This window comes from Henriciella mobilis (assembly GCF_003576315.1).
GTDB classification, from domain to species: Bacteria; Pseudomonadota; Alphaproteobacteria; order Caulobacterales; family Hyphomonadaceae; genus Henriciella; species Henriciella mobilis.
Map to the genome: position 1 here is coordinate 112874 of NZ_QWFZ01000020.1, position 113295 is coordinate 226168.

A 113295-nucleotide genomic window follows, 5' to 3' on the forward strand; every position below is an offset into this window, starting at 1 on the left:
GTGGTTGGAGCCACAGATAGATGCCTGAGCCCGTCGCCAGTAGCGCCGCCGCCAGACCTGCCAGCAGCCGCGGCCGCCGGCTCGCCCAGCGCATCGGCCAACTGAGCCAGTCGGCGCCCGGAGACGATGGCGCGCCGGTGGACACAGTCTCGACATTCCCGACAAAGCGCAGGCCGATATTCGGAATGGTCCGGATCAGACGCTGGCTCGAACCATCGTCGTCGATCGCGGCGCGGGCGGCCCGCAAGCGGCTCGTCAATGCGGACGCCGAGACGATGCGCCCATCCCAGACGGCGTCGTTGATCTCGGCCTTTGTGACGGTCTCACCGTGTTTTCTCACAAGCAGCAGAAGCAGCATGATGACCTGCGGTTCGGCTGCGACCGGCTCACCCGACCTGAAAAGCCGCATCGATCCGGAATCGATCTCGAAGTCCTCGAAACGGTAGAGCATTCTCCTTGTCATGCTGGTACAGATTTCCCCCCTCACCAGACTCATGGTTAACCGAACAGGCCGCGGCAGGGAACGGATAGCGGCCGGAAACCGGGATTCTGGTCAGATTCCGGGCAGTACCTATTCGCTTGTTTCAATGGCGTTTCCCGGCCCTCTTCATATTTCTTCATGCCATGAAGACGCTTCTTCAGTGGTCCTTTGCTCCAGCCAGCGGCTAGCCTCGTGCCCGGGAGCCGAGCGTGCACCTGCCGTGCACGGGATTTAACCAGACCGGAGAACAGATCGTCTCATGAGGAAAACAGAACTGACCAATCGGCGGGCACGCCTGGCGGCCCTGCTGATGCTTGCCGGCGCTGGCGCGGGCGGAATCGCGCATGCCCAGCTGGAGAACTTTGAGTGGACCCCGAATGCCGCGATTGCGGGCCACAACAATCTGCGCCTCGACAATGTCACAAAACAGCAATGCGCCTCAGCCTGCATGACCGTCCGGGAATTCTCCTGCAAGTCGTTCGACTATCACAAGAATGACAATGCCTGCGATCTCAGCGACGCGACGGCGGCCGATGTCGGCGGCCTGAAAACCGACTATGCCGATAATCCTTACGATCACTATGCCATGAACGACCTCGTCGAGATCCTGGCCCAGAGGGCTGAAGACGCTGTCACGAAAAGTCCGGTCGTCGAGGATGTCGAATACGCCATCCGGCAGATGACGGGCCGCAAGGCATCCATCTTCGAAGCTGACCTCGACGGTTTCGTCGATAAGTACGGCGCCGGCATGCACATCGGCGATCACGTCCAGGGTATCACCATGACCGCTGGCGGCCGGCTCGTCGTCTCAATATCGCGCCAGGAGCACGATGAAGCCCCCAGATGCGGCGGCGTGCTGGCCTTTTCCTCGCCCTTCGATCCCGACAATCCTGACCGCACGCTCGACTGGACCTATTATTGCCACAGCGATGACGGCCTCGAGGGCCACCCAAGCGCCATTCAGGCTGCGGGCGACATCGTCGCGGTCGGCACATCCTGGAAGGATTTCGGCGTCAGGAAGAGTGGGTCACGCTACTACCACATCTCGCCAGAAGGTGAGGTCGAACACCTTTGGCACCTGAAGACAGAGGGAGGACGGGACGCAACCGGCCTCGTCTACAACCGCGCTGAAGGCCGCTACTACACGCTCAACGCCGACGGGCTGATCAAATCCGGATATGTCGATGCGGAAATCTGCCGGACCGAGCGCAACGCCTCGCTGATGAGCCGGTCCACCAAGTTCGACGACTGCCGGACGATTTCGGTCCCGGCATCCGGGCAAGGCTCGAATCTTATCGCACAGGCAGACGGCAAGCTGTTCCTCGCCTCGGCCTTCTCCAGCGATGTCGGCCACCTTGAGAACACCGACTACCCCCAATGGGTTCGTGAGGGCGACTATGGCGTTCGCTGCGTCGCCGAGGGCGCTGGCGCCATCGCAGCCGGGTATGACGTGCGCACGAAATATGAAGACGTTGTGGTTCTGGCAGAGATCGACTTCGTCCGCGGCAAGGCAAAGACGGTGTACGAAGCCAATATCGAACGCACCCAGCGCGCGCAGACATGCGTCCAGCAGCGCCCGGCCTTCCGCTTTGCCGGAGGGTTTTCGCCTTATGGCAAGGAAGGTCGCATCCTTGGCCTCTGGTCGGGCCGGCAGAATCCGGTCGGCCAGGTTCACACGGACGAGCTCGAAATTGCCTACCAGCCACTTTCCCAGCGCGGCACGCAGAGCCTCGACTATTCGGTCTCGATCGATTGCGAGGTTGACGATATCGGCAATGAAAGCACCGGAAACACGATCACAGCCACCTTCTACAGCTCCAGCCGGCGAAAGCTGGGCAGCGCCTCGACCGATGGCGTCACCGCCGCGGCCTGCACCTTCACCTGGGTCGACCTGGAAGCGACGCTTGATGAATCGGCCGAGTACGTGACCATCAGCACCAATGGGGACGATGGCTTCATGGTCGACCGGATCGTGCTCGAAAAGGATGGCGACGAGATTCGCACCTATGGGCTCAACAATGACAAGGGCTGGTGCTTTTCGACTGATCGCGGCGATGCCGATGGTAGCTGGAACTATGCCTCAGACGGCGTTTGCGTGACGGAGCATACCTGGAGCTATTCCGGCCAGCCTGTCACCTTCAATCAGTGGGACACGCTGGCGGCGGCCGCCAGCAGCAACAAGCCGAAGGTCCGCTACAGTCTCGATATCGACTGTGACGTTGACGGGATCGACAATGAGGGCACCGACGACCGTATCACGGCAGTCTTCATGGATGCCAACAAGAAGGAAATCGGCCGCGGCTCCATCAAGGAAAACACCGAGCGGGGCATCCTCGGTTGCTACGACATCGAGTTCGACGTGATCACCGATGGTCCGGCGAGTTGGTACCGCATCGAGACCGACGGTACCGATGGCGCAATGCTCGACCAGATCTTCGTCTACAAGAATGGCGAGGAAGTCGACGTCGAGGGCGTCTCCAACGACCGCGCCTGGTGCCTGTCAAACGATCCTGACGACGCCTCACGCAGCTGGAAGGGGCATGCCGCCTACAATACCTGCAGGGCCTCCTGGGAATTCGAACTTTAACTTTAGCCCGCGGCCCCGCCGCATCCTCCCACGGCAAGCGGCGTCGGATTGATCCGGCGCCGTTTCGCTGTCCGACCGGGGCGCGGGGAAAGCGCCTACCGCGCCTCCATGCCGGCAATCCACTCGCGCACCAGCGCAACGCCATCCTCGTCGATGACGGAGCGGCCAAGCTCGGGCATCGCGATGCCTGCCTCGGAGGACGCCATCCGGTAGCTGAGGATGGACTTGTCCGGCTGCCCCGGTGCGATCACAAAGACCGCATCGCCTGAGCCACGCCCGGCGGCCGTCGGATGCTTGCCGATGCCGATGGCCGTCGGGGTATCGACCTCATAGCCCAGGAAAAGGCCGGAATTGGAGGCCGAGCCCTCCAGCCGGTGACAGTGCGCGCAATTGATATCGAGATAGGCGCGGGCGCGTTGCTCCAGCGGCGCGGTCGCGTCGGATACCTCGGGCACCGTGGGCGGCGCCTCGGGAAGACCGGCCAGGATGCCGCGCGCGGCCCAGTCTGCCAGCTGCGCATGGCCATAGGGGCCCTGATGATTGAGATTGCGCGCCTTCGGCCCGATCGGCGCAATCGCATCGCCGAGCTGGTGGCACGTCTTGCACTGGTTCTGGTTGGGGACGCGATAGTCGATGTCCAGCGCCGTGCCGTGCTCGTCCGTGAAGGCGAGGTCCAGCCAGGCCCCGGCGGGCGCATAGACCGCCTCGGTCTCCTCCTCGTTCCAGACATAGGGATAGGCCGCCCAGCCTTCGGCCTTGCGGATCAGCAGGCGCGTCTCGCGATAACGCTCATCGACCGAGGGCTGGCGCATGTCCGGGGCGAAGGCGAAGGTCTTGACCAGCACCGTTCCGACCGGAAAGTCGAACACCTCATCGGGCCGGTAGGCGGCCGCCTTGTCCTTCGGCACGTAGACGAAACGGTGCTTGGCCGCGTGATCGGAGAAAAGCGGATTGACGAGATTGTAGGAAACGACGCCCTCGGCCGGCTCTCGCGCGCTGGCGTCCGCGAACAGGCCGTACTCGGAAAGCGTCCGCGCGGGCTTTTCCGCGAGGATCGTGTTCAGGTCCGGCCCGGCCGCCGTCTGCCCGCACGCCGCGAGCAGACCAGCCAGCAACGCGGCCGCAAGGTGCCGCATCATTCGGCGTGTTCGAGCGTGATCGCCGGTAGCGGATCAAACCGGTCCGCGTCCGGCCTGTCCATCGTCGGTGCGGCATTCTCCACGCTGATGGGGTATGTCCCGAGGCCGAGATTGATGAAGCCGACCGTGTCCGGCTCGTCGATGAAGATGTTCACATCAGTGTCCGTCTCATCGCCCCAGCGCGTGACGCCATCCCAGACGATTGGCGGCAGGCTGCCGCCGACCAGCGGCGCGAAGCTGCCGAGAATTCCCTTCGGATTGTAGCCGCTGCGGCCATAGGTGTTGCCAAAGATGGCGACGTTGCGCGGCAGCGGGTTGTAGGCCTCGTCGGTGAACGGCTCGGTATAGGCGGTGATCAGGATCTGGACGGTCTGGTTGTCGCCAAACCGGTTGTTCGACACCTCGACCTTGTCATTCGCCATGATGATGACGCCAGTCCCGGACGGCACGCCAGCCACGATATTGCCGGGCGGAGCGAAGTTGCGGGTATTATTGTCGAGGATGTCATTGTCATAGACTGCGGTGGAATTGCCGCCCATGACCGGCAGGTCCGGCAGGTCGAAGACGAGGATGCCGCCCGCATTGTGGCGGGCCGTATTGCCATAGACCGCAGCGTTGGTGGAGTTCTCGATCTCGATCCCGGCGACATTGTATTCAGCCAGGCTGTCGCGAACGATGATCCTGTCGGACTGGCCGACATAGATGCCGGCATCCGAGGCGCCGCGCACCGTCACACGCTCGACCAGCACATCCGTACTCTCGACCGGATAGACGCCGTAGGCGCCATTCTCCTCGTCCGGCTCACCCAGCCATTCGACCGTCAGGTCGCGGTAGATGATGCGGTCGGCATCCTTGGACTTGATACCGTCGCCCTTCGTCTCCTGGATGGTGAAATTCTCCAGCGTTACATCATCGGCCGTGACCAGAAGCCCCTCGCCCGAGCCACGCTGGCCGGAGAAATCGAGGATGGTTGCACCCTCGCCCGCGCCGGTGATCGTCACCCCATCGACATCGAGGGAGAGGCCGTCCGTCATCATGAACGTGCCGCGCGGCAGCGTGATCGTGCTGCCCGGCTCGGCTTCGATGAGGAGGGTCTGCAGGCGCGCGGCGAAATCATCGCCAGGCTCCAGGCTCGCATTGGTGTCGGCGGCGTCCGTGCTGGCCGGTGCGTCCGTATCCTCCGTTCCGCCCGGTCCACCACAGCCCGAAAGCAGGGCCGCCGCGGCGGCCGCCATGATCATTGTGCGCATTCCGAAAGGCCTCCCGTCCTTTTTATCTGACGGAAGTGTCACTTTTTTCGCGGGCAGCTGCAAGGGTCAGAAAAATGAAAGAAGCGCCAGACTTGCCGCTGGCGCTTCTCATCGTCCTGGCATGTATCCATCCGCCCCGGGGCGTCAGCCCAAAGGCGAGCGCGCAAGGCGCGCCGGACACCTAGTAGCGGTAATGTTCCGGCTTGTAGGGTCCTTCAGTCGTCACCCCGATATAGTCAGCCTGTTCGGTCGACAGCTCGGTCAGGCCGACGCCCAGCTTGGCGAGGTGCAGCCGCGCCACCTTCTCGTCGAGGTGCTTGGGTAGCGTGTAGACCTCGTTCTTGTACTCGCCCTTGTTCTTGTGCAGGGCGATCTGGGCCAGCGTCTGGTTGGTAAAGGAGGCCGACATCACGAAGGACGGGTGGCCGGTCGCATTACCAAGGTTCACCAGGCGCCCTTCGGACAGGAGGATGATGCGCTTGCCATCCGGGAAGGTGATCATGTCGACCTGCGGCTTGATGTTCGTCCACTGGAAATTGCGCAGCCCCTCGACCTGGATCTCATTGTCGAAGTGGCCGATGTTGCAGACGATCGCCATGTCCTTCATCGCCCGCATATGATCGACGGTGATGATGTCCTTGTTGCCGGTTGCGGTGACGAAGATGTCGGCCTTCCCGACACTGTCATCGAGGGTCTGCACGTCGAAGCCGTCCATTGCGGCCTGCAAGGCACAGATCGGGTCGACTTCGGAGACCGTGACGCGCGCACCGGCGCCAGCGAGCGAGGCTGCCGAGCCCTTGCCGACATCGCCGTAGCCGGCGACGAAAGCGGTCTTGCCGGCCATCATGACGTCGGTGCCGCGGCGGATCGCATCGACGAGGCTCTCCCGGCAGCCATATTTGTTGTCAAACTTCGACTTGGTCACCGAGTCGTTGACGTTGATCGCCGGGAAAGGCAGCTCGCCCTTTTTCGAGAGCTGGTAAAGACGGTTCACGCCGGTCGTCGTCTCTTCAGAGACGCCGCGGATTTCCTTCTTCACCTTGGCAAACCAGCCTGGCGTTTCGCTGATGCGCTTCTTGATCTGCTTGAACAGCGCGATCTCTTCTTCCGATTTCGGCTTGTCGAGGACGGACGGGTCCTTCTCTGCCTTCTCACCGAGCAGGATGTACATGGTCGCGTCGCCGCCATCATCGAGGATGAGGTTGATCAGCTTGCCATCCGGCCATTCAAAGATCTTGTCACAGAATTGCCAGTACTCATCGAGCGTCTCGCCCTTGTGGGCGAAGACCGGCGTGCCATTGTCGGCAATCGCGGCGGCGGCGTGGTCCTGGGTGGAGTAGATGTTGCAGCTGGCCCAGCGAACTTCGGCGCCGAGGGCTTCCAGCGTCTGAATAAGAACAGCTGTCTGGATGGTCATGTGAAGCGAGCCGGCAATGCGGGCGCCCTTCAGGGGCTGGTCGGCGCCATACTCTTCGCGCGCCGCCATCAGGCCCGGCATTTCGGTCTCGGCAATGGCGATTTCCTTACGGCCGAAGTCGGCGAGGGAGATGTCCGCTACAGCGAAGTCATTCGACATATCAATGTTCCTTTATACGTTTATATGGGCCGTTTAGCGGAGGCGCAGGGCGAAAGCAAGGGAGCGAGCAGCATTGGCCGACAAGAGATCTCATCCCCCTGTCCATGCTCTTGCTCCATCGCGCCGACTACATCCGGACAGGGACCCATCTCACTTCTGACGCATTCCTAATGTGGTAATTCTGCAACGGCGCGTTAAGCTACGTTTCGTGGAGTGATGTTGAGGAGGTCTCATGACCCGGCTTTTGCCTGCATCTGCACTTGTTTCGGTCCTGCTGCTGTCATTCGGCGCGCAGCCGGCTTTTGCCGAGGATGACACGCTGGTGCGCCTGCCCGGCTCCGGCGAGGTGAAGTCCGATCGCGACAAGACGATCCTCAAAACCGACAAGCTGAAACCCGGCGGCGGCCTGCTGGCCTCGTTCGACCGGGACGGCGACGGGCGTATTTCGGATGCTGAACTGGATGCCGGGATCGCGATTGCTTTTGCGGCCGCCGATGGCAATGGCGATGGCGTCGTGACCGCCATCGAGCAGCAGAAATGGGCGGCCAGTCTGCCGACACGCGATGATTCGCTGGCCAATCCGGTGCGCTTCGACCCTAATCTCGACCGGCGCGTGAGCTTCACGGAGTTCAGCTCCGTCATCACCGATCTCAGCCAGGATTATCGCAGCGACGGCCATGCCGAGCTGCGCGTCGCATCGTTGCGGGCCCCGAAGACGGAAAACCGTCCGGGCGACCGCCCAACGCTGGAGGAGCTGCGCGAGCAGCAGCGCGGCGAGATCCCCGGCAGGCCGACAGGCGGCAGCGACTTCTAGCGTCGTAGTCCGTGTCGGGGTGGCGGGACCATGTATGATTTCAGCCGATTCTGCTTGTCTGCAGTCATCGCGTCACTTGCGGCAGCGGTGTGGATCGGCGGCGCAGCGTGGCTGTGGGTCCTGATCACTGATACGCCCAGAAACTGGCTTCCATCGTTGTATCACTTCAAACTCTTGGGGATCGTCGGGGCCGTTGTCGCTTGCGTCGGCAGCGCTGCAGCGGCTGTTGCACTGCTTCTTTCAGATCAGATGTTTTCGCGTGCGAACGCCAACTTCCTCACAATTGCGGGTAGCGCTACGGGACTGGCCAGCATTGCTCTAGTGACGCCTGCCAGCAACATCCACTATGTCGTGATTTTCACCGTTGCGGGCGCGATCGGCGGCTGGACATTCGCTCAGGTGTGGGAGACTTCACGCTAGCCCCTACCGCTTGCTGGCGCGCTTCGCTACACAGGCTTCCTAACAGAGGAATCGCCCATGCCATCTGCGCCCGTCACCGAAGACAGCCATCTCTACCTGATCGATGCGAGCGCCTACATCTTCCGCGCCTATCATGCCCTGCCGCCGCTGACCCGTGCCTCGGACGGCCTGCCGGTCGGCGCGGTATCGGGCTTCTGCAACATGCTCTGGAAGCTGCTGGAAGAGCTGAAAGGCGGCGAACGGCCGACGCATTTCGCCTGCGTTTTCGACAAGTCGTCCTACTCTTTCCGCAACGACCTCTATCCGGAATACAAGGCCAATCGCGACGAGCCGCCGGAGGACCTGCGCCCGCAATTCCCGCTGGTGCGCGAGGCCGCCGTCGCCTTCCACACCCACGCGCTGGAGCAGGAAGGCTATGAGGCCGACGACCTGATCGCAACCTATGCCCGCCAGGCCGAGGCGAAGGGCGCGCGCGTCACCATCGTCTCCTCGGACAAGGACCTGATGCAGCTGGTGACCGACAAGATCCACATGCTCGACACGATGAAGAACAAGCAGATCGATGCTGACGCCGTGTTCGAAAAATTCGGCGTAACGCCTGACAAGGTGATCGACGTCCAGGCGCTCGCTGGCGACAGCGTCGACAATATCCCCGGCGCACCCGGTATCGGCGTGAAGACAGCGGCAACGCTGCTGGAGGAATACGGCACTGTCGAGGAACTGCTCGAACGCGCCGAGGAGATCAAGCAACCCAAGCGCCGCCAGACCCTGATCGAGCATGCCGAGCAGGTCCGCACCTCCAAGTTGCTCGTCACACTGAAGGATGACGTGCCGGTCGAGGTCGCGCTGGAAGACCTTGCCGTCGCCGATCCGGACCCGAAGACGCTGATCGACTTCCTCGAGAAGATGGAATTCCGCACCATTACCCGCCGCGTGCGCGAGACGTTCGAGGCCGAGGGCGTGATCGACGAAACCACCGCTGGCGATATCGGGTTCGACGCGGAAAACTATGTCTGCATCCGCGATTTCAAGACGCTGGAAGACTGGATCGCGCGCGCCCATGAGGCAGGCGTCATCGGGCTCGACACCGAGACCAACAGCCTCGACTGCCAGACCTGCGACCTGGTCGGTATTTCAATCGCCCTCTCGCCCAACGAAGCCTGCTACATCCCGCTCGGCCATATCGATCCGGACCATTCGGGCGGCAGCGACATGTTCGACGCAGACCCGCCGCGCCAGATCCGCAAGGAAGATGCGCTGAAGGCGCTGAAGCCGCTTCTTGAGGATCCGTCCGTCCTGAAAGTCGGCCAGAACTTCAAGTATGACTACACGGTCTTCGCCCGCAACGGCATCCACGTCACGCCCATCGACGACACGATGCTGATCTCCTTCGCCCTGCACGCCGGCATGCACGGCCATGGCATGGACGAGCTGTCGGAGCGCTACTTCCACCACTCGCCGATCCCGTTCAAGGAGGTCGCCGGCACCGGCAAGTCGCAGATCACCTTCGACCGCGTGCCGCTCGACAAGGCCACCGAATACGCCGCCGAGGACGCCGATGTCACACTGCGCCTGTGGCAGCATTTCAAGCCGTGGCTGCACCGGGAGAAGGTCACAACCGTCTACGAGACGCTGGACCGTCCGCTCATCCCCGTGCTGGCCGGTATGGAGCGCGCGGGCATCAAGGTCGACCGCGATCACCTGTCGCGCATGTCGTCGGACTTTGCCCAGCGTATGGCGGGCCTTGAAGACGCCGCCTACAAGGCGGCCGGCGGCGAGTTCAACATGGGGTCGCCCAAGCAGCTCGGCGATATCCTGTTCGGCGAGATGGGCCTGCCCGGCGGCAAGAAGACCAAGTCCGGCCAGTGGTCGACCGATGCGAGCCAGCTCGAATACCTCGCCGCGCAGGGCCATGAGCTGCCGCAGATCATCCTCGACTGGCGCATGCTGTCGAAGCTGCGCTCGACCTACACAGAGGCGTTGCAGGACGCGATCAACCCCGAGACGGGGCGGGTTCACACTTCCTACTCCATGGCGGGCGCGCAGACCGGCCGGCTGTCATCGACCGATCCGAATCTCCAGAACATCCCCGTGCGCACCGAGGAAGGCCGCAAGATCCGCGAAGCCTTCATCGCAGAGGACGGCAATGTCCTGATCAGCGCGGACTATTCGCAGATCGAGCTGCGCCTGCTCGCCCATATCGCCGACATCGACGCGCTGAAGAATGCCTTCAAGGAGGGCCTCGACATTCACGCCATGACGGCGAGCGAGATGTTCGACACGCCCATCGAGGGCATGGACCCGATGGTCCGCCGCAAGGCCAAGGCGATCAATTTCGGCATCATCTACGGCATCTCCGCCTTCGGGCTCGCCAACCAGCTCGGCATCGAGCGCAGCGAGGCGTCGGATTACATCAAGGCGTATTTCGAGAAATTCCCCGGCATCCGGAAATACATGGACGAGACCAAGGACTTCGCGAAGGAGAACCTCTTCGTGAAGACCGCGTTCGGCCGGAAACTGCACCTGAAGGAAATGAACTCCAAGAACGGCGCCCAGCGGGCCTTCGCCGAACGCCAGGCCATCAACGCCCCGATCCAGGGCTCCGCCGCCGACATCATCAAACGCGCCATGATCGCCATGCCGGAAGCGCTCGCGAAGAAGAAGCTCGACGCGAAAATGCTGTTGCAGGTGCATGACGAACTCATCTTCGAAGTCCCGGAAGCCCAGGCCGAGGACACGATCGAGACCGTCCGCAAAGTGATGGAAAAGGCGCCGCTGCCCGCGCTACAGCTCAGCGTCCCGCTGGACGTCGACGCGCGGGCCGCGAAGACATGGGCGGAGGCGCATTAGAACAACGCTCTTTCCAAGCCCTCCATCACCGCTCTCACCGGCGTATAGAAACTCATACACCCATTGCATTCCCCCACCGGGCGCACGATATCTCACCCACGCCTTTTGCGGCTCACGTCACACCAAAATCCGCAAAGCCATTCCGGCGCTGTCCCTGCCCTCGGCGAGCATTCCGCTTGCCCGGCTTTCAGGGGCAAACCGCATCGCTGGCTGCGATGCATGAGAAGTGACCATCCCCATGTCCAAACAACAGAAATCGAACCGCGAAATCCGCAAACCGAAAAAAGAAAAGCCGAAGACGAACGCCTCCAACCCGTCACTGAAGACCGGCGTCCACAACGTCTTCGACCAGCGCAAGAAGTAAGCGCCCTGCCCCTCTCGCGGTCCGGCTGATCGCCCGTGCGTGAGGGGCGCCATTGCCTTCTGCGCCCGGATGGCCGATAGAGACGGGCGCCTTCATGGCCTGCCACCCACAATCTGGCTCACGCCTGGCCCGCGCTGTTCCGGCCTGACGGATGCGACGTCCGACAGATATCCTGAACATCCCGCATCGCACGCCGCGACGCAAACAGAAGGGATGACCATCCCATGACACGTCACCAGAGACCGACACGCTTCCTGCGGAAACGAAAGGCTGAAGCTGCGATGCCCAAGCCCAAGAAGCCGCAGAAAATGAAGAGCATTTTCAACGTCTTCAACCAACGTCACCAGTAGTATTGTGCCCTTTGGCACTTGATGCAGGCCCTCCCCAGAGGCATGCGCGGTGGGGCCCGCGGCACGCCCATGGAAACCTGTCCAGATTCCTCTTGGCAAAAGCCCTGTCTGGCGTGCTAATCCTAGGTTCATGACACGATTACGCCTGCGCCAGCTCGTCATCGCCGCCGAGACCTCGGAAGTCGCTGATCAGTTACAATCCGTGCTCGATCTCGGCGAGCCCTTTGCCGACCCGGGCGTGGCGGAGTTCGGGCTCGAGAACGCCGTCTTTGCGATTGGCGACCAGTTCCTCGAAGTCATCTGGCCGGTGAAGGACGATGCACCCGTCCAGCGCTTCCTGAAGCGCAATGGCGAGGGCGGCTATATGGCCATCTTCCAGACCGACGACATCAAGGCCGCGCGCGCACGCCTCGACGGGGCGGGCATCCGCCGGGTCTGGAATATCGACCTTGATGACATCGCCGCCAGCCATATCCACCCGGCCGATGTCGGCGCCGCCATCGTCTCGCTTGATGAGGCCCATCCGTGGGAAAGCTGGCGCTGGGCCGGCCCGCACTGGGAGAGCAACTCCATCGAAGGCGAGCTGAGCGGCGCCATCCTTGAGAGCCCTGACCCGAACGCCCTCGCCTCGCGCTGGGCTGCAGCCCTCGGCGTGCCTGCCTCAACCCATCCGGACGTCACCCGCATCCAGCTGGAGGACGACCAGACACTGGTGTTCCAGCCCGGCGAAGAGACAAAGCTGGAAGGCTTCTGCATCACATTGAACAGCGCCATGAAAGCGCTTGAACGCGCGGACAAGCTGGACCTGCACAGCAATGGCGACGGCGTGCACATTGGCGGCGTGCGGCTTGTGCTCAACAACGAGGCCTGACCTTCACACCATCTGGCGCAGGCGCCGCTCTGACGGCATAGTCACCCTTCAGAAAGGCGTCCGCTCGGGTGCCTGCAGACAAAGGAGATGGTGATGGACTGGTTCAATGAAGTGTTCGATCTCGCCGCCGTGGCATCCGGCGCCGGCCTGGCGGGCGGTGGCGGCGCAGCTGTGCTCGCCTGGACGATCAAAGGCGCCATCGTCCGGTTCATCGTGCGTACGCTGGCCACCGCCGTTATCACAGGGATCGGCTTCTACTTCCTGCTTGGCGCACTCGGCTTCCAGATCGTGCCGGAAGACCAGGTCGCCGCGACACCGCCAGCCGGCCGGATGGCGATGGATGAGACCAGCGACAGCTTCTCGCCGCAGGCCGTGCGCCCGGAGGACGCAAAAGAAGACGATGGCAAGACCACCATCGTTGTGAAGTCCCCCTTCAGGCGGGGTGGCTGAGCGCCCAGTCTAGCGCGTCCTCGAGGCGGTCATCGCCCCAAAAGAGTTCGCCGCCTACCGTGAAGCTCGGCGCGCCGAACACGCCGGCAGCAATGGCCGCGTCGGTATTCTCCTTCAGGCGCTGCTTCTGGGTATTGGAATGCCCCATATGCAGGTAGATCCGGTCAACGCCGCCCGCCGCCTCGATGCAGTCGCCAATCACATTCGGGTTCGAGATGTCGAGCCCCTCGGCAAACTGGGCGGTATAGACCCGGCGCACGAAGTCCCGGCCCCACGGCTCATGTAAGGCAGCGATGGCGGTGCGCGCCGCAAGCAGACCGTTCTGCGGAAAAATGCGGCCGTCTTCGCCGGTCCACGGTTTGAACGGAATTGCGAACTTCGCCGCCCGCCGCTCCATGTCGCGCCACATGTTGCGGCCCTTGGCGGGATAGAGGTTGAAGGGCGAGGTATCCCAGCCCTGGGCCTTGAAGATCGGCCCGAGCAGGAAGGGCGTCCATTTGACTTCGACCTTCCGGCGCGCCGCTTCCGCCTCGATCCGCATGACCGAGAGGTAGGAATAGGTCGAGGCAAACTCGAACCAGAAAAGTACCGGCGCTGGCATAGTCCGCCCAGTAGCGCAGCCTGGCCGGCCTGTCAGCTACCGGAACTCAACTTCAATGTGGGTCCGGGTACGCGAGGTGACTCGGCACGAGGCATCGAGCCCGTCGGAGCGAATGATGAGCCGGAACTCGTCAGGGACATCAGCTGTCGAGATCAGGTCCATACCCGCCCCTTCCTGCCCCAGGGTCCGAACCGTGCAGTCGATGGACGATCCACCATTGTTGAAGCTGACCTTGCCCGCCTTGAGAACCCGCCGACGCGCGGACCGTACCGAGATATCGCCCGTGCCCCAGACCGCATAGCGGTTACGCCCGTCATTCTTGGCCTTGTAGAGGGCGGCATCCGCGCGGGTAAGCAATGTTTCAATGTCCCCGGTGGAAGCATCGAAGGCAGCGACGCCGAGGCTCGCCGTTACACCCACCGTCGTGCCGTCGAACTCGAAGCGCAGCGCGGATATGTCCTTACGCAGCTTCTCAGCCGCTTCTGCAGCGCCCTGACGGTCGGTCTCGGGCAGGAGAATAGTGAATTCTTCGCCGCCAACCCTCGCAAAGATGTCGCTCTTGCGCACAAGCAGCTTCACGGTCTTTGCGACACGCCGGAGCACCTCGTCGCCTGCCGCATGGCCATAATTATCATTGATCGACTTGAAATGGTCGAGATCGAAGGCGATCGCGGTCAGATTGTGTCTGTGCCGGCTGGTGAGCGCGGCAAGTCGCCCGCCCTCATCATACAATGCCCGCCGCGAAAGGGCGCCGGTCAATTCGTCAGTCATCGCCCGCTCACGAAGTTCGAGCTGATCGACAACCAGGTCCGCAAAATCCTGAAGCAGATCAAGATCGCGGGCGGGGAACTGACGAGGCTCTCTATCAATGGCGCAAAGCGTTCCTACAACGAAGCCGTCCCGGGTCTTCAATGGGATTCCCGCATAGAAACGCAAGCCATGCTCCGCCGTCACCAAGCGGCTTTTGGCGAAGCGCGGGTCCTGACGGGCATCCTGAACGATAAGCGGCCCCCCGTACTTAACGACATGGCGGCAGAGGGTCTCTTGCAGCGGAATTTGTTGATCGTCCATGCCGACATTCGCCTTGTGCCACTGGCGATGGGCATCGATGAAGGAGATGAGAGCTGTATCGACATCAAGCGCCGCCTTCACAAGACGCGCTATCCGGTCAAACGGCTTTTCCGGTGATGTATCAAGAATGTCGAGCGCAGCTACCGCTTCAAGGCGGTGTGCTTCCCAACGTTGATCCGAATTGCCCCCCTCCACCGTTCTGGCAGAGCTAACAGACATGATGAACCTTTCCTGTGCGGGAAATGAAGGGAATGCTCCCGACACAATTCCGCTTGTTTGCTCAAGTCTGGCGCAGCCAGGTTAGGATGGCGCTACCAACTGGTGCGCAAACGCAAAAGGCTCAGGGCTGGTTGCGGTCGGGATTCATCTCGATCGCGCCTTCCGGCGTGACATCAAGCGCATACATGTCGAGCGCGGCTTCCAGCGTGAGCAGACCATAAACCGTCCAGACAACCAGAACCACGATCGTCACGATTGCAAAAGCGCGAGCGAAGCGCTCCTCGCCTGGCATCTGGTCGAAACCCCATGCGATGAGAAGCAGCATGGCCGACGCCAGCAGCACCGCGCCAATGACATCGCTTGGCCAGTGAGCACCAAGGTACACGCGGGAGAGGCCCATGAGAACGATCAGGACACTGAGTCCGGCAATGGCCGTGCGCTTGCGTATGCCAGTTAGGGCGTGGACCGCAAAAATGGCGAGCGCTCCATAGATGACCATGGAGTTGGTCATATGGCCGGACGGAAAGCTGAAGCTCTCAACACCGCCATAGAGATCTTCGGTCGGTCTGGGCCGGGCGACGAGAAGCTTGATGCCCTTCACGATAAGCGGTGTCGCAATGAACGTCGCCGCCGATACCGCAGCCGGCCACCAGGCACGCCACAGGAGAAGCGTCAGCACGATGGCGACGGCTATGCAGGTCAGCGCAAGGCTGTCACCGAACAGGGTCAATAGCACCACCGCCCAGTCGAGCGGCGGATTGCGAAGGGCGATCACCGCCTCGCTGAGCGCCCCGTCCAGCCCGGTAATGGCCGCGTCCGAGTGAGCCAGCCATCCCAGTCCCGCGAGCGCCGCCGCAGCGATACCCGCAGGCAGGAGATGCGAGACCGTGTGGCGCAACTAATTCCGCGCGAACTTCTTGAATTTCACGCGCTTCGGCTCGACAGCGTCGGGGCCTAGGCGGCGCTTCTTGTCTTCCAGATAGGACGAGAAGTCGCCCTCGAACCATTCGACGTGGCTGTCGCCCTCAAAGGCGAGAATGTGTGTTGCCATGCGGTCGAGGAACCAGCGGTCGTGCGAGATGACGACAGCGCAGCCGGGGAAGCCGTCGAGGCCTTCTTCCAGTGCCTGCAGCGTCTCCACGTCGAGGTCGTTGGTCGGTTCGTCGAGCAGCAGACAGTTGGCGCCCTGGCGCAGCATCTTGGCGAGATGCACACGGTTGCGCTCACCGCCGGACAGCAGACCGACCTTCTTCTGCTGGTCTGAGCCCTTGAAGTTGAAGGCGCCGGTATAGGCACGCGAATTCACCTCAACACCGCCAAGGTCGATGACATCGAGGCCGTCGGAAATCTCTTCCCAGACATTCTTCTTGTCATCGAGCTTGTCGCGGGACTGGTCCACATAGCCGAGCTTTACCGTATCGCCGACGCGGATCGAACCGGAATCGGGCTCTTCCTGACCGAGGATCATCTTGAACAGCGTCGATTTACCAGCGCCGTTCGGACCGATCACACCAACGATGCCACCCGGCGGCAGTGAGAAGCTGAGATCGTCGATCAGCAGATTGTTGCCAAACGCCTTGCGAATGTTCTCGGCCTCAATGACCAGATTGCCAAGGCGCGGGCCCGGCGGGATGCGTATCTGTGCGTGGGAGACCTTCTCGCGCTCCGCCTCGGCAGCGCGCTGTTCATAGGCCTGGATACGTGCTTTCGACTTTGTCTGGCGGGCTTTCGCACCAGCCCGGACCCATTCGAGTTCCTTGGCCAGCGTGCGCTTCTTGCCAGCGTCCTCGCGGGCTTCCTGCTCCATCCGCTTGGCTTTCTGCTCGATCCAGTCGGAATAGTTGCCCTTGTAGGGAATGCCGCGGCCGCGATCGAGCTCCAGGATCCAGTCGGTAATCTTGTCGAGGAAATACCGGTCGTGGGTGATCAGGATCACGCAGCCCGGGAAGTTCATAAGATAGTTCTGCAGCCAGTTCACCGTCTCGGCATCGAGGTGGTTGGTCGGCTCGTCCATCAGGATCATGTCGGGCTTGGACAGCAGCAGCTTGCAGATCGCAACCCGGCGGATCTCACCGCCCGAGAGCTTTGTGACATCGGCATCGTCCGGCGGGCAACGCAGCGCTTCGAGCGCCATCTCGATCTTGGAGTCGATGTCCCACGCATCGGCGCCGTCGATCTGCTCCTGCAGCGCGGTCATCTCTTCCATGAGCTCGTCGGAATACTCCTCGCCGAGCTTCATCGAGATATCATTGAACTTGTCGACCATCTGCTTTTCCGGGCAGGCGGAAGCGACGTTCTCGAAGACGGTTTTTTCGGGATCGAGCTTCGGCTCCTGCGGCAGGTAGCCGACCTTGATGCCGTCAGCGGCCCAGGCCTCACCGTTAAAATCCTTGTCCTCGCCCGCCATGATCCGCATCAGCGTGGACTTGCCCGAGCCGTTGACGCCGACAACGCCAATCTTGGCATCCGGGAGGAAGGAGAGGTGGATGTTCTCGAAGACCTTCTTGCCGCCCGGATAGGCTTTGGTAAGGCCTTGCATATGGTAAACGTATTGGGGTCCGGCCATGGGATGACGCTCGATCAAATTGGAGTGGGAACAGTTGCCTCGCGGTGTAGACGCTGAGCGGGGCGGTAATCAAGCCGGAAGGTGTGCTGCCTCAGCGCTCCGGCAGGAGTCGCGAGCCCATCGGAAAGGCCGGCAAGTCAGGGCTCAGAGCGGCTCTGCTCTTGAATTCTGTCATTCGGCGGCCAGTTCAAGGCTCCTTTGCTTCAGCCCTTCCAGCGCCTCGGCGACGTCGCTTGCAAGCTCGGCCACGGCGCGTTCCTCGGCCGTATCGACAAAGTCGCGCGCCGTGGAAATGCTGGAGACCGCCCGGCTGATACCGGACTTTTCCGCATGCCCGGTCAGCGTTGCATAGGGATAGCCATTGCGCACATCGACGAGCAGGCCGCTGGCAGACGCCTCGACATCGATACTGCGGGTCGGGATTACGAACATGCCGACAATAGTCAGGTCCGCCAGAGAGACGGCGTTCGATTTCTCCCACGATGACGAGCCGACTTCATAGATCAGCACATAATCGAGATGCTGGCGGGCCGCGCCCCGGCGGATATCGGCAATGATGGCACCTGCCCGGTCCGTGCCTTCAGGCGCCGGCGAAGACACCATGGAAGCGATCAGCGGGCTAACGGGCACAAACTCGCCAAAGCTATCGCCAATATCTTCAAGCGCCGCCTGCCAGATCAGGGCTTCATCGCCGGGAATCGCGGTGAGCCCGAAACGCCCGACCCGGGCAAGGCCGATGCGTGCAGGAAACTCCAGGCGCGGCTCAGCGCTGGCAATCCGCCGGACATCGGCATCGACATCCGCAGCATCCTGACCGCCAGCCACAGGGGCGGCGTCATAGCCCAGCCGGTCATAACGGGCGAGGTAATCGGTCCCGGAGCTGGACTGGAGATAGGCGCTGCATCCCCCCAGCGTGATGAGCACGGCGACCGCAGCGGCGGATTTCATATAGTTGAGCATGGCTATTCCCGATTCTTTGTGAGTGATTGTTCACTTGCCTTTTTATCGAAGGCGGCAGGCAAGTCAACCTGCCCTTCATTCCAGAGCAGGCAGCCAAGCCCATTGAATGACCGGAATGGGGCGCTTGATCGGCCGGCGCTCGGCCTCTACGGGTTTCCAAATGAAACGGCGCATTTCGACTCTGCTGGTTCTCACTGCCCTGGTTGCGGGAAGCGCCGGCTGTGTGTCTGCTCAGGCGCGCGACAGGGAGACTGCCCAAGTGACCAATCGAGCCGAACTCACCATCGAGCGGCTTTACGCCTCTCCTTCCCTTTCCGGCCCATCGGCGACGGGCGTAAAGTACTCCCCGGACGGCAGGCGCGTGACCTTTCTCAAGGCGCGTGAGGACGATGGCAGCCGCTACGATCTCTGGCAGTTCGACGTCGAGACTGGCGAACAGTCCATGCTGGTAGACTCCTCCGTACTCGTGCCGGACGAGGGCGAATTATCGGAAGAAGAGAAAGCCTTGCGCGAACGCAAGCGGATCGCTGGCCGCAAGGGCATTGTCGATTATGCGTGGGGAACAGCAGACACGATCCTGGTGCCGCTTGGCGGCGATCTCTATCTCGTCTCACTGGGCGAGGATGGCCATTCGGTCCGCCAGCTGATCGACACCGACGCCTTTGAATATGATGCCCGGGTTTCACCGAAGGGAAATTTCGTCTCCTTCATCCGCGATGGCGCCCTGTTCGTCATCGATCTGGCGACCGGCGAAGAGCGCCAGATCAGCCCCGACGCCGAGCCGGACAAGGCCATCGCCTATGGCGTCTCCGAATTCGTCGCCCAGGAAGAGATGAGCCGATACACCGGCTATTGGTGGAGCCCGGACGAGCGCCACATCGCCTATACCCGCGTCGATGAAAGCAAGGTCGACATTGTCGAGCGTTTCGACATCGCTGCCGAGCAGACCACAGTCATCGACCAACGCTATCCACGCGCCGGCCGGCCGAACGCGCTTGTCAATCTCATGGTCCGGAACATGAAAACTGGCGAGGTGAGCAACATCTATGGCGTCGGTCCGGACACTTACCTGGCGCGCGTCAACTGGGCGGGCCGCAGCCTGTGGTTCCAGACGGTGAACCGCGACCAGACGGAGATCACCTATCACCGCACCGACGGCAAGCCATGGCGCGTCTGGTCACCGCTCAGGGAAAGACAGGAAAAATGGGTCAACCTCTCGAAGGATTTCTGCACCGTTGATGAGGGCATCGTCCTTTCAACCGAACAGAGTGGCTACCGTCATCTCGCCCTGTCGCGCTTTGGCAGCGAGTCCGATGACCTTGTTCCCATTACGGGCGGAAACTGGGCCATCGACAGCCTGAAAGCCATCGATCGCGAAACCCGCATGGTCTATTTCACCGGTTATGCCGACACGCCGCTGGAGCAGCACCTCTATCGTATTCGCCTTCCGTGGACGGATGAGGAGCTGGAAAACAGCCGCGACACTGGCCGCCTCCCCGACAGCAATTGCACCGATCTGACGCCTATGTCTGCCCGCGCGCAGGTCGACTGTCCGCCGCCGGTGCGCATCACCGAAGCTGGCAAGTCCTGGTCCGTCACCATGGCGCCGGACGGCAAATCCTTTGTCGGGACGTCCTCCTCTCCCACTCAGCCGCCACAGACGGGACTTTACAGCGCTGACGGCGCGCTGATCGGCTGGATCGAGGAGAATGCGCTCGATGAGAGCCATCCTTATGCGCCCTATCTGGATACCCATGCCGTGCCGGAATTCGGTACGCTGGAGGCCGAAGATGGCCAGACTTTGCATTACTCCATCCTGAAACCGGCGGACTTTGATCCGTCAAAAACCTATCCGGTCATCATCGATGTCTATGGCGGGCCGCACGTGCAGACGGTCGACCGGGACTGGGAAAGTCTCTCCGATCAGTACCTTACACGTCAGGGTTACATCGTCTTCCGGCTCGACAATCGCGGCATGGCGAACCGCGGCAAGCGCTTTGAGGATGTCATCTACCGCCAGACCGGCGGGCCGGAAGTGCGCGACCAGCGCGCTGGCGTCGACTGGCTGAAAGCACAGCCCTTCGTCGATGCCGACAGGATCGCCATCCAGGGCTGGTCCTATGGCGGCTACATGACGCTCATGACCATCCTGCAGTCGCCGGAAGGCACCTTCGCGGCCGCCGCCGCTGGCGCACCCGTGACCGACTGGTCGCTCTATGACACCTTCTACACTGAGCGCTATATGGACACGCCCCAGGACAATCCCGAGGGCTATGAAAAATCATCGGTTTTCTACCACCTCGACCGGCTTGAGGGCGCGCTGCCGCCAACGCTACTGATGCACGGCATGGCCGATGACAATGTCACCTTCGACAACATGACTCGGCTGATGGCGGCGATGCAGGAAAAGGGGCTGATGTTCGACCTGATGACCTATCCCGGCCAGCGCCACGGCATTCGCGGTCAGGCCCTGCAGACCCATCTGATGAAGACCCGCATGGCCTTCCTGAACCGGCACCTGAAACCTTGATCGCGGCGACTGGAGCGAGTGACGGCTTTTTGGGCCAATGCTTGTTTTTTCAGCGCCCAGCAGCACACTAAGCTTGCAGCTGAGGAATCGACGTAGATGGTTCAGCGAAGCAAGGAGCCGTCATGGGAAGACTGATCGCAATATCGAACCGGACCGCCGCCGATGCCAGTGCGCGCGCTGGCGGGCTGGCCGTCGCCGTGTGGGAATCGCTGAGAAGCACGGGCGGAATCTGGTTCGGCTGGTCCGGCAACATTGTCGAGGACGAGGTTGGCGAGCCGCAGGTCTTCTCCGATGAAGGCGTGGAATTCGTCACCACCGACTTCACCGAAGCCGAGCATGATGGGTTTTACCTACAATATGCCAACCGCGTGATCTGGCCGGTCTTCCACTACCGGGTGGACCTGGCGCACTTCTCGTCCAAGGACTTCGATGTCTATGCCGATGTGAACGAACGCATCGCCGAACTCGTCGCCCCACGCCTCAAGGAGGGCGACTCGGTCTGGGTGCACGACTATCATTTCCTGCTGATGGGCGATTTCCTGCGCCGCAGCGGCTGGACCGGCCCGATCGGCTTTTTCCTGCACATCCCCTTCCCCTCGCCGGAAGTCTTCCGCGCCCTGCCCGAGCATGAACGCATTGCCCGCGCCATGTGTGAATTCAGCGTCCTTGGGTTCCAGTCGAAGACCGACCGATCGAATTTCGTGCGCTATCTTCTCGAGAATTACGATGCGGTCGACGAAGGCGAAGGCTGGATCGGCGTGTTCGGACGCCGCATCCGTGCCAATGCCTATCCAATCGGGATAGACGCCAAAGGCTTTGCCGAAGCGGCCACCAGCCCGCGCGCCGGGACCGCCGCGACCCGCATTGGCCGGTTCCTGGGCGGCCGCAATCTCGTGCTCGGTGTTGACCGGATGGACTATTCGAAGGGCCTGCCGCAGCGCTTCGAGGCGGTCGGCAAGCTGTTCGACCATTTCCCCTCCACGCGCGGACGGGTCTCGGTGACGCAGATCGCCCCGCCCTCGCGCTCCAAGGTCGAGGAATATCGGGACCTGCGCACACAGCTCGACGGGCTGGCCGGGCGCATCAATGGCGACTACGGCGACCTCGACTGGATCCCGTTGCGCTACCTCGCGCGGTCCTATGACCGACGCGAACTGGCCGGCCTTTATCGCATCGCCCGCGTCTGCCTGGTCACCCCGCTTCGCGACGGCATGAACCTGGTCGCCAAGGAATTCGTGATGGCGCAGGACCCCGATGACCCGGGCGTGCTGGTCCTGTCGGAATTTGCCGGCGCCGCCGAACAGCTGACGGACGCCCTGATCGTAAACCCGCACGACACATACAAGGTGGCGGAGACCATCTATCACGCCCTCGAAATGACGCTGGAGGAACGCCAGGCCAGATGGGAAAAACTGCGCGACATTGTGATGGCGCAGGATATCGAATGGTGGCGACACAAATTCCTGGATGACCTCTCGACAGACCTGACTTGATGACAACTGACCTTTCCGCCCTGCCGCGCCTGGATGAGCGCCACGCGCTCTTCCTCGATTTCGATGGCACGCTTGCGCCCATCCAGGACGATCCGGACACGGTGATCCTGCCGGCGAAAACGCGCCAAGCGCTCGCTGCGCTGGAACCGCTGCTCGGCGACGCCATCGCCATTATCAGCGGCCGGGACATTCGTGACCTCTCGGCCCGCGTACCGCTGGCTTACTGGCGGGCCGGCGGCCACGGCCTCGATATCTGCGGCCCCGACGAGGCGCCACCGGCCATGCCAACCGCAGCGCCGCGGGCCATCATCAATGCTGTCGAAATGATCGTTCATGGCCTCGATGGTGTGCGGATCGAACACAAGGGTCCGGTCCTTGCGGTCCACTACCGTCAGGCACCGGACCTAGGCCCGATGCTGATTGCCCGGCTTGAAGACACGCTGGCAGACAATCCGGATTACAAGGTCCAGGCCGGGAAGATGGTGATCGAGGCAAAGCCCGCCAATGCCAATAAGGGCAAGGCTGTGGAGGTGATGCTTTCGCACGCGCCCTTCCTTGACCGCACCGCCATCATGGTCGGCGACGACACGACCGATGAGGACGCTTTCAAGGTCGTCAACAGGCTGGGCGGCCAGTCGATAAAGGTCGGCAGCGGTGAGACCGCGGCTGGCTATCGGGTCGATGACCCGCAGGATGTAACGAACTGGCTGATCGAACAGGGGAAGCGATGAGCAATCTCGAACTCGGCATCATCGGAAACGGCACCGTCGCAGGACTCGTCGACGAGGATGCGAACATTGTCTGGCTCTGCCTTCCGCGGATCGACGGCGAACCGGTGTTCAACAAGCTGCTTGGCGGGCGTGGTCAGTTCGCCGTCTCCCTGCAGGGTCACGTCAAAAGTACCCAGACCTATCAACGCAATACAGCGGTGATCGAAACTGTACTTGAAGCCGATGATGGCTCCTCGGTTCGCGTCACGGACTATTGCCCGCGCTTCATGGACAAGGGCCGCATGTTCCGTCCGGCGTCCATGGTGCGCCGGATCACCCCGCTGAAAGGCATGCCGCGGATCCGGGTTGAACTCTTCGCACAGAGCCAGCGCGGCGAGTACAACATGGTCACCCGGCGCGGCGTCAATCACATCGCCTTTCTCGATGAGACTGCCGGCTTCCGCGTTACCACGGATGCGCCCGTCTCCTATGTCATGGACGGGCGAGATTTCGTGCTGGACCGGGAAGTGAGCTTCGTGCTCGGCCCGGATGAAAGCCTGTCAGACCGGGTCGGCGTCATTGCGCTGGAATGGCTGGAGCGCACAGCCGATCACTGGATGAGCTGGTCTCGGCGCCTCGCCACCCCGCCGGACTGGCAGGATGCGGTCATCCGGGCCGCGATCACGCTGAAGCTGTGCGTCTATGAGGAGACCGGCGGCATTGTCGCAGCCCTGACAACCAGCATCCCCGAGCATGCCGATTCGGAGCGCAACTGGGACTACCGCTTCTGCTGGCTACGCGACGCCTATTTTACCGTGACCGCCCTCAACCGGCTCTCGGCGGTCGGCACGCTGGAACACTATCTCGCCTATCTGAGGAACACCGTCGCCCATACGCGCGGCGGGCATATCCAGCCCGTCTACGGCATCGCGCTCGAGCACGACCTGACGGAGAACATTGCCGGCGCCCTGCCCGGCTATCGCGGAATGGGACCCGTTCGCTTCGGCAACCAGGCCGCCGAGCACATCCAACATGACGTTTACGGACACGTCATCCTCGGCGCGAGCCAGGCTTTCTTCGACGACCGCCTCTACGCAAAGGCCGGCGCGCTGGAATTTGCGCACTTCGAAGGCGTCGGCGAGCGCGCCTATGCTGTCTGGAACACGCCGGATGCCGGCATCTGGGAGTTTCGCGGCTTTGCGCATGTCCACACCTCATCGGCCATCATGTGCTGGGCGGCCTGCGACCGGCTTGCCCGGATCGCCACGCATCTCGGCCTCGACAAGCGCGCGGCCTACTGGACCGATTGCGCCAACGAAATCCGCGAAGGCGTGCTCAAGCTGGCCTGGAGCGAAAAGCGGCAGGCCTTTACCGGCGCTTTCGGCGAGGACGCGCTCGATGCGTCCGTGCTCCTGATGGCCGAGATTGGATTCATCGACGCGAAGGACCCGCGTTTCGTGAAAACGGTCGAGCGGATCGATGAAGAACTGCGCGACGGGTATCACGTCTACCGCTACCGGGTCGAAGACGATTTCGGCCTTCCGAAAACCGCCTTTACTGCCTGCACCTTCTGGCACATCGACGCGCTGGCGCGGATCGGCAAGATCGATGAGGCGCGCGCCATGTTCGAGGATGTGCTCGCCCACCGCACGCGGCTGGGCCTCTTGTCGGAGGATATCGACACATCGAATGGTGAGCTGTGGGGGAATTTCCCGCAGACCTATTCCATGGTCGGCATTATCAACGCCGCCAACCGGCTCAGCCGCGACTGGGACGAGGTTGTGTGACAGGCCGGCCTGGTTAAATCTCTAGGGAACACCCGGAGGAAACACATATGCCAGCCCTGCAGCCCACCACAGACCAGATGAGCGCCTTCGCCAAAGCCGAGGATGACGGCCAGCCGATCTTCATGATCAACCTGCTGAAATTCCACGACAAGGCCCAATACAAGGAAAGCGACCCGGAACATGGTGAGGCCATCTCCGGCGAAGAGGCCTACAATCGCTACGGAAAAGGCCTCGAAGCGCTGACCAGCGACCCGAAGATCGGGCTGTCGATTGTCTATGCCGGGTCGGTTCAGCGCTTCCTGATTGGCGGTGACGAGGACTGGGACCGGGTGCTGGTGGTGCGCTATCCCTCTCGCCAGCACATGCTGACCATGATGCGCGATCCGCGCTACCAGGAGGCACACCGCCATCGCGAGGCCGGCCTCAAGCATCAGGACCTGATCGAGACGAAAGCCTTGACCAGTTGAAGGCTTGCGGTCCGCGCGGCCGCGTAGCAGCATATCCGTCTCATGAGGATTTGCATGAAGACACGCCTTATCGCGCTGGCGGCGCTGGCCCTCACGGCCCCTGTGACCAGCCTGCCTGCCACTGCCCAGTTCGCAGCCATGCCTGAGGCGGGCGAGGAAAGCGCACCGCAGGTCGTCGATGCAACGGACCCCGAGCTGATCGCCCGCATCCTGCGCAATGAAGGCTTCAAGGCCGAGCTGAAGACGCTGGCCAGTGGCGCGATCGAGATCGAGTCCGAATATGATGGCACCAGCTTCTGGCTGTATTTCCAGGCCTGCACCGCCGACTTTACCGGCTGTGAGGTCATCAGCTTCTCGTCTGGCTTCGACTTCGAGACCGCCCAGCTGCCCGACATTATCGGCGACTGGAACCATGACCGCTATTCGAAAGCCTATCTCGACGAGGACGGCGACCCCTTCGTCGAGTTCAGCGTCAACATGAAGGGCGGCGTCACCCGCGAGAACTTCGTCGACACGCTGCACTGGTTCACGACCGAGATGTCGGCATTCATCGAACAGATCGGCTGGAACCGCGACCTGTCCGGCCAGGCCCAGCCCATCTAGATTTCTCGCCCACCCCATTGAGGATTCAGGCCATGCGAATTGCTCTTTCCTGCCTTGCCTTCGCCGCGGCACTCGCCGCCTGCACGACCACGCCGCCCGCGCCAGCGCTTAGCCCCGGCGTTGACTGGGTCGCCAATTCGCCAGGCTGGGCAGAGGAGGCCGAAGCTGTCTATGCCGAAGCGGGAGCCTATGTCGAAGCCGTCGCCGCCGCGCGTGAGCCAAAAAGCTGGGCGGTCATTCTCGATGTCGATGAGACGGTTCTGAACAATGTCGAATACCAGGTGCGCCTCGAAACGACGGGTGACACATATACACCCGAAAGCTGGCACGCCTGGACGGCGGAGAAGTCAGCCCCGCCTGTGCCCGGCGTAATCGACTTCATCGAGAAAGTGAATGCGCTTGGCGGCCATGTCGCGCTGGTCACCAACCGCGCCGACAGCGAACAGCTCTGGACCGAGGAGAACCTCTTCGATGTCGGTCTCACCCGACATGACGATTTCCGTGTCCTGCTGACCCGCGCTCGCCCGGACGGCCCGTCCGACAAGACCGCCCGGTTTGCGCTGGTGCCGTCCATGCTGGCCGTTCAGGGCTATCCGGGCGTCGAGGTAGTGGCCTTCGTCGGCGACAATGAGGGCGACAAGCCCGAGGACCTGTCGGGCGCTGAATTCTTCTGCATTGACCAGGGCGCCATGTATGGCGAGCCATGCGCCGCTGTACCAGGGCCCGGACGTTAGACCGTCAGCAGGATCTTGCAGATCGCCTCAAGGCCAGCCTGGTCGACTGCATCGAACGCATCATGCTCGGTCGAGTCGACATCGAGCACCGCTGCCAGCTTTCCTTCGGCGTCGAAGACTGGGACGACAATCTCGGAGTTCGAGCGCGAGTCGCAGGCGATGTGGCCCGGAAAGGCGTGAACATCCGGGACAAGCTGTGTTTCGCCCGTCGCCGCGCAGGCCCCGCAGACCCCCTTGCCGAAAGGAATACGCAGGCAGCCAAGCGTTCCCTGATACGGGCCAACGACCAGCTCTTCGGGCTTGTCCGGATCAACCACATAGAAGCCGGTCCAGAAGAAGCGCGGCCGGAAGGCTTCCGCCAGCAGGCAGGCCGCGGAAGCGTAGCGCGCGGGCGTGTAGGTTTCGCCCGCCACCAGGCTTTCAATTTCCAGTTTCAGCTCTGCATAGCGGGCTTGGCGATCCATCTCTTGGTCCTTCAACGGCATGCGCGCCATATCGCGTTTCGCGCACAGTTTCTCAAGAGCCCCATGGACGCCGCGCCGCTGCTCTGAAATAGTCGTAATCTGTGGGTGGAGTGGCAGGATGAACTGCCACAGGAGAGGAGGCGACTGCGTGCGAGAAGCTGTCCGGACGATGCTGGTCGCCTGCGTCATGCTTCTTGGGCCAATGCTTGTGCCGGCCGCCAGCGCGCAGGACACCCAGGCCCCGCCAGACCGCGAGCAGGTTGAGCGCCTCGTCGATGCTCACACCGCCAATGATCGCCTGCAGACAGAGCGCCCCGAATGGACGCCCGAACCGGTCGAGACCCGTCCACGCCAGCGAAACCCCTTCATCGAGTGGATTGGCGATTTCTTTGCCATGATCTTCCGGAATTTCGGCTGGCTGTTCCAGTGGATTCTCTTCGCAGCGATTGCCGGGGCGATCCTCTACGCGCTGTGGTACATGTTTGGCGACGTGGCTGGCCTGCGCTTCCGGCGCGAAAAGACTGATGACGGACCTGAAGTATCCGACATCGAGGACCAGCGCCCCGACCCGAAACGGGCAGCAACCCTGCTGGAAGAGGCCGATGCGCTCGCCGCCGAGGGGCGTTTTGCCGAAGCGGTTCACCTTCTGCTTTTCCGCTCTATCGAGGATTTGCGCGAGCGCCGCTCCGGCGGGGTGCCGCAATCGCTGACCGCGCGGGAGATCAGCTCCCTGTCGGATCTCACCCAACGCACGCGCGAGGCGCTGTCGCCGATCATCCGCATTGTCGAGAACAGCTTCTTTGGTGGCCGCCCGGTCGACCAGACAGGCTGGCAGAGCGCGCGCTCATCCTATGAATCCTTCGCGTTCGGAGGGGCTGCCGCATGACCCCCGCCAGCGAACGACTGCCCGAGACCACCAACCCCTTCTCCGCCCGCCTCGTGATCATCCTGATCGCGATTGCCATCGTGTCCTTTGCGGCGGTAATGGCGCTGATGGCCTGGTCGCCGGACCTTGCCCGCAAGGACCGGCCCGGCGCGACGCCCTATTCCCGCTCGGCCTCGGGATATGCCGGCCTGATCAACATGCTTGAAAGCGACGGGCGCGCAGTGACCGTCTCACGTCGCAGCGAACTTCTGCACTATAGCGACGGCCGGCTGATGGTCCTGACCCTGCCGCTCTACGGGCGCGGCTTCGAGATCGATGAACTTGCCGGACCGGCGCTGATCGTCCTGCCGAAATGGAGCTTCCTCGCCAATCCGGCCCGGCGGGCCTTCGAACTCGACACGCGCCTTGCCAGCAAGGACGCCGTGGATGCGATGCTCGGCCTGGTCGAGGAGGATGCCAGCCTTCACCGTCTGCGTAATCCGGGCGCGGTCGACACGCCCTTCGGGACATTCACGCCGGATTTCGACCACGAGATGCAGGTCATCAAGTCGGACACGCTGGAAGAGATCATCGGCGTGCCGGGCGGCCAGCTCCTTTCAAAGCTGCCGGACAGGGACATCTACGTCCTTTCGGACCCCGACCTCTTGAACAATTTCGGCCTGGCGCGGGTCGACAACGCCCTGATGGGGCTCAGCCTGTTTGCGTATCTCGATAACGGGCGTCAGGACGTCGTCTTCGACGCGACCATTCATGGCTTCGAAAGCTCCGGCAGCCTGCTGAAGACGCTGCTCGACATCCCCTTCCTCGGGGCGACTTTGGTCGCGCTGGCGACCATGCTGCTCATCGGCTGGGCCGCCGCAATCCGCTTCGGGGCACCGGAGCGCGAAGCGCCGGCCTTCCCGCCGGGCAAGCTGGCGCTGGCCGACAATTCCGCCGACCTTATCGCTTCGGCCCGCCGTGAGGCGCGTATGGCGCCTGGCTACCTGTCGCTGACCCGGCGCGCGCTCGCCCGCGATCTCGGCCTGCCGAAAACGCTGAGCGAGGCGGAAATCGCCGCCCTTCTCGACCGGATGGGTGAGCAGACCGGCCTTGACGATAACTGGAGCCGTATCGGCGGCGCGCTGTCCGAACCGGCTCACAATCGCGATGATCTGAGACACAAGGCCCGCGCGCTCTGGCGCTGGCGAATGGAGATGACACATGGAAACAAGTGAGATTCAGGACCTGGCGGGCCGGATCCGCACCGAGGTCGCCAAGGCGGTGATCGGCCAGCGCGACACGGTCGACCTGATGCTGACAGCGCTGTTCTCGGCCGGCCACATCCTGCTGGAAGGCCCGCCCGGCACGGCCAAGACGCTGCTGACCCAATGCTTTGCGGCTGCCATTGATCTCGATTTCGGGCGCATCCAGTTCACGCCAGACCTCATGCCAGGCGATGTCATCGGCACCAACCTCTTCAACTTCCAGACAAACGAGTTCTCGCTCACCAAGGGGCCGATCTTCACCGACATCCTGCTTGCCGACGAGATCAACCGCACGCCGCCGAAGACGCAGGCCGCCCTGCTCGAGGCGATGCAGGAGCGCAAGGTCACCATCGACGGCAAGCCACACAGCCTGAACGACCGCTTTACCGTCATCGCCACCCAGAACCCGATCGAGCAGCAGGGCACCTATCCGCTGCCCGAAGCCCAGCTTGACCGCTTCCTGTTCAAGCACGTCCTCGACTATCCGAGCCGCGAGGAAGAAGTCGCCATCGTCACCGGCCACGGCAACCGCACCGGCATGAAGACGCCCGCCGCGTTTGGCGTCACCGCCGCGGTGAGGGCCGACGAGCTGGCGCGCGCCATCGACGCGGTGTCGGGCATCCGGATCAATGAGGATGTCGTCGGCTATATCGTCGACCTCGTCCGTGCGACCCGTGAGACTCCGGCACTGGAAACCGGCGCCAGTCCGCGGGCCGCCTCCGCGCTGGCCGCAGCGTCCCGGGCGCACGCCGCACTCGACGGGCGGGATTATGTCATTCCCGACGATGTGAAGCTGCTGGCCACACCGGCATTGCGCCACCGCGTCATTCTCTCCCCCGCCGCAGAGATCGAAGGGCGCACCACCGACGAAACCCTCGAAATCCTGATCGACCAGACGCCCGCCCCGAGATGATCGCCCCGACCCTCCGTTCCATCTGGCTGATGCTGGCAGGCGTTCCCGTGCTGCTTTACATCGCCATCTGGGCACCGGGCTTGTGGGCCGTGTCCGGCGGCTGGGTGATCGCAGTGATGGCGCTGATGTTCACGGACCTCATCCTCGCCGGGCGGGCGCCGGAAGCTGAGATCCGCGTCGATGCACCGGCTCTGCTTTACATGTCCGGCGAGGACCCGGCAGACATTACCCTCGCCTTCCGGCGCGGGCCGCTGCCCCGCTCGGTCGAGGTGCAGCTTGAGACGAATGCGCTGATCGCCTCGCCCCGGCGCAAGATCCTGAAAGGCTGGCAGAATGGCGCACATACAAGCGCCTTCACGCTGAAACCGATCCGGCGCGGGACCGGGCGGCTGGAACGACTCTGGGCGCGCTGGACCGGCCCTTTCGGCCTCGTCGCCATCCGAAAGATCGAGACGCTGGAAATCGAGATCCCGATCACGCCGAACACGCGCTGGGTCAAGGAAGAGGCCGTGCGTCTTTACCAGCGCGACGCAGATTTCGGCATCAAGATGCAGATCGAGCGTGGCGACGGATCGGAATTCGACAGCCTGCGCGAATTCACCGCCGGCATGGACCGCCGGTCCATCGACTGGAAGCATTCGGCCCGCCACCGCATGCTGCTCGCCAAGGAATTCCGCACCGAGCGCAACCACAATATCGTCTTCGCCTTCGATACCGGCCGGCTGATGAGCGAGCCGCTGGGCGGGGTGCCGAAGCTCGACAGGGCGATCAATTCCGCCCTCCTGCTGGCCTATGTCTCGCTGCGCTCAGGTGACCGCACCGCCATATTCGGCTTCGATGCCCGGCCTGGCGTCGCCAGCAATGTGCTCACCGGCACGGGCGCCTTCCCGCATGTCCAGCGGCTGGCCTCGCAGCTCGACTATTCCGTCGAGGACGCAAACTATACCCTCGCCCTCACCTCGCTCGCCTCGCGGCTGGAGCGGCGCTCACTGGTCATCCTGTTCACCGATTTCGTCGACACCATCTCGGCCGAGCTGATGCTCGAGAATGTCCGCCGCCTGACCGACAAGCATATCGTCCTCTTTGCCACCTTCGAGGATGAGGCCCTGGCGCGGATGATCCGCGCCGAGCCGCATTCGGCCGAGGATGTCAGCCGCGCGGTAATCGCAGACACGCTCCTGCAGGAGCGCGAGGTCGTGTTCCGCAAGCTGCAGCGCATGGGCGTCCAGATCATCGAGACGAGCCCGGAGCACTTCGGTGCCGATCTCGTCTCGCGCTATCTCGATATCAAGCGGAGGGAATTGCTGTGAACGATCGCGTCATCAAATCCTACCGCTTCCGCGAGGAACGGGAATCCGACTGGGCAAAGCTCGACCTGATCGTCACACGGGCAGAGAAACGCGGCGTGAAGGCGCTCTCCGACGAGGAGCTGACGGCCCTGCCCCGGCTCTACCGCCAGGCGGTTTCTTCCCTCTCGGTCGCCCGCTCCATCTCGCTCGACCAGAACGTGCTCGCCTATCTCGAGACGCTGTGCGCGCGCGCCTACTTCTTCGTCTACGGGACACGCGCCAGCATCGGCGCCCGCATGGCGCAATATTTCCGGCGGGACTGGCCAGCCTCCGTCTCAGCCGCGATCAAGCCGACGCTGCTGGCCGCGCTCTGCCTGTTCGGCGGGGCCCTTGTCGCCTTCTTCCTCTGCCTGCAGGACATGGAATGGTACTGGACGATCCATCAGGGCTGGGACTCGCGCAACCCGGATGCGAGCTATGACTCGCTGCGCGACACGCTGTATACGGAAGACACCAACATCGCCGACATGCTCGGCGCATTCGCCGCCCAGCTTTTCTCGCACAATAGCGGGATCGCGATCTTCGCTTTCGCGCTCGGCTTCTGCTTCGGCATCCCGACCGCCATCCTGCTGATTTATAATGGCGTCTATCTCGGCAGCTTCTTTGCCGTCTTCTGGCAGAAGGGGCTCGCGGCCGAGCTCACCGGCTGGCTGTTCATCCATGGCGTGACAGAGCTGTTCGCCATTGTGCTGGCAGGCGCGGCGGGCTTCATGATTGGCGGCGCAGTCGCCTTTCCGGGAACGAAAAGCCGCATGCAGTCTATGCGGGATGCAGGCAATTCCGCCGCGCTGGTGATCATCGGGGCGGTGCTGATGCTGTTCATCGCTGCGCTGCTCGAAGGCTTCGGACGGCAACTGATCAATTCAGACATGACGCGCTATGTCATCGCGGTCACCAGCCTGATTTTCTGGCTCACCTATTTCTACTGGCCGCGCGCCAGCGAGGAGGATCGCTGATGGCGAAGGCTTCTGCCGCCCCTGCTGTCGACAGCCGCCGCGAGGCGCTGCGCCGGCGTGAGTTGCGCCTGAAGGAGAATGCCCGCCAGGCCAAGCGCGTACGGGCGCTTGTCACGCCGGAAGGTGCGGCCCTGAACCTAAAGATCGCAACAGCGTCCGAGCGGGCTGGCGCCTTCCTGCTCGACTTCACGCTGCAGATCATCCTGATCATCGTGTCGGTCTTCGTGATCGCGTGGATGTTTTCCTCAATGGGCTTTCGCGGCTGGAGTGTCGCCGGATCGCTCTCGGCGGTGGTCGTCTTTTTCCTGCGCAATTTCTACTTCATCTTCTTCGAGATCGGCCGGAAGGCAGCAACGCCGGGCAAGCGCGCACTTGGCTTGCGCGTCGCCGCGCGCAATGGCGGCCGGCTGACCGCCAATGCCGTGCTCGCGCGCAACTTCATGCGGGAGCTGGAAGTCTTTCTGCCGCTGTCGCTGCTGCTGATGACGGTGGAGGATGAGGTCAGCGCCTGGATCCGGCTGCTGGGCATTGCCTGGACGGCGGTGTTCGTTCTTTTCCCGCTTTTCAACCGCGACAAGCTACGTGTCGGCGACCTGATTGCCGGGACGATCGTCATCCATGCCCCGCGCACCAAGCTCAAGAAGGACATCACCTCGGCCTCCCCGCTCTCCACGGCGGCGTCCTTCGCCTTCACCCCGGCCGAGCTCGACGCCTATGGCATCCATGAGCTGCACGTGCTGGAAGACGTGCTGCGTCAGTCCACGCGCGAGATAAAGGCGCGCGTCGCCGAACGCATCCGCGAGAAGATCGGCCGGGAGAAGCAGACCGGCGAAGATGACCTCGCCTTCCTCGAAGCCTATTACGGCGCCTTGCGCAGCCGGCTGGAGCAGCAGATGCTTTTCGGCGAACGCAAGGAAGACAAGTTCGATACTGGGCGATAGGCGCCAGCGGAGATCCGACATGACAAGACTCACTGCCCTGCTCGCTGCCTCGCTGACCCTTGGCATCGCTGGCGCCCACGCACAGGAAACCGGTCTGGACGTGCAGGCCAATGCCAGCCCGCTCGACTGGATGACCGGCTGCTGGACGCATGAGCGCTATGACCAGCGCGAAGTCTGGTCGGAGGATCTGGGCGGGCTGAAATTCGGCTATGCCGTCAATCGCGACGAAAATGGCAAGGTGACCTTCTTCGAGGATCTGCGCATCGAGAACCGCTCCGGCGGCGCAGTCTATATCGCCTCGCCACGCGGCGCTGCCCCGACCGAGTTTGTCGAGACGGAACGCACCGGCCTGTCGATTACATTCGAAAATCCGGATCACGACTATCCCCAGAAGATCACCTACGGCGCCAACCGTGTGGCGCTGGTCGCGACGATCTCGACGATCGATGACGACCGGGTGCAGAGCTGGGCCATGTATGATTGCAAGGAAATGGGGCGCGAGTAGCGGGGCGGCCGATGCAGCCCTGAGCCCGATCCACGTGACGAGCGAAGCGAGGGTCGACTGAAGACGCTGCCACGTCATTCGCGTGCATGGAATCGATCCACCGGATCGATTCCTCGAGCTGAAGCTCGACCGGCAGCGAATGGTGGGCCCGGAGGGACTTGAACCCCCGACCAGACCGTTATGAGCGGTCCGCTCTAACCAACTGAGCTACAGGCCCCAATCGAAATATCGTACAGGTATCATGTCCTTGTCACGTTCGTGCCGCAATGGCGCAATTGAATCGAGACTGCAAGTCCCCAGAAGAGAGGAAACAGCATACATGAAACAGATCATCACCGCCCGCCCGATCCTTGCGCTGGCCGCAGCCGGCGCGCTCGTCGCATGCGGCACGAGCCTCGCGCAGACGGCGCCTGCCGGACCGGCCGTGCCGGGCGAGGCCCCGATCCCGTCCAGTCACGCCAATTCCATCCAGCCGGAAACCACGCTCTCCATCTCGGCCAGCGGCGAGGTCACCCGCGCGCCGGACATGGCGACGATCACCCTTGGCGTGCAGACTGAAGCCGATACCGCCTCCGCCGCCATGTCGCAGAATGCCGAACGCATGAACCGCGTCTATGCCGCACTCAGTGAAGCCGGCATTGCCGAACGCGACATGCAGACCTCCAACCTCTCGCTGCAGCCGCGCTATGATTATTCCAATCGCGATGGCAGCCCGCCCAAGGTGACCGGCTATACGGCCAGCAACCAGGTCACGGTCAAGGTGCGTGACCTTGATATGCTTGGCACCACCATGGACACGATCGTCGCGGAAGGCGGCAACACGATCTCCGGCCTCAATTTTGGTCTGGAAGACCCGTCCGAAGCCCGCGACGAGGCGCGCCGTGAAGCGGTGAAGAAGGCCCTGCAACGCGCCCAGCTCTATGCCGATGCGACCGGCTACCGGGTCGCGCGCATCGTCACCATCTCCGAAAGCGGCGGTGACTATGGCGGCCCCGTGCCGATGATGTCGATGCGTGCCGAGGCCGACAGCTCGACCAAGATATCCGGGGGCGAAGTGGGCTACACCGTTGATGTCAATGTGACTTTCGAACTGCGCAAATAACGCGCCACCGACGATCGATTTGTTGCTGGCGGCCCTTTTGGGGGGTCGCCAGCGGCCCTTCCTTTCACTAGTGTCACATTCCGGGGAGCGGATATCCGGAAGGGGACATTGGGATGAAACATGCGTTGACCGCGTCATTGCTGCTGCTTGCAGCCTGCGCCACACAGACCGAACCAGCCACGCCGACAAGCGGAGAGACCAAGGCCGAGCCCGAACCATATTACAGCGAGTACCCGTATCCCGGTGCGCCGCCCTCGCCCGTCCCCTCGCGCCCGCGATCCACACCAGACGATTTCGACCCGTCCGACCTGCCCGCGCCGGCCGCAGGCTATGGTGCGTCTGGCTCCAAGGTCACCAAGGACTTCCTGCCTTACATCGACATCGCGATCGATGAGGACGCCGCCAATTCCAATTGGGGCATCCCGCTGGAAGATCTCTATACGCGCATCCGGATCGTCACGCTCGATCCGCAAGCCCGCGACATCGAGGGCACCGCGTCCGGCAAATATACCGAGGCACCTGCGCAGCGAAACTACAAGGAAGAAAGCCGCGGCTGGCTGTCGCGCATGATGGGCTCAAAGGAAGTCTCTCGCGCCCTGCTGGCCGAGTTCGAGATCAAGAAGCCTGATGTGAAGGCCACCGAAGCGCTGTTCTCAGCCTCGTTTTCCTCCAATCGCGAACAGGGCGAAAGCTGGTCGACAGACCAGAGCCTGGCGCTCTATGCCACGCCCTATTTCAAGATTTCCTCGAACACGACGCTGACCGCCAAACTGCGCATGCAACTGTCGGACGAGCGTGAAAGCTCCGGCGCGTCGGCCAATGTCATGGCTTCGCTGACCAATGCGGCGAGCCTGCTGGCGCCGGCCTCATCGCTGGTCACCTATTTCTCGGCGCCGTCGATGATGGAAGCCTCGAATTTCCTCGACAATTCGGTCTCAACCCTGTTCGGCCGCTCGATCACCGAGCAGACGGTGAGCACGATGGCGATCAAATCCTGGTCCGATCGGCCGATCCTGGTGGTCTATGCCGCCATGCCGGACCCGAAAGACATTCGCGACACATCCAACCGGGAAATGCTGGGCGGCTGGGCGATCTATCTCGACGCGCCGATCGTCTCGGTCTTTACCAGCGCCACCCAGCCCGACCCGGAAGGCTATGAAGAATGGCCTGATTATCGCGGCGTTGTTGGTGCGGACATCCTCGCCTTCAAGATCGGCGAGGAGCTGACGGTCTATGATTATATCTTCTCCCGCCTGGACCTGTTCGACCGGATTTCCAGCCTGAACGACTTTCCCGAGCCGGACCTTGCCCGCCTGCTTTGTACGCGGATCGAGCGCGGCCTGTCGGAACTCGGCTTCAACGCCGCCGACAGCTCCGCTGGTGTATGGGCCGCGGCCACGAGCGACCAGTTCAGCGCCGCGGCCAGCGAGCTGCTCCTGAAACCGTCGACCTGCGTCGCCATGCAGCGCTGGGCCGAGCTGAACGGGATCGACACCTCAGCGGAGACGACAGAGACGATCTACGAATATGAATATGAAGGCGATGGCGCCGGTGAGTTCGACGAGCCGGGCGAGTATTAGAGACTCGCTGAAGGACGGATCCAAAACGGCCTAGTAGGCCGCGCTTGGCGCTTTCATCTCGTTTTCATCGTCGAGCAGCACGACTGTCGGCGCATGCTGGCGGGCCTTGTCGGCTTCGATCGAAGCGAAGGCAGCGATGATCACCTTGTCACCGACCGAGAAGTGGCGGGCGGCTGCGCCATTCACGCCAATCGTGCGCGAGCCGCGCGGCGCTTCAATCGCATAGGTCTGGATGCGGGCACCATTGGTGACGTTCCAGATATCGACACGCTCATTGGGAAGGATGCCCGAAGCATCAAGCAAGGCCTGGTCGATGGACACAGAGCCTTCATAGTGAAGGTCGCACTGCGTCACCGTTCCAGAGTGCAGCTTGGCTTTCAACATATTGAGCAGCATCGGCAACGCCTCCATTCCAGCGGGGTTAGGTGCTTGTTCCGTCGTATATATGGCTAGTCACTGACACGACGTAAAGGCCAATGACGCACTGCAACACCCGGGCCATAAAGCACAGGCAGCCTGTAGCGAAAAGGGCAGTTTCGCGAAGACGGGCAACGGGAGCGCTACCATCATTCCCCCGTCAGGGTGCGACATCGACCAGCCCCGCCGCTTCGGCCTGCTCCCGGGTCATTTCATAGAAGTCCCAGGGCGCCCAGCTATCCGGGTTGGACGGCGTCGTCAGCTCGCCCTGCAGCATGGGCAGCTTCGTGTCAGCATTGACGATATGGACCGCCCGGAAATCGCCGCCCCGCTTGCCGGACTGGTCGAACCACTCGCCCTCGCAAAGCTTGCCGGGCTGCTCTCGCACGGTGCCAAAGCCATCGCAGGACAATTTCACCGCCAGCTTGTCGTCGCGATAGAAGTCCTGGCCGCGGCCCTCATAAATCCGGCCGCTGGCCTCGTGCTTCCAGAAGTTCGTGAACACGATGGGGATCGGTCCGGCGGCCGGATTGTTTCCGGCAGGCGCTGCTGCCGCTGTCACTGCGGCGGGGGAAGCCGGCGCGACCTCCGCTTCGGCGCATTGGTCCTGCAGAATGCCGAGCGCCGCCTCCATGGCCGGTTTCTGGACGGCCAGCGTGTCGAGATGGACGTTGACGCCTTCGATGGCCGCAATCAGCGCTGCCGCGGACTCTCGCATGGCGGCGTCGTCCAGCCGGCCATCTTCTGCCCCGAGAATGTCCGACGGGCTGCCTTCCAGCGTTCCGGCGGCAATGGCCTCGTAAAGTTCAACCCGCGTCGACTGGCCATCATAAACGCCGGCAAGCGCTTGGGATGCGGCGTCATAAGCCTCCAGTCTTGAGGCCAGACCCGCCGCCGTGGCGGCATAGCTTTGAACCAGCGTATCGGTCTGCGCGCGCAGGGCCGTGCAATTGTCGGTCTGCGCGAGCGCCCCCGGAAGAATGACAGAACCTGCCAGCAGGGCCATTGCCCCACACCTGATCGATTTCATCGTGTTCGCTTATCCCCCGCCAAGCATTCTTTCGGAATTTCGCCCTCTCGGCGAAATCCTGCGTACCATGGAGACATCTGTCACGCCAAGCTGGCCGCCAGCAGAAAGAGGAAAAACCACGCCGCGTTCGGCAAAGGCGCAAGACCTGCCGGTACGCTGTTCGTCCGTCGATGCGCCAGGGCGGGAAGCGGCGGATCTCTCCGGCATGGTAGAGGCAGATCAGGTTGCCGGCCGGATCACGCAGATATGCTTCGCGCCACTGCCAGGACTGGTCCCGAGGCGGGGATGTGCAAGCGATCCCCTGCCTTGCCAGGTTTTGGACGGTGGCATCGACATCCGCACACTCGAAATAGACGACCGGGTGATCGCACCCCGTCCAGCCTTCAACGTGATGCAGGGAGAAAGTTGCCGGCTCGCCGCCGCCATCGCTTTCGGGACATTCGAAACGGGCATAGCGCGGCGGGCTGTCGACGATCTGCTTCAGGCCGAGTGTCTTGTAGAACGCCACGCTCGCCTCATAATCGACGCACGGCACGGTTACCTGGTTCAGTCTCATCCAAAAACTCCGTGGAGGGCGCGATGGCGCATCACAAACGCAAGGGACCGAAATCGACCCGCGCCGGCTGCCTGTTTTGCAAGCCGCACAAGCGCCAGGGTGCACCGGCCGCGGCGCGCGAACGATTCCGTCAGCATGCCCGGCGCCATGCTGGCGATGCTGACATTGTGGCGGCCGGTCATCAGCCGCCCAGGTGAAGCACGACCTGGCGCTGATGCGGCCGGTCTCGATGCTCGAACAGGTAAAGCCCCTGCCATGTCCCCAGCAGCATCTCGCCGCCACTGACCGGGATACCGATCGAGGTCTGGGTCAGCGCGGCCTTGATGTGGGCCGGCATGTCGTCGGGCCCTTCCGTATCGTGCCGGATCCACGACATGGACGGATCACTGGCGGGCGGAACCAGGCGGCTGAAGAAGGCCTGCAGGTCAGCCTGGACATCGGGGTCGGCGTTCTCCTGGACGATCAGCGAACAGGATGTGTGACGAACGAAAACCGTAAGCAGCCCTTCCGACATACCGGCTTCGGAGACGAAGCGGCGGGCCTGGAGGGTGAACTCATAGAGGCCGGGCCCCTGCGTTGAAACGGTCAGACGATCGATCATGCGCGACCATTGATAGGCCGGTTGGGGTGGCATGTCAGCCCGCCCCGCGGCATGGCCGGACACCGCCTCAGTCATAGCGGTTCTTCTCTGCCGGGTTGTCCGAATAGTATTCGACGAACTCGAACTCGATGTTGTTGCCGTCGATATAGTACACATTCGAGCGATGCTCGGTCGGGCTTCCGGGATTGGTGATTTCGAAGCCTGCCGCGGCGAGGCGCTCTTTCAGCGGGCCAAGGCTTGGCACTTCGAAAGCGAGGTGGGCAAGACCGGGCTGGTGTCCTTTCAGGTCGCGCGGCTCGCCCTCACCATTGTCGGACAGGGCGATGTAGGTCTCGTCGTCACCGAAGTGCAGCCACTCGCGCGGCTTGCCTGACCAGGTCCCCTTGCCGCCACCCCGGACGCGCCAGTGCGGGAAAGCAGCTTTCAGGAAATCCAGTGTGGGCTTCATGTCGGTGACAACGAGATTGGCATGCTCAAGACGGATCATTTATCCCTCCATTAAATAAAGACTTTCCTTTAATTAATGTGACTTGTTTTTGAAAGCAATCCCTTTTAAAAAAGAATCATGACCCAGACGTCTTCCCAGCCCGCGCTGACGGCAACCCGCAATACGGTCCTGGACCTGCTGAAACGTGGCGGTCCTCAATCGGCTGCTGACCTCGCCGATACGCTCGGTCTGACGCCAATGGCGGTCCGTCTTCATCTCTATGAGCTGGCCGAGGAGGGCCTGGTCGAAGAGACGGCCAAGCCGAAAGGGCGCGGCCGGCCAACCAAGATCTGGTCCCTCACGTCCGCCGCCGCGCGTATATTTCCTGATGCCCACCAGGGCCTTGCGCTGGAAATGATCGGTTCGATCCGCGAGATGTTCGGTGAGGAGGGCCTTGCCCGAGTCATAGACCGCCACAGCGACACCCAGCTGACAGCCTACAAGGAGGCGCTTGGCCCGCTGGCGGATACGGCAGCGCGCGTCAAACGGCTTGCCGAACTGCGAAGCGCCGAGGGCTACATGGCCGCCGCCGCCGAGGATGGCGAGGACTGGCTGCTGATCGAGAACCACTGTCCGATCTGCTCGGCCGCGACCGCCTGTCAGCGGCTTTGCGCGAACGAGCTCGACGTCTTCCAGCAAGCACTCGGCCCGGACACGGAGGTGACGCGCGAAGATCACCTGCTCGCTGGAGCGCGGCGCTGCGTCTACAGGATCCGCCAACGCGCCTAGGCATTGCAGCGGGCCGACCCTGGATAGCGCGTCAGGCTGACGGACCGGCCATGGAAGAATCATACTAGGCAGAGCCGATCGAAGACCGGTTAGAGGGGACACGAGGACATGTTTGCCAGGTTTGTATTCAGGATCGTGGGCGTGGTGCTGGTCGGTGCGGGGCTCTTCATCACGACGGTGGCCATGAAGGAGCGATCGCGCTTCCTGTCTATCGAACGATCATCGGAGCGCGTGATCGGCATCGTCGTCGGCCATGAACGCCCGGAATACTACTTCTACGAGGACCGCAACAAGTTTGCCCCGGTCATCCAGTACGAGACGCTTGAGGGCGATGTGCGGCGGTTCACGGCAAAGACAAGAGCCTCGAGATCGGCGTTCGAACGGGGCAAGACCGTGGACGTTCTCGTGCGACCCTGTCCGACAGGCGAGGACTGCGAGGCCGAGCTGACCGGGGGCTTTACGGAATTCGCAAGAAAATATCTCGGCCTGATCATGGGCGGTATTTTCCTTCTGGTCGGGGGCGCGCTCGTCTGGAAACCACCCAGCGAATTTGGCGACGGACATATTGGCGGCGGCAGCAGCTTCTAGGGTTTAACCATCTTCAGAACGATTGGGTCAGCGCGACCTCACGCTGGTTCGTTGCCCAAAAAACATTGTACTTTCGGCCCTGCCCGGCTCACAAAGCGCCGACAGACGATCAAGCGCCAGCCCCTGATACCGCTGGCGCCATACAGGAAGGGAGCTTCATCATGTCCGATACGCCAGAGCAGGAATTCGAGACCATCCAGGTCCACGCCGGCGCCGAGCCCGATCCGGCCACCGGCGCGCGTCAGGTGCCGATCTACCAGACCACAGCCTATGTCTTTAAGGATGCCGACCATGCCGCCCGGCTCTTCGGGCTGCAGGAGGTTGGCTACATCTATTCCCGGCTGACCAATCCCACAGTCGGCGCGCTGCAGAACCGTATGGCCGCCCTTGAAGGCGGGGCGGGCGCTGTCTGCTGCTCATCTGGACATGCCGCCCAGATCATGGCGCTCTTCCCGCTGATGGCGCCGGGCCGGAACATCGTCGCATCGACCCGGCTCTATGGCGGCACGATCACCCAGTTCAGCCAGACCTTCAAACGCTTTGGATGGTCCGCGAAATTCGTCGATTTCGATGATCTCGACGCGGTGAAGGCGGCGATTGATGACGATACGCGCGCCATCTTCTGCGAGACGATTGCCAATCCCGGCGGCTATGTCACCGACCTCGACGCCATCGCGCCCATCGCTGACGCAGCCGGTATCCCGCTCATCGTGGATAATACGACGGCGACGCCCTATCTCTGCCGCCCGATCGAGCATGGCGCGACGCTGGTCGTCCACTCGATGACAAAGTACCTGACCGGCAATGGGACGGTCACCGGCGGGGCGATCGTGGATTCCGGCAAGTTCGACTGGTCGGCGTCTGACAAGTTCCCGTCCCTGTCGCAGCCCGAGCCGGCCTATCATGGTCTGAAGTTCCACGAGACCTTTGGCCCGGCCGCCTTCATGTTCCACGGCATCGCGGTCGGCCTGCGTGACCTTGGCATGACGCTCAATCCGCAGGCGGCCCACTATACGCTGATGAGCATCGAGACCCTGTCGCTGCGGATGCAGAAGCATGTCGCCAATGCCGAGAAGATCGCGGCCTGGCTGGAAGGCCACGACGCCGTTGCCAGCGTGACCTATCCCGGCCTCGACTCCTCGCCTTACAAGGCCCGGGCGAAGCGCATCTGCCCGAAGGGCGCCGGCGCCCTGTTCACCGTGCAGCTGAAGGGCGGCTATGAGTCCTGCGTGAAGTTCGTCGACAGCCTGAAACTGTTCAGCCACGTGGCCAACCTTGGCGATGCGCGCTCGCTGGTCATCCACTCGGCCTCGACCACCCACCGCCAGCTCACCGAGGAGCAGCAGATCGCCGCCGGCGCCGCGCCGGACGTGGTGCGCCTGTCCATCGGCATCGAGGGCGCCGATGACCTGATCGCCGACCTCGACCAGGCCCTGAAGGCTTCGAGCTAGGCGCACTCGCCCACACCGGATACAAAGACGCCCGCAAGACATTGGTCCTGCGGGCGTTTCTTCATTCGAGGGACGCCACTACTCCTCGTCGAGCAGCGCTTCCATCCGGTCCATGATGTCGTTCATGCGCCGCACGACGGCCTCGTAGGCGTCGGGCTGGGTCATGTCGAGGCCGGCTTCATTCAGCAGGATGTCATGTGGATGGGCCGAGCCGCCCGCCTTCAGGACATTGATGAAGTTCTCGCGCACCTCATCGTCTCCGGCCAGGAACTGCTCGGAGAACCAGGCCGCGCCGGAGACGGATGTCGCATACTGGTAGACGTAGAATTCGTAATAGAAGTGCGGGATGTAGGCCCACTCGATCGTGTACGGATCATCGATCGTCATCACGCCCTGCTCTTCGCCATGATACTTGCGCAGCAGGCCGGCATAGATCTCGGTCAGCTTCGCACCGGTCAGCGGCTCGCCGCGCTCGGCCGCTTCATGGATGGCAAGTTCAAACTCGCCGAACATGGTCTGGCGGTAGAAAGTACCGCGCAGGCTCTCCAGCGCATAGCCGAGATAGTAGAGCTTCTCTTCCTTCGTCTTCGCGTTGGCGATCATGTACTCTTCGAGCAGGATCTCATTGATGGTCGATGCCATCTCGGCGATGAAGGTCGAATAGCCCGCCGTGTCGAAGGGCTGCTCGGACTTTGCGAGCATTGTGTGGACCGCATGGCCCCATTCGTGAGCGAAGGTCGACAGGGAGTTATAGTCGTCATTGTGGTTCAGCAGCAGGTAAGGGTGCACGTCATAGGCAGAGCCGGACATGTATGCCCCGGACTCCTTGCCCTCCTGCGGGTGGGAGTGCATCCAGTCCTCGCCCAGCCCTTCTTCCAGCAGCTCGATATACTCATCGCCAAACGGCTTCAGCGCCTCAAGCGTGATCGCCTTGGAACGCTCGATATCGAAGACGCCCGTGTCTGCCTCGATGATCGGCGGATAGATGTCGTAATAGCGAAGATCGTCGATGCCGAGCATCCGGCCGCGCAGTTCCAGATAACGATGGAACACCGGAAGCGCGTCATTCACCTGCGTCACCAGCTGCGTGTAGATTTCCGGCGGCAGCGCATCGTCGAACATGTTGCGCTGGAGGACGCTGTCGAAATTGCGCGCCCGCGCCCGGAAGATGGCAGACTGGACCTGCGCGTTCAGCGTCGCGCCCATGCCATTCTCATACTGGCCCCAGGCGCCCCAGAACGTATCGAAGACCGTCTTGCGGTCCTCGCGATTGGCCGTACCGCGCCAGCGCGAATAGCCGGCCTGGTTGAGCCGCGCTTCGGTTCCATCGGACAGGGTCACGCTCGGCCACGGGATCGAGGCATTGGCAAACAGCGAATAGATCTGGTTCGGTTGCGACAACGCAAGGCCGGCCTGCGCCATCAGGGCTTCGCCCTGCGCATCCAGTGTATGCGGCGCCTGGCGCAGCGTGTCCTCGATACCAAAGCGGAAATCGGCAAGCGCCGGTTCTTCGGCGAGGAAGGCCATCACCTTCTCCTCGCCGATACTGAGGACTTCCGGGCTCATCCAGCTCGTTGCCTCGCCCAGCGCCTGATAGAGCTGTCGCGCCTTGCCGAAGCGTTCCTGCGCGCCGGCATCGCGCTGATCCTCATCATGGCTGAGCGATGCATAGGTATAAAGGCGGACAACCTCCTTCGCGGTATCGGAGGTCTGACGATAGACGGCTGCCATCTGCTCGGCGCTTTGCCCAAGCGTGCCCTTGTTTTCGTCCAGCGCCGCGATGGCGGTTTGCGCGTTGGCATAGGCCGCTTCCCAGGCGGCTGGCGTCTCATATAGGTCTGTCAGGTCCCAGACGACGGCGCCGGCGGGCGCCTGACTTTCCGCTTCTGGCGCAGCCGTCGCCCCCGTCGCTGGTTCGGCGACGGACACCGCAGCACAGCTGGACATGGCGAGAATGGCCGCAGCGCAGGCGCCGCCGCGAAGGATGGTGGAAAGCGTGTTTTTCATGGATCAGCCCCAGACTCGTTTTTATCGGAAAACGATACGGACCATAAATCGACTCGCCTGACAAGCGACATTTGTGGCGCGGGCGCCGAACGTCCACACGGCCTAGCTGTAGGAACCAGGTGCCAGGACGGACACGGCGACGCTCTGGCTAAGCATGTCGGCCATGCCGAAAATGGTCATGAAGCTGATATCGGTCGCGTCGCGGCCCGAACAGATGCGCACCAGTTCGTTTTCATTCGACATCCGGGCCGGATCGACCAGCCGCCACGCCCCGTCGAGCCAGACTTCGGCAACGGCATGGAAATCCGGCGGCTGGAGCCCAGGCGCATAGGCCGAGACCATGCGGGCCGGAATGCCGGCGGCACGCGCGAAGCTGATCAGCACATGCGCATAATCACGGCAGACACCCTGCCGCTTCAGGAAGCTGTCCGTTGCCGTCGTCTCTGGCGTGCTGGCGCCCGGCACATAGGCGAAATTGGCCAGGATCCAGTCGACCATGGCGAGCACCTGGTCCCCGCCTGTGAGTTGGCCGAACCGTGTCATGACAAAGGTTTCAAGCCGGTCGGACTCGCAAAAGCGGCTAGGAAACAGGAACGGGATGACCTCTGCTGGCAGCCGCCGGCGCGGCGGCACCTGCATGCCCGTCAGCTGCACCGAAGGGCGCGACACATCCACCGTTGCCTCATACTCGACACGGATCTGCCCGCCGGCATTCATCCAGCGCCGCCGGCCGAGCTCGTCCCAGCCTTCTACGGGGCTGAGGGTAGCTGGGCCAAAAACGTCTAGCCGTTCGGCGACAATCGTCTGGTCATCACCGGCCAGCGCCTCGATGGCGAGCAATACATCGGCTGCCCCCGGGAGGGCGTAGTCCAGGCTGGCATCGATCTTCACACGCATGGGCACAAGCCTTTCGGTTCGAGGCACAGGGCGCGGCTGATACCGCCCATGGAGACGCGATTCAACCGCCGGCGCTTCTAGAGTGCTATCAGTATCAATCCGGATGGCGCGCCGCGACGGGGCTGGTCGGTTCAAGAAAAAGGCGGCCCGGAGGCCGCCTTTTAGAACTTACGTATCCAGGAAACTCCTGAGCTTCCGCGACCGGCTCGGGTGCTTGAGCTTGCGCAGAGCCTTGGCTTCGATCTGGCGGATGCGTTCGCGGGTCACCGAGAATTGCTGGCCGACTTCTTCCAGCGTATGGTCGGTGTTCATGCCGATGCCGAAGCGCATGCGCAGGACACGTTCCTCACGCGGGGTGAGCGAGGCGAGCACGCGGGTCGTCGTTTCGCGCAGGTTGGACTGGATCGCGCTGTCGACAGGCAGCAGCGCCATCTTGTCCTCGATGAAGTCGCCGAGGTTTGAATCCTCGTCGTCGCCAATCGGCGTTTCGAGCGAGATCGGCTCCTTGGCGATCTTCAGCACCTTGCGGATCTTCTCCAGCGGCAGGCCAAGCTTCTCGGCCAGCTCCTCCGGAGTCGGCTCGCGGCCGATCTCGTGCAGCATCTGGCGCTGGGAGCGGACGATCTTGTTGATCGTCTCGATCATGTGCACCGGAATCCGGATCGTGCGGGCCTGGTCGGCAATCGACCGGGTGATGGCCTGGCGAATCCACCAGGTCGCATAGGTCGAGAACTTGTAGCCGCGGCGGTACTCGAATTTGTCGACCGCCTTCATCAGGCCGATATTGCCCTCCTGGATGAGATCCAGGAATTGCAGGCCGCGATTGGTGTATTTCTTTGCGATCGAGATGACGAGGCGCAGGTTCGCCTCGACCATTTCCTTCTTGGCGACACGTGCCTCGCGTTCGCCTTTCTGGACGCGCTGGACGATCAGGCGGTAGTCGTCGATCGGCACGCCGATTTCCTGCGCGACGGCGGAAATTTCTTCGCGGATTTCGGCGACCTGCTCATCCTCGGCATCGAAGAACTTTTCCCACTTCTTGGTGGACTTTGCCGTCTCCAGCGCCGTTTCGCGCCAGTTCGGGTTGAGCTCGTTGCCGAAATAGAGGTCGAGGAATTCCTTGCGCGGCACGCCATGCGCATCGGCCAGCCGCATCAGCTTGCCCTCAAGCCCCATCAGTTTCTTGTTGATGGCGTAGAGCTGCTCGACAAGCGCCTCGATCCGGGCATTGTTGATGTGCATCGTCTTGAGATTGTCGACGATGGATTGCGAGAGCGCTTCGTATTCCTGTTGCTGCTTGTCGGTCAGCGCCTTGCCTTCAAGGCGGCGTTCGACCAGCTTTTCCTGCAGTTTGCGATACTGGCTGAAGGCGATGGCGATTTCGTCCAGCTTGCCGAGCACGCCGTCGCGAAGTTCCGCTTCCATGGCCGACATGGACATGGCGGCGCCTTCTTCCTCGTCCTCGCGTTCCTCGCGGGCCAGACGCTCTTCGGTCGTCTCGTTCTCGCGTTCGCGGGCCTCGGCTTCCTTCTGCTCTTCGGTCTTCTCTTCGGGTTCCGGCGTCGGGTTTTCCGCACCGTAAGTGGTCTCGAGATCGATCAGGTCGCGCAGCAGGATTCGCTCATTCATGAGCTCGTCGCGCCAGACCATCATGGCCTCAAAGGTCAGTGGGCTCTCACAGAGGCCGCGTATCATCGCGTCCCGGCCAGCCTCGATCCGCTTGGCGATGGCAATCTCGCCCTCACGCGACAGCAGTTCGACGGCGCCCATCTCGCGCAGGTACATCCGCACCGGATCATCGGTCCGGTCGGTGCCGCGCGCATTGCCCTTCTTGGCGACCGCGCCGGAGCCGGTCTTGGTCACGGCCGTCGACTTGGACCCGGACGCATTGTCGACCTCGTCCTCGTTCTCGACGACCTGGATACCCATCTCGGACAGGGCCGACATGGTATCTTCGATCTGGTCGGACGTCAGTTCATCAGACGGCAGGACGTTGTTGAGCTCGTCATGGGTGACATAGCCCTTCGCCTTTGCCTGCTTGATGAATTTCTTGACCTTGGAATCGTTCAGATCGAGAACCGGACGGTCTTCTGTTTCCAGTTCGCCGTCTTCGTGTTCACTCTTCTGGGCTTTCGCCATGTAGTTCTCCCGCCTGTCGCCGCAGCCCGCTCTCTGCAACAACTCGTTCTGAAATACCAGTGGATCAGTCGCGATCCACCTGTTCTGCTGCCTCGTTGAGACGCGCCGCACGGGCTTTTCGTTCCGACACCTCATGATGCAGCCGGCGCCAGCTTTCAGGCGACGACGTCACCTCATCACCAGCACCCGCCAGACCATAGGGTCCGGACTCTTCCCTTGCCACATATTGCTCCAGGGCGATCAGCCATTCCCGTTCCTCTGGGCCATCCGGGGCAATTTCAGGAATTTCGGGATAAGTTTCGAGCAAGTCTGCAGCGCGCGTGTTACCTCGCAATACTAAATGGTCACGGATTGTGCCGCGGTCAACACCCTTGTCAGCTTCAGGCAGGGAAATAAGCACATCGCGGATCGCCGCCACATCCGGGTCCGGGAAAGTTGCCATGCTGAGTGTCTCTAAAGCGATGTCGATCAGATGGGGGCTTTCAACCGCCCGCACAAGCAGGCCGAGACCCCGCGTCATCGGTGGCGTGCTGGTCTGCGGGGCGCCCTTTTGCGCCGCCTCGCCGCGCTGACCGGACCCGCTGGCCGCGCGTTTCGCCTGCCGCCGCTGCCAGAGATAGTCGCGCATCCGGGATTTGAGATCGCGCTCATAGGCGGCCCGGACCGAGCCGTTCTGAATCATCGCAGCTGCGGACATCAGCCGTGTTTCAAGCCCGGCCTGGCGTTCCGGCGTGTCGACCGCCTCAGCGTCGCGCTCACGCCGCCACAGCACCTCGACCAGCGGCAGGGAGTGCTCCAGCGCCGTGCGCATTGCTTCAGGGCCCGACTGACGGATGAGGTCGTCCGGGTCCATGCCGCCCGACAGGAGGCAGAAGAAAAGCGACCGGCCCGGCTGCAGGTGCGGCAGCGCCCGTTCGATGCTGCGATAGGCGGCGCGCAGGCCCGCCGCATCGCCGTCAAAGCAGAGCACCGGTTCCGGTCCCGCGCGCCAGAGCAGGCTAAGCTGCTCCTCGGTCAGCGCCGTGCCGAGCGGGGCAACGGCATGTCCGAAGCCCGCCTCGGCCAGCGCAATGGCATCCATATAACCTTCGCAGACGATCAGGCCGCCTTCATCGGTGTCGCCAAACGCCTCACGGGCAGCCTTGTAGCGGTACAGGACGCGGCCCTTGTGGAAGAGGTCGGTATCGTTGGAGTTGAGGTATTTCGGCTTGGCATCGGGCTGCAGCCCCCGGCCGCCGAAAGCGATGACCTGGCCGCGCGTATCCGTGATCGGGAAGATGACCCGGCCGCGGAACCGGTCATATGGCTCGCCGCCGCCTTCCTTCTGGACCGCGAGACCCGCATCCAGGATTTCCTGCATGCCGAAGCTTCTGGACTTCAGATGCTCGATCGTGGTGCGCCAGTCATCGGGCGCATAGCCAAGCCGGTGGCGCGCCCAGGCGGCTGCGCCCAGGCCCCGGCCTTCAAGATAGATACGGGCCTCCGAGCCTTCAGCCGCGCGCAACCGGTCTTCAAAGAAGGCGCACGCGGCCTCGCAGCATTCACGCAGGCGCTGCAACCGGTCATACGCCGCCTCGTCCTGCGCGGTCGCTTTGGGAAGCTGCATGCCCGCCTCCTCGGCGAGCTTCTCGACAGCTTCCATGAAGGAGAGGCGCTCGGTCTCCATGACGAAGGAGATGACATCGCCGCCAATGCCGGAGGAGAAGTCCTTGAAGATACGCTTCTGGTCATTGACGTAGAAGCTCGGGCTTTTCTCATTGGTGAAGGGCGAGAGGCCAACCCATTCCTTGCCCTGCTTCTTCAGCTTCACCTTGCGCCCGATCACGTCCGAAGGCCGGATACGGGCCTTCAGCTCCTCAACAAAACCGTCAGGGATGCGAATCGGGGACGACATGATCGGTCAGTGTAACGCGGGCCCGCGAATCATCACAGGGCCGATTACCGTCATGCACAGCCAAGTACCGGCTTGTGGACAGATGACCGGACAGCAGGCTAGCCAAGCCGCCTTGCGTACTCATCTTCCAGCGCGGTGTGGAGCGGCCAGAAATCGGTGACCTTGCGGCCATAAAGGTTGTCTTCCAGCAGGTCGAGATGGGCATGCCAACCAGCGGACGCGCCATTGATGAACTCGGCGCTTTCGAGCCGGGTGTGGCGCAGCAACAGGTGAACCTGGCCATCGCGCTCACTGAGCTGAACCGACACCTCGGTTGGTGGATTGCCCTGCTCCGACGGCCAGCTGAAATCGAGCCGATGCGGCGGCTCATAGACGAGGATCTCGCAATCGAAGTCACCGCCCTGATCGTCGGCATACTTCTGCGGCGGCGGCGCGCTGGAAATGCGCGTATGATCAAATGAAAGCGTCAGCGTGCCGCCGGCGTGATTATCGGTCTTGCCCGCGCAGAACCATTTTTGACGCAGATCCGGATTGACGAAGTATTCCCAGACCCGCTCGATCGGCCCTGGCAATAGCCGCTCGAATTCCAGCACCGTACCGTCAATCAGGCGTCCATATTCAGCCATCACCCATCTCCTTTGGTTTCTTCCTGTTTCAAGGCCATCTCGAGCGCATCCAGCCGGTCGCCCCAGAAGCGGGCATAGGTCGCAACCCACTGCTCCAGTTCGGCGAGGCGCTCGCGCTGCAGGGTGCAGACCTGCTCGCGGCCGACCTTCTGGCGATGCACAAGGCCGGCCCCGACCAGGACACCGACATGCTTGGACACCGCCGCCAGCGACATCTCATAGGGCTCCGCCAGCCGGCTCACCGTGCGCTCGCCCCTGGCAAGCTCGGCGATGATGCCGCGCCGCGTCGCATCGGCCAGCGCATGAAACGCCTGATCAAGATGGGCATATTGCTCAACCATTTGGTTTAGCGTTAGCCGGAAGTGGCGAATAAGTCAACCAACTGGTTGAGCGTCTGGTGCACGATCCGGCAATTCGATCATCCCGGCGCGCGGCAGCACCAGCCAGACCATCACGCCGCTCAGCACGTCGACCGCCACGTGCAGGACGATCCCCGGCCAGAGCGATCCGGAGAGGACATAGCAAAGCGTCAGGACGACGCTTACCGGCAGGATCCGGACGATGCCGCTCACACCCTGGTAGGCATGGGCGGTGAGAAACAGCACGAGCGCGAGCCCGGCCGCAGGCCAGACCGGCATCCACAGCGCAAACACGCTGATCAGGAAGGCACGGAAGACGATCTCTTCGGTAATACCGGCCGTGACAGCAACGATCTGGTAGCCCCAGACATCTGCGCGCCGCCGCGGCATGACGGTGTCATAGTCCCGGCTTTCGAAGACGAGGGCCCGCACCTGCGCCTTCATGTCGTCGCTTCGGTTGATCGCGACCAGCTGCAGGATTTGCGGTGCGAGGAAACCGATGGCGAGCGCCCAGGCGACCCAGTTTTGCCAGCCCTGTCCGAGCTCGAAGCCAAGCGTGATGACCGGACGGCCTGAGGCAGACCACGCCCACACCGATATCGCCGCCAACGACCAGAGCATCACCACTGTCACGACCCAGTGCCACCAGGGACTGCGCGTCTGCGGCTTGCGCCCCCGGGCGCGGCGCCAGACATCGCTGCCGACGCCGACCAGCCAGATCGCCAGAACGCTGGCCAGGCCAAGCGCGAGGGCCGGTTCCGTCTCAAGAAAATCGTGCATGAGCTTTCCTCACTTGCCATTTGCGGCGCCCTTGCCTGCGCCCGTTTCATCTCATGGCGACCGGCCCAGGCTCTTCGGCCCTGCCTTCGCCCCGCAACACCACACTCGGCTTGACGCGATCACCGCATCACCCTATTATGAATGTGAATTCACTTTCACATAATACGGAACAGTCCTTTTGTCAAAGCAGACCCGCAGACCATCCCCTCACCCGGTATCGCAACCGCGCTCACGCAAGACGCGTGACAAGCTCATGGCCGCGCTCGAAAGGTTGCTGCGCAAGAAGGATTTCGACGATATCGGCATCGCTGAGCTTGCCGCCGAGGCTGGCGTCGCGGTCGGCACGGTCTACCGGCGCTTCGAGAACAAGGAGGCGCTCGTCCCGCTCCTGTTCGACCTCTGGCAGGCGCGCAGCGAAACGCAGATGGCGCATGCCACCATTGAGACCGACACCCTGGCCGAGGCGGATCTGAGGACACTTCTGAGACAACAGATGCGCGCGGCGCATCGCTTCATCCTGGAACAGGCGCATATCCTGAGAGCGGTCTATCTCCAGGGGCGGCTGAAACCGCACCTTATCGGCGATGACTGGAAAGCGCTATGGCACGAGGCCCGCAAAGGCAATCTGGCCTTCCTGCAGCTCGTCTCGAACCGTATTGCGAGGCTTGACCTCGAGCGCGCGGCCGACACGATGATCTATCTCGCGAACACCGCTCTCGTCGAAAAGGCACTGTTTGGGGATGACGGGGCTGGCTACGTGATGGCTCTGGATGGCGACGCCTTCGCCGACGAAATCGCCGACGTCATTTACGGCTACCTGGTCTTGCCGGAGCTTGAAACCTGAATTGACGGTATGGGGACGGGCGCCCTAGCCAAGGGCGCGGCGAACGGCCTTACCGGCTGATCCGGTATCGATACGGCCCGGATAGCGGCTCTGAAGCTCCGCCATGCAACGGCCCATATCCTTCAATTTGCGGGCTTCCAGGTCCTCGACGACCTGTTCGACAGCATCTTCCAGCGCATCGCCATCAAGCGGACGCGGCAGGAAGGCCTCAAGTACGGCAATCTCTTCGCGCTCGCGTTCAGCGTCGCTGATCCGGCCGGACTCGTCGTATTCGCGGGCCGAGACCTCGCGCTGGGCGACCATTGTCTCCAGCAGCTTGCGGACCTCTGTATCCTCGCACCCCTCGCACTGGCCCTGGGTACGCGCGGTGACATCGCGGTCGCGCATGGCGCACTTCACAAGGCGAAGCGTTCGCGCGCGTACGCCCTGGGGGTCATCGCTTTCAGCAGAGTTGAGCGCGGCCACGAGGCGGTCGCGAATGGAGTTGGTTGGAGAAACGTCTGTCTGTCCCATACCTGGCACTTTTTCACATGGACCTGAGCGCTTGACGCAAAGGTCACTGCACGCCTATCTCGCGCCCGAGGATGAGGTCGATTGGTGACCGAAATCCTAATGACGTCCGACAGGACGCGAGGAGATACGCCCATGGCCGCCGAAAATCAACAGGACTCTCCAGCGACGGGTGCGATCGCTCTGGCAGATGGAACGGTTTTCCTCGGGACCGGTTCCGGCGCGCCGGGCATCGCCGTCGGTGAGCTCTGCTTCAACACATCCATCACCGGCTACCAGGAAATTCTGACCGATCCGTCATATGCCGGGCAGGTGGTCCTCTTCACCTTCCCGCATGTCGGCAATGTCGGCGCGAACCCGGAAGACCACGAAGAATCCTCCGCGCCTGCAGCAAGGGCAGCGACCGGCGCCGTTTTCCGTGAGCCGATCACGCCGCCATCCAACTGGCGCGCCCAGGACCATTTCGATGCCTGGCTGGTGAAGAAGAGCATCACGGCCGTCTCAGGCGTCGATACACGCGCCCTCACCCGGATCATCCGCGAGAAAGGCATGCCGAAATGCGCCGTCGCCCACTCGCCCGAGGGGAGAATTGATATCGAGGCCCTGATCGAGGCCGCCCGCGCCTGGGAAGGCCTAGAGCAGACCGACCTCGCCCTCGATGTTGTCGGGGATGCGGCCTATGAGAATGCCGAACGCCTCTGGGACGTTACCGCCGGCTTCACCGACAATGACCAGACGCCTTTCCATGTCGTCGTCCTCGATTTCGGCGTGAAGAAGAACATCCTGCGCAATCTCGCCAATGTCGGCGCCCGCGCCACGATTGTTCGCGGCGATACGCCGTTCGAAGAGATCATGAAGCTCAATCCCGACGGTGTCGTCCTGTCGAATGGTCCGGGCGATCCGGCCGCGACGATCAAGCGGTGCGGCGACACGATCCGCAAGCTCATCGACAGTGGCAAGCCGCTGCTCGGCATCTGCCTCGGTCACCAGCTGCTGGCGCTGGCGCTTGGCGCAAAGACCATGAAGATGCCGCAGGGCCATCATGGCGCCAACCACCCGGTGAAGGACTTCGAGACCGGAAAAGTCGAGATTGTCTCTATGAATCATGGCTTTACAGTCGACACCGAGACCCTGCCCGAAGGCGTGGAAGAAAGCCACCGGTCACTTTTCGATGGCACCAATTCCGGGCTTCGTGTAAAGGACCGACCGATCATTTCTGTCCAGCACCACCCGGAGGCGAGCCCCGGCCCGCAGGACAGCTTCTACCTGTTCGAGCGGTTCGCCCGCTTCATGAAGGACCAACAGAGCTGAACGCCATCTGTGCCCTGCCGGGCGACAACCGCCTCGGCGCCATCGCTGACGACCTTGCAAGCAAAGGCTGGACCTGGCAGCCCGGGCTCCTCCCCGAGGGGCTGACGGCTGCGCTGCGCGAGGAGCTGATCGCGCGCGACGCGGCAGCAGACCTCGCGCTGGCAGGCATCGGCCGGGAAGACGAATTCCAGGTCGACCGGGACATTCGCCTGACCCGCATCACCTGGTTCGATGGCTCGACCCCAGCCCAGCGCGCCTTCCAGGCGTGGACTGGAGCGCTGCGCCAGAGCCTCAATCGCGAGCTGATGCTCGGCCTGTTCGAGATGGAAGTCTGTTTCGCAGTCTATCCGCCCGGCGGCTTCTATGACCGCCACCTCGACAGCTTCGCCGGGGCACGCAACCGGGTGGTTTCGCTCGTTGCCTATCTCAACGAAGACTGGGACGAGGCGCGCGGCGGCGCCCTTGCGATCTGGCCCGAAGGTGCCGGGGAGTCGGACGCCCCGGCCGCACGGATCATTCCGGAGCCGGGCGGCGTGGTCCTGATGCTGTCAGAGGCCATCCCCCATGCCGTCGAGGTCACAAACGAAAAACGCCTTGGCCTTGCAGGCTGGTGGCGGGTCAACCAGTCCGGCATGGACCGCATCGACCCGCTCAGCTAGGGTCGCCCTATTCGTCCTTGCCCTCGCCCGCTGATGACTGCGCGGCCTGACCATCGTCCGGCGCTTCAGCGTCAGACTGGGCCTGCGAGCGCTCATGCGGCTGGTTCATCGCGGTCGGCGGTCCGTAGGGGTCGACGGGCGGCGCACCGGCTGGCAGCTCTGACGCGCAGGCGCTGGCAAGCAGGACACCGCCGAGGGCGGCCGTCTTGAGAAGGCAGGACTTCGCTGTCATTGGGGGCTCCTGGAGTGGCATCTAGATGCGAGCCTAGGGGCGTGCCGTCTAATCGTGAAGCCCGCAAGCTGAGGGCGGCAGGGGATTGAGGACGAGTTCGCGGGCTGTCGGGATAGAGACGGCGCGCACATAATAGCAGCCGGTCAACCGCATCCGCGCCCAATCCTGAGGGGCCTCGCCGCCCACGATGGGGGCATACTCGCAGGACAGCCCATTGGCCGGGTGCTGCTCGCGATTGCCGAGCCAGACCGTCATCAGCTGGTGGTTGGAACCGGTCGGCACGGAAATGGTCTCGACACCTTCCACCATGCCGAACTCGCAGGTCTGCGGCGTTGTGTAGGTGCCGTCCTCTTGGGCAACGGACGGCCATGCGAGCGGGAGCATGTCGAGGTCGAGCCATGCGATGTCGCCATCTTCAAGGCTCTCGATCACCTGCAGCGCCTCGAACTCGGCTTCACCGGGCAGATCGCCTTCGACAATCTTCACATTGGCGGTCTGCGCAGACACCATCGAGGCGGGTATCGCAAGCAGGCAGGCAGCGATGGCGATTCTCAACAACATGGCATCCCTCATCCGTTGTAGCGCTCAGGAATAAATAGCAATACTGCGCCAATTGATGGTCTCAAATGATGACGGGAGCAAGGCGCGATGGAAGACCCGAAACTGCCAATCGAAGGCGGCTGCCGGTGCGGCGCGGTCCGCTTCCGGATTTCCGCTCCGCCAATCTTCACATCAGCGTGCCACTGCAAGGGGTGTCAGAGAATGTCGTCCAGCGCGTTCTCGACGAGCGTGGCTGTTCCGGCGGATGGCTTCGAAGTCTTGAAGGGAGAGACCGTGCTCGGTGGCCTGAAGCGGGATCTCCCACACCATTTCTGCCCCGAATGCCTGACCTGGATGTTCACGCGTCCGCCGCAACTGGATTTCCTCGTCAATGTCCGCGCCACTTTGTGTGACGATACGAGCTGGTACGCCCCCTTCCTGGAGACATTTACCAGCGCCAAACTGCCCTGGGCAGAAACGTCAGCGCCACACAGCTTCCCGGAATTTCCCGGAATGAATGACATGGGCCCGCTGATCGAAGCCTATGCATCGGCAGTGGGGCGGGACCCAGCTTCCTGACAGACAGCTGACAGGTGACCATCCGGGTCAGCGCAGCGGCCCGCAATTCTGCTCATACTGCGCGATCGCCTCAGGCATCCATTCGCGGAAGTTCTGCGCGCGGGTCTCCGAGGCCGGGTGGGTCGACATCCATTCCGGCGGGCGCTGGCCGCCAGCCTTGCCCATCCGTTCCCAGAGTTCCGGCGCCTCGCGCGGGTCGTAGCAGGCGCGCACGAGGAGCTCGAGACCGATCTTGTCGGCTTCGGTCTCATGCTGGCGCGAGAAGGCCATCATCCCGCCCTGCGCGGCAACGCCCATGGCTTGCATCACCATCTGGCGCTGGCCGGGATCCATGTCGCCGACACCCACCGCCACCGCCGCCATGCCGAGCTGGGCGAGCTGACCCTGGCTCATGCGCTTGGCGCCGTGATGAGCCATGGCGTGGCCGATTTCATGGCCCATGACGACGGCGAGCTTGTCGGGGTCTTCCAGGTCAGCCAGCGTGACACGGCCATCATTATTGCCGGTAATGTCCATGATGCCGGTATAGACGGCCACATAGCCGCCCGGCAGGCAGAAGGCATTGGGCTGTTCGGACTGGATGACATTGTAGGTCCAGTCGAAGTCGCGGGCGACCGGTGTGAACGACCAGCCCGCGTCAAGCAGGTCCTGCTCATATTCGATGGCCGCCTTCTGGAGCCGCGCGCCGATGTCTCGAACCGTGGTGACGACTTCCAGCGCTTCATCATTGCAGGCGCCCGCCGACAGGGTCGGGCACAGCACGTCGCCACGCTGCTGCTGCAGGATCTGCTGGTAGGACTGCGCGCCGAGCTGGCTCGCCTGCGCGATGGAGATCGTATTGAACTCGGACTTGCCGGAGTACGGATTGGTCTCCTGGTTGGAGAAGTAATAGACCGCCAGCATCACGAGGCCGGCGAGAACGATAATGCCGCGATTCATGGGTCGGATGTCTCCCGGTGAGGACTGTGATGATACTGTCTGACGCCAGAATGTGACACTAGTTCCGATTGCACGGGGTTGGAAGCGTTGACAGCGCCTGCTTCAGCCGCTGAAGGTCGGAACCATAATGAGCGAAACGCCCCCTCCTCCCGCGACCCCCGATACCGCAGATGGCAAGCTGCCCAGCAAGCTGATCGACGTGGCGGCCGAATGGACGCTCTATGTCTCGGCCGCGCTGATCATCATGGGCATCTCGCAGCCCTCCATCATGAAGCCGAATACGATCGGCCTTCAGATCGAGTACAATCTCTGGGGCGTGGTGCGGACCCTGTTCGAGTTCGACCTCGTCTTCATGGGACTGGTCGTGATCTTTTTCTCCGGCGTCTTCCCGCTGTCGAAGTCGCTGCTCGCCGCCGTGATCTTCCGGCGCGGCGCCCCGCCCAGCCCGAAACTCGCCTGGTGGCTGAACGTGCTCGGCAAGTGGTCGATGCTGGACGTCTTCCTCGCCGCGCTGCTGATCGGCCTGTCGCAGACCATGGCCTATGTCGGCTTCTACCCGCGCATCGGGCTCTACTATTTTACCGTCGGCGTGGTCTTGAATAACCTTGCGACACTCAGGCTTTCCTTTTCACGCTGGAAACCAGACCCTAAATAGGACGCCATGACAGACCAACAGCCGAACAAGCCGAAGCTCGAAATCCGCGTCATCCCGACGACGCCATTGCAGCAGAACACGTCCATGATCTGGTCGATCGAGTCCATGGAAGGCGTCTTCGTCGATCCGGGCGGCGACATCGACAAGCTGATGGGCGCGGCCGAGCAGTTCGGCGTGAAGATTGTCGGGGTCTGGCTGACCCACGGCCATATGGACCATGCCGGCGCCGCCAAGGCGGTGAAGGACCGCACCGGCTGCGAGATCATCGGCCCGCACAAGGATGACCAGTGGCTGCTCGACATGATCGAGGAGTCCGGCAAGCGCTATGGCATCGCCGATGGCCAGAATGTGACGCCCGACCGCTATCTCGAGGATGGCGACGAGCTGGAGCTGGATGGCGTCAAGTTCGGCGTGGCGCACACGCCCGGCCACACGCCGGGCCATGTCGTGATCTACAACAAGGACGGCGCGCTCGCCTTTGTCGGCGATGTCCTTTTCCGCGGCTCGATCGGGCGCACAGACTTTCCGCGCGGCAACCACACGCAGTTGATCGACTCGATTACTTCCAAGCTCTGGCCGCTCGGCCCGGAGATCCGCTTCATTCCGGGTCATGGGCCCATGAGCACCTTCGGTCAGGAACGCCAGGACAACCCCTTCGTGGCGGACTCGCTGACGGGCTATGCCGGCGCGGAAAAAGAGGACGCCAACGCGATCGACCAGAAGCTGGCCAAGCGCTGGAGCTGACCTCGGGTCATGACTGACGGGGCATTTGCGGTGGTGTAATGTCCTTTCATGGACCTGAGCATTGACCCGAAACTCGAAGATTTCCGTGCAGATGTGCGCGCTTTCTTCGCGAATGATTTCCCGAAAGACATTCTTGCAAAGACGCGCAAGGGCGCCTCGCTGACGACGGAGGAGGTCCGCAAGTCCGAAAAGGCGCTCGGCGACAAGGGCTGGCTCGCCGCGGCCTGGCCGGTCGAACATGGCGGGCCGGGCTGGTCGCTTGAGGAACAGTACATTTTCGACGAGGAGCTGGAACGGGCCGGCGTGCCGACCGTGACCCCGATGGGCGTCATCTATGTCGGCCCGATCATCTACACCTTCGGCACGGACGAGCAGAAAGAGCGCTGGCTGCCCGGTATCCGCGAGGGGCGCGAAGGCTGGTGCCAGGGCTATTCGGAACCGGATTCCGGCTCAGACCTTGCCTCGCTGCAATTCTCCGCCGTGCGCGAGGGCGACGAATACATCCTCAATGGCACCAAGATATGGACCTCGGCGGCCCAGCATGCCGACTGGATTTTCTGCCTCGCCCGGACCGACAATTCCGGAAAAAAGCAGGAAGGCATCAGCTTCATCATTGCGGAGATGAACCGGCCCGGCATCACTGTGACGCCGATCATCACCATCGACGGAAAGCACGCCCTCAACCAGGTCCATTTCGACAATGTCCGCGTGCCGGCCGACTATCTCATCGGCGAGGAAGGCAAGGGCTGGACCTACAGCCAGTACCTGCTCGGCCATGAGCGCACCTCCTATGCCCGCATTGGCGGCAAGCGAAAGCAGCTGCGCCACCTGCGCGAGATTGCGAGCCACGTCCCGACCGGTGGCAATCGCCGGCTGATCGACGAACCGGACTTTGCCCGCAAGCTCAGCGATGCGGACCTCGCGGTTGATGCACTTGAAATGACGGTGCTTCGGGTCCTGTCCGCCGTGAAGGATGGCGGTGCACCGGGAAAGGAAGCCTCAATCGTTAAAGTATTGGCGACCTCGGCCGCGCAGCAGATCACGACTCTGTACCTCGATGCCGCTGGCCTCAATGGCAACCGGCAATTTGACGATTCCGTGACACCTGACTGGCTTTCGAGGGATGCCTCTGCAAACTTCGCCGCGCCTGGCGTGTCCCTGTATTACGGGACAAGAGCACAGTCTATTTACGGCGGAACCAATGAAATTCAGAGAAACATCATCGCGAAAAGAGTACTCGGGCTCTGAATTCCTGAGCGCACAATAGAACAGCTACTTTTTCTACTTATAGCTCTTAACGAAATTAAGCTTTTCGCAATCAACGCGTCGTAATTCCCTAATACCGATAGGGAATCCGTGATGTGGCGATGGCATAGACACATTCGTATTCTGCTCAGAAAGAACGAAGCGGGCAGCGCTGCGCCGATATTCGGCCTGTGCCTGATGTCTATCATGGCGGTTGTCGGCGCGACGATTGCGTTGGGCATGGATACGCGGGCCGGACAGCAGCTCCAGGTCACCGCCGATGCTTCTGCTCTGGGCGGGGCGACGGTCTTCCTGAACCACACCTCGCCCAAAGCCCAGGACCGCCTGATGGCCGCGCGGGAAGAAGCTGAGCGCCTGGCCACGAACAATTCCAATTACGAGCTGCGCGATCTCGCTGTCGACGCCGTGACGGAAGACGCATACGGGCAGCATACGCGCCTGGCTGTCGAGCTTGAATTCAAGCCCGTGAACTATTTCGCCAAGTTTGCCGGTGCGAGTGCGTCCGCGCCGATGCGCCGGCTGGCCGTCGCTGAAGCCACCTGGGGTTTTCCGCTTTGCGTGCTGACGCTGGACCCCACCCATGTCGCCTTGCGCGTCATGGATAATAGCCGGCTGGTCGCAGAGAACTGTATCGTCTGGTCAAATTCCACGAACGCACGGTCCATGCGGTTCGTGGGCGGCTCGTCCCAAGCCCGGGCTTTCTGTACTGCAGGCGGAGCCGACCGCTGGATCGGAGCCCGTGTTACGCCCGAACCGGAAACCGAGTGCGAGCCGTTGCCCGATCCGCTGGCAGATCTTGAACTCCCGGTGACAGGCCTGTGCGATTCCGTTTCAGTCGACATTGTCCGGATCGGCTCCACCCGGCTGTCTCCCGGCATCTATTGCGGCGGCCTTGCCATTCGCGCGCGGAACGTCACTCTGGAGCCGGGAACCTATTACATCCGCGATGGCGGATTGAAGATCGACGCCAGGGGGACGGTTGTTGCGGAGGGCGTAACCTTCGTTTTCCAGGGCCTGACGAGCCATATCGACATCAAGGGCGGCTCCGAGCTGTCGATCGTCGCCCCGGCAGACGGTGAATTGGCCGGCATGGCCTTTGTCCAGATGGGAGACGTCGACCGGCTGCAGCGGAAGATGCGCATTCGCGGCCAGTTGAACGTCGAAGGCGTGATCTACATGCCCGGCTATGACATCGAAGTCATGCAGGGCGGCAGTGGACGCACCAAATCGCCCTATCTGCAGATCGTCGCCAATTCGCTCGAAGTTTCAAATGGCGGCAAGCTGGCCATCGAATTCGACATGAGCCAGACAGACCTGCCCCTTGTGATCGAGCCGCGCCGGGAGGCCCGGCTGGTCCAATAGCCGCCAGGCTCAGCCGGCCATACCCTGCCGCTAAATCGTCACACAATCTGCACAGGACAATCCGGAACCCCCTTCGATACGTGGCGTTGGTCTGCCGCAATAACGAAAGGGAGTTGTCCCATGAATATCTGGATCAAGACCACAGCCGTGACCGCCACAGCCCTTGCCATGGCGGCCTGTACCCAATCCGGCTATACCGAGCGCAATGCCGCTGCGGGCGCTGCTGCTGGCGCTGTGGCCGGTGCCGTGATTGGCAACAATACTGGCGATGGCGATGCCGCTGAAGGCGCGGCTATCGGTGCTGCGGTCGGCGGTGCGGCCGGCGCGGCCAAAGGCTGTACGGAAGCCGCCGATTGCGACACGCCCGGCGTGAAGGACCAGCCCGACGAAAAGGACAGTGACGGCGACGGTTATGTCGACGCCTATGACGACTATCCGTACGACCCGAACCGCTGGTAGCCGAAGCCGCAGGAATGCCTGCCCCGTCCCCCCATCCGAAGGGCAGGTCCAGCCCCCGCATCCACGTCCCCGGATGTGGGGGCACTGCGTTCTGAGGGCCCGGCAAGCGCAATTGGCACGCAGCCTGCTTGACCGGACACATTAACTCTTGGTTAGCTATCAAAATGGAAGCTCCCGTCAGGGTCTGTTTCCCTTCAGATCAGAAAAGGTCCTGGCCCATGTCTCGCATCTTCCTTGCCGGCATCGTCTTGTCTCCGCTCATCCTCGGCGCTTGCGGCGCCAAGATTTCCGCCAAGCGCGCAGCGCTGACGGCCTGTGAAGCCGCAGTCGAGAAAGCCGCCGACGTGCTGCCGGACGGGCTTGTCGCGAATGTGATGGGCATAGAGGCCGGGCAGAGCGGAACCGCTGTTTCCTGCGCCGTGAAAGCCGAGCGCGCGCACCTGATGGTCGATGCCACCGTGACCTGCTCGGGCGATACCAGTGACCTCCTGCAGTGTACCGCCATCGACGCAGTACAGACCATGGACGGCCAGCTACTCTATCCCTGAGACCGTCTCCGGGACGGCGCCACATCTCACTTCGGTGAAATGAATCCGCAGTCCGGTGCAGTTTTGCCGTCGACTGACCTTGCCCACCCTATCGACTCCCCGCTATAGCGCACCCGTTTGACCGGCGGTCTGCGATAGCGAGGAGAAACGATGCCCAAACGCACCGATTTGAAATCAATCCTCGTCATTGGAGCCGGCCCCATCATTATCGGCCAGGCCTGCGAGTTCGACTATTCCGGTGTCCAGGCGATCAAGGCGCTGAAATCGGAAGGTTACCGGGTCATCCTGGTGAACTCGAACCCGGCGACCATCATGACCGACCCGGACCTGGCGGACGCGACCTATGTCGAGCCGATCACGCCCTTCTATGTCGAGAAGATCATCGCCGCCGAGAAGCCGGACGCCATCCTGCCGACCATGGGCGGGCAGACCGCGCTCAACTGCGCGCTCGACCTCTACAAGGACGGCACGCTGGACAAGTACGGCGTCGAACTGATCGGCGCGCGCGCCGATGCCATCGAGAAGGCAGAAGACCGCCGCCTCTTCCGCGAGGCCATGGACCGGATCGGCCTTGAAAATCCGCGCGCGGCGATTGTTGCCGCCCCCGAGATCCGCAACGATGCGGGCAAGATCATCGGCTATGACCGGATCGGCGGGCTGAAGGCTGCGATGGACGTCCTTGAGGAAGTCGGCCTGCCCGCCATTATTCGCCCGGCCTACACGCTCGGCGGCACAGGCGGCGGCGTGGCCTATAATGTCGAGGAATATGAAGAGATCGTGCGCTCCGGCCTTGCCGCCTCGCCGGTCGGACAGGTCCTCGTCGATGAGAGCCTGCTTGGCTGGAAGGAATTCGAGATGGAGGTCGTCCGCGACAAGGCGGACAACGCGATCATCATCTGCGCGATCGAGAATATCGACCCGATGGGCGTGCACACCGGCGACTCGATCACCGTCGCCCCGGCGCTGACGCTGACCGACAAGGAATACCAGATCATGCGCAACGCCTCGATTGCGGTGCTGCGCGAGATCGGGGTGGAGACGGGTGGATCGAACGTGCAGTTCGCCGTCAATCCGGACAATGGCCGCCTCGTCGTCATCGAGATGAACCCGCGCGTATCGCGCTCCTCGGCGCTGGCCTCGAAAGCCACCGGCTTCCCGATTGCCAAGGTCGCCGCCAAGCTCGCCGTCGGCTATACGCTGGACGAGCTGGACAATGACATTACCGGCGTGACGCCCGCCAGCTTCGAGCCGACCATCGACTATGTCGTCACCAAGATCCCGCGCTTCGCCTTCGAGAAGTATCGCGGCGCCGAGCCGCTGCTGACCACGGCGATGAAATCGGTCGGCGAGGCCATGGCCATCGGCCGGAACTTCCAGGAGAGCCTGCAGAAGGCGCTCTGTTCGCTCGAAACGGGCCTGACCGGCCTCAACGAGACCGAAGCCGATACAGAAGAAGCGCTGCGCTCAGAGCTCGCCCGCCCGACGCCGGATCGCCTGCGCCATGTCGCCCAGGCCTTCCGCAAGGGCTTCAGCGTCGAGGACATCTACCGCATCACCGGGATCGACCGCTGGTTCCTGCGCCAGATTGCAGCCATCGTCGAGACGGAAGAAGGCCTGCGCCGTGACGGCTTGCCGGACAACGCCCACGACATGACCTCGATCAAGGGCATGGGTTTCTCGGATGCACGCCTCGGCGAGCTGACCAGCCAGAGCGAGAAATCCGCCCGCATGCACCGCCACAAGCTCGGCGTGCGGCCGGTCTACAAGCGTATCGACACCTGCGCCGCCGAATTCGCGGCGAAGACCCCCTATCTCTATTCGACCTATGAGCACCCGCCCTATGGCCAGGCTCAGGCCGATGACGAGGCTGGCGTGTCTGACCGCAAGAAGGCGATCATCCTTGGCGGCGGGCCGAACCGCATCGGCCAGGGCATCGAGTTCGACTATTGCTGCTGCCATGCCGCCTTCGCCATGGACGAGGTCGGCATCGAGTCGATCATGGTGAACTGCAACCCGGAAACCGTCTCGACCGACTATGACACATCTGACCGGCTCTATTTCGAGCCGCTGACCGAAGAGCATGTCTCCGAGATCATCGCCAAGGAGCAGAGCGCGGGCGAATTGGCCGGCGTCATCGTCCAGTTCGGCGGCCAGACGCCGCTGAAGCTGGCCACGCCGCTGCATGAGGCAGGCGTCCCGATCCTCGGCACCAGCCCGACCAGCATCGACCTCGCCGAAGACCGTGAGCGCTTCGCCGCTGTGCTCGACCGTCTCGGCATCCAGCAGGCCCCGTCGGCCACGGCCCGCTCGGAGGAGGAAGCCCTCGAAAAGGCGCGCCAGCTCGGCTATCCGATCATGCTGCGCCCGAGCTTCGTCCTCGGCGGCCGCGCCATGGAAATCTGCCGCGACGACGCCGATGTGAAAGCCTTCGCCAAGGAGGCCATGAAGGTCTCAGGCGACCAGTCGCTCTTCCTCGACCGTTACCTGTCAGACGCGATCGAAGTCGATATCGACGCGCTCTGCGATGAGACGAATGTCCATGTTGCCGGCATCATGGAGCATATCGAGGAGGCCGGCGTTCATTCGGGCGACTCCGCCTGCGCCCTGCCGCCCTACACGCTGTCGGAAAGCATCAAGACGCGCCTTCGCGAGTCTGCCTCCGCGCTGGCGAAAGAGCTGAAAGTGCGCGGCCTGATCAACATCCAGTTTGCTGTGAAGGGCGAGGAGATCTTCGTCCTTGAAGCCAATCCGCGCGCCTCGCGTACAGTGCCGTTCGTCGCCAAGGCCGTCGGCGCACCAATTGCCAAGATTGCAGCCAAGGTCATGGCGGGCGCGAGCCTTACGGATTTCGACCTGTCGAAAGCCAAGCCGCGCCGCGTCGCCGTCAAGGAAGCGGTCTTCCCGTTTGCCCGCTTCCCCGGCGTCGACCCTGTACTCGGCCCGGAAATGCGCTCGACCGGCGAGGTCATGGGCTGGGACGACGATTTCGGCGCCGCCTTCCTGAAGTCGCAGACAGCGGTCGACGTGCACCTGCCGGACACCGGCACGGTCTTCATCTCGGTCAAGGATAATGACAAGGCGCTGGTCACCGAAGCGGCCCGCGATCTCATCGATCTCGGCTTCAACATTGTCGCGACGAGCGGCACCGCAGCCTACCTTGAAAGTAAGGGGATCGCCGTCGAACGGGTCAACAAGGTCAATGAAGGCCAGCCGCACATTGTCGACCGGATGATCAATGGCGGTGTGCATCTCGTCTTCAATACGACCGAGGGTGTCCAGTCGCTCAAGGACTCCGCCTCGATCCGGCGAACCGCGCTTGTCCACAAGATCCCGTACTTCACGACCCTTGCGGCATCGCGGGCCTCGGTGCAGGCCATAAGGGCCCAACGGGACCGCGACCTCAGCGTCCGCCCCTTGCAGTCGGCCTGAACAGTCCCTACTTGACGCCTCTCCCGTTTGGTCAGAACCTACAAGTTTACAACGACGGTTATCCAGAACATGCAAAGAACACCCATGACCGCCGAAGGGCATGCGGCCCTCGACGCAGAATTGAAGCATTTGAAGTCAGTTGAGCGCCCGGCTGTGATCGCCGCAATCGCGGAAGCGCGCGAGCATGGCGACCTGTCCGAAAATGCCGAATACCATGCTGCCAAGGAAAAGCAGAGCTTCATCGAGGGCCGCGTGGCCGAACTCGAGGACAAGCTTGCGCGCGCAGAAGTCATCGACGTGACCAAGCTGAAGGGCGAGAAGATCGTCTTCGGCGCAACCGTCACGTTGATCGACGTCGATACCGAGAAGGAATCGACCTATCGCATCGTTGGCGAGGATGAGGCCGATATCGCCAAGGGCAAGGTCTCGATCACGTCCCCGATTGCACGCGCCCTGATTGGCAAGACAGTCGGTGATGAAGCCGAAGTGGCCGCCCCCGGCGGCGCCCGCGTCTACGAGATTTCTGCCGTCGAATTCAAGTAGCCCGGAGTCTTCCGGACAACGTCATGACGCTGCCGGCCAACCGGCCGGACGGCGCGGCTGCGCGTCACTTACGGCTATGACGTGCAAGTTTCGAGAAAAGCTGGCAGACTCTCGTAGAACACGAATCGCGGGGAATGTCCGTGAACGAAAAGTCGAAGCAGAAAGCCAAGGCACCGATCGCGCCGCAGGTCGGCCCGTCGGTCTGGGCCGTATCTGATGGCCGGGCTGGCAATGCCGCCCAGGTCCGCTCCATCGTTCAGGCGCTGGCTGCGACCGGCCGATGGATGCGGATTGCCCACATCCAGGGCAAAGGCCATCGCGATACGCCGATCACACTGACACCGCGCGCCCCTTGGACATGGCTGCCCGGCCCGCGCTGGCCGCTGGAAAAGTTTGCCCTGCCCCCTGAGCAGCGCTCGGTGCTCTCGCCGCCCTGGCCAGACGTCTGGATCGCCGCCGGCCGGCGCAGCGCGCCCTTCACCGCGGCCGTCCGGGAGCTGTCGGGCGGCAAGACACTGACCGTCCAGGTGCTCGACCCGAAAAGTTCCCATGACGCCTTCGACCTGATCGTCGTGCCCGAGCATGACGAGCTGGACGGCCCGAATGTCATCCGCACCGTCGGAGCCCCCTCCTATTTCTCGCCCGACAATATCGAGGATGCCGGTCAGGCCTTTGCCGACCTCGCCGATGAGAATGGCCGCTCCTGCATTGTCATTCTCGGCGGCGACTCCAAGGCGCACACCTTTACAGACGCCATTGCCGACAAGCTTGGCGAGGACCTGACGCGCCTGTCGGGGCTCGGCTGGCGGCTGCGTATCACGACGTCGCGGCGCACGCCGGTGCCGATTGTCGCCAAGATGCGGGCGCTGGCCGACCGCATCGGCGCACGGTTCTGGTCCGGCCCCGAAGATGGCCCGAACCCCTATCTCGCCTGGCTGCTATACTCCGATGCCGCGATCGTCACCGAAGACAGCGCCAATATGCTGTCTGACGCGGCCTGGCACGGCCTGCCGATCCATATTGCCAGGCTGGAAGGCTCCAGCCCGAAATTCGACCGTTTTCACGAAAGCCTCATCCGGCGAGGCTGCGCCCGCTGGTTCGAGGGTTTCCTCGAGGGCTGGTCCTATGAGCCACTGCGCGAAGCCGACCGGGTTGCCGAGGAGATCGTCAAGCAGCTGCTGGCGCGCCATCCCCAGCCAAAGCTCAAGACGCTGGACGATTCCGGCGACAAGGTCGTCCTGCCAGACTGGATGCAATGAAACGGAATAACATATCTAAACTGTTGTTTTTTCTGTATTTTTATTGACTTTTGGCGTCTGGCGCAGCATCTGGGGCAGCATGGCACACGACCATTCTCATGCGCATGGGCACGACGGGCACGGTCACGCCCACCATCATCATGCCCCGTCCGTCGATACGGCCGACGCCCGCAAGCGGGTAGCGTTCGCCGCCCTGCTGACCTTCCTGTTCATGATCGCCGAAGTGGTCGGCGGCGTCATTTCCGGCTCGCTCGCGCTCCTGGCAGATGCCGCGCACATGCTGACCGACGCCGGCTCGCTGGCGCTTGCCTGGCTCGGCTTCAAGCTGGCCGAGCGCCCGGCGGACGACCAGCGCAGCTTCGGCTGGGCGCGCTTCAAGATACTCGCCGCTTTCGTCAACGGCATGGCGCTGCTGGTGCTGGCCGCGTGGATCGTGGTCGAGGCCATCCAGCGCCTGATCACGCCGGAGCCTGTCATGGGCAATGTCCTGATGGGCGTCGCGGTGGCTGGCCTGCTGGTCAACATCATTGCCTTCTTCCTGCTGCATGGTGGCGACCAGGAAGACCTCAACCTGCAGGGCGCGCTCTGGCATGTCGCCGGTGACCTGCTTGGCTCTGTGGCAGCGATTGCGGCGGCGGTTGTGATCATGACCACCGGCTGGATGCCCATCGACCCGCTGCTCTCCATCCTCGTGGCGGCGCTCATCGTGATAGGCGGCGTGCGGATCACCCTGCAGTCGGCCCATATCCTGATTGAAGGCGTGCCGTCGGGGCTGGAACCGGCCGATATCAAGGCCGACCTCGAAGCCCATCTCGACGGGGCGCTCAGCGTCGACCATATCCACGCCTGGGCGCTGACCGAACAGAAGCCGCTCGTGACGCTGGATGTCACCGCCCGCGACGGCGCCTGCCTCGATGCGCTTCGCCAGGCGGTGAAGGACAGGCTGGCTGAGAAGTTCAACGTCACGCACTCCACCGTGGAAGTGCGCAAGCCTGTGCAATAGCCCGGTTTCACGGCCAGTTGAGCAGGTATGGGGTTTAATCTTTGCGCCAGAATCCCCATACCATCAGGCCGACAAGACAAGCATACCGGAGCGGGCGATGAGCGAGACGATCCATTCTGAAATCCTGATTATCGGGTCTGGCCCGGCCGGCTGGACGGCGGCGATCTATGCCGCGCGCGCCCTGCGCGACACCCGCGTCGTCTGTGGCCTGCAACCCGGCGGCCAGCTCACCATCACGACCGAGGTCGAGAACTATCCCGGCTTTGCCGAGATCCAGGGGCCGGAGCTGATGGAGAAGATGCGCGACCATGCCGAGAAGATGGGCGCGAAAGTCACCGAGGATCATATCGCTGAAGTCAATTTCGAGAGCCGCCCCTTCAAGGCGATCGGCGAAAGCGGCACGGTCTACACGGCAGATGCGGTGGTCATCGCAACCGGCGCGCAGGCCAAATGGCTCGGCCTGCCGAGCGAGGAGAAGTTCCAGGGCTTCGGCGTCTCGGCCTGCGCGACCTGCGACGGCTTCTTCTATCGCGGCAAGGAAGTGCTCGTCGTCGGCGGCGGCAATACGGCCGTGGAAGAAGCGCTGTTCCTCACCAATTTCGCCTCCAAGGTCACCGTCGTGCACCGGCGTGACAGCTTCCGGGCGGAGAAGATCCTGCAGGACCGCCTGTTCAAGCATCCAAAGGTCGAGATTCTCTGGGACACGGTGCTTGAGGAAGTCATCGGCGATGAGAATCCGCTCGGCGTGACCGCAGCGAAACTGAAAAACGTCAAGACCGGCGAAGAAGTCACCCGCGACGTCCACGGCGTCTTCATCGCCATCGGCCACGCGCCGCAGACCGAGCTCTTCAAGGGCAAGGTCGACATGAAGGCCAACGGCTACATCATCACCGAAGCTGGCACGACCAAGACCAATATTCCCGGCGTCTACGCGGCGGGTGACGTGACCGACGAGACCTACCGCCAGGCCGTGACGGCCGCCGGCATGGGCTGCATGGCCGCGCTGGAAGCTGAACACTGGCTGGAAGAGCAGAAGGCCATCGAGGGCGCCGTCGCCGCCGAATAGGCATAACGCCCTCGCTTGTCAGCTGGACAGGCCTCCCCGTGGCGGTAAGGATGGTGTCCATGGGGACGAACCGATCCATCTGGCGAGCCGCCGCGATGCTCGCCCTTTTCCCGGCTGTTCAAGCCCTCGCGGAGCCGCCGGAACTCGACGCTGCCATCGATGCCTATATCGAGGACGATTATAGCCAGATGGCGGTGATCGAGCGCTATGGCGCACAAGGCAATGCCGAGGCGCTCAGCGTGCTGGGACAGGCGGCCTTCTATGGCCTTGGCCGCCCGAAGGATACTGGCGAAGGACTTGCCCTGCTTCAGCAGGCTGCAGAGGCGGGTGACCGGTCAGCCGCAGTCCAGCTCGGCCGTATTTATGAGAATGGCACCGCGGGCACCGTCGACACGACCGAAGCGGCCCGGTGGTACGTGAAGGCTGCCAATGCAGGCGAATCATTTTCTTCACCCGCAGCCCTGAAGCGCCTGCCCCGCGCGGATGTGATCGCCGCTGGCGGCGGCGCTTACATCGATACAACGCCAACACCCCCGGTCTCCCAATCAGCCGCCAATGCGCCCGTCACCAGCAATGCAGGCGGCGGCCTCTATTCGATGAGCGAGGACGAGGTCGATGCGCTCTCCGATACACTGTTCGGCACGGGATCGACGAGCCCTCCTGCACCGGACACGCCTGCGCCTGCAGCCTCAGCACCACCGGCACCGCAGGCCCGAGCCGACACAGATCCTGACCCTTCCGAACTGGCAAATGCCTTGGCCGACATGATCTTCGGCACCGGCCCTGCATCCGTGCCTGAACCGCTGACGATGAATGACGGGACCCAGTTCCCGCTGCTGGCGGATACGTCGCTCAATGCGAGCGGAGATGCTGCGGCAAGCTGCGCGGTCGTCCTGACGCCCGTAATCGACGACCGAAGCGACGAGCTGCGCACCCTGATCGACCAAGCGAAATCGCAGACGGGCGTGGACCGGCAGGTCACGCTGAACCGTATGACCCTCGTGAAGTCGGATGTCGAACGCTTCCTGTCCACGAAGACCTTCGCGGTGGAGCTCCTGGGCAATCCGGAGCGCAATGGCGGTGTCTCCGGCGATGCGGTCGATCAGGCGGTCGCCCGACACCAGATCGCTTATGAAGGCGACACGCTGTCCGGCCCCTCAGCGGGGCTTTGCCGCGACCGGCTTGTCTTGCTGACGGCCCAGTTGTCGGTCCGGGGCGACTGAAAACATATCACTGCATCGCCATCCGGGCCGGCGCTGACACTTGCCGCTGGACGAGCCCCGCCTCCTCCTTAAAGTGCCCGTCATGATCCGGCTTTTCCTGGTAGCATTTCTGACCGGCACCATGACACTGGCGAGCGCCTCTGCGCAGTCGGAGGAATTGAATGCGGCGGTCGATGCCTATCTGAAGGAAGACTACAGCCATATCGATGTGATCGCCCGTTACGCCGAAGATGGTGAGCCGGAAGCCATTGCGATCCTCGGTCAGGCTTATCTCTACGGTTTCGGAATCGAAGCCGACCAGCTTCTTGGCATTGCCCTGCTCGAACAGGCCGCCAGCCTCGGCGAACGCTCCTCGACCGTGCACCTTGGGCGCGTCTTCGAATTCGGCCTGGAAGGCATTCCCGCCAATCCGGAAACCGCGGCGAAATGGTATGTCGAGGCTGCGCGTGGCGGCGATACCCGCTCAGCCCCGGCCGCCCTGAAGCGCCTGCCACGCGACATCGTGATCGCCGCAGGCGGCGCCGCCTGGGCCCGGGAGGCAGGTGCTGCGCGCCCGGTCTCCATCGAACCGCTTGAGGAAAAGGTTGTCGTCGTCCCGTCTCCGGCCAGCGCCCTGCTCGGCACATCCAGTCCGCCGCCGCCCTTGCGCATGAATGACGGCACGCCCTTTCCCATCTTTGCCGACACGAAGCTCAGCGCCGCCGGCGATGCGGCGGCCAGCTGTTTCGTTGTGCTGAAACCGGAAATCGAGCGCCAGAAGCTCGCGCTTGAAGACCTCATGAAGCTGGATGGCTTCGGCGCCAGCGAGGCGGGCGGCAGCCGTCACAGCGAGCTTGCCGAAACCGATCGCAAGCTCGCGGCGATGCGGGACGCCCTGAAGGCCAGCGAAGCGGTGCTGGGTGATCCGAAGCGAAATGGCAATCTGACGGCGGAAGATGTCCGCCTCGCCCTCATCGTTCATTCCGAAGCGTTAGGCAGCCGCCCGCAGACTGGCCCGGCAGCATCCCTGTGCGCCGCGCGGCTGGTGCCCTTGATCGGCGAAAGCGCTGGCTGGACCGATGGCCGCTAAGGTCAGCCACTAGAGCAGCGCCGCTGCGGCCCGTTCAATATCCTTGCGTGAATGGTCTTTGACATAGAGCTGGAAGGATTGCGCGCGGGCCTGCATGATTCGCGTCAACGTATCGTCAGCCTCTCCGGAAACCGCGCGGTCGAGGCAGGTGGCGATCTCGTCTTCATACTTGCGGGCATTCAGCGCTGCGAGGGCACGGGCATACTGCCAGTGGAGCGCCGGGTCGGCCTCGCCGGTCTCGACGGCGCGGGTGTAGTGCTCACGCGCGCTCTGGACGCTGGCGCCCATGAAGGCCGCCCCAAGGCCGCCGCCGCGCCGGACGACCTCAATGTTCCAGACCGCCATGAAGCCCTGCGCATAGACATTGTCCGGATGGGCTTCGAGGACATCCTTCACCAGATCCCGTGAGGTGCCGCCATAACCGGAATCGAGCGCTTCGCGCGTCGACATCTTCCGCGCTTTCAGCGACAGCGTGATCGCCAGCTGCAGCCGGCCTTCGACATGCTCCGGATCGAGGCTGAGGGCCTTGCGTGCAAGCGCTTCTGCTTCGTCGAGTCTGCTATCGGTCGGTTTACCTTCGATAATGGCGTCGGCGAGAATGGCGCGGGCTGCGCGGGCATAATTGTCGGCGCCGCCCTCAAGCTGGGCCATTTCGGCCGATTGCAGGAACTGTCCCGAGGCGAAGGCCCGTTCGATCGGATCTGCCGATGCAGGCGCGCCGGACAGCAGGAGAAGACTGATAAAGGCACCCAGCCATTTCATGGTAATCGAGTATAGCGCGAAATCGCGGCTCGCCCAATTGGGGAAACTTGCCTAGTTGAAGAGTATGGAGCGACTCGAAGCAGACCTTGTGATCATCGGCGCCGGCGTCATCGGCCTTGCGGCCGGGCGGGCGGCCGCCATGAAAGGCCGGGATGTGATCATCCTGGAAGCCGAGGATGCGATTGCCACCCATACCTCCTCGCGCAATTCCGAAGTCATCCATGCCGGGCTCTACTATGCGACCGGCTCCCACAAGGCAGATTTCTGCGTGCGCGGACGGCGCGCCCTCTACGCCTATCTCGATGCGCATGGTGTCACCTACAAGAATTGCGGAAAGCTGGTCGTCGCCCATGCCGAGGAAGCCGGCGGCCTCGGCGCCATCATGGCGCGGGCCGAGGCGAACGGGGTTGAGAACCTGGAGCTCATTTCGGGCGATGCCGCACGCGAGATCGAACCGGCGCTCAGTCCGGACATCACAGCCGCGATCCGGTCGCCCGTCTCCGGCATCTTCGACAGCCATGGCTATTTCCTCGCCCTGCAGGGCGAGCTGGAGGATCATGGCGGCATGATCGCCTTCGGCACGCCGGTGCGCTCGGGCACCCTGCTCGAAGACGGGGTCGAGCTTGTCACTGGCGGCGAGACACCAACCGTTATCCGTGCCCGCACCGTGATCAACGCGGCCGGGCACAATGCCATTGCCATCGCCAAGTCTATTGAAGGGCCGCACACCGGCGCCCTGCCCGTGCCGCGTTTCGTCAAGGGCAGCTATTTCAGCGTGCTCGGCAAGACGCCCTTCTCGCGGCTCATTTATCCGATGCCCGACAGCGCCAGCCTCGGCCTGCACCTGACGGTCGACCTGTCTGGGCGCGGCCGGCTCGGCCCCGACGCCGAATGGCTGCCCGAAGGCGCTGGCCCGCCTTTCGATTACCAGGTGGACCCTGCCCGCGCCGCCCGCTTCTATGCCTCTGTCAGACGCTACTGGCCCGGCTTGCCGGACGGGGCCCTCGCCCCGGACTATGCCGGTGTACGCCCGAAAATCGTCGGCGAGGGTGAGCCGTCCGGCGACTTCACTTTCATCACTGTGGATACGCGCCTCATCAATCTCATCGGCATGGAGAGCCCGGGCCTGACCTCCTCCCTGGCGATTGCAGACCATGTGGCAGGCCTGCTGGAATAGGCGGTTGCCGAGGCGGGCGCGAATGTGTATTGAGCCCGCTTGCTGTACCGCGTGCAGGCATTGCGGGCAGGCACGGCCCACCACCGGTCCGGTTCGGTAGCTCAGCTGGTTAGAGCGCATGACTCATAATCATGAGGTCGGGAGTTCAAGTCTCCCCCGAACCACCATCCTTGCTTCAACCAGCACCCGGCGGACCTTCCAGGACATCACCTCAGAGAGCTGCGGTATTTAGGCCAGACCTGTTGCCGGCACCCTACTCGCCGCAGGCCTGGCCATCCTGCAGCAACCATTATGGTCCTGACATTACAGCTGCAAATTTCTGCAAGACGGCTATGCCGCGCAACCAATTCTTAAGGACGCGGCCATATCTGTCCCTGATGAATTAGTATCCACAGCGCGAAACCGGAATAGTCATCAGGCGACCCGGGGGGCATAAGGGAGCGGGGCAATCGAGCCTCGTGCGTTCGGCGATGATTGGTCACCAGCAATTCGCAGCCTGTGCGGAGGCGCAAAGATGAGCGCCCTGGACGGAGCTAACAGCATTACACTTCCGGACGATCTGTCAGGCGTCTTCTGTGAAGCCCTGAAAGCGGACCTGCTTGCCCGGCGCGGACAGCCGCTCGAGCTCGACGCGTCGAACGTCGTGCGCTGCGGCGGCCAGGCCGTACAGCTTCTAGTGTCTGCGAAACGCAGCTGGGCCAGTGACGGCCAGCCCTTCGCCATCGTCAACCCGGAGGCGGACTTCATTCGAATCGTCCAGCTCACCGGGCTGCAGGATGAGCTTTTTCCAGAGTCAGGAGCCGATACATGACATTGCGGATTCTCGCGGTCGACGATTCAAGAACGATGCGGGACATGGTGAAGGCCGCCCTGGCCAGCGCCGGTTTCGAAGTACACACCGCCGATGACGGCGTGCACGGTCTGGAAGTGCTCAATGAGTGCACGCCCGACGTCATTATCACCGATATCAACATGCCGCGCATGGATGGTTTCGGCTTCATCGAATCAGTGCGCTCGATCGACCAGTACAAGCAGGTCCCGATCCTCACGCTGACCACTGAAAGCGCCCCGGAACTCAAGCAGCGCGCCCGCGATGCCGGCGCAACCGGCTGGATCGTGAAACCGTTCGACCGCGACAAGCTCGTCAACGTCATCCGGCGCGTCGCCGCCTGACCCCGAAAGGACGCAGAACCGCATGGATCCGATGGACGAAATCAGGCAGACCTTCTTCCTTGAATGCGAAGACCTGCTCCAGGCCCTCATGGAAGGCCTCGCGGCCATCGAAGGCGGCGATGAAGACCCCGAAACCGTCAACGCCATTTTCCGCGCGGTTCACTCCATCAAGGGCGGCGCCGGTGCGTTCTCGCTGGATGAGCTCGTAAAATTCGCCCACACATTCGAGACGGTGCTCGACGAAGTGCGCGCGGACCGCATGGAGCTGACGCCTGCTCTGATGTCGGTCTTCTTCCGCTCGGCTGACCAGCTGTCGGACCTCGTCGAAGCCGCTTCGGTTGGCGATTCGGTCGATGCCGAACGCATGAACGCGATCATGCTCGAACTCGACGCGCTCATCGATTCCGACGGGTCCGATGCCGGCGAAGTGGAGTTCGAAGCCATTCCGCTCGATTTCTCCATGGATTTCGGCGACGTCGAGGATGACCTGCCCGCGCCTGGCGGCGATAGCTGGACGATCAGCTTCAAGCCGCATGCCACGATTTTCGAGCGCGGGAACGACCCCGTGCTCCTGCTGCGCGCCCTCGCAGAGCTGGGCGAGACCGAGGTGACCTGCAACACCGACGCCCTGCCCGACCTGGCGGACATCGACACCGCCCAATCCTGCCTGTCCTGGGACATCACGCTGAAGGGCGAGACCGTCAGCGAAGACGACATTCGTGAGATCTTCGAGTTCGTCGAAGGCGATTGCGACCTGACGATAAGTTTCGGTGCCGCCGCTGACGCGTTGCCAGAGATCGATCTTCCGCCGCTCGGCGCCCCTGATGAGGGCGAAGAAACCGGCTGGGAACTTGCCACGCCGTCACAAGATGCCGATGAACCGGCCGCCATCCCGGACCTGCCTGAGCTGCAGGAACCGGCTGCGGCAGAGGCCGCGCCAGCCGAAACCGAGAAATCTTCCGGCGCCTCGCCCGCCCGCGCTGAGTCATCGCGCGCCGGGCCGACAGCGACCGTCCGGGTCGAGCTGGACCGCGTTGACCGCCTGATCAACCTGATCGGTGAACTCGTCATCAACCAGTCCATGCTGGCCCAGGCCGTGTCCAATTCCGGTGTACCGCAGGATTCACCGCTGATGGATGGCCTCGATGAGTTCAAGCGCCTGACCCGCGCCATCCAGGAAGGCGTCATGGCGATCCGCGCCCAGCCGGTCAAACCACTGTTCCAGCGCATGTCACGCATTGTGCGCGAAGCGGCCGCCGCCACCGGCAAATCGGTCCGCCTGGTGACCGAGGGTGAAGGCACCGAGGTCGACAAGACCGTCATTGAGCGCCTCTCCGATCCGCTGACGCACATGATCCGCAACGCGGTCGACCATGGCCTCGAGCAGACGGCAGACCGTGCCGCCGCCGGCAAGAGCGAGGAAGGCACGGTTCACCTGACCGCGTCTCACCGCTCCGGACGCGTGATCATTGAAATCGCCGACGATGGCGCCGGCATCAACCGCACGCGCGTGCGCGAAATCGCCGTCGAAAAGGGGCTAATCGACCCTGATGCTGCCCTGAGCGAAGCGGAAATCGACAACCTCCTCTTCATGCCGGGCTTCTCGACTGCCAAGAATGTCTCGAACCTCTCGGGGCGCGGGGTCGGCATGGATGTCGTGAAGAAGGCCATCCAGTCGCTCGGCGGCCGGGTGACCCTGTCCTCGACGCCCGGCAAGGGCACGACCTTCACGATCAGCCTGCCGCTGACGCTTGCCATCCTTGATGGCATGCTGGTCCGCGTCGCCGACCAGACGAAGGTGGTGCCGCTGACCGATGTGGTGGAAACACTCAAGCTCAATCCTTCACAGGTTCACGGCCTGTCGAATGCCGACCGGGGCATCATGGTCCGCGGCGAATTCGTTCCACTGGTCGATGTTGCCTGCGAACTGGGTTACCGTCCGCCGCTGGACAAGCTCTCGCACCACGTCGTCGTGCTCACGGAAACCGAAGGCGGTTCACGGACCGCCTTTATCGTCGACCAGATCCTTGATCAGCGCCAGGTTGTCATCAAGGGCCTCGAAGAAAACTATCACTCGGTCCCGGGCATCGCCGCCGCGACCATTCTGGGTAATGGCGAAATCGCACTCATTCTGGATGTTGCCGCCCTGGCAACAGGCCGCAACCGGCTCTCAGACGTCATTCGGGCCGCATAGATCGGAGTATGCAAATGGCTGAACAGCAAAACCAGCGTCGTGAACACGAAGACAAGTTCATCTCCTTCTGGGTCGGCGAACAGGAATTCTGCGTCGACATCATGTCCGTGAAGGAAATTCGCGGCTGGACCGAACCGACGCGCATCCCGCGCGCCCCGGACCATATCTGCGGCGTGATCAATCTGCGCGGTGCCATCCTGCCGATCATCGATTTCGCCGCCCGCGTCGGCATGCCCGTGCGCGAGCCGGACGCGTCGACCGTGATCGTCGTGACCCAGAACGCCGATCAGCTGGTCGGCATGAAGGTCGATGCCGTTTCTGACATCCTGTCCCTGAGCACCGAGAGCATGCAGCCGATCCCGGACATCGCCTCGGAATCCGCCAAGGAGTTCTTCAAGGGCGTCGTCACGCGCGAAGAAGGCATGATCCGGATCGTCGACCTGTCGCGCATCGCGCACGTTGAACCGGAAAACCTTGCCGCATGAGCGCTAGCGTAGCGAACGCCGATCCGTCTGTTTCCGCCACCCGGATCGAAGGGCTGGGCGACAGCGAGTTCACCCGCATCGCCGACTCGATCAAGACAGAGGCTGGCATCTGCCTGCCGGAGAGCAAGCGAACGCTGGTCCACTCACGCGTGTCCAAGCGGCTTCGCGCGACCGGCATGACAAGCTTTCGCGAGTATTGCGACTTCCTCGACACCCCACAGGGCAAGGCAGAGCGGCTGGAACTCCTCTCGGCGCTGACGACCAATGTCACACGTTTCTTCCGCGAGCCACACCACTTCGAAATTCTCAAGACAGTGACGCTGCCACCCTTGGTCGAGAAGGCCCGCAAGGGTGGACGGGTGCGCATCTGGTCGGCTGGCTGCTCCAGCGGCGAAGAGCCCTACTCGATCGCCCTGACGCTGCTGTCGCTCCTGCCGGACGCTGGCAAGCTGGATGTCAAAATCCTGGCCACCGATATCGACAAGCATATCCTTCACCAAGGCCGTCAGGGCATCTACGATGCCGAAGACATCGAAATGATCCCGGCCGATATGCGACGAAACGCCTTCAGCGCGGCCCCTGATGGCGACGTGTCGAAATATGAAGTTGGCGCTCCGGTCAAACAGCTGGTCGCCTTCAAGCCGCTGAACCTGATCAGTCCGGCCTGGCCCGTCAAAGGCCCGTTCGACATCATTTTCTGCCGGAATACCACGATCTACTTCGATGCCCCGACGCAGCACGGTGTCTGGAACGGCTTCGAGCGTGTACTGGCCCCCGGCGGTTACTTGTTTATCGGACACTCCGAGCGCGTGAACGGTCCAGCTGCGGCAAGGTTTTCTACAGCTGGGCTTACAACCTACAGAAAAAATAGCTGAACCGCTGAGTGAAGCGGCAAATCTACACTGTCTGTTTTCCGCTATTCTCTCCCTCAGATAGATTACAGTTAGCGCAATACTTGTTTTACGTTTGCTTGCGTAAGGTCGGTAATCAAACGGCTTCTATACCTTTCGAACTGGAGAATAAGCGGTGTCAAACAAGGATTCTCTGAGAGTCTTGGTGGTGGACGACATGTCGACCAGCCGGGGTATTCTTCAAAACACGCTTGAATCCTTTGGCATCCGGAATGTCTTTACCGAGGCGGACGCGAACGCCGGTCTGAATTTCATGCTTCGCACGCCGGTGCACCTTGTCATTTCCGATTACAACATGCCGGGAAAGAACGGGCTGGAATTCCTGAAGACCATCCGCACCAACAAGCAGACAGCACGCGTCGGCTTCATCCTCGTCTCCGGATCCAGCAGTCCCGACATCATCCGCGTCGGCCGCTCCTACGGCATGAACAACTTCCTGCCCAAGCCCTTCAACGCGGACTCGCTGCGCAAGACCGTCGAAGCGGTTGTCGGGAAACTATAAGAATGTCCAAGACCGCCACCGCCAGACGCGACCCTGTTTCCTACGGCCACTCTTCCGATTTCTGGCAAGGCGCCGCTCGCCTGCTGACCGATTGCCAGGCGCACTGCCTGCATATCCAGAACACGCTGTCGACCTATATCGCCGACCACTCAATCCTCTCGGTCGAGGAATCGCGTCACATCCAGAATGTCGACCGCCTGACGCAGACGCTTGGCGCCCTCGCCGACGTGATGCGCTCGGCCCACGCCGCCGGCCTTGAAGCGCCCGAAGGGCTCGAGCCGCTGGTCGAGGCCAGTACGCTTGCCGTGGTGCGCGACATGCTGCTCCATCCCGGCGAGCAGCCCGACATGCCGGACGAGGCCGACACCGTCACCCTTTTCTGACGCGCCCGCGCGTCTCCCCGCTTTTCCATTGAAGAAGGCCTACACGCGCGCCTGCCAGGCCGGCAGGGCGCGTTTTTTGTCTCAGAGAGGGTTGTGGGTGCCGCCGGCATCGCAAGGCGCGCCTTGGCCGCGTCCTGAGCCGGCACAGACCGGATGGAACGCCGCGCGGGGCCTCTAGAAGAGTTCGATATCGTCGCCCGGCACATGACGCGGCGGCGGCGGCGCGACCGGCACTTTCACGGCATCCGGCGCCAGCGCCACGAAGGCATGCTGCACCCGTCCCGTTGCCGGCCAGAAGCGCAGCTTGCGCGCCCGTGTGCCGCCGACGCATTGCGACACGACGGGGATGCCCTCCATCTGCAGGAATTTGAGCGCGAAGCTCGAATTGCGCTCGCCGATATCCGACAGGCCGGCAATCATCCGGGCACCGCCAAAGACCTTGGCCTCCATCCGGATGCGCGAGGCGCCCTGCTTCAACAGGTCGTTGATGAGCAGTTCCATCGAGTTCACGCCATAGGACAGGTTGGCAGTGTCTGCATTGCCCGTCTCAGGCAGCAGGAAATGGTTCATTCCGCCGACATGGACCGTCAGATCGTACAGACAGACCGCCACACAGGAGCCAAGCAGCGTGGTCAGCATGACACCCGGATCGCCCGACGTCGCGAACTCGCCCTGGATGATGTTGTGCCGGCTCGCCAGTATCGGCTGGGTGGGTTGCAGTGCGGTCATGCTGTGATCCATTCACCGGCGGCCTTCAAGGTCTCCGCGGCGATCATGTTGAGGGGAAGCTGGATATTCACCGCACCGATTTCGGCGGCAACACGCGGCATGCCATAGACGACACAGGTCGCTTCGGACTGGGCGATCGTATAGCCGCCCCGGTCGCGAATGGCTTTCAGGCCGTCAGCGCCGTCGCGCCCCATACCGGTAAGCAGCACGCCCACAGCCCGAGGCCCAAGCGCTGACGCTGTCATAAAAAGTCTGTCCACTGATGGACTATGCCCGCTCACAGGCGGCCCGTCGACAAGAAGGCAGGTCGGCTCGTGCTTGCCGGACACCTCCAGGTGCCGGTCGCCGCCCGGCGCAATATAGACGTGGCCGGGCCGCAACACGGTGCCATGCGTCGCTTCCCGGACGGTCGGCGCGCAATGATGGTTCAGGCGGGAGGCGAAACTCGCCGTGAACCCGGACGGCATGTGCTGCACGATCAGCGTTGGCGGACAGCTGGCCGGAAATGAACGCAGTATACGGAACAATGCATCCACACCACCCGTCGAGGCGCCGATGAACACAACCTTGTCGGCAGGATTGTAAGCCTCTCGCCGTACCGTTTTTTGCTCAGTATACTGTACATTTGCTGATGCGCGCGCGGCATTCTTGAGGATGGCGGGCAGCTCAAGGAAGGGATTGGGCGTGTCGCCGCCAACAGGCTTGCCGATGCAGTCCACAGCACCAATTGCCAGCGCGTCGATGGCTTTCTCGCTACCGGCTGCCGTCAGGCTCGATACCATGACAACCGGCATCGGGCGAAGCTGCATGATCTTTTTCAGGAACTCGACGCCCGACATACGCGGCATTTCCACGTCGAGCGTTATCACATCGGGATTGAGGCGCTTGATGGCCTCGCGCGCCTCGTAGGGGTCTCCAGCTTCTCCGATCACTTCGATTTCGGGATCCTGGCGAAGCACCGACTTCATGATCGCCCGAATGACCGGTGAATCATCTACAATGAGAACACGAACGGGCATGGATGCTACTCGATGAAGAGGGAAACGAGGCGTGCTGCGTTCCCGGGATGGAACGCAGCAGCGTCAGTCAGATTGATTTAAAAATCGTTCCAGTCCTCATCGTCCACTGATGTGTCCGGCTCGAATTTCAGAGCGCTCGTCCCCCGTGAAGCAGGCTTCGGAGCGGCGGCGGGTGCCTGGCTCAGCTGGGTCTCAGCGAAGGCCTTCACCCGTTGCTGCTGCTCGCTGACCGCATTGACCGGCTTCTTGGTAACGGTTGGTGCCGGCGCGGCCATGGCCGTCTGGCCAGCGCGGTTGAACCGGAAGCGGGCCACGAACTGCATCAGCTTCTCGGCATCCTGGGTCAGCGCATGGCTTGCCGCGGTCGACTCCTCGACCATCGCTGCGTTGGATTGCGTGACCTGGTCGAGCTGGTTGACCGCGGTGTTGATCTCCGCAACGCCCGTCGACTGTTCCTGCGCGGCCGCTGAAATCGAGGCGACGGATTCGCTGACTTTCGCGACAGCCTCTACGATTTCCTTCAGCACCTTGCCGGTCTGGCCGACATTCTCGACGCCGTCCGACACATGGCTCGAACTCTGCGTGATGAGGTCCTTGATCTTCTTGGCGGCTTCCGAAGACCGTTGGGCCAGAGCCCGCACTTCAGATGCGACAACCGCAAACCCGCGGCCTGCATCGCCAGCCCGGGCCGCCTCAACGCCGGCATTCAGCGCCAGGAGGTTGGTCTGGAAGGCGATCTCGTCGATGACGCCAATAATCTGGGCAATCTCATTGGACGAGGATTCGATGTTGCCCATGGCCGCCACGGCATCGTTGACGACCTTGTTGCTCGACTCCGCGCTGTTGCGGGCCGAGGAGACAAGATCGAAAGCCTGCTTGGCGCTCGACGCGGTGGAGGATACGCTCGAGGTGATCTGCTCCAGCGCGGCTGCTGTTTCTTCCAGCGTAGCCGCCTGGCTTTCGGTGCGGCGCGACAGGTCGTCGGCTGCATGGCTGATTTCCCGGGCGCTGTCACCGATCTGGTTGGAACTCAGCACGACCGAGCTCAGCACCTCTTCGAGGTTGATCATGGTCGAGTTGAAGTCGCGGCGCAGCTGCTCATATTTCGGATGGAAGTCATTCTCGATGCGGTAGGTCAGGTCGCCGCCGGACAGTGAGCCGAGCGCCTCGCCGAGCGCCTCAACCGTCTTTGCCGTTTCCTGGTCCATCAGGTCAGCTTCAGCGAGCTTCTCCTTGAACGTATCGAGCGTCTTCGCCATGTCGCCGATCTCATCCTGACGATCCGTATGCGGAATGGCGAGTTCGAACTTCTTGTTGGACACATCTTCCATGGCCTGGCGCACAGCTGTCAGCGGGCGCGTTACGCGGCGGGCCACCATGACCCCAAGCACGCCGAGCACCAGCGCCGTGATCCCTATCTGGATCATCATGTGATTGCCGACCGTTGCCGCCGGTGCGTTGATCTCAGCCTTGGTCTTGCTGGCGAGATAGGCCCAGCGCACACCTTCGAACTCGAAGGAATCGTAGGCTGTGAACGCGGCCCGCCCCGCAAGGTCGGGCGTCGCCATCACGCCGGACTGCCCGGCCAGCGCCTTGCGGACCGCTTCATTATCGACCCGGGTCGCCAGAATATCGTCCCCGCTGGTGAGCGGCGTGTCGTTGCGCATCAGAAAATCGCCGCCAACGATGACCGAAGAGCCGGTCTCACCGAGGTCTTCGGTGCGCGACACGAGTTCATTCATCCGGTCGATCGGCATCTGGTAGGCTAGCACGCCGATGAAGTTTCCGGCTTCATCGGTAATTGGCGTGGACAGGAAGCTGGCCGGGGCCCCATCGCTAGGCGCGTAAGGCTTGAAGTCGAGGAAAGCGAGATCACCACTCGACGCGTTTGAGCGCGCTTTGCTGAAGGCCTGTGACAGATCGGTCTCGGCCGCCGGCCCAGAAAGCGCATTCGATGCAAAATCAGCCTGCTTGGAAACCGAGTAGATGACGTTGCCACTACGGTCCATTAGCAGGATATCATAATAGCCCTTTTCTTCCAGAAGGCCCCGGAAGTAGGGGTGATAGTCGGCGTGGACGTCGCGATAGTTCACGGACTCGCCGGTTTCAGAGACCACAGTCGGCAATCCGGCGCCATCGCTCTCCGCGCTGGAATAGGCGCGCCGGAGGTCTTCGCCAGCACTCGCGCCGAGCCCGGCAAAGGCCTCGCTGAAACCGCCAATCGCTTCGCGGACGGTCGGGTTTTCGCTGTTTGCGCGAATATCGGCCTCGATCGATTCCAGCCACGCGCTGAGAGAATGCTCATGTGCTTTCAGGGTATGATGGAGCTGTTCCTTGGCTTGCTCACGGAACGTATTGTCAGCGCTCATATAGCCGAGCGCCGCCGTGATCGCGGCGGTCGAGACGCTGAAGGCGACAATCGTCATTGGAAGCGTTTGCGAGAGCTTCCGGTTAGCAAAGAGGTTCATTTTTGTGGCTCCACGAAACGGAATGTATTTTGATTTTGGCATGCCTGGTTCACGGACGTCCCGACTGCACATCCTGCGGAGACCGTTTCGTTTTCTGGAACCAGATTAGGTTTGATAGCCGACCGAACGGGGGAAATTGGAGTGCCTTCACCTGCCTGAACGCACGCGTTTCCAGCGCCCCTATCACCGGTAGTTGAACTGCCAAGAAAAATCGCGACTAACGGCGTTGCCGCCTTCCGACCTTCTTGTGCGCAGTTCGTGTACATGGTGACGTTTTGCCTCCCCCCGGGTTGGTTGTCCGACTAGTCAGGGCTGGTTAAAAACTTGTTCACAACCAGTGTCTTGTTGCAGTCGCCCGCCCCGTCACACCGGCGCTTCAGGCGCAAGAATCCCTCCGGCCCTTCACCAGCATGCCATCGTGCAGGAGAGCGCAAGAAAGAGAAATTTTCTGTAAGTGCTACAGAAGGAGCAGGCTTGCGGCGCAGCAGAAACGCGGCGACGAGGCGCTTCGCAGGGACGTTCGCCTAATCCGGCACGGCGTGTGCAAAAAAATGTGTTCGCACTGAAAAAATGGCGCGGCGTGCAGACGTCTCGCGCCCCTCGATGATTCGTGCAGCACGTCGTCCCTTCAGCTTCAATACGCCGCTTGCAGAACCAAGGCCAGAGTCTTGAAACCTTAAGGGTAATATATCTCTCTACCACTGGATGATCCGCTCCCGGGCGCGCGATGGTTCGAGCGGTGTTGGAGTCCCCACAGGCTAGCCAGTCCGGTCGGGGCGCAAGGCATGGCGGTGCTGCCTGGTGGCTGGCCCCGGATGGAGCCTGCGCCGGTCCGTATTCCGGTTGGCTTGGTCATCAGACTGGAATCATACCGCGGCGATACTGGAATCGGACTCTTTTCGTACTGCGGCTGGACCTGCCTTTGCCGGTCTCAAGCCAATCCGCCGAAGAAGGCCGGGACGTCAGCGCCATCCCGAGGCAAATCCGTTTCAGAGCAAGGGCCAAACCCTATGAGCCCGCTGCCTGTATTTCTGCCGCGAATGCAGGCACCGCCGCCCCCTGACACTTCGTCCATGCGGCGCAGCCGTTGCAAATGGTTCGGGGAGCCTCTTTATTCAAAGGCGTGCGCACAAGGACCAGCGATGATCAAGAATCCGTTCGCCGACTATCCCGGCTACCTGCTCAGGCATGCCAGTAACGCCAACCTCAATGCGATTTACGACCGGCTGCGTCCCCTGGACCTGCGCCTGGCGGAAGCGTCAGTCCTGCTGCTGATACAGGCTAATCCGGGTGTCACGCAGAGCGAAGCCTGTCAGACGCTCGGCATCGCCCGCGCCAATATGGCGCCGCTGGTCAGCCGGCTCGAAAGCAAGGACTTGGTCAGCCGCACACCGGTCGATGGCCGCTCCTACGGGCTCACTGTGTCACCTCAGGGCAAGGAAGTCGCCAAACGCGCGGACGCCGAATTGAAAGCGCACGAGAAAGAGCTGCTCGACGCCGTCCCGAAGGAGCTGAGGCAGTCATTTGTCGAGGCCCTCAGCTATATCGCCGCGTTCAACGCCGCCGAGCAGACTGAGTAGCGCGGACATATCCGAAGGCTAATTTGTAGCGACCGGTTCAGGCGCTAGGCCGTCTCGTCGGCGATCTTCTCATGCAGCCAGGCCGCGTGGCGAGGCGCCTTTTTTGTGCGCGACCATTCCTCGAGCATGTCATGGGCGACCGATTTCAGCTGCGCCATCTGGTCCGGCGTGCCGATGTCGCAGGCGAGCTCCAGGCGGTGGCCGTTGGGATCGAAGAAATAGATCGACTTGAAGATTCCGTGATGGGTCGGGCCGACAACGTCGAGCCCCATCTCCTCGGCCCGCGCCTTGGCATTCATGAGGTCGTCCATCGTGGCGACCTTGAAGGCGATGTGCTGGACCCATTCCGGCGTGTTGCGGTCACGGTCCATCTCCGGCTTTGTCGGCAGCTCGAAGAAGGCGAGCACATTGCCATTCCCGGCATCGAGAAAGACGTGCATGTACGGGTCCGGCGCACCGGTCGAGGGAACCTTGTCTTCGGCAATAGCGAGCTGGAAGTCCATGCCAAGTACCTTGTTGTAGAACTCGACCGTCTCCTTGGCATCCTTGCAGCGATAGGCGACGTGGTGGACGCCTTGAAGGTTCGGGATCGTTGCGGTGGTCATTTGAACGTATCCTCCGTTTTTTCTTTCTGGAGAGCTTTTGACGGGAACAGAAGGTTCCCGACAAACGCTCCGAGCCCGCCGCCTGCCGCGCCTGATGCCGTGGCTGCCGCGATAGCCGCACCGCCCTCCAGATCCAAAAATACGCGGTTGATCGCGATGCCCGCCGAAATGCCAAGGATAAGGCATATTCGGGCACCCCAGCTCTGCTGCGGTCGTTCCGTGCTCAATTTATGCGTCCTCTTCCACCTTCAGCGCGCCGCGCTTGATCTGGTCACGTTCCATGCTTTCGAACAAGGCCTTGAAGTTGCCTTCGCCGAAGCCCTGCTTGTAGTCGCCCTTGCGCTGGATAAACTCGAAGAAGACCGGGCCAATCTGCGGTTCTGCGAAGATTTGGAAGAGGAGGCGCGGTTCGCCGCCTTCGGTCGTGCCGTCGAGCAGGAGGCCGCGCGTGCGGAGCGCATTCTCGTCCTCGCCATGACCCGGCAGGCGCTCGTTCAGCATTTCGTAATAGGTGTCCGGTGGCGGCGTCATCATGGGCACGCCGCGCGCTTTCAGCTTGTCATAGGCGGCAACGAGGTCGTCACAGATCAGCGCGATGTGCTGAATGCCTTCGCCATTATACTCACGCAGGAATTCCTCGATCTGCCCTTTACCGCCTTCGGCTTCTTCGTTGAGCGGGATACGGATCTTGCCGTCAGGCGCTGTGAGTGCCTGGGAGGTCAGGCCGGTATACTCACCCTTGATATCGAAATAGCGGATCTCACGGAAATTGAAGAGCTTCTCATAGAAGTCCGCCCAGTACTTCATCCGGCCCTTGTAGACATTATGCGTCAGGTGATCGACGAGCTTGAAGCCACAGCCTTCGGGGAATTTCTCGACGCCCGGCAGGTATTCGAAATCGATGTCATAGATGGAGAGGCCGCCCTCGCCATCATCGTAGCGGTCGATGAGATAAATGAGCGAATGGCCGATGCCGCGGATCGCTGGAAGCTTAAGCTCCATCGGGCCGGCTGGCACATCGCAAGGCTCGGCATCATTCGCGAGGAGATGATCATAGGCCGCCTTCGCGTCGCGCACGCGGAAACCCATCCCGCAGGCGCTGGCGCCATGCTCCTTGGCGAAATAGTAGGCCGGCGAGCCCTTCTCGTAATTGGTGATCAGGTTGATGCCGCCCTGACGCCAAAGCTCGACATCCTTGGAGCGGTGGCGGGCGACCTTCGTGAAGCCCATCGCTTCGAAAACCGGTTCCAGCTGGCCCTTCTCAGGCGCAGAAAACTCGATGAATTCAAAGCCGTCCAGACCGGCCGGATTTTCAAACAGGTCCGCCATGTGCTTAATCCTCCTGTGAATGACCCGACTCATAATAGTTGCATTTGCAACTAAATCAAGTTCCGGAGCGTGGAGACAGCATGACGAAATCGGCCGACCATCCGCAGGAGACCCTCAGACTCGATGGATTCCTGCCCTACCGGCTGTCGGTGCTGTCGAATGCCGTCTCACGCAAGATCGCCGACATGTATGAGCGCGAGTTCGATATATCGATCTGGCAATGGCGCATCATCGCCGTGCTCGGCGAAAGCGACGGGCTGACCTCAACTGAGGTGGCCAATCGTACCCTGATGGACAAGCCCGCCGTCAGCCGGGCCGCCGCCAGCCTGACAGAGCGCAACATCATCTCGCGCAAGTCCGACGATGCCGACCGGCGCAAGGCCGAGTTGCGCCTGACTGACAAGGGCCGCGAAATCTATGCAGCGATCAAGCCCCGTGCCCTGGCCTATGAGCGCGAGCTGCTGGCGTCCCTGTCACCCGAAGAATCCCGCATGCTTCACGGCTTGCTAACCCGGCTTTCGCACATTGCCTCACCGGACCGGAACCTCTGGTCCGAGACAGGCGAATAACGCGATTGGCATAAGCCAGGGGACCGATAGCCATGCAGGCCGCGCTCGACATCTATTTCGACAGTATCCGCAGCAAGCGCCCGGAATTCGAGCCGGCCATCGCTGTGTGGCGCGACGTCCTGCAGCCGCAGCTGGAGCGCATGGAGGAAGAGCGCAAGGCGGTGATCGGCAAGGCCATCAAGCGGACGGCCATCGTCGGCTCGATTGCGCTGCTGTCGGTCATCGCGCTGACCTGGGTACTCGGCTTCCAGGTCATGTTCCCGTTCGGCATCTTTGCCGGGATCGTCCTGACCGTACTGGCTTCTGCTGCCGTCTGGATTCCCGTTTTCTCGATGAAGTCCCAGACCAAGCAGCTCGTCGTTGGCGCTGCCTGCGAATGCTTCGGCTTCAACTATGACACCATGCATCCTGACCTTAGCGGAATTTCCGGCTTCTCGAGCCTCGGCAACTGGGTGAAATCGCAGGCGGGCAACCTCAAGGAATTGAACGAACCGCCGACACCAGCCTTCGAGCGGCTGAAAGCCTATGCCCTGCTGCCATCCTATGACAGCCGCAAATTCGAGGACCTGATATCGGGCACGCGGGCCGAAGCCGACTTCACCATGGTCGAGTGCAAGCTCACCGAACAGCAGGGATCGGGCAAGAACCGCCGCACTGTCACCAAGTTCCAGGGGCTTCTTTTCAATATCGACTATCCCGAACCCTTCCTCGGCCGGACAATCATCGCCCGTGACAAGTGGTGGAAGCGCGGCAAGGGAGCCAGTGACCTGCAGCGGGTCGACCTCGTCTCCAAGGAGCTTGAGGACGCCTTCACCGTTCACTCGACCGACCAGGTCGAAGCGCGGACCCTTCTGACGCCCGACCGGATGGAGCGTTTGATCGCGCTGGAGCGCCATTTCCAGGGCGGCAAGCTGCGCGGCATTTTCGAAGACGGGCACATGACGATCGCGCTTGAGGCTGGAAACCAGTTCGAGGCGGGCTCGATCTTCAAGCCGCTGGTCGACCCCGACCGGTTCATCCAGACCCTGACCGAAATCGGGCTGGTCTGCGACATGATCGACGGCTTCCTGACCCGAGAGTGGTACAAGGACCGGATCTAGGCAGCACCTTGGCGGCCAATACGCCTGCAAAATCGCCCGTCTGTTGCCATCATTGCCAATCCGGCACGCCCGACACGCCCACTCGATCGATGCAGGAACGGCCGATCCATAAAATTTCACCGATCGGCGAAACCCGATATTGAGCCTGTTCTGGCATGAAGCGGGGACGCAACCTCAGGCAGGTCCTCACCGCATGGCCGATGGGCTTCAACAACTTGGCATCCCGGCGACACCGGAGCGAACCGAAGATATCGGCGGCGCGGTGTCGACCCCCGTCCTTACGAGCCGGGCAAGCCTCAGCGACGCAGCCGAGCGCATCCGGCCACGAAACCGGACGATCAACCGCCCGATGATGCGCGAGGCCTTGAAGCTGGCTGATATCGCCGTCGCGGCCATCGTCTCCTTCCTGTTCCTGAATGCCGGTGGATACAGCTTGCTGCAGTCATCCGTCGCCGCCGTGCTGCCTTTCGTCTTCATCCCGGTCGTGATGAGCTGGGGCCTTCGAAGGGCGGATGCCTACAATCTCTCCTTCGCCCGGCCGGTCTCTCAGATGCTCCTGCGCAGCAGCATAGGCTCAGGCCTCGCCCTGGCCGGTCTGGTCGTCGTTGTTTCGCTGCTCTATCCGGCGCGCCATACCAGTATCGTACTTGGTGCAGCCTGCCTCGCTTTCACCTTCGCCGTCGCCGTGCATGCGCATGTCATCATCCTGTTCAAAGTGCTGACACGCAATGGCGTCCTGTCGGAGAACGTCGTGCTCGTCGGCGCAACGCCCAATGCCCGGCGGCTCCTCCAGCGCAACAGTGAATCGCGCGAGCTCAATATTGTCGGCGTGTTCGACGACCGCCTGTCGCGCGCGCCCATTGCCATGGGCGGCGTTCCCGTCGTCGGCCGGCTCGATGACCTGATGAACTGGGACCGCCTTCCCGATATCGACCGCATCATCGTCACCGTGACCTCGGACGCCCGGGTCCGCGTGCGCCAGTTGGTCGACCGGCTCCGTGTCCTGCCGCAGCGCGTTGTCCTGCTGCTGGACCTTGAAGGATTCGACCCGGAATCGGAATCGCTTGCTCGCATCGCCCGCTCGCCAGCCGCCTACATGTCCGGCGCTCCGGACAATCTGCGCCGCGTGGTCATCAAGCGTGCGGCGGACATTCTGTTCGGGTCGCTGTTGCTTGTCCTGTTCAGCCCGATCCTGCTCGCGACGGCGATCGCGGTAAAGCTCGACAGCCCTGGCCCCGTCTTCTTCCGGCAGAAGCGTCATGGCTTCAACAACCAGATCATCCGCGTGTGGAAGTTCCGGTCCATGCGGCACGACCCTGAGGCCGAGAACCGGATGGGCCAGCAGACGGTTCATCGCGACCCCCGCGTCACCCGCGTCGGCAAGTTCATTCGCATGACGTCCATCGACGAGCTGCCGCAACTGCTCAACGTCCTGAGCGGGGAGATGTCGCTCGTCGGCCCGCGCCCGCACGCGATCGGCATGACCACCGAAGACGCAGAAGTACAGGGCCTGGTGAGCGACTACGCCCACCGTCACCGCGTGAAACCCGGCATTACCGGCTGGGCTCAGATCAATGGCTCAAGGGGCCCTGTTCACTCGCGCGAGGAAGTTCGCGAACGCGTCCGGCTGGATATGGAATACGTGAACCGCGCCTCTTTCTGGTTCGACCTCTTCATCATGCTCGCCACAGCACCATGCCTGCTGGGTGACTGGCGGCGGCAGCGATAGGACACATGAAGAAGATGCCGGACTCTGCCTATCCGTCGGAGAGCGAACCACTCACCTATTCCATCGACCGCACTGAAGCTGGCGAAGCAATCTTGTCGAACCAGGTCATGTGTGACACTGCGATTACGATCTGTGTGCCCTGCTATCGCGACCATGCCGCCCCACTCCTGTCGGGCCTGTCGCGCCTTGCCGAAGCGCCGCAAACGGGGTTGCTGCTATTCGATGACGGGTCTGGCGATGAGACGCTGACCAAGCAGCTGGCCGGCCACATCATGAAGTATCCCGGGCCAGCCCGCCTGATCACGGCGCCGCAGAACGCAGGGCGCGCGCATGCACGCAACCGTCTGGTTGCGATGGCCGAGAGCGACTGGATCCTGCTTGTCGATGCGGACATGCGACCCGACACGGACCTGTTTCTCAGCCGCTACATGAAGTCGATCGAGCAGGCAGATGGTCCGGCGCTGATCGCTGGCGGTTTCACGCTGCGCCAGGTCACACCTACCAAGAAAACCCGGCTGCATGCGGCCCAGTCTGCTCTGTCGGAATGCCTGTCGGCCGAAGCCCGTTCCGAGGAGCCGGGACGGTATGTCTTCACATCCAATATCCTCGTCCACAAGCAGATCCTCGAAACCGTCAGATTTGATGACGGCTTCAGCGGCTGGGGCTGGGAGGATGTCGACTGGGGCCTGCGGGTGGCAGAAACGTATCCCGTCCGGCATATCGAGAACACGGCCACGCATCTCGGCCTCGACGATACCGAAACCCTTCTGGCGAAATTCGGCGGCTCCGGAGCAAACTTTGCACGGCTGGCCGAGCGTCATCCGGACGCTGTCCGGCAGATGCAGCTCTGGAAAATAGCCCGGTTGTCGCAACGTCTGCCCTTCAAGGCCACATGGACGGGTCTTTGCCGGTCCGTGGCGAAAACGGAATGGTTGCCGATCAGCCTGCGCCTGCCTGCGCTGAAGCTGTACCGGGCCTTCCGCTATGGCGAGCATCTTGCATAGGCATCGCTAAAAAAATCGGGGGGACGAACCATGAAACCATACCAGCCAGACCGCTCACTACCGGCCAAAATCGCTCGGCGCATGACGCGCTGGTCGGTTGCCCATCCTTTGCCGGCGACGCCAGAGCACACCAAAATCTGCTTCACCTTTGATGATTTTCCAAAATCTGCTGCCGATACAGGCGCCGAAATTCTCGATGAAGTTGGCGCCAGGGGTTGTTTCTATGCCTGCACCGGCATGGTCGGCACGAAGAACCAGACCGGCGAACTGTTCGATGCGCATGATCTTCGCCGCCTGGCTGCCGCCGGGCACGAAATCGGCGCCCATACCGAAACACACCTTGATTGCGCGCGGACCGGCACCGCCGAAGTGCTCGCCGATATCGATACCAATATCGCCAGGCTGGCAGCGCTTGGGCATACCCTGCCCGTCACGCAGTTCGCCTGGCCCTATGGCGAAACCCGCGCCTCGCTGAAGCCGAAGCTTACCTCGCGCTTCATGGCCGCCCGCGGCGTGCTACCTGGCGCCAATGTGCAGGGCAGCGACCTTATGCAACTGTCGGCCTATGAGCTGGACGAAACCGAATCCAGCATCGCACGCGCCGCTGACGCCATCGAAAAGGCTGCCGCCTCACCGGCCCTGCTCTTCATTTTCACACATGACGTTCGCGAGAAGCACAGCGCATGGGGCACCACGCCGGCTCATCTGCGGCGTCTGGTGCGGCTTGCGCGCGACACTGGCGCGGAAATCGTCACGCCGTCTGTGGCGCTTGCCTCCATCCGCGCTAAGGAGGTCGCATGACCGCTGAAACCGTCACCGTCGTTGTTCCGACCTTCAATCGTCCCGAGAGCCTTCACCGCGCTGTCGAAAGCCTGTTCTGGCAGAGCATGCGCAAGGACGGCTTCAAGGTCCTGATCGTCGATAACTCGCGCGAAGCGACGGCCCGGTTTGCCTATGACGCACTGGAGGCGCGAGCACCTGAAGCGATCGCGCTGACCTATCTTCATGCGCCGGAGCCCGGTGTCGCCAATGCTCGCAACGCCGCCATGGACGCGCTGACCACACCGCTTGCCGCCTTCCTTGATGACGACCAGACCGCCCCGATCCATTGGCTTGAAAAGCTTCTGGAAGCCCATGAGCGGTTCGGCGCGGCCGTTACCTTTGGCCCGGTCCTGACGGCGCTGCCCGACTACATCACCGAGCACCGCGCCTATTTCGAGCACTTCTTCGCCCGCGACCCCGGCCATCGCGATGGCTACATCCACAAGCCATGGGGCTGCGGAAACGCATTGCTCGACACCCGCCAGATCCCGGGCACCAAGCCCTGGTTTGACGCTCGAATGAATGAGGTAGGCGGTGAGGATGACGTCCTGTTTGCCCGCATAGCGGAAGCGGGTGGCAAGTTTGCCTGGGCCGCCAGCGCAGGCGTCAACGAACATCCGCTGCCCCAGCGCATCAGCCTCTCCTATACCCTCCGCCGGGCTTTCGCCTACGGTCAGGGCCCCTGCACGCTCGCGCGCAAGGCCAGCCCGCCGCGCATTGGCAGCCTCCTCATGTGGATGGGGATCGGTGCCGGCAAGTTCGTCCTGCACGGCTCGGCCTGGCTCGGCCTTTGGGTAGCTCGCCAGCCGCGGCGTGCCTTCCAGCTGGATGAAGCGATCCGCGGTCTCGGCAAGGTGTTCTTCTGGAAGAAGATGCGCTTTTACGGCGCATCGACCGTTCGCCAGGCCGCAAGACCCGACGACGAAACCCAGGCCTCACATGCCGGCACGCCGGGCGGCGGGGCCATTGCGGCCAACCACTGAAGGTCTCGGCGGCTGCGACTGACGGCTTCGAGCAGGCGCTGACACGCTGAGCGCAACTTTGGACGCCACAGATACAAGCGTCACCCAGACGATCGTGTTCTGCTGAAGGGCGATGCTCTCAGACAGGCTGAACAGCAGGAACTGGCCCGCGACACCGAGCGCAAAAAGGCCGGTCCAGTCTCTCACGGCCAGTCGGGCAGCCCGGAACACAAAAAGCAGATAACTCATGATGAGCCCGGCCAGGCCAACAAGGCCGATCGAGAGGGCAGTCTCCAGCCACCCATTGTGCGCGGTGGGAACGGCCCATTCGGTCGCCAGCCGCACCATGTAGGCAGGCTGCGAATCCACGCCCCAGAACGCGCCATAGCCATAGCCGAGCCATGGCCGCGCGGCGATGGCATCCATCAAAGCGGTCCAGATATCCGTTCGCCCTGTCAGCGTCGCGTCCCGGCCGAGCAGTTGAAAGACAAATTCCGGAGCAAGGACGAGCGCCATGGCCGCGCCGGCGACAAGAACAACGCCCGCCCACAGCATGGACAGGGTCGACACAACGCCGCGACGCATCCATGCGCCAGCGACCAGGACACCGATGCCGAACAACAGGCCGATCAGCGCGGTCTTCGATGTCGATAGCAGGACGAGCGCCACGCACATGACCAGGGCCGCCGCCCACAGCTTGCGCCACGGGCGGTCCATCAGGAGCAGGAAGGCCATGAGGAAACTCGCGCGCGCCATGTGTCCGCCGAGCGCATTCTTTTCCCACCACATGCCGCGCCATGCACCCGTGTGGACGTCCTGCATCACGGCAAAACCTGGCGCAACGATGCCGGAGACGATTGATACGACCGCCATGAACAGCCAGACCGCACCGAACAGACGCAACATGGTGCGCCAGTCATAGCGCATTGCCATGAACAGCCCGCCGAGCGTCGTCGCGACAATTGCGATGGCCCGGCGCTCGGTGACCGCGGAGTCGATTGACCAGCTCCACGAAGCACAGGCCAGGACCAGGATGAAGACCAGGAACGGTATCCGGAGCAGCGCCGAGAAGAACCGCATCGGCATGCTCGCACAGCCAAGCAGGATAAAACCGTAGACCGGCAGCCAAAGCATCCGCAGCAGCGTGCTTTCAGGATCGGTCTCGCTTGCGAAGAGGCGCGGCAGGAGGCCCTCCGTGAACATCACCAGGCAGAGGAAGACAACCGCGTACTCAGAAAAGCGGAAGAAGGTTTCCAGCGGCGTTCTAGCCGGCGAGGCGGTCTGCGAAACGCGCATCGCTTCCCATCCTGTTCAGCACCAGTCCTGCAACGCGCCCGCCACTGGCAGCAATCTCGTCGCGCAGCGCAGCGACTTCCTGGGGGCCTGTAGAATCGGCGCGAACGACAATGAACACGCCGTCGGCCTCGGAAACAAAAGACAGGCCGGCAGATGAGCGGGTAACGGCCGGTGCGTCGATCACGACCCAGTCGGCGGCCTGGCGCACCCGCGACCACCATTCAGGCTGCGACTTCAGGCGCACGCGCTGTCCATGGCCCAGCAATTCGTTGCGAAACCGCGAGACCAGCAGCCGCGTGCGATCGATCTCATGAACACTCAGCAGCTTGTTGGCCACGTCGGCGCCGCTCTGCCCCTTCACGGGAGAGGAAACGGTGTAGATCGGCTCCGTCCTGAGCGAGGCATCATAAGCGCGTCCCGGCCGTCCGACGCCGCGCGCAAAGCCATCCTCGAAGGCGGCAAAGGCCGCGTTCCGGCGCAGGTCGAGGTCGAGGAGCCAGGCCGATTTCTGGGCTTTGCGAGCGGCCAGCAGCGCAAATGAGGCGGCGACACTGCTGGTGCCCTCACCCTCGCGCGCGGCAATGAACATGACGCAGCATCCGCCACTGCCTGACGACAGCCTGGACGCGGCGTGCCAAACGCCGTCTATCTGATCCCGTAAATCCCGCATCGGCCCACAATCTGATGGAAATTCGGGCTTACATGGGTCTGGTTAACGCTTTTCTTAACCAAGCCCACTCAAACGCGGCCAACCGCTCCGACAACCGGAACGCCGATGGTCCGCTCGAGCGAGCGCGCGGTCGCAAAGCCATCACGCGTCAATGCCCGCAGAAGGCCGGCCATGAGCGCGGTGAATCCGGCAAACAGGAAAGCGAGCGCCGCGATGGGCAGCTTCAGGCTCGAGCCCTGGATTGGCACGCGGGCAGGCTCGAGGACACGCACGCTATCGGCTGACTGGTTGGAGATTTCGGCGAGCGCGCGTTCCTCGATTTCACGCGCCGAGAAGTTCTGCACATTCGCCTCCATGAGCGCCTTGCGTCGCTGCAGCTCCTGCCATTCAGGCTGCAATTCATTGAGGCGCTGAAGCCGGGCTTCGATGCTGTTGAGCTGGCGTTCGAGTTCTGCCCGCTGCAGGGCCAGCGACTGGGCTTCGGCTTCGAGGTTGGCCGCTGCCTGCTCGATCTGCTGGTAGACGGGGTTTGGCCCGCGACGCGTCGTTCCAGACAGGCCATCCCGCGAGTTCAGATAATCTCGCAGCTGGTCGATGCGGGTATCGATCGCCTGAACGGCGCGCGAGTCTTCAGTGTAGCGGGACAGAAGCTCCTCACGCTCCATGCGAAGCTCGCTGAGGCGCTGGGCGGAATTGTCCTCGACATAGAGGTCCTGCTGCGGCTCCATGGTGGCAAGCTGCTGGTTATTGATATCAAGCTGCCCCTCAACAGCGCTCGCGCGGGACTTGTTGGTCAGGAGTTCGCCGGAAATGGTCGCAAACAGCTGCTGGGCCGTCTGGCGCTCGCTTTCGAAGTCACCGATCTGGTTGCGCCTCAGAAAGGCGCGGATCTCGCTCTCGACATTGAGCAGCTCGCCTTCGAACTTCTTGCGCTGGTCACGCAGCGAGTCCGATCCGCCGACCGAGAAGACTTCGCTGCGATAGTCGAGATAGGCGCCGATCATCGCATTCAGAAGCTCGGCTGAGAGCTGGGCATCCTCGTGCGACAGCGCGGTTCCGATCACCGGGGTCTTCGGCGCAGACCCGGCCTCAAAGGATTTGCGAAGCGCCGCCACGCCCTTCTGGAACGTCTGTTCAGCGATAGCCTCCCGGCGAGAGTCCGGCGCCTCAGCGATTTGCTTTTCCATCGCTTCGACAAGGTCCGGAAACACGCGCGACAGCGGAAAGCGTGCCAGCGCGCGCTCGGCAACGACTGGGCTGCGCAAGATCTCGATTTCCGCCTGGATCAGCTGCTCCTGTTCCGGAGTGGCGCCAGCGCCTTCGGTTCCGACCTTCGGCCGGTAGACGCTCTCCTCGCCAAGACGGACATAGAGCCGCGACTGGGCTTCATACTTGGTAGGCATCTGCATGGCCGCCACAAGGCCCAGCACAAAGATCGGGAGGAAAATCACCAGCATCAGCCACTTGGCCCGCCACAGCTGCAGGACAAGCTCGGCCGCACCCATCCAGGGGCGCCGGCGCACGACGCCGACCTCGGAACGGCTGTCGCCGCCCGGACCCCAGTCTTGCGATGCTGCCATGCGTGTCAAAGCCCCACTGTTATGGTTAGCACAGTCCTGACCCAAGGCGCTTGATAATTCCTTAAACATTAACGAAGAGCCTTGGCCGCGCTGCAGCATGCATATTTTGAGCGGACGGAAATGAGACGCGCCTGCCTGATCCTTCCCCTGATTGCGCTTGGCGCCTGCCAGAGCGTTGATCCCGAGCCGACGCAATATTTCCCGGTTGCGGACTGGCGCCATGAAGATGGCCAGGACGCCGCTTACCTACTGGCGCCTGGCGACACGATCCAGCTGATCTTCCACACGGCGCCCGAACTCGACCGCGAGATCAGGGTAGCGCCGGATGGCTCACTGAACCTGCCCTATATCGGATCGCTTCGCGCATCGGCCCGCACGGCTGGCGAACTGCGCGGTGCCTTGCTGCAGGCCTATGCGAGCGAGTTGAAGGATCCCGACATCGATGTGATCCCGACTGGATTTGAGAGCCAGAAGATCTTTGTCGGAGGCGAGGTCCGCAATCCCGGCATGGTGGACCTTCCCGGTCAGATCGACCCGCTGCAGGCGATCATCATGGCGGGCGGCTTCTCCGAAAGCGCCAAGCCAACCCAGGTCGCCGTTCTCAGGCGAATGCCGGGCGGCCAGGTCATGTCGGCCGTGTTCGATGTGAACAAAGGCATCAACGATCCGCGCTATGCCGACTTTACGCCGCTGCGCCGGTTTGACGTTGTCTACGTGCCCCGCTCTGCCATCGCAGAGGAAAACCTGCTGATGCAGCAATGGTTCAGGAATGCGCTCCCGATCCAGTTCTCGCTGTACTACGACATTTCGGGCGATATCCGGCGCTAGGCCTGCCAGCACCGCAGCCGCGGGCTTGCCCGGTTTCCGGCCATCTGCTTTTCAGGCCGCATCACACAAACTGCGGGACAATTGAAAACGCAATGAAATCCACGATGATGGCGGTCCTCGCGCTAGCATTTCTGGCTGGTGGCTGCGCCGCCGAGCGAACCAGCTCACCGAAGACCTCAGCAGCAGAGGAACAGTCCGAAGCATCCACGGTTGTTCTTGCCAGCATCCCAAGCGGCGTCGATTTCTCGGGAGCCATTCTTGTCGCCAGGGGCGATGACATCATTGTCCGTGAGGCGGTCAGTTCGTCTTCCGGAGAAGGTGCGAACCCAATAGACCTCGACTCCCGGTTTGCAATCGCTTCGATGACCAAGAGCTTTACCGCCGCGCTGGTTCTGGAGCTGGTAGATCAGGATCTGGTTGCGCTTGACGACACGCTTTCCGACCTGCTGCCTACGCTCGAGACAGACTGGGCCGACCAGGTTACGCTTGGCCAGATGCTGCGCAACCGATCTGGTATCCCGCACTACGTCGATATTCCGGGCTGGTTTGACAATGAGGTGAAGCGGTCCTTCAGCGACGAAAGCTTCCTGGACGCCATCAGCGCGCTGGAGCTGAAGTTCGAACCGGGAAGCGATTACCTATACTCGAACGTCAACTACTTCCTGCTTGCGCGCATCATCGATCGCTACTCCGGAATGACCTATGAAGATTATCTGCGTTCGCAGATACTGGGCCCTCTCGGGATGCAGGCGACCGGTCAACTCTATGAAGATCCCGGTCAACTCGCACCGAATTCTCTCAGACTCGACGACGGAACCTATGAAACTGTTCCGATCGTGAACCCCGTCCTGTTCCGGGGTACGGCCTCAATGTATTCGACTATCGATGATTTGCGGCGCTGGGGGCAAGCGGTCATGGATGGCCAAGTGTACTCGAAAGCTGGCCAACGCAATGCCTTCGACGAAGACTTGCCGATGGCCTGGGCGCTTGGACAATTGCCTCTCGGCGGCGAAAGGACCACCGACGTTATTTACTACAATGGGCGCCTGATCGGCTATCTGAGCCTGATCATGTTGCTGCCGGACGAGGATGGCCTGATCATTGTCCTCAACAACAATAGTGCCGGCTACGACGCCTTGTTGACCATCGCAGGCGCGCTGGCGGCACAGGTATTTGGCGAAGAGCACTAGCTTGCTGGGCCATACGGCAGCTTCGCGCAGCGCCGGACTAGTTCATCAGGTTCAGCCAGTCGCGGGCCGATTTCAGCGCGCGCTTGATCTCTTCGCTGGACAGCATGTCGGCCATTTGCTGGCGATATTCCTTGGCTTCTTCCGAGCCCTTCAGCACGGCCAGATTGAACCATTTGTGCGCAGCAATCATGTCGGCATCGACACCCACGCCGGTCGAATAGGCCAGGCCCACGCGGCACAGTTCCTCGCCCGTGGCGTTGGAACCAATTCCCGTTTCCGGGGCGACATCTACTGCCATATCTGAATAAGGCATTTGACTTCTCCATCTACACCCAGACCCGGTTGGCGCTTCATGCGGCCTGATTTTACCGGGTCTCCAAAAACCATCACGTCACGCCTCGGTGACGGGGTTCAGCCTGCCCTCAGAGCTTTGCGACATGGTTAACAGCGAGACGCTCAAATCGTCTGTGTGTTAACGACCAGCAGGCGGAAATTAACCAAAGGGGGCTGCAGGCCGGATTCTTCAGAAAACCGGTGCATGCCCGGCTGGGCGGCTTATAATCGCGGCCATGATATTTGTTTTCTGGCTGATCCTCTTTACGCTCAATCTTGTCTGCTTCTGGCGAATTTTCGAGAAGGCAGGGTTCAAGGGCGCCTATGCCCTGATGATGGTTGTTCCCATTCTCAACATTGTCGGCCTCGTCCTGCTGGCTTTCGTCGAATGGCCGGTACACAGGCTGGTGAACTATCTCGACGAGCAGCGCCGGCGCTGAGCCGGCCACCCCGCGTCAATCTTGCTCTGACGAAGCGGCTTGGGCATTGCGGGAACGACGCGTATATTGCGCGCGTCATGACAGATCTCTTTGAACCCATCCCCTATCCGCTCTGGAAGAAGGACAAGCAGGCCTTCGCCGACAAGCTTGGCCGTTCCTTCCGCGAGACCGGCTTCGCCGTCATCACGGACCACCCCGTCGATGAGGCCGTCATCGCCCGCGCCAATCAGGCCGCAAAGGATTTCTTCAAGTTGCCGGAGGCGACCAAGGAGAAGTATCACGACGCTGCCAATGGCCGCCAGCGTGGCTACACCCCGTTCGGCACCGAGAATGCCAAGGGCCAGAAAGCGGCGGACCTGAAAGAGTTCTGGCATACCGGACGCAAGCTGCCGGCTGATTCAAAGTATCGCGCCACCATGAAGGAGACACCCGTCGTCGATGAGGTGCCCGGCTTCGACAGCGCGACCTATGCCTTCTATGAAGCGCTCGACGATTTCGGCCGTGACCTCCTGCACGCCGTCGCGCTTCACCTCGACCTGCCGGAGGACTGGTTCGACGACAAGGTCAATTTCGGCAACTCCATCCTGCGGCTGCTGCACTATCCGCCGCAGGAGAACCCGCCACCCAAGGGCACGGTTCGCGCCGCTGCGCATGAGGACATCAACGTCATCACGCTCCTGCTGGGCGCAGAAGAGGCGGGGCTGGAAGTGCTGCACCGCTCGGGCCAGTGGCTGTCCGTCAACCCGCCGCCGGGGTCTCTCGTCATCAATTGTGGTGACATGCTGCAACGCCTGACGGGCGGCGTCCTGCCATCGACGACCCACCGCGTCGTCAATCCGGAACCGGAGCGCGCCAAGTTCCCGCGCTATTCGACGCCCTTCTTCCTGCACTTCAATCAGGACTACCTGATCGAGCAGCTGCCGCAGTGTCTTGCGGAAGGTGGCAAGAAACAACCGCCCATCACGGCGCAGGACTACCTCATGGAACGCCTGCGCGAGATCGGCCTTGTGAAGGCTTAGCCACCCGCATTTCCCGAAGCTGGCCTGGGTACGTGGTCTGACCGCCTTCCGCGCGGAGCAGCCCATGGCGCTGGCCCAGTCAATCAAACTTGCGTTGCGCCACCTCTTGCCCCCAGACGCTTTTGCGCTTCGAATAACGATACAGCCCTTCAGAGGCTGACGGATTCGAGGAGGCAAACGCATGTTCGACAATGATGACTGGTTGAACCAACACCGCGAGGAGGTCATCGACCCCGACCGGGAGATCGTCGATCCGCATCACCATCTCTGGCCAAAACCCAATCCGGCCGGGATTGTCTACGACCTCGACGATCTTTGGCGCGACACGGAAGACGGCCACAAGGTCACGCAGACTGTCTTCATGGAATGCCGCGCCGCCTATCGCGAGGATGGACCCGACCATCTGAAGCCTGTGGGCGAGACCGAGTTTGTTGCAGCTGCAGCCGCGCGTTCAGCCCGTGAAGCGGACAAGGCGACCATCGCTGCCATCATCTCGCATGCGGATCTGCGCCTGCCCATCTCGCAGCTCGATGAGGTGCTCGACGCCCATCTTGAAGCCGCCAACGGATTGTTCCGGGGCATCCGGCACTCCGGCCCGTTTGATCCGCACAGCGAGCACTTCCGGATCCGCCCCCGCTCGCCGGAAGGGCTCTACCGCGACCCGGACTTCCGACGGGGCGTCGCGCATCTCGGCGAACGCGGCTTCACGTATGACACCTGGAACTATCACCACCAGATTCTCGACTTCCGCGACCTAGCCGCTGCCGTGCAGGGCACTGTCATGGTCCTTGACCATTTTGGGACCCCACTCGGCGTCGGGCCCTATGAAGGCAAGCGCGACAGCAATTTCAGCAAGTGGAAAGACGATATCGCGGCTGTAGCCGCCCAGCCCAATGTCTATGCCAAGCTCGGCGGGCTCGCCATGCCGGACAATGGCTTTGGCTGGAATGAGCGCGACACGCCGCCGTCATCCGATGAATTCGTGGACGCGCAAGCGAAGTATTATCACCACGCGATCGAGTGCTTCGGCCCGGAGCGGTGCATGCTGGAAAGCAACTTCCCCGTCGACCGCCTTTCAATTTCGTACCGGACACTCTGGAACGGATTGAAGAAGATCACGGCGGACTATTCGGAATTCGAGAAGGCCGCCCTGTTTGCCGGGACAGCACGGCGCGTCTATCGCGTCAGCCGCCCAGCTTAACGAGGGCGCAGCACCATGTTCGACGAGATCATCTACGAAGCCGAAAATGGCCGGGCCCGGATCACTCTGAACCGCCCCGACAAGCTCAATGCCCTCACCATGAAGATGCAGGCGGAATTGTCCGAGGCGCTCTGGCAGGCCGACAATGACCGCGATGTCCATTGCGTCATCATCAAGGGCGCGGGACGCGGATTCTCCGCCGGCTATGACCTATCCGGGTCCAGCGCCGTGCCAGTCTCACGGCTCGACTCCGAGACCGGAAACAAACGCGGCGCCCGCAGCGTCGATGATGATATCTGGCAGCTCGAAAGGGCCCAGCGCTACCGCATGGCGATCTTCGACCTGCACAAGCCTGTCATTGCCCAGGTCCACGGCCCATGCGTCGCGGGCGGCACGGACATCGCGCTTCTCTGTGACATCGTCATCATCGCCGATGATGCGAAAGTATCCTTCCCGGCCGGTCGAAATCTCGGCGCGCTGCCCAACCAGATGTGGCTCTACAATGTCGGCCCGCAATGGACCAAGCGCCTCATGCTGACTGGCGACTCGATCACAGGAACGGAAGCCGCCCAGCTCGGCTTTGCCATGAAGGCTGTGCCGGCAGACATGCTCGAAGCGGAAGTCGAAGGCCTCGCTGACCGCATGGCGCTGATCGATCCGGACATCCTCGCCGCCAACAAGCGGGCGATCAATCTCGGCATGGAGCTGATGGGCGCACGGACCATGCAGCGTCTCGCCGTCGAGAATGATGTACGCGGACACCAGGCCGCATCGGCCCATGCCTTCGTCAAGCGCGTGGGCGAAGCCGGGCTGAAGCAGGCCCTGAGCGAGCGCGACACACCCTTCGGCGACGGACGCGCCCGCGTCAACGGGCCGGAAATCCGCGATAGCGAAGGAAAGCTGCGCGACGACTAGGCGGTGCGGCCCAGCCGCTCGAACCAGACCTCGCGAGTCACTTCCCAGACCTGCGAAGCGCGGGTCGTCCCATCCGGGCGGCGGCTCTCGATATCGCCCTTGTATTCACAGCCCGTCTTGCGGAACAGGCTCTGTATACGGACATTGTCGAGGGCTGTCGTATTGCTGATCAGGTCGAGATCGAATGTCTCGAACATCCAGGTGAACATCGCCGCCATACCGCTGCCGCCCTGCCCCTTGTTCTGCAGGTCAGGCCGCATGGCACCCGCGACTTCACCCGCCGCCCATTCCGGCCATATGTGAACTTCGGAAAAGCCCGAAACCCGTCCCTCTTCATCGAAATTGAGCGACAGGAGAACCTCGCCACGTTCTCGCCGCGAAACACATGTCTCGATATAGGCCCGCACGCCTTCAAGGGTCAGCGGACGCGGAAGCGAATAGATCCAGTCGCGGACACCGGGATGATCTAGAAGTTCGAACAGGGCTGGCGCATCTTCGATCGTTGCGAGCCGGCTACTGGCGCCGGAAGACGGCACCTGGTCGGCTTGCCGGACGGCCTCGCGGATCGCTGCCTCCCGCTCAGGGCTTGTCCGGTTTCGAGTAAGGGGCAGTTCGGCCATCGCTCACGCCTTGTCCGCCAGGAAGGACTCGACCTCGCTGCGCCAGGGCAGGCTCGGCTGAGCCCCTTTCTTTGTCACGGCCAATGCCGCCGCACCGGACGCAAAACGCAGCGCGGCGCCCTCCTCCATGCCTTCAGCCAGCGCGACGGCGAGCGCGCCGCAAAACGTGTCGCCTGCCCCGGTCGTATCGACCACAGGCACGGCGTAGACCGGCATATGGGCGACTTCCTTGCCGGCGCGGTACAGGACCGAGCCATCGCGCCCGAGCGTCTTGGCCACGAGACCGTCGCCCCGGAACAAGGCATCTCCGTAGAAGTCAGCCTCCACTTCATTGACGATCAGCAGGTCCGCCGTCTCGAGCAGGCCGGCTGGAACCGGCATGGCAGGCGCGAGGTTGAGCGCGAAAAGCTTTGAGGAGATCTGACTCGCCGCAATGACCGCGGAGATCGGCACTTCGAGCTGACAAAGCACTGCATCGGCTGGCCCGGCGCCTTCGACATCGCGCGCATCAAGCTCGGCGTTTGCGCCGCTCGCGACGATGATGAAGTTTTCTCCTGACGCATCAACACCGATCAGCGCGACACCCGTTTGCGCAGACTCGTCCTCGACAATCCGCGACAGGTCAACGCCATCTTTCCGCAACAGCGCGAGCGCCAGCTCGGCGTTCGGATCCTTGCCGACCCGCGCGAGCATTGAAACGTCGGCGCCCAGCCGCCGCGCCGCAAGCGCCTGGTTTGCGCCTTTCCCGCCTGGATATTGGGCGAACGTTGCCCCCGTGACGGTTTCGCCGGGCCTTGGCAGCGTCTCGCAAGCCGCGACAAGGTCCAGGTTGACCGAGCCGACTGTGATTATTCTCGGCGCGCTCATTCTCCATACCTCGCCAGCTGGCCGAGCATCTCCGAAAAGACCGCATCAGCATCGACCTCGTTGTACCAGCGAATGTGGCCGCCCTGGCGGTAGTCGGGCACCGTCTTGCCAAAGCGCTCGCCTGCCTGCAGCTCGACGCTGACTGTCGCCATCGGGCCTTCGAAGAGGTCTGGCCGCAGCAGGGCCAGGATCGTCGACGGATCGTGCAGCGGCGCCTTGCGGCCCTTTCCCTGTTCCTCAAGCCGGTTGGACGCGGCCAGAAGGTCAGCCGCCCTGATCGCAACCGGCGAGCCAAGCGCCCGGACGCGGTCGACCTGTTCGTCGCTTGTCAGCATCTGGTGGGTGACATCGAGATTCAGCACGCGCATGGGGATGCCGGACTGGAACACGGCCTGCGCAGCATGCGGGTCTGCGAAGATATTGAACTCCGCATGCGGCGTGATGTTGCCGCCTTCAGTGTCGGCACCGCCCATGACCACAATCTCTTTCAGGCCCTCACGAATATCGGGCGCGATGGTCAGCGCCAGCGCGACATTCGTCATCGGGCCCGTTACGACCAGCGTCATTGGGAAGCCCTTTGCCGCGCGCAGGGTCCGCACAAGGAAATTCACCGCATTCGCCCGCGAGGCTCTCACGCGCGGCTTTGGAAACGGAATGCCGCCGAGACCGGTGGTGCCGTGAAAGTCTTCGGCGGTGACCGGATCGCGCAGCAGGGGCACCGGCGCACCGCCGCAAACTGGGATTTCGCGCCCCTTACCGGCAAGCTCGCGAATGATGCGGGCATTGCGCAGGGTCAGTGGCGCGGGAACATTGCCGGCCACGGTAGTAATCCCGACCACATCCATCATGTCGGAGGCTGCAAAAGCAACGAGCAAGGCGACGGCGTCGTCGAGACCCGGGTCGCAATCAATAATAATCTGGCGTTTTCTCATGATACTCGAACTAAGAAACCACTCCGTGCGTTCCGGCAAGGGCTGGCCGTAACGGCCTCACACAACTAAGTGTGCATTCAAACACAAGAAGGAGACACAAAGCATGGCCATTTCCACGAAATCGCTCGACTACGAACAGGCAGGACAGGTCTATGAGGGCTTCCTGGCGATGCCCGAAGGGACGCCGAAGGCGGTCGTGGTCATCGCTCACGCCTGGGGCGGGCCGGGCGAATTCGATCAGGGCAAGGCGAAGATGCTGGCCGAGTGGGGTTACGCCGCCTTTGCGATGGACGTCTACGGAAAGGGCAAGCGCGGCGAGACCGTCGAGGAATGCCAGGCGCTGATGAACCCGTTGGCCTCGAACCGGGCGGAACTCCAGAGCCGTCTCCAGTTCGGCCTTGAGACTGCGAAGAAGGAGGCCGGTTGCGACAAGGCCTCCGCGATTGGCTTCTGCTTCGGCGGCCTGTCCGTCCTGGACATGGCCCGCGCCGGCATGGCGGTCGATGGCGTCGCTTCCTTCCATGGCCTGCTTGGCGCACCCGGAAACACCGATGGAAACAAGGTGAAGGCCAAGGTGCTGGTCCTGCACGGCTGGGACGATCCGATGGCCAAGCCGGAAGACGTGCTGACCTTCTCCAAGGAGATGTCTGAAGCCGGCGCTGACTGGCAGCTGCATGCCTATGGCGGCACGATGCACGCCTTCACCAATCCAGGCGCCAACGATCCCGACTTCGGGACCGTCTACAACCCTGCCGCCGAGCGCCGCTCACTCGCTGCGCTCAAGGACTTCCTGTCCGAAATGTACGGCTAGTCTGGCTGGGACGCGGACCGCGAGGCCGCGTCCCTAGTTCAGCACGTCAGGCGATGCCAGCTCAGACGTGCGAGCCTCTTCCGCCGCACGCAAAAGCCGGAGCATGTTGCCGCTCCAGATCTTCTGGATGTCTTCTTTCGTGTAGCCAGCATCTATAAGCGCTGCGGTGACCTTGGGCAGGAAGGTGATGTCCGACATGCCGTCGACGCCGCCGCCGCCATCCCAGTCCGCGCCCATGCCGACATGGTCAGGGCCGACCAGTTCCAGGGCATACAGCATGTGTTCCATGAACTTCTCGAAGGTCGAGCGCGGGGGCGGGAACTCGTCATTGAGCGCCCGGCGCGCTTCCCAGTAGCGGGTCATGGTTTCCTTATCCATGTCAGCGGTATCGCCAAATTCGGCGTCGAGTTCCTCCAGCGCCTGCGTGCGCTCGGGACTTGGCTCCAGCGCTTCGAGATATGAACCGTAAGCGTTGATCTGGATGACACCGCCATCCTCCGCGACAGCCAGCAGCAACTCATCGGGAATATTCCGGAAGTGCTCGTACACGCCATCGACACCGGTATGGGACAGGATGAGCGGCGTCGTCGAAAGTTCGATCATGTCGTAGACTGTTGTGTCCGCGGCATGGGACCCGTCGAGGATCATGCCCAGCTCATTGGCCTTTTTCACCAGCTCCTCACCGAGCGGCGAAAGGCCATCGAACTTCTCGCCCGTCACGTCGGTTGCACTGTCGGCGAACTGGTTGTTGCGAAAGTGAACCGGCCCGACCATGCGAAGGCCGCCAATATAGAAGGTTTCCAGTAGCGAGACGTCCGTGCCGAGCGGGTAGGAATTCTCCATGCTCTGATAGACAACGCGCTTGCCTTCGCCTGCGATGCGTTCAGCGTCGTCGGCCGTGAAGGCCAGCTCGACCTCGTCAGCGTATTTCGCCGCCATTTCACGGATCGCCATCTGTCGAAGCAGCGCGCTGTTGCGGGCCGAATGATATGAAGCTTCGTCAAGTGGCCCTTGCGGCGTGAAGATCACCCAGAAGCCGCCATCGAGCCCGCCTTCCTTCATCCGCGGCAGGTCGACATGCGTCCCATCGGCCTCGAATGTCTGACGTTTCGAAAAATCATACTTCGCCGAGTGGAAGTAGGCCGGCGTATCGAGGTGGGTGTCCATGACAAGCATGTCGTTGTGCACCTCGAGAACGTCCTTAGAGACGCCGACGCCATGGCCGTGTGTGGACATCTGCGCCTCTGCCTGCGGAATGATCTCGCTACCGCTTTCCTGGTGAAAATCGTTACAGGCGGTCAGGGCAAGCAGGCTGGAAGCAGCGAGCAGGCCGGCCAGTGGACGCAAGGTCATGGGAGGGCTCCGATAGTTTTTTGCTGGCTGGATACGAGCAGAGTCTGGCACGAACCGCAATTGCGCCAAATCAGCTCCCTTTCTGGCGGCGCAGCTCTGCCCACTTTTTCAGCCGTTCGGCGATCGGCCCTTCCCGGCCCTCGCCTTTGGGCTGGTAGAACGCTTCCCGTTTCATTCCATCAGGGAAATAGTTCTGCCCCGAAAAGCCCTCTTCGGCATCGTGATCGTAATTGTAGCCCTTGCCGTAGCCCTCTTCCTTCATGAACGCAGTCGGCGCGTTCAGGATATGCTTCGGCGGCATCAGCGAGCCCGTCTCCTTGGCGGACCGTTGCGCGGACTTCCAGGCGACATAGACGGCATTCGACTTTGGCGCCGTTGCCAGATGCACGACCGCATGCGCGAGCGCCAGTTCGCCCTCGGGACTGCCAAGGCGTTCATAGGTGCGGGCCGCTTCTGCGGCGATCATGAGACTGGTCGGATCGGCAAGGCCGATATCCTCGCTCGCCATGCGGACAATCCGGCGGGCGAGATAGAGCGGGTCTTCTCCGCCGGTAATCATGCGGGCAAGCCAGTAGAGTGCCGCATCCGGGTCCGACCCGCGCACGGACTTATGCAGGGCGGAGATGAGATTGTAATGCTCTTCCCGGTCCTTGTCATAGGCGGGCGCGCGCTTCTGCAGCGCATTGGACAACTGCTCGGCGGTGAGCTGCTTTCCATCGTCGGCCAGCGTGAAGGCCTGCTCGGCGAGATTTAACATGTAGCGGCCATCGCCATCGGCCATGTCGATCAGCGCTTCGCGGGCGCGCGCGTCCAGCGGCAGCTTCCGCTTCTCCAGCGCTTCGGCACGCTGAAGCAGCTCCTCCAGCGCCTCCGGTGTCAAACGTTTGAGCGTCAGCACCGCGCAACGCGACAGCAAGGCGCCGTTGATCTCAAAGCTCGGATTCTCCGTCGTCGCGCCGACCAGCGTCACCACGCCCGCCTCCACGAAGGGCAGGAAGCCGTCCTGCTGGGCGCGGTTGAAGCGGTGAATCTCGTCGACGAAGAGAAGCGTGCCCTTGCCCATTCCGCGCCGGTTCTCGGCCCGGTCGAAGGCGGCGCGCAGATCCTTCACGCCGGAGAAGACCGCGCTGATCGCCTCGAATTCGAGATCGGTTTCCTTGGCGAGCAGGCGCGCGATCGTCGTCTTGCCGACACCGGGTGGGCCCCAGAAGATGATCGAGCCAAGCCGCCCCGTCTTCAGCATCCGCCCAAGCGCGCCATCGGGGCCGAGCAGATGGTCCTGCCCAACCACTTCCGACAGCGTCTGCGGGCGCAGCCGGTCCGCCAAAGGCCGCGGCGCCTCATCGGCCATACCGGATGCAGAGAAGAGATCGCTCATGGCGCACACCTAGCCGGTTCGAAGCATGGTGATAAGATGTCAGCTGGAGGAAACAACAATGCCGAAATTCCTAGCCGTCTATACAGGCACCCCACCCGGTCCTGACGCTGGTCCGCCATCAGCGGAAGTTATCGCCAAGGGCATGAAAGCCTGGCAGGACTGGATGGAGCAGCATGCGAGCCAGATTGTCGATGCAGGCGGCCCGCTTGGCGCGACAAAGAAAGCGTCCAAGGCCGGTGTCACTGACACGAAGAATAATCTCTCTGGTTACGTGATCGTAGAAGCAGCTTCACATGATGCCGCCGCGCGCCTGTTCGAGAACCATCCTCACTTCTCGATCTTCCCCGGCGAGGCTGTCGAGATCATGACCTGCCCGCCCATTCCGACAATGGACTAGCGGTCATCCGAACAGGACGAGGAGGAGAAACATTGACACTCACCATCACACCTAGCGGTCAGGCCTGTGGCGCGAGCATCACCGGCCCTGACCTGTCAAAACCGCTGGATGCCGAGACTATCGCCGACATCCGCTCGGTCTGGCTGGAACATCACGTCCTCGCCTTCCCGGACCAGCACCTCACCGACGACGACCTCGAACGCTTCACGCAATACTTCGGACCATTCGGAGACGATCCGTACATCGCGCCGATTGAAGGCCGCGAGCACATCATCGCCGTCAAACGCAACGCCGACGAGACTGGCCCCGTCTTCGCCGAAACCTGGCACACCGACTGGAGCTTCCAGAAGTCCCCACCCGCGGGCACCTGCCTTTATGGCATCACCATACCGCCTGTCGGCGGCGACACCCTCTTCACCAACCAGCACAAGGCGCTCGCCGAAATGCCGGATGATTTGCGCGGGAAGCTGGAAGGCAAGATGGCCGTCCATTCCGCGCGAAACGGCTACGCCAAGGCGGGCATGTATGGCGAAAAAGATACGGGCCGCAGCATGGACATCCGCCCGTCAGACGAGGCGATGGAGACCCAGCTTCACCCGATCATCCGCAAGCATCCGGAGACCGGTCGCGAAGGCCTCTTTGGCTGCGCCGGCTACATCATCGGCATAGACGGCATGAACGAGGAAGAGGGCTGGGCGCTCATCACCGAGCTTTATCGCTGGCAGACGCGGCCAGAATTCCAGTACCGCCACAAATGGCAGCCGAACATGCTGCTCATGTGGGACAACCGCTCCTGCCTGCACATGGCGACCGGCGGCTATCAGGGCCATGACCGCCTGCTCCACCGCACCACGATTGGCGCCCAAGCCGCCTGAACCGCATCAACTATCTGTCCAGAGCCGGCGGATATTGGCTGTGATCTTGGCGAGCGCCAATTGTTCTGGCGCTTCGATGGGCAGGCTTTTTGACAGGTTGGCGCGCAAATTGGCGAGATCGAACAGGATTTCCCGCTGCTCTGCCGTCCGCACCAGGCTCTCCACCCATCCGACACAGACCATGCGCTCACCGCGCGTCACCGTCTCGACCCGGTGCAGGCTGGTCGATGGGTAGAGCAGCAGCGAGCCGGCATCGAGTTTCATCGAATGCACCATGCCGGCCCAGTCAATGGTCAGCTCTCCGCCGTCATAGTCCTGCGGATCGCTGAGAAACAGGGTGAAGGAAATGTCGGTACGGATGCGCGTGTCGCCGCTGCCCATCAGGACATTGTCGACATGCGTGCCATAGCCTTCGCCCTCTCCGGTCCGGCTGACCATGAGCTTCGACAGCTTCCTCGGCTGGGCGGCGGCCTCGAAAATCGCATTGCCGGTAATTGCGTCATAAAGCCGCCGATGCAGTTCAGCGCCAGTTCGGGTCGAGAGGTCAGCTTGCCGATTGGACTTTACGCGCGCGGCCTGAACGCCAGCAGTGATGCGGCCATCGCGCCATCCCACCGCCTCAAGTGAGGTCCGGATTCCAGCCAGGGCATCAGGGTCGAGAAGTCCGGGAATTGTGATCAGCATGGCTTGCACTTGCGAATGGTTTGCAGTTACCCGTATCGCCCATACTCAACTGCGTAAGCCCGAACATTGAAAGTGCGACCAAATGGCGACCTCCTACAAATCCTGGGCCGTTCTCGGCCTGTCGACGACCCTGCTTGGCGGCATAGGCCTCGCAGCGTGCGGCAATGACCAGGGCTCCGTATCGCCTGAAAGTGAAGCATCACAGCCGGCCGAAGCGACGCCGTCCAGTGCCGGGCTTGTCGACGAAATCGACGTCACCTCAACACCTGTTCGCGCCGAGGGCGGCGAAGGCGAAGGCGGGGTGAACATCGCAGCGGCAGGCGAAGACCCAGCCGTCTATCTGAGCGCCCTGGCCGTAGTCGAGGCGCACATCCGCGCAGGGATAGACGCGCTGGACGCTGGCGAACGCAAGGCCGCCGCCGAAATGTTCGCCCATCCGGTCAGCGAGATCCTCTTCGATCTGGAACCAGTTCTCCGTCAGCAAGGCGTGGCCCCTTTCGAGCAGAAGCTGATTGATGCCTCCCACGGTGTCTTCGGCGGTGAAAGCGATGACGCTTTGCGGGCGCGCGCTAGCGACATCATCGCCACCATCCGCCAGGCCGGCGAGTTTGCGCCCAAGGGCCAGGCTGATGATGTCACGATAAAGGCGCGGGTGATCGCCGACGAGATCGACCGGGCCATCGCACAATACATGTCGGCCCGAAACAGCGACGCTTATGAGCCGTATCTGGACGGCTACGGATTTTACAAGACCGCTGAATCCTTGATGATCGACAATGCCGAGGCGATCGCGGCCGACGCACCCGCCTTTCACCAGCAGGCTGAAACCGTGCTGAGCGCTCTCTCCGAGGCCTATCCCTCAGCCCGCCGCCCCGCTGCGCTGGGCGCCGATGCATCGCACCTGGCGGTCCTGAACTCGGGGCTTCAGCTCGAACTCAGCGGGCTCTGAATCAAAGAAGGCCGGGTTGTGGCCCGGCCTTCCCCAACTAGCCAATCGAAGCGCGTCTATTCCGCCGCATTCCCGGAAGGTGCCGGGTCCTCGTCAGGGGCCTCACCCTTCAGATAGGTATTGAGGAAATCGACATAGGCCTCGGACGCCTTGATGCGGTTTTCACGTTTCTGGAAGCCGTGTCCCTCGTCCGGGAAGAGGACGTACTCGACGGTGGCACCATTGGCGCGGGCGGCCTCGACGAGTTCGTCGCTCTCGACCTGCAACACGCGTGGATCATTGGCGCCCTGAATGACCAGCATTGGCTTGGTGATCTGGTCGGCATGGAAGAGCGGCGAGATGCGGCGCAGCCGCTCAATGTCGGTGGCCGGGTCACCCATCTCGTCATAGAGCGCATCGCGGAACGAGCCCCACCATGGCGGAATGCTTTCCAGAGTACGGACCCAGTTGGTCACCCCGAAAATATTGACACCGACATCGAAGACCTCAGGCTCGAATGCGAGGGCGGCTGCAACCATGAAGCCGCCATAGGACCCGCCGAGAACGCCGATCTTCTCGGGGTCTATGCCCTCCACGCCTTCCAGGTATTTCCGCCCATAGACGATGTCCTGCAGGTCCTTCTCGCCATGGTTCTTGTCGTCCATGTGAAAGAAGGTCTTGCCGTAGCCCGACGAGCCGCGATTGTTGGCGGCCAGCACCGCATAGCCGTGATTGACCAGGTGCTGGATGGTCGCCGAATAGCCTCGCGTACTCTGTCCGCCGGGCCCGCCATGGACCCAGACCAGCGCCGGGACAGGATCGTCCGCCGATGCCTGTTTGGGCATGTAGAAGATGGACGGGATTTCAAGGCCGTCGAAGCTCTCATACCGCACGACCTCGGCGGTCACGAGATCATCCTCGTCAATCGCTTCAGGCAGCGCGTTGGTCAGCCGTGTAGCCTCGCCATCACTGAGGCCGGCGACGTAGAGATTGAAAGGTGAGGTGTCGGTGTTCACGCCGAAAGCAATCGTCTCTTCGTCGCGGTCGAAACGGATCTGGCCCAGCTCTCCGTCAGGAATTCCCTTCAGTTCAACCGCTTCGCCGGTTTCATTGTCCATAATCGTGAGATCGGTCATCGCGTCCGCATTGATGGCGGAAACGAGGTAGCGTCCCGTCGGGCTGTCGAACACAAACGAGACATCCCAGTCCGCTTCGATCAGCGGATGCTTTTCTCCGCTGGCGAGATTGTAGGTCCAGGCCTGATTGAATTCGCCATGCTCATTGGTGGCGTAGATCAGCGTTTCGCTGTCTGCCGTGAAATCGTAGACGCCATAAGAGATATCGCCCTCATGTTCGGTGATGAGCTGAGGCTCGGTATCGTCCGCCAGGAAATCCACGAGATAGATATTGGAGTCGGCATTGGTGCGGTCTTTCGACAGGGCCAGCCAGCGCCCGTCCGGTGAGATGTCGGCAATATCCTTGCCGTCGTTCTCGAAGATCATTTCCCGCGAATAGTCCGCCGTGCTGTAGGCATAGAGGTCATTGGTCTGCGGATCGCGCTCATTGGTCTGGATGTAGAAGACCTCGCCATCGTCGCGCCAGCCGACAAAACTCGCACGCACCTCCTCACCCGGCGTAAGATCGGTCAGGGTGCCGTCGATTTCGCGGACGTAGACGTGATAGATTTCGTTGCCGCCGCTGTCGGAGGTGATCAGGACCCGGTCGTCATCGGGGAAGAAGGATTGAGCGTAGACGGCATTGTCGTCAGAGCTGGTCAGCGGCGTGATCGCCCCCGTCTTGTCCATTGCGACTGCGTTGAAAATGCCGGTTTCATCTGTCGA

At 62.4% G+C, this 113295-nt stretch carries 110 protein-coding genes, 2 tRNA genes and 1 pseudogene (2 of these 113 only partly in view); 69 read left to right on the forward strand and 44 right to left on the reverse strand.

Going from position 1 to position 113295, the window contains the following annotated elements; all coding sequences use genetic code 11:
* Window positions 1-463 carry the 5' portion of a winged helix-turn-helix domain-containing protein gene (locus tag D1227_RS11480; protein WP_158586635.1) on the reverse strand. The gene continues 293 nt to the left of window position 1, outside the view, so only the first 463 of its 756 coding nucleotides appear in the window; its start codon is at window positions 461-463; its stop codon lies off the left edge, out of view.
* Window positions 464-740: 277 nt separating this feature from the next.
* Between D1227_RS11480 and D1227_RS11485 the strand changes: the two genes are divergently transcribed.
* Window positions 741-3068, forward strand: a complete 2328-nt coding sequence (locus D1227_RS11485) for a PAN/Apple domain-containing protein (RefSeq protein WP_119404772.1) — start codon at window positions 741-743, stop codon at window positions 3066-3068.
* A 95-nt stretch (window positions 3069-3163) separates the two neighbouring features.
* Here D1227_RS11485 and D1227_RS11490 read toward each other — a convergent pair whose 3' ends face one another.
* From D1227_RS11490 to ahcY, 3 genes are all read right to left on the reverse strand, one after another.
* Window positions 3164-4207, reverse strand: coding sequence for an SO2930 family diheme c-type cytochrome (locus tag D1227_RS11490; RefSeq protein ID WP_233350171.1), 1044 nt, complete (start codon window positions 4205-4207; stop codon window positions 3164-3166).
* Window positions 4204-5457 carry a parallel beta-helix domain-containing protein gene (locus D1227_RS11495; protein ID WP_119404774.1) on the reverse strand — a complete coding sequence of 418 codons (1254 nt, stop codon included), beginning with the start codon at window positions 5455-5457 and terminating at the stop codon, window positions 4204-4206. The genes D1227_RS11490 and D1227_RS11495 overlap by 4 nt, the downstream gene beginning before the upstream one ends.
* Before the next feature lie 181 nt (window positions 5458-5638).
* Window positions 5639-7039: an adenosylhomocysteinase gene (ahcY, locus tag D1227_RS11500; RefSeq protein ID WP_119374964.1), complete on the reverse strand. Its 1401-nt coding sequence runs from the start codon at window positions 7037-7039 to the stop codon at window positions 5639-5641.
* A 226-nt stretch (window positions 7040-7265) separates the two neighbouring features.
* Here ahcY and D1227_RS11505 point away from each other — a divergent pair, with 226 nt between their 5' ends.
* From D1227_RS11505 to D1227_RS11525, 6 genes are all read left to right on the forward strand, one after another.
* Window positions 7266-7847 (forward strand): hypothetical protein, encoded by a 582-nt coding sequence (locus tag D1227_RS11505; protein ID WP_119374963.1) that lies wholly within the window; start codon window positions 7266-7268, stop codon window positions 7845-7847.
* A 30-nt stretch (window positions 7848-7877) separates the two neighbouring features.
* Window positions 7878-8267 carry a hypothetical protein gene (locus D1227_RS11510; RefSeq protein ID WP_119404775.1) on the forward strand — a complete coding sequence of 130 codons (390 nt, stop codon included), beginning with the start codon at window positions 7878-7880 and terminating at the stop codon, window positions 8265-8267.
* 57 nt (window positions 8268-8324) lie between these two features.
* Window positions 8325-11117, forward strand: coding sequence for a DNA polymerase I (gene polA, locus D1227_RS11515; RefSeq protein WP_119404776.1), 2793 nt, complete (start codon window positions 8325-8327; stop codon window positions 11115-11117).
* A 238-nt stretch (window positions 11118-11355) separates the two neighbouring features.
* Window positions 11356-11481 carry a hypothetical protein gene (locus tag D1227_RS20355; protein WP_267896301.1) on the forward strand — a complete coding sequence of 42 codons (126 nt, stop codon included), beginning with the start codon at window positions 11356-11358 and terminating at the stop codon, window positions 11479-11481.
* 480 nt (window positions 11482-11961) lie between these two features.
* Window positions 11962-12702 (forward strand): VOC family protein, encoded by a 741-nt coding sequence (locus D1227_RS11520; protein WP_119374961.1) that lies wholly within the window; start codon window positions 11962-11964, stop codon window positions 12700-12702.
* A gap of 93 nt (window positions 12703-12795) precedes the next feature.
* Entirely contained in the window at window positions 12796-13152 is a 357-nt protein-coding gene (locus tag D1227_RS11525) for a hypothetical protein (RefSeq protein WP_119455297.1), read from the forward strand.
* On the opposite strand, the gene D1227_RS11530 is transcribed toward D1227_RS11525, so the two are convergent.
* From D1227_RS11530 to D1227_RS11550, 5 genes are all read right to left on the reverse strand, one after another.
* A complete protein-coding gene (locus D1227_RS11530; protein ID WP_119404778.1) occupies window positions 13136-13753 on the reverse strand; it encodes a 2-hydroxychromene-2-carboxylate isomerase in 618 nt (205 codons plus the stop codon). The genes D1227_RS11525 and D1227_RS11530 overlap by 17 nt on opposite strands.
* Window positions 13754-13789: 36 nt before the next feature.
* Window positions 13790-15043 carry a GGDEF domain-containing protein gene (locus tag D1227_RS11535; RefSeq protein WP_119404779.1) on the reverse strand — a complete coding sequence of 418 codons (1254 nt, stop codon included), beginning with the start codon at window positions 15041-15043 and terminating at the stop codon, window positions 13790-13792.
* 121 nt (window positions 15044-15164) lie between these two features.
* Complete coding sequence (locus tag D1227_RS11540) at window positions 15165-15941, reverse strand: phosphatase PAP2 family protein (RefSeq protein ID WP_119404780.1); 777 nt, start codon at window positions 15939-15941, stop codon at window positions 15165-15167.
* Window positions 15942-17609: an energy-dependent translational throttle protein EttA gene (ettA, locus tag D1227_RS11545; RefSeq protein WP_119404781.1), complete on the reverse strand. Its 1668-nt coding sequence runs from the start codon at window positions 17607-17609 to the stop codon at window positions 15942-15944.
* 171 nt (window positions 17610-17780) lie between these two features.
* Entirely contained in the window at window positions 17781-18569 is a 789-nt protein-coding gene (locus D1227_RS11550; protein WP_119404782.1) for a hypothetical protein, read from the reverse strand.
* Between the two features lie 259 nt (window positions 18570-18828).
* Between D1227_RS11550 and D1227_RS11555 the strand changes: the two genes are divergently transcribed.
* From D1227_RS11555 to D1227_RS11585, 7 genes are all read left to right on the forward strand, one after another.
* On the forward strand, window positions 18829-21099 hold the full coding sequence (locus D1227_RS11555) for a S9 family peptidase (RefSeq protein WP_233350169.1): 2271 nt from the start codon (window positions 18829-18831) through the stop codon (window positions 21097-21099).
* A 122-nt stretch (window positions 21100-21221) separates the two neighbouring features.
* A complete protein-coding gene (locus D1227_RS11560; RefSeq protein WP_119374956.1) occupies window positions 21222-22592 on the forward strand; it encodes an alpha,alpha-trehalose-phosphate synthase (UDP-forming) in 1371 nt (456 codons plus the stop codon).
* A complete protein-coding gene (otsB, locus tag D1227_RS11565; protein ID WP_119404783.1) occupies window positions 22592-23323 on the forward strand; it encodes a trehalose-phosphatase in 732 nt (243 codons plus the stop codon). The genes D1227_RS11560 and otsB overlap by 1 nt, the downstream gene beginning before the upstream one ends.
* A complete protein-coding gene (locus D1227_RS11570; protein ID WP_119374954.1) occupies window positions 23320-25089 on the forward strand; it encodes a glycoside hydrolase family 15 protein in 1770 nt (589 codons plus the stop codon). Before otsB ends, D1227_RS11570 begins: the two co-directional genes overlap by 4 nt.
* 47 nt (window positions 25090-25136) lie before the next feature.
* Window positions 25137-25556, forward strand: coding sequence for a DUF1330 domain-containing protein (locus D1227_RS11575; protein ID WP_119374953.1), 420 nt, complete (start codon window positions 25137-25139; stop codon window positions 25554-25556).
* 54 nt (window positions 25557-25610) lie between these two features.
* Window positions 25611-26159, forward strand: coding sequence for a YbjN domain-containing protein (locus D1227_RS11580; protein WP_158586636.1), 549 nt, complete (start codon window positions 25611-25613; stop codon window positions 26157-26159).
* Between the two features lie 32 nt (window positions 26160-26191).
* A complete protein-coding gene (locus D1227_RS11585; RefSeq protein ID WP_119404784.1) occupies window positions 26192-26893 on the forward strand; it encodes an HAD family acid phosphatase in 702 nt (233 codons plus the stop codon).
* On the opposite strand, the gene D1227_RS11590 is transcribed toward D1227_RS11585, so the two are convergent.
* Window positions 26890-27357, reverse strand: a complete 468-nt coding sequence (locus tag D1227_RS11590; protein ID WP_119404931.1) for a GAF domain-containing protein — start codon at window positions 27355-27357, stop codon at window positions 26890-26892. The genes D1227_RS11585 and D1227_RS11590 overlap by 4 nt on opposite strands.
* Window positions 27358-27505: 148 nt before the next feature.
* Between D1227_RS11590 and D1227_RS11595 the strand changes: the two genes are divergently transcribed.
* From D1227_RS11595 to D1227_RS11625, 7 genes are read left to right on the forward strand one after another with little or no spacing between them, the layout of a single operon-like run.
* The gene (locus D1227_RS11595) at window positions 27506-28243 is read left to right on the forward strand and encodes a hypothetical protein (protein ID WP_147373301.1); all 738 of its coding nucleotides are present in this window, start codon (window positions 27506-27508) and stop codon (window positions 28241-28243) included.
* Window positions 28240-29457: a DUF4350 domain-containing protein gene (locus D1227_RS11600; protein WP_119404786.1), complete on the forward strand. Its 1218-nt coding sequence runs from the start codon at window positions 28240-28242 to the stop codon at window positions 29455-29457. The genes D1227_RS11595 and D1227_RS11600 overlap by 4 nt, the downstream gene beginning before the upstream one ends.
* Entirely contained in the window at window positions 29444-30400 is a 957-nt protein-coding gene (locus tag D1227_RS11605) for an AAA family ATPase (protein WP_119404787.1), read from the forward strand. The genes D1227_RS11600 and D1227_RS11605 overlap by 14 nt, the downstream gene beginning before the upstream one ends.
* Window positions 30397-31710, forward strand: coding sequence for a DUF58 domain-containing protein (locus D1227_RS11610; protein WP_119404788.1), 1314 nt, complete (start codon window positions 30397-30399; stop codon window positions 31708-31710). The genes D1227_RS11605 and D1227_RS11610 overlap by 4 nt, the downstream gene beginning before the upstream one ends.
* Window positions 31707-32705 (forward strand): stage II sporulation protein M, encoded by a 999-nt coding sequence (locus tag D1227_RS11615; protein WP_119404789.1) that lies wholly within the window; start codon window positions 31707-31709, stop codon window positions 32703-32705. The genes D1227_RS11610 and D1227_RS11615 overlap by 4 nt, the downstream gene beginning before the upstream one ends.
* Window positions 32705-33646: an RDD family protein gene (locus tag D1227_RS11620; RefSeq protein ID WP_119404790.1), complete on the forward strand. Its 942-nt coding sequence runs from the start codon at window positions 32705-32707 to the stop codon at window positions 33644-33646. Before D1227_RS11615 ends, D1227_RS11620 begins: the two co-directional genes overlap by 1 nt.
* A 19-nt stretch (window positions 33647-33665) precedes the next feature.
* Window positions 33666-34151, forward strand: coding sequence for a DUF6265 family protein (locus tag D1227_RS11625; protein WP_119404791.1), 486 nt, complete (start codon window positions 33666-33668; stop codon window positions 34149-34151).
* 140 nt (window positions 34152-34291) lie between these two features.
* Here D1227_RS11625 and D1227_RS11630 read toward each other — a convergent pair.
* Window positions 34292-34368: transfer RNA gene (locus tag D1227_RS11630), tRNA-Ile, on the reverse strand.
* Between the two features lie 102 nt (window positions 34369-34470).
* On the opposite strand from D1227_RS11630, the gene D1227_RS11635 reads away from it, so the two are divergent.
* Together D1227_RS11635 and D1227_RS11640 are read left to right on the forward strand one after the other, a co-directional pair.
* On the forward strand, window positions 34471-35253 hold the full coding sequence (locus tag D1227_RS11635) for an SIMPL domain-containing protein (RefSeq protein ID WP_119404792.1): 783 nt from the start codon (window positions 34471-34473) through the stop codon (window positions 35251-35253).
* Window positions 35254-35366: 113 nt separating this feature from the next.
* Window positions 35367-36833, forward strand: a complete 1467-nt coding sequence (locus D1227_RS11640) for a hypothetical protein (protein ID WP_119404793.1) — start codon at window positions 35367-35369, stop codon at window positions 36831-36833.
* Window positions 36834-36863: 30 nt separating this feature from the next.
* Here D1227_RS11640 and panD read toward each other — a convergent pair whose 3' ends face one another.
* The 5 genes and pseudogenes from panD to D1227_RS11665 all read right to left on the reverse strand — a co-directional run bounded on the left by panD (window position 36864) and on the right by D1227_RS11665 (window position 39924).
* A complete protein-coding gene (gene panD / locus D1227_RS11645; protein ID WP_119375261.1) occupies window positions 36864-37229 on the reverse strand; it encodes an aspartate 1-decarboxylase in 366 nt (121 codons plus the stop codon).
* Window positions 37230-37410: 181 nt separating this feature from the next.
* Window positions 37411-38256, reverse strand: a complete 846-nt coding sequence (locus D1227_RS20195; protein ID WP_233350168.1) for a hypothetical protein — start codon at window positions 38254-38256, stop codon at window positions 37411-37413.
* A 247-nt stretch (window positions 38257-38503) separates the two neighbouring features.
* Window positions 38504-38836, reverse strand: a pseudogene (locus D1227_RS20200) (VOC family protein); the annotation flags it as partial.
* Window positions 38837-39017: 181 nt separating this feature from the next.
* Complete coding sequence (locus tag D1227_RS11660; protein WP_119404932.1) at window positions 39018-39437, reverse strand: secondary thiamine-phosphate synthase enzyme YjbQ; 420 nt, start codon at window positions 39435-39437, stop codon at window positions 39018-39020.
* Window positions 39438-39504: 67 nt separating this feature from the next.
* Window positions 39505-39924, reverse strand: a complete 420-nt coding sequence (locus tag D1227_RS11665) for a VOC family protein (RefSeq protein ID WP_119404796.1) — start codon at window positions 39922-39924, stop codon at window positions 39505-39507.
* Window positions 39925-40002: 78 nt separating this feature from the next.
* Between D1227_RS11665 and D1227_RS11670 the strand changes: the two genes are divergently transcribed.
* The 3 genes from D1227_RS11670 (at window position 40003) to D1227_RS11680 (ending at window position 42692) form a co-directional block, all read left to right on the forward strand.
* Window positions 40003-40653, forward strand: a complete 651-nt coding sequence (locus D1227_RS11670) for a helix-turn-helix transcriptional regulator (RefSeq protein WP_119404797.1) — start codon at window positions 40003-40005, stop codon at window positions 40651-40653.
* A 108-nt stretch (window positions 40654-40761) separates the two neighbouring features.
* Window positions 40762-41241 (forward strand): DUF3592 domain-containing protein, encoded by a 480-nt coding sequence (locus tag D1227_RS11675; protein WP_119374937.1) that lies wholly within the window; start codon window positions 40762-40764, stop codon window positions 41239-41241.
* Window positions 41242-41402: 161 nt separating this feature from the next.
* Window positions 41403-42692: an O-acetylhomoserine aminocarboxypropyltransferase/cysteine synthase family protein gene (locus tag D1227_RS11680; protein WP_119374936.1), complete on the forward strand. Its 1290-nt coding sequence runs from the start codon at window positions 41403-41405 to the stop codon at window positions 42690-42692.
* Window positions 42693-42770: 78 nt separating this feature from the next.
* Here the strand turns inward: D1227_RS11680 and pepF are convergent, their stop codons facing one another.
* The 7 genes from pepF to D1227_RS11715 all read right to left on the reverse strand — a co-directional run bounded on the left by pepF (window position 42771) and on the right by D1227_RS11715 (window position 51394).
* Complete coding sequence (pepF, locus tag D1227_RS11685) at window positions 42771-44699, reverse strand: oligoendopeptidase F (RefSeq protein WP_119404798.1); 1929 nt, start codon at window positions 44697-44699, stop codon at window positions 42771-42773.
* A 102-nt stretch (window positions 44700-44801) separates the two neighbouring features.
* Window positions 44802-45596 carry a transglutaminase-like domain-containing protein gene (locus D1227_RS11690; RefSeq protein ID WP_119374934.1) on the reverse strand — a complete coding sequence of 265 codons (795 nt, stop codon included), beginning with the start codon at window positions 45594-45596 and terminating at the stop codon, window positions 44802-44804.
* A 168-nt stretch (window positions 45597-45764) separates the two neighbouring features.
* Window positions 45765-47735: an RNA polymerase sigma factor RpoD gene (gene rpoD / locus D1227_RS11695; protein ID WP_119374933.1), complete on the reverse strand. Its 1971-nt coding sequence runs from the start codon at window positions 47733-47735 to the stop codon at window positions 45765-45767.
* Window positions 47736-47799: 64 nt separating this feature from the next.
* Complete coding sequence (gene dnaG / locus D1227_RS11700) at window positions 47800-49629, reverse strand: DNA primase (RefSeq protein ID WP_119404799.1); 1830 nt, start codon at window positions 49627-49629, stop codon at window positions 47800-47802.
* 98 nt (window positions 49630-49727) lie between these two features.
* A complete protein-coding gene (locus tag D1227_RS11705) occupies window positions 49728-50255 on the reverse strand; it encodes an SRPBCC family protein (protein WP_119404800.1) in 528 nt (175 codons plus the stop codon).
* The gene (locus tag D1227_RS11710; protein ID WP_119404801.1) at window positions 50255-50596 is read right to left on the reverse strand and encodes an ArsR/SmtB family transcription factor; all 342 of its coding nucleotides are present in this window, start codon (window positions 50594-50596) and stop codon (window positions 50255-50257) included. The genes D1227_RS11705 and D1227_RS11710 overlap by 1 nt, the downstream gene beginning before the upstream one ends.
* A 33-nt stretch (window positions 50597-50629) precedes the next feature.
* The gene (locus D1227_RS11715) at window positions 50630-51394 is read right to left on the reverse strand and encodes a CPBP family intramembrane glutamic endopeptidase (RefSeq protein ID WP_119404802.1); all 765 of its coding nucleotides are present in this window, start codon (window positions 51392-51394) and stop codon (window positions 50630-50632) included.
* Window positions 51395-51647: 253 nt separating this feature from the next.
* Between D1227_RS11715 and D1227_RS11720 the strand changes: the two genes are divergently transcribed.
* A complete protein-coding gene (locus D1227_RS11720) occupies window positions 51648-52238 on the forward strand; it encodes a TetR/AcrR family transcriptional regulator (RefSeq protein ID WP_119404803.1) in 591 nt (196 codons plus the stop codon).
* Between the two features lie 24 nt (window positions 52239-52262).
* Here the strand turns inward: D1227_RS11720 and D1227_RS11725 are convergent, their stop codons facing one another.
* Entirely contained in the window at window positions 52263-52751 is a 489-nt protein-coding gene (locus D1227_RS11725) for a GatB/YqeY domain-containing protein (RefSeq protein WP_119374927.1), read from the reverse strand.
* Between the two features lie 132 nt (window positions 52752-52883).
* Here D1227_RS11725 and carA point away from each other — a divergent pair, with 132 nt between their 5' ends.
* Window positions 52884-54059, forward strand: a complete 1176-nt coding sequence (carA, locus tag D1227_RS11730; RefSeq protein WP_119404804.1) for a glutamine-hydrolyzing carbamoyl-phosphate synthase small subunit — start codon at window positions 52884-52886, stop codon at window positions 54057-54059.
* A 305-nt stretch (window positions 54060-54364) separates the two neighbouring features.
* Window positions 54365-54718, forward strand: coding sequence for a 2OG-Fe(II) oxygenase (locus D1227_RS11735; RefSeq protein WP_119404805.1), 354 nt, complete (start codon window positions 54365-54367; stop codon window positions 54716-54718).
* A 7-nt stretch (window positions 54719-54725) separates the two neighbouring features.
* Here D1227_RS11735 and D1227_RS11740 read toward each other — a convergent pair whose 3' ends face one another.
* Together D1227_RS11740 and D1227_RS11745 are read right to left on the reverse strand one after the other, a co-directional pair.
* Window positions 54726-54950, reverse strand: coding sequence for a hypothetical protein (locus D1227_RS11740; RefSeq protein WP_119404806.1), 225 nt, complete (start codon window positions 54948-54950; stop codon window positions 54726-54728).
* 48 nt (window positions 54951-54998) lie between these two features.
* Window positions 54999-55511: a hypothetical protein gene (locus D1227_RS11745; RefSeq protein WP_119404807.1), complete on the reverse strand. Its 513-nt coding sequence runs from the start codon at window positions 55509-55511 to the stop codon at window positions 54999-55001.
* Window positions 55512-55598: 87 nt separating this feature from the next.
* Between D1227_RS11745 and D1227_RS11750 the strand changes: the two genes are divergently transcribed.
* A complete protein-coding gene (locus D1227_RS11750) occupies window positions 55599-56069 on the forward strand; it encodes a GFA family protein (protein ID WP_119404808.1) in 471 nt (156 codons plus the stop codon).
* A gap of 27 nt (window positions 56070-56096) precedes the next feature.
* Here D1227_RS11750 and D1227_RS11755 read toward each other — a convergent pair whose 3' ends face one another.
* Window positions 56097-57008: a M48 family metallopeptidase gene (locus D1227_RS11755; RefSeq protein WP_119404809.1), complete on the reverse strand. Its 912-nt coding sequence runs from the start codon at window positions 57006-57008 to the stop codon at window positions 56097-56099.
* A 127-nt stretch (window positions 57009-57135) separates the two neighbouring features.
* On the opposite strand from D1227_RS11755, the gene D1227_RS11760 reads away from it, so the two are divergent.
* From D1227_RS11760 to D1227_RS11820, 13 genes are all read left to right on the forward strand, one after another.
* Complete coding sequence (locus D1227_RS11760) at window positions 57136-57663, forward strand: paraquat-inducible protein A (RefSeq protein ID WP_119404810.1); 528 nt, start codon at window positions 57136-57138, stop codon at window positions 57661-57663.
* A 6-nt stretch (window positions 57664-57669) separates the two neighbouring features.
* A complete protein-coding gene (locus D1227_RS11765; protein WP_119374917.1) occupies window positions 57670-58407 on the forward strand; it encodes an MBL fold metallo-hydrolase in 738 nt (245 codons plus the stop codon).
* Window positions 58408-58455: 48 nt separating this feature from the next.
* On the forward strand, window positions 58456-59655 hold the full coding sequence (locus D1227_RS11770; protein ID WP_119404811.1) for an acyl-CoA dehydrogenase family protein: 1200 nt from the start codon (window positions 58456-58458) through the stop codon (window positions 59653-59655).
* A 111-nt stretch (window positions 59656-59766) separates the two neighbouring features.
* The gene (locus tag D1227_RS11775; RefSeq protein ID WP_119404812.1) at window positions 59767-61035 is read left to right on the forward strand and encodes a TadE/TadG family type IV pilus assembly protein; all 1269 of its coding nucleotides are present in this window, start codon (window positions 59767-59769) and stop codon (window positions 61033-61035) included.
* Window positions 61036-61155: 120 nt separating this feature from the next.
* Window positions 61156-61494 (forward strand): YMGG-like glycine zipper-containing protein, encoded by a 339-nt coding sequence (locus tag D1227_RS11780; RefSeq protein ID WP_119374914.1) that lies wholly within the window; start codon window positions 61156-61158, stop codon window positions 61492-61494.
* 218 nt (window positions 61495-61712) lie between these two features.
* Window positions 61713-62042: a hypothetical protein gene (locus D1227_RS11785; protein ID WP_119374913.1), complete on the forward strand. Its 330-nt coding sequence runs from the start codon at window positions 61713-61715 to the stop codon at window positions 62040-62042.
* Window positions 62043-62192: 150 nt separating this feature from the next.
* Window positions 62193-65471, forward strand: a complete 3279-nt coding sequence (gene carB, locus D1227_RS11790; RefSeq protein ID WP_119404813.1) for a carbamoyl-phosphate synthase large subunit — start codon at window positions 62193-62195, stop codon at window positions 65469-65471.
* Between the two features lie 69 nt (window positions 65472-65540).
* Window positions 65541-66014 carry a transcription elongation factor GreA gene (gene greA / locus D1227_RS11795; protein WP_119374911.1) on the forward strand — a complete coding sequence of 158 codons (474 nt, stop codon included), beginning with the start codon at window positions 65541-65543 and terminating at the stop codon, window positions 66012-66014.
* Window positions 66015-66154: 140 nt separating this feature from the next.
* Window positions 66155-67273 (forward strand): mitochondrial fission ELM1 family protein, encoded by a 1119-nt coding sequence (locus D1227_RS11800; protein WP_233350165.1) that lies wholly within the window; start codon window positions 66155-66157, stop codon window positions 67271-67273.
* Window positions 67274-67352: 79 nt separating this feature from the next.
* Window positions 67353-68276: a cation diffusion facilitator family transporter gene (locus D1227_RS11805; protein WP_119404815.1), complete on the forward strand. Its 924-nt coding sequence runs from the start codon at window positions 67353-67355 to the stop codon at window positions 68274-68276.
* A 97-nt stretch (window positions 68277-68373) separates the two neighbouring features.
* Window positions 68374-69342 carry a thioredoxin-disulfide reductase gene (trxB, locus tag D1227_RS11810; RefSeq protein ID WP_119374908.1) on the forward strand — a complete coding sequence of 323 codons (969 nt, stop codon included), beginning with the start codon at window positions 68374-68376 and terminating at the stop codon, window positions 69340-69342.
* A 59-nt stretch (window positions 69343-69401) separates the two neighbouring features.
* Window positions 69402-70565, forward strand: a complete 1164-nt coding sequence (locus tag D1227_RS11815) for a tetratricopeptide repeat protein (protein ID WP_158586638.1) — start codon at window positions 69402-69404, stop codon at window positions 70563-70565.
* Between the two features lie 82 nt (window positions 70566-70647).
* Window positions 70648-71634 (forward strand): tetratricopeptide repeat protein, encoded by a 987-nt coding sequence (locus D1227_RS11820; protein ID WP_119455295.1) that lies wholly within the window; start codon window positions 70648-70650, stop codon window positions 71632-71634.
* 9 nt (window positions 71635-71643) lie between these two features.
* Here D1227_RS11820 and D1227_RS11825 read toward each other — a convergent pair whose 3' ends face one another.
* Window positions 71644-72396 carry a hypothetical protein gene (locus tag D1227_RS11825; RefSeq protein ID WP_119374905.1) on the reverse strand — a complete coding sequence of 251 codons (753 nt, stop codon included), beginning with the start codon at window positions 72394-72396 and terminating at the stop codon, window positions 71644-71646.
* 64 nt (window positions 72397-72460) lie between these two features.
* Here D1227_RS11825 and D1227_RS11830 point away from each other — a divergent pair, with 64 nt between their 5' ends.
* The 9 genes from D1227_RS11830 (at window position 72461) to D1227_RS11870 (ending at window position 79221) form a co-directional block, all read left to right on the forward strand.
* Window positions 72461-73573: an NAD(P)/FAD-dependent oxidoreductase gene (locus D1227_RS11830; RefSeq protein WP_119404818.1), complete on the forward strand. Its 1113-nt coding sequence runs from the start codon at window positions 72461-72463 to the stop codon at window positions 73571-73573.
* Between the two features lie 90 nt (window positions 73574-73663).
* A tRNA-Met gene (locus D1227_RS11835) sits at window positions 73664-73740 on the forward strand.
* A gap of 347 nt (window positions 73741-74087) precedes the next feature.
* Window positions 74088-74384, forward strand: coding sequence for an STAS domain-containing protein (locus tag D1227_RS11840; protein ID WP_119404819.1), 297 nt, complete (start codon window positions 74088-74090; stop codon window positions 74382-74384).
* A complete protein-coding gene (locus D1227_RS11845) occupies window positions 74381-74746 on the forward strand; it encodes a response regulator (RefSeq protein WP_119374901.1) in 366 nt (121 codons plus the stop codon). Before D1227_RS11840 ends, D1227_RS11845 begins: the two co-directional genes overlap by 4 nt.
* A 22-nt stretch (window positions 74747-74768) precedes the next feature.
* Window positions 74769-76940 (forward strand): chemotaxis protein CheA, encoded by a 2172-nt coding sequence (locus D1227_RS11850; protein ID WP_119404820.1) that lies wholly within the window; start codon window positions 74769-74771, stop codon window positions 76938-76940.
* Between the two features lie 14 nt (window positions 76941-76954).
* Window positions 76955-77425 carry a chemotaxis protein CheW gene (locus D1227_RS11855; RefSeq protein WP_119374899.1) on the forward strand — a complete coding sequence of 157 codons (471 nt, stop codon included), beginning with the start codon at window positions 76955-76957 and terminating at the stop codon, window positions 77423-77425.
* Window positions 77422-78300 (forward strand): CheR family methyltransferase, encoded by an 879-nt coding sequence (locus D1227_RS11860; RefSeq protein ID WP_119404821.1) that lies wholly within the window; start codon window positions 77422-77424, stop codon window positions 78298-78300. Before D1227_RS11855 ends, D1227_RS11860 begins: the two co-directional genes overlap by 4 nt.
* 151 nt (window positions 78301-78451) lie before the next feature.
* On the forward strand, window positions 78452-78838 hold the full coding sequence (locus tag D1227_RS11865) for a response regulator (protein WP_119404822.1): 387 nt from the start codon (window positions 78452-78454) through the stop codon (window positions 78836-78838).
* Between the two features lie 2 nt (window positions 78839-78840).
* Complete coding sequence (locus tag D1227_RS11870) at window positions 78841-79221, forward strand: hypothetical protein (RefSeq protein ID WP_119404823.1); 381 nt, start codon at window positions 78841-78843, stop codon at window positions 79219-79221.
* Window positions 79222-79395: 174 nt separating this feature from the next.
* On the opposite strand, the gene D1227_RS11875 is transcribed toward D1227_RS11870, so the two are convergent.
* The 3 genes from D1227_RS11875 to D1227_RS11885 all read right to left on the reverse strand — a co-directional run bounded on the left by D1227_RS11875 (window position 79396) and on the right by D1227_RS11885 (window position 83437).
* On the reverse strand, window positions 79396-79950 hold the full coding sequence (locus D1227_RS11875; protein ID WP_119404933.1) for a chemotaxis protein CheD: 555 nt from the start codon (window positions 79948-79950) through the stop codon (window positions 79396-79398).
* A complete protein-coding gene (locus D1227_RS11880) occupies window positions 79947-80969 on the reverse strand; it encodes a protein-glutamate methylesterase/protein-glutamine glutaminase (RefSeq protein ID WP_119404824.1) in 1023 nt (340 codons plus the stop codon). The genes D1227_RS11875 and D1227_RS11880 overlap by 4 nt, the downstream gene beginning before the upstream one ends.
* A gap of 77 nt (window positions 80970-81046) precedes the next feature.
* Entirely contained in the window at window positions 81047-83437 is a 2391-nt protein-coding gene (locus tag D1227_RS11885; RefSeq protein ID WP_158586639.1) for a methyl-accepting chemotaxis protein, read from the reverse strand.
* A gap of 1142 nt (window positions 83438-84579) precedes the next feature.
* Between D1227_RS11885 and D1227_RS19940 the strand changes: the two genes are divergently transcribed.
* Entirely contained in the window at window positions 84580-85017 is a 438-nt protein-coding gene (locus D1227_RS19940; RefSeq protein WP_158586640.1) for a MarR family winged helix-turn-helix transcriptional regulator, read from the forward strand.
* A gap of 44 nt (window positions 85018-85061) precedes the next feature.
* On the opposite strand, the gene D1227_RS11895 is transcribed toward D1227_RS19940, so the two are convergent.
* Window positions 85062-85622 (reverse strand): VOC family protein, encoded by a 561-nt coding sequence (locus D1227_RS11895; protein WP_119404827.1) that lies wholly within the window; start codon window positions 85620-85622, stop codon window positions 85062-85064.
* A 228-nt stretch (window positions 85623-85850) separates the two neighbouring features.
* A complete protein-coding gene (gene hppD, locus D1227_RS11905) occupies window positions 85851-86951 on the reverse strand; it encodes a 4-hydroxyphenylpyruvate dioxygenase (protein ID WP_119404829.1) in 1101 nt (366 codons plus the stop codon).
* Between the two features lie 80 nt (window positions 86952-87031).
* Here hppD and D1227_RS11910 point away from each other — a divergent pair, with 80 nt between their 5' ends.
* The 6 genes from D1227_RS11910 to D1227_RS11935 all read left to right on the forward strand — a co-directional run bounded on the left by D1227_RS11910 (window position 87032) and on the right by D1227_RS11935 (window position 93158).
* Entirely contained in the window at window positions 87032-87520 is a 489-nt protein-coding gene (locus D1227_RS11910; protein ID WP_119374889.1) for a MarR family winged helix-turn-helix transcriptional regulator, read from the forward strand.
* Between the two features lie 32 nt (window positions 87521-87552).
* Entirely contained in the window at window positions 87553-88620 is a 1068-nt protein-coding gene (locus D1227_RS11915) for a DUF3137 domain-containing protein (RefSeq protein ID WP_119404830.1), read from the forward strand.
* A gap of 193 nt (window positions 88621-88813) precedes the next feature.
* Window positions 88814-90349, forward strand: a complete 1536-nt coding sequence (locus D1227_RS11920) for an exopolysaccharide biosynthesis polyprenyl glycosylphosphotransferase (protein ID WP_119404831.1) — start codon at window positions 88814-88816, stop codon at window positions 90347-90349.
* A gap of 5 nt (window positions 90350-90354) precedes the next feature.
* Complete coding sequence (locus tag D1227_RS11925) at window positions 90355-91353, forward strand: glycosyltransferase family 2 protein (protein WP_119404832.1); 999 nt, start codon at window positions 90355-90357, stop codon at window positions 91351-91353.
* Window positions 91354-91383: 30 nt separating this feature from the next.
* Window positions 91384-92154 (forward strand): polysaccharide deacetylase family protein, encoded by a 771-nt coding sequence (locus D1227_RS11930; protein WP_119374885.1) that lies wholly within the window; start codon window positions 91384-91386, stop codon window positions 92152-92154.
* Complete coding sequence (locus D1227_RS11935) at window positions 92151-93158, forward strand: glycosyltransferase family 2 protein (protein ID WP_119404833.1); 1008 nt, start codon at window positions 92151-92153, stop codon at window positions 93156-93158. The genes D1227_RS11930 and D1227_RS11935 overlap by 4 nt, the downstream gene beginning before the upstream one ends.
* Here D1227_RS11935 and D1227_RS11940 read toward each other — a convergent pair.
* The 3 genes from D1227_RS11940 to D1227_RS11950 form a co-directional block, all read right to left on the reverse strand.
* Window positions 93111-94433: an O-antigen ligase family protein gene (locus D1227_RS11940; protein WP_119404834.1), complete on the reverse strand. Its 1323-nt coding sequence runs from the start codon at window positions 94431-94433 to the stop codon at window positions 93111-93113. The genes D1227_RS11935 and D1227_RS11940 overlap by 48 nt on opposite strands.
* A complete protein-coding gene (locus D1227_RS11945; RefSeq protein WP_233350163.1) occupies window positions 94402-95022 on the reverse strand; it encodes a P-loop NTPase family protein in 621 nt (206 codons plus the stop codon). The genes D1227_RS11940 and D1227_RS11945 overlap by 32 nt, the downstream gene beginning before the upstream one ends.
* Before the next feature lie 149 nt (window positions 95023-95171).
* Window positions 95172-96683, reverse strand: coding sequence for a GumC family protein (locus D1227_RS11950; protein ID WP_158586641.1), 1512 nt, complete (start codon window positions 96681-96683; stop codon window positions 95172-95174).
* Between the two features lie 120 nt (window positions 96684-96803).
* Here D1227_RS11950 and D1227_RS11955 point away from each other — a divergent pair, with 120 nt between their 5' ends.
* Window positions 96804-97511, forward strand: coding sequence for a polysaccharide biosynthesis/export family protein (locus tag D1227_RS11955; protein WP_119404836.1), 708 nt, complete (start codon window positions 96804-96806; stop codon window positions 97509-97511).
* A gap of 92 nt (window positions 97512-97603) precedes the next feature.
* Entirely contained in the window at window positions 97604-98701 is a 1098-nt protein-coding gene (locus D1227_RS11960) for a serine hydrolase domain-containing protein (RefSeq protein WP_158586642.1), read from the forward strand.
* A 37-nt stretch (window positions 98702-98738) separates the two neighbouring features.
* On the opposite strand, the gene D1227_RS11965 is transcribed toward D1227_RS11960, so the two are convergent.
* Window positions 98739-99014 carry an SEL1-like repeat protein gene (locus tag D1227_RS11965; protein WP_119374879.1) on the reverse strand — a complete coding sequence of 92 codons (276 nt, stop codon included), beginning with the start codon at window positions 99012-99014 and terminating at the stop codon, window positions 98739-98741.
* Window positions 99015-99270: 256 nt separating this feature from the next.
* On the opposite strand from D1227_RS11965, the gene D1227_RS11970 reads away from it, so the two are divergent.
* The 4 genes from D1227_RS11970 to D1227_RS11985 all read left to right on the forward strand — a co-directional run bounded on the left by D1227_RS11970 (window position 99271) and on the right by D1227_RS11985 (window position 102609).
* The gene (locus D1227_RS11970; protein WP_119374878.1) at window positions 99271-99474 is read left to right on the forward strand and encodes a hypothetical protein; all 204 of its coding nucleotides are present in this window, start codon (window positions 99271-99273) and stop codon (window positions 99472-99474) included.
* A 77-nt stretch (window positions 99475-99551) separates the two neighbouring features.
* Window positions 99552-100493: an isopenicillin N synthase family dioxygenase gene (locus tag D1227_RS11975; protein WP_119404838.1), complete on the forward strand. Its 942-nt coding sequence runs from the start codon at window positions 99552-99554 to the stop codon at window positions 100491-100493.
* A gap of 181 nt (window positions 100494-100674) precedes the next feature.
* Window positions 100675-101694, forward strand: coding sequence for an amidohydrolase family protein (locus tag D1227_RS11980; RefSeq protein ID WP_119374876.1), 1020 nt, complete (start codon window positions 100675-100677; stop codon window positions 101692-101694).
* Between the two features lie 15 nt (window positions 101695-101709).
* Window positions 101710-102609, forward strand: coding sequence for a crotonase/enoyl-CoA hydratase family protein (locus D1227_RS11985; RefSeq protein WP_119374875.1), 900 nt, complete (start codon window positions 101710-101712; stop codon window positions 102607-102609).
* Here D1227_RS11985 and D1227_RS11990 read toward each other — a convergent pair.
* From D1227_RS11990 to D1227_RS12000, 3 genes are read right to left on the reverse strand one after another with little or no spacing between them, the layout of a single operon-like run.
* Window positions 102606-103229 (reverse strand): GNAT family N-acetyltransferase, encoded by a 624-nt coding sequence (locus tag D1227_RS11990; protein ID WP_119404839.1) that lies wholly within the window; start codon window positions 103227-103229, stop codon window positions 102606-102608. The genes D1227_RS11985 and D1227_RS11990 overlap by 4 nt on opposite strands.
* A 3-nt stretch (window positions 103230-103232) precedes the next feature.
* Window positions 103233-104096 carry a ribokinase gene (locus D1227_RS11995; RefSeq protein WP_119404840.1) on the reverse strand — a complete coding sequence of 288 codons (864 nt, stop codon included), beginning with the start codon at window positions 104094-104096 and terminating at the stop codon, window positions 103233-103235.
* Window positions 104093-105028 (reverse strand): nucleoside hydrolase, encoded by a 936-nt coding sequence (locus tag D1227_RS12000; RefSeq protein ID WP_119404841.1) that lies wholly within the window; start codon window positions 105026-105028, stop codon window positions 104093-104095. The genes D1227_RS11995 and D1227_RS12000 overlap by 4 nt, the downstream gene beginning before the upstream one ends.
* A gap of 103 nt (window positions 105029-105131) precedes the next feature.
* On the opposite strand from D1227_RS12000, the gene D1227_RS12005 reads away from it, so the two are divergent.
* The gene (locus tag D1227_RS12005) at window positions 105132-105839 is read left to right on the forward strand and encodes a dienelactone hydrolase family protein (protein ID WP_119404842.1); all 708 of its coding nucleotides are present in this window, start codon (window positions 105132-105134) and stop codon (window positions 105837-105839) included.
* Window positions 105840-105872: 33 nt separating this feature from the next.
* On the opposite strand, the gene D1227_RS12010 is transcribed toward D1227_RS12005, so the two are convergent.
* On the reverse strand, window positions 105873-107192 hold the full coding sequence (locus tag D1227_RS12010) for a dipeptidase (RefSeq protein WP_119404843.1): 1320 nt from the start codon (window positions 107190-107192) through the stop codon (window positions 105873-105875).
* 70 nt (window positions 107193-107262) lie between these two features.
* Window positions 107263-108570: a replication-associated recombination protein A gene (locus D1227_RS12015; protein ID WP_119374869.1), complete on the reverse strand. Its 1308-nt coding sequence runs from the start codon at window positions 108568-108570 to the stop codon at window positions 107263-107265.
* 58 nt (window positions 108571-108628) lie between these two features.
* Here D1227_RS12015 and D1227_RS12020 point away from each other — a divergent pair, with 58 nt between their 5' ends.
* Window positions 108629-108967, forward strand: coding sequence for a YciI family protein (locus tag D1227_RS12020; protein ID WP_119404844.1), 339 nt, complete (start codon window positions 108629-108631; stop codon window positions 108965-108967).
* Between the two features lie 32 nt (window positions 108968-108999).
* Complete coding sequence (locus D1227_RS12025) at window positions 109000-109842, forward strand: TauD/TfdA dioxygenase family protein (RefSeq protein ID WP_119404845.1); 843 nt, start codon at window positions 109000-109002, stop codon at window positions 109840-109842.
* Window positions 109843-109848: 6 nt separating this feature from the next.
* On the opposite strand, the gene D1227_RS12030 is transcribed toward D1227_RS12025, so the two are convergent.
* Window positions 109849-110526, reverse strand: coding sequence for a Fe2+-dependent dioxygenase (locus tag D1227_RS12030; RefSeq protein WP_119404846.1), 678 nt, complete (start codon window positions 110524-110526; stop codon window positions 109849-109851).
* A gap of 82 nt (window positions 110527-110608) precedes the next feature.
* On the opposite strand from D1227_RS12030, the gene D1227_RS12035 reads away from it, so the two are divergent.
* Entirely contained in the window at window positions 110609-111475 is an 867-nt protein-coding gene (locus tag D1227_RS12035) for a hypothetical protein (protein ID WP_119404847.1), read from the forward strand.
* Between the two features lie 56 nt (window positions 111476-111531).
* Here the strand turns inward: D1227_RS12035 and D1227_RS12040 are convergent, their stop codons facing one another.
* Window positions 111532-113295, reverse strand: the 3' portion of a protein-coding gene (locus D1227_RS12040; RefSeq protein ID WP_119404848.1) for a S9 family peptidase. Its footprint extends 252 nt past the window's final position; only the last 1764 of its 2016 coding nucleotides appear in the window; the start codon falls outside the window, past its right edge — the gene reads right to left on this strand; the stop codon is at window positions 111532-111534.

Bases quoted from the DNA above. Each gene is read 5' to 3' on its own strand.
- otsB (WP_119404783.1), top strand. From the start codon at position 22,592: ATGACAACTGACCTTTCCGCCCTGCCGCGCCTGGATGAGCGCCACGCG.
- D1227_RS11975 (WP_119404838.1), top strand. From the start codon at position 99,552: ATGACAGATCTCTTTGAACCCATCCCCTATCCGCTCTGGAAGAAGGAC.
- D1227_RS11785 (WP_119374913.1), top strand. From the start codon at position 61,713: ATGTCTCGCATCTTCCTTGCCGGCATCGTCTTGTCTCCGCTCATCCTC.
- D1227_RS11570 (WP_119374954.1), top strand. From the start codon at position 23,320: ATGAGCAATCTCGAACTCGGCATCATCGGAAACGGCACCGTCGCAGGA.
- D1227_RS11950 (WP_158586641.1), bottom strand. From the start codon at position 96,683: ATGGCAGCATCGCAAGACTGGGGTCCGGGCGGCGACAGCCGTTCCGAG.
- D1227_RS11910 (WP_119374889.1), top strand. From the start codon at position 87,032: ATGACGAAATCGGCCGACCATCCGCAGGAGACCCTCAGACTCGATGGA.
- D1227_RS11850 (WP_119404820.1), top strand. From the start codon at position 74,769: ATGGATCCGATGGACGAAATCAGGCAGACCTTCTTCCTTGAATGCGAA.
- D1227_RS11775 (WP_119404812.1), top strand. From the start codon at position 59,767: ATGTGGCGATGGCATAGACACATTCGTATTCTGCTCAGAAAGAACGAA.
- D1227_RS11995 (WP_119404840.1), bottom strand. From the start codon at position 104,096: ATGAGCGCGCCGAGAATAATCACAGTCGGCTCGGTCAACCTGGACCTT.
- D1227_RS11855 (WP_119374899.1), top strand. From the start codon at position 76,955: ATGGCTGAACAGCAAAACCAGCGTCGTGAACACGAAGACAAGTTCATC.
- D1227_RS12000 (WP_119404841.1), bottom strand. From the start codon at position 105,028: ATGAGAAAACGCCAGATTATTATTGATTGCGACCCGGGTCTCGACGAC.
- carB (WP_119404813.1), top strand. From the start codon at position 62,193: ATGCCCAAACGCACCGATTTGAAATCAATCCTCGTCATTGGAGCCGGC.
- D1227_RS11740 (WP_119404806.1), bottom strand. From the start codon at position 54,950: ATGACAGCGAAGTCCTGCCTTCTCAAGACGGCCGCCCTCGGCGGTGTC.
- D1227_RS11680 (WP_119374936.1), top strand. From the start codon at position 41,403: ATGTCCGATACGCCAGAGCAGGAATTCGAGACCATCCAGGTCCACGCC.
- D1227_RS11845 (WP_119374901.1), top strand. From the start codon at position 74,381: ATGACATTGCGGATTCTCGCGGTCGACGATTCAAGAACGATGCGGGAC.
- D1227_RS11985 (WP_119374875.1), top strand. From the start codon at position 101,710: ATGTTCGACGAGATCATCTACGAAGCCGAAAATGGCCGGGCCCGGATC.
- D1227_RS20195 (WP_233350168.1), bottom strand. From the start codon at position 38,256: ATGGCCCTGCTGGCAGGTTCTGTCATTCTTCCGGGGGCGCTCGCGCAG.
- D1227_RS11560 (WP_119374956.1), top strand. From the start codon at position 21,222: ATGGGAAGACTGATCGCAATATCGAACCGGACCGCCGCCGATGCCAGT.
- D1227_RS11930 (WP_119374885.1), top strand. From the start codon at position 91,384: ATGAAACCATACCAGCCAGACCGCTCACTACCGGCCAAAATCGCTCGG.
- D1227_RS11485 (WP_119404772.1), top strand. From the start codon at position 741: ATGAGGAAAACAGAACTGACCAATCGGCGGGCACGCCTGGCGGCCCTG.
- D1227_RS11690 (WP_119374934.1), bottom strand. From the start codon at position 45,596: ATGCGTGTGAAGATCGATGCCAGCCTGGACTACGCCCTCCCGGGGGCA.
- D1227_RS11605 (WP_119404787.1), top strand. From the start codon at position 29,444: ATGGAAACAAGTGAGATTCAGGACCTGGCGGGCCGGATCCGCACCGAG.
- D1227_RS11735 (WP_119404805.1), top strand. From the start codon at position 54,365: ATGCTCGGCCTGTTCGAGATGGAAGTCTGTTTCGCAGTCTATCCGCCC.
- D1227_RS11600 (WP_119404786.1), top strand. From the start codon at position 28,240: ATGACCCCCGCCAGCGAACGACTGCCCGAGACCACCAACCCCTTCTCC.
- D1227_RS11550 (WP_119404782.1), bottom strand. From the start codon at position 18,569: ATGCTCAACTATATGAAATCCGCCGCTGCGGTCGCCGTGCTCATCACG.
- D1227_RS11780 (WP_119374914.1), top strand. From the start codon at position 61,156: ATGAATATCTGGATCAAGACCACAGCCGTGACCGCCACAGCCCTTGCC.
- D1227_RS11860 (WP_119404821.1), top strand. From the start codon at position 77,422: ATGAGCGCTAGCGTAGCGAACGCCGATCCGTCTGTTTCCGCCACCCGG.
- D1227_RS11960 (WP_158586642.1), top strand. From the start codon at position 97,604: ATGAAATCCACGATGATGGCGGTCCTCGCGCTAGCATTTCTGGCTGGT.
- D1227_RS11625 (WP_119404791.1), top strand. From the start codon at position 33,666: ATGACAAGACTCACTGCCCTGCTCGCTGCCTCGCTGACCCTTGGCATC.
- D1227_RS11725 (WP_119374927.1), bottom strand. From the start codon at position 52,751: ATGGGACAGACAGACGTTTCTCCAACCAACTCCATTCGCGACCGCCTC.
- D1227_RS11760 (WP_119404810.1), top strand. From the start codon at position 57,136: ATGAGCGAAACGCCCCCTCCTCCCGCGACCCCCGATACCGCAGATGGC.
- D1227_RS11660 (WP_119404932.1), bottom strand. From the start codon at position 39,437: ATGATCGATCGTCTGACCGTTTCAACGCAGGGGCCCGGCCTCTATGAG.
- D1227_RS11530 (WP_119404778.1), bottom strand. From the start codon at position 13,753: ATGCCAGCGCCGGTACTTTTCTGGTTCGAGTTTGCCTCGACCTATTCC.
- D1227_RS11715 (WP_119404802.1), bottom strand. From the start codon at position 51,394: ATGCACGATTTTCTTGAGACGGAACCGGCCCTCGCGCTTGGCCTGGCC.
- D1227_RS11770 (WP_119404811.1), top strand. From the start codon at position 58,456: ATGGACCTGAGCATTGACCCGAAACTCGAAGATTTCCGTGCAGATGTG.
- D1227_RS11505 (WP_119374963.1), top strand. From the start codon at position 7,266: ATGACCCGGCTTTTGCCTGCATCTGCACTTGTTTCGGTCCTGCTGCTG.
- D1227_RS11805 (WP_119404815.1), top strand. From the start codon at position 67,353: ATGGCACACGACCATTCTCATGCGCATGGGCACGACGGGCACGGTCAC.
- D1227_RS11490 (WP_233350171.1), bottom strand. From the start codon at position 4,207: ATGATGCGGCACCTTGCGGCCGCGTTGCTGGCTGGTCTGCTCGCGGCG.
- D1227_RS11965 (WP_119374879.1), bottom strand. From the start codon at position 99,014: ATGCCTTATTCAGATATGGCAGTAGATGTCGCCCCGGAAACGGGAATT.
- D1227_RS11620 (WP_119404790.1), top strand. From the start codon at position 32,705: ATGGCGAAGGCTTCTGCCGCCCCTGCTGTCGACAGCCGCCGCGAGGCG.
- D1227_RS11495 (WP_119404774.1), bottom strand. From the start codon at position 5,457: ATGCGCACAATGATCATGGCGGCCGCCGCGGCGGCCCTGCTTTCGGGC.
- D1227_RS11990 (WP_119404839.1), bottom strand. From the start codon at position 103,229: ATGGCCGAACTGCCCCTTACTCGAAACCGGACAAGCCCTGAGCGGGAG.
- greA (WP_119374911.1), top strand. From the start codon at position 65,541: ATGCAAAGAACACCCATGACCGCCGAAGGGCATGCGGCCCTCGACGCA.
- D1227_RS11610 (WP_119404788.1), top strand. From the start codon at position 30,397: ATGATCGCCCCGACCCTCCGTTCCATCTGGCTGATGCTGGCAGGCGTT.
- D1227_RS11925 (WP_119404832.1), top strand. From the start codon at position 90,355: ATGAAGAAGATGCCGGACTCTGCCTATCCGTCGGAGAGCGAACCACTC.
- D1227_RS11895 (WP_119404827.1), bottom strand. From the start codon at position 85,622: ATGACCACCGCAACGATCCCGAACCTTCAAGGCGTCCACCACGTCGCC.
- D1227_RS12035 (WP_119404847.1), top strand. From the start codon at position 110,609: ATGGCGACCTCCTACAAATCCTGGGCCGTTCTCGGCCTGTCGACGACC.
- D1227_RS11825 (WP_119374905.1), bottom strand. From the start codon at position 72,396: ATGAAATGGCTGGGTGCCTTTATCAGTCTTCTCCTGCTGTCCGGCGCG.
- D1227_RS12010 (WP_119404843.1), bottom strand. From the start codon at position 107,192: ATGACCTTGCGTCCACTGGCCGGCCTGCTCGCTGCTTCCAGCCTGCTT.
- D1227_RS11940 (WP_119404834.1), bottom strand. From the start codon at position 94,433: ATGCGCGTTTCGCAGACCGCCTCGCCGGCTAGAACGCCGCTGGAAACC.
- carA (WP_119404804.1), top strand. From the start codon at position 52,884: ATGGCCGCCGAAAATCAACAGGACTCTCCAGCGACGGGTGCGATCGCT.
- D1227_RS11880 (WP_119404824.1), bottom strand. From the start codon at position 80,969: ATGCCCGTTCGTGTTCTCATTGTAGATGATTCACCGGTCATTCGGGCG.
- D1227_RS11830 (WP_119404818.1), top strand. From the start codon at position 72,461: ATGGAGCGACTCGAAGCAGACCTTGTGATCATCGGCGCCGGCGTCATC.
- D1227_RS11935 (WP_119404833.1), top strand. From the start codon at position 92,151: ATGACCGCTGAAACCGTCACCGTCGTTGTTCCGACCTTCAATCGTCCC.
- D1227_RS11640 (WP_119404793.1), top strand. From the start codon at position 35,367: ATGAAACATGCGTTGACCGCGTCATTGCTGCTGCTTGCAGCCTGCGCC.
- D1227_RS11980 (WP_119374876.1), top strand. From the start codon at position 100,675: ATGTTCGACAATGATGACTGGTTGAACCAACACCGCGAGGAGGTCATC.
- D1227_RS11510 (WP_119404775.1), top strand. From the start codon at position 7,878: ATGTATGATTTCAGCCGATTCTGCTTGTCTGCAGTCATCGCGTCACTT.
- D1227_RS12030 (WP_119404846.1), bottom strand. From the start codon at position 110,526: ATGCTGATCACAATTCCCGGACTTCTCGACCCTGATGCCCTGGCTGGA.
- D1227_RS11575 (WP_119374953.1), top strand. From the start codon at position 25,137: ATGCCAGCCCTGCAGCCCACCACAGACCAGATGAGCGCCTTCGCCAAA.
- D1227_RS11585 (WP_119404784.1), top strand. From the start codon at position 26,192: ATGCGAATTGCTCTTTCCTGCCTTGCCTTCGCCGCGGCACTCGCCGCC.
- D1227_RS11955 (WP_119404836.1), top strand. From the start codon at position 96,804: ATGAGACGCGCCTGCCTGATCCTTCCCCTGATTGCGCTTGGCGCCTGC.
- polA (WP_119404776.1), top strand. From the start codon at position 8,325: ATGCCATCTGCGCCCGTCACCGAAGACAGCCATCTCTACCTGATCGAT.
- ettA (WP_119404781.1), bottom strand. From the start codon at position 17,609: ATGGCCGGACCCCAATACGTTTACCATATGCAAGGCCTTACCAAAGCC.
- D1227_RS11815 (WP_158586638.1), top strand. From the start codon at position 69,402: ATGGGGACGAACCGATCCATCTGGCGAGCCGCCGCGATGCTCGCCCTT.
- D1227_RS12015 (WP_119374869.1), bottom strand. From the start codon at position 108,570: ATGAGCGATCTCTTCTCTGCATCCGGTATGGCCGATGAGGCGCCGCGG.
- D1227_RS20355 (WP_267896301.1), top strand. From the start codon at position 11,356: ATGTCCAAACAACAGAAATCGAACCGCGAAATCCGCAAACCGAAAAAA.
- D1227_RS11675 (WP_119374937.1), top strand. From the start codon at position 40,762: ATGTTTGCCAGGTTTGTATTCAGGATCGTGGGCGTGGTGCTGGTCGGT.
- dnaG (WP_119404799.1), bottom strand. From the start codon at position 49,629: ATGTCGTCCCCGATTCGCATCCCTGACGGTTTTGTTGAGGAGCTGAAG.
- D1227_RS11705 (WP_119404800.1), bottom strand. From the start codon at position 50,255: ATGGCTGAATATGGACGCCTGATTGACGGTACGGTGCTGGAATTCGAG.
- D1227_RS12020 (WP_119404844.1), top strand. From the start codon at position 108,629: ATGCCGAAATTCCTAGCCGTCTATACAGGCACCCCACCCGGTCCTGAC.
- D1227_RS11870 (WP_119404823.1), top strand. From the start codon at position 78,841: ATGTCCAAGACCGCCACCGCCAGACGCGACCCTGTTTCCTACGGCCAC.
- panD (WP_119375261.1), bottom strand. From the start codon at position 37,229: ATGCTGCTCAATATGTTGAAAGCCAAGCTGCACTCTGGAACGGTGACG.
- D1227_RS11945 (WP_233350163.1), bottom strand. From the start codon at position 95,022: ATGTTCATTGCCGCGCGCGAGGGTGAGGGCACCAGCAGTGTCGCCGCC.
- D1227_RS11580 (WP_158586636.1), top strand. From the start codon at position 25,611: ATGAAGACACGCCTTATCGCGCTGGCGGCGCTGGCCCTCACGGCCCCT.
- hppD (WP_119404829.1), bottom strand. From the start codon at position 86,951: ATGGCGGACCTGTTTGAAAATCCGGCCGGTCTGGACGGCTTTGAATTC.
- D1227_RS12005 (WP_119404842.1), top strand. From the start codon at position 105,132: ATGGCCATTTCCACGAAATCGCTCGACTACGAACAGGCAGGACAGGTC.
- D1227_RS19940 (WP_158586640.1), top strand. From the start codon at position 84,580: ATGATCAAGAATCCGTTCGCCGACTATCCCGGCTACCTGCTCAGGCAT.
- D1227_RS11750 (WP_119404808.1), top strand. From the start codon at position 55,599: ATGGAAGACCCGAAACTGCCAATCGAAGGCGGCTGCCGGTGCGGCGCG.
- trxB (WP_119374908.1), top strand. From the start codon at position 68,374: ATGAGCGAGACGATCCATTCTGAAATCCTGATTATCGGGTCTGGCCCG.
- D1227_RS11710 (WP_119404801.1), bottom strand. From the start codon at position 50,596: ATGGTTGAGCAATATGCCCATCTTGATCAGGCGTTTCATGCGCTGGCC.
- D1227_RS11745 (WP_119404807.1), bottom strand. From the start codon at position 55,511: ATGTTGTTGAGAATCGCCATCGCTGCCTGCCTGCTTGCGATACCCGCC.
- D1227_RS11720 (WP_119404803.1), top strand. From the start codon at position 51,648: ATGGCCGCGCTCGAAAGGTTGCTGCGCAAGAAGGATTTCGACGATATC.
- D1227_RS11525 (WP_119455297.1), top strand. From the start codon at position 12,796: ATGGACTGGTTCAATGAAGTGTTCGATCTCGCCGCCGTGGCATCCGGC.
- D1227_RS11820 (WP_119455295.1), top strand. From the start codon at position 70,648: ATGATCCGGCTTTTCCTGGTAGCATTTCTGACCGGCACCATGACACTG.
- D1227_RS11665 (WP_119404796.1), bottom strand. From the start codon at position 39,924: ATGATCCGTCTTGAGCATGCCAATCTCGTTGTCACCGACATGAAGCCC.
- D1227_RS11765 (WP_119374917.1), top strand. From the start codon at position 57,670: ATGACAGACCAACAGCCGAACAAGCCGAAGCTCGAAATCCGCGTCATC.
- D1227_RS11520 (WP_119374961.1), top strand. From the start codon at position 11,962: ATGACACGATTACGCCTGCGCCAGCTCGTCATCGCCGCCGAGACCTCG.
- D1227_RS11915 (WP_119404830.1), top strand. From the start codon at position 87,553: ATGCAGGCCGCGCTCGACATCTATTTCGACAGTATCCGCAGCAAGCGC.
- D1227_RS11840 (WP_119404819.1), top strand. From the start codon at position 74,088: ATGAGCGCCCTGGACGGAGCTAACAGCATTACACTTCCGGACGATCTG.
- D1227_RS11755 (WP_119404809.1), bottom strand. From the start codon at position 57,008: ATGAATCGCGGCATTATCGTTCTCGCCGGCCTCGTGATGCTGGCGGTC.
- D1227_RS11535 (WP_119404779.1), bottom strand. From the start codon at position 15,043: ATGTCTGTTAGCTCTGCCAGAACGGTGGAGGGGGGCAATTCGGATCAA.
- D1227_RS11970 (WP_119374878.1), top strand. From the start codon at position 99,271: ATGATATTTGTTTTCTGGCTGATCCTCTTTACGCTCAATCTTGTCTGC.
- D1227_RS11670 (WP_119404797.1), top strand. From the start codon at position 40,003: ATGACCCAGACGTCTTCCCAGCCCGCGCTGACGGCAACCCGCAATACG.
- D1227_RS11885 (WP_158586639.1), bottom strand. From the start codon at position 83,437: ATGAACCTCTTTGCTAACCGGAAGCTCTCGCAAACGCTTCCAATGACG.
- D1227_RS11920 (WP_119404831.1), top strand. From the start codon at position 88,814: ATGGCCGATGGGCTTCAACAACTTGGCATCCCGGCGACACCGGAGCGA.
- D1227_RS11875 (WP_119404933.1), bottom strand. From the start codon at position 79,950: ATGACCGCACTGCAACCCACCCAGCCGATACTGGCGAGCCGGCACAAC.
- D1227_RS11635 (WP_119404792.1), top strand. From the start codon at position 34,471: ATGAAACAGATCATCACCGCCCGCCCGATCCTTGCGCTGGCCGCAGCC.
- D1227_RS11590 (WP_119404931.1), bottom strand. From the start codon at position 27,357: ATGGATCGCCAAGCCCGCTATGCAGAGCTGAAACTGGAAATTGAAAGC.
- pepF (WP_119404798.1), bottom strand. From the start codon at position 44,699: ATGAAAAACACGCTTTCCACCATCCTTCGCGGCGGCGCCTGCGCTGCG.
- rpoD (WP_119374933.1), bottom strand. From the start codon at position 47,735: ATGGCGAAAGCCCAGAAGAGTGAACACGAAGACGGCGAACTGGAAACA.